The sequence below is a fragment of the Kiloniella spongiae genome (assembly GCF_001026905.1).
Lineage (GTDB): Bacteria > Pseudomonadota > Alphaproteobacteria > Kiloniellales > Kiloniellaceae > Kiloniella > Kiloniella spongiae.
On the sequence record NZ_LAQL01000010.1, the window covers coordinates 57,672 to 173,014 of the forward strand.

At 44.0% G+C, this 115,343-nt stretch carries 100 protein-coding genes (2 of these 100 cut by a window edge); 39 read left to right on the forward strand and 61 right to left on the reverse strand.

Annotated features, from left to right (window positions below):
- Both WH96_RS15420 and WH96_RS15425 read right to left on the reverse strand, forming a co-directional pair.
- A protein-coding gene (locus WH96_RS15420; RefSeq protein ID WP_047765105.1) for a carnitine 3-dehydrogenase crosses the window boundary here: on the reverse strand, positions 1-863 show its 5' portion. The gene continues 631 nt to the left of window position 1, outside the view; the window shows 863 of its 1,494 coding nt (coding positions 1-863); it begins with the start codon at positions 861-863; its stop codon lies beyond the left edge, outside the window.
- A 44-nt stretch (positions 864-907) separates the two neighbouring features.
- Entirely contained in the window at positions 908-1,801 is an 894-nt protein-coding gene (locus tag WH96_RS15425) for a BKACE family enzyme (RefSeq protein ID WP_047765106.1), read from the reverse strand.
- 205 nt (positions 1,802-2,006) lie between these two features.
- Here WH96_RS15425 and WH96_RS15430 point away from each other — a divergent pair, with 205 nt between their 5' ends.
- The 6 genes from WH96_RS15430 to WH96_RS15455 all read left to right on the forward strand — a co-directional run bounded on the left by WH96_RS15430 (position 2,007) and on the right by WH96_RS15455 (position 9,276).
- Positions 2,007-2,981 carry a GlxA family transcriptional regulator gene (locus WH96_RS15430; protein WP_047765107.1) on the forward strand — a complete coding sequence of 325 codons (975 nt, stop codon included), beginning with the start codon at positions 2,007-2,009 and terminating at the stop codon, positions 2,979-2,981.
- A gap of 277 nt (positions 2,982-3,258) precedes the next feature.
- Positions 3,259-3,795: a VOC family protein gene (locus WH96_RS15435; RefSeq protein WP_047765108.1), complete on the forward strand. Its 537-nt coding sequence runs from the start codon at positions 3,259-3,261 to the stop codon at positions 3,793-3,795.
- A 36-nt stretch (positions 3,796-3,831) separates the two neighbouring features.
- Positions 3,832-4,851 carry a fumarylacetoacetate hydrolase family protein gene (locus WH96_RS15440; protein WP_047765109.1) on the forward strand — a complete coding sequence of 340 codons (1,020 nt, stop codon included), beginning with the start codon at positions 3,832-3,834 and terminating at the stop codon, positions 4,849-4,851.
- 491 nt (positions 4,852-5,342) lie between these two features.
- Positions 5,343-8,321 (forward strand): NAD(P)-dependent oxidoreductase, encoded by a 2,979-nt coding sequence (locus tag WH96_RS15445; RefSeq protein WP_047765110.1) that lies wholly within the window; start codon positions 5,343-5,345, stop codon positions 8,319-8,321.
- Between the two features lie 151 nt (positions 8,322-8,472).
- The gene (locus WH96_RS15450) at positions 8,473-8,778 is read left to right on the forward strand and encodes a hypothetical protein (protein ID WP_156176827.1); all 306 of its coding nucleotides are present in this window, start codon (positions 8,473-8,475) and stop codon (positions 8,776-8,778) included.
- A 48-nt stretch (positions 8,779-8,826) separates the two neighbouring features.
- On the forward strand, positions 8,827-9,276 hold the full coding sequence (locus WH96_RS15455; protein WP_047765112.1) for a DUF411 domain-containing protein: 450 nt from the start codon (positions 8,827-8,829) through the stop codon (positions 9,274-9,276).
- Positions 9,277-9,322: 46 nt separating this feature from the next.
- On the opposite strand, the gene WH96_RS15460 is transcribed toward WH96_RS15455, so the two are convergent.
- Genes WH96_RS15460 through WH96_RS15470 form a run of 3 tightly spaced genes read right to left on the reverse strand, consistent with a single transcriptional unit; the run spans position 9,323 to position 11,638 of the window.
- Positions 9,323-10,159, reverse strand: coding sequence for a substrate-binding domain-containing protein (locus WH96_RS15460; RefSeq protein ID WP_047765113.1), 837 nt, complete (start codon positions 10,157-10,159; stop codon positions 9,323-9,325).
- Between the two features lie 13 nt (positions 10,160-10,172).
- Positions 10,173-10,934 carry an ATP-binding cassette domain-containing protein gene (locus WH96_RS15465; RefSeq protein ID WP_047765114.1) on the reverse strand — a complete coding sequence of 254 codons (762 nt, stop codon included), beginning with the start codon at positions 10,932-10,934 and terminating at the stop codon, positions 10,173-10,175.
- On the reverse strand, positions 10,934-11,638 hold the full coding sequence (locus WH96_RS15470; RefSeq protein WP_047765115.1) for an ABC transporter permease: 705 nt from the start codon (positions 11,636-11,638) through the stop codon (positions 10,934-10,936). Before WH96_RS15470 ends, WH96_RS15465 begins: the two co-directional genes overlap by 1 nt.
- Before the next feature lie 263 nt (positions 11,639-11,901).
- Between WH96_RS15470 and WH96_RS15475 the strand changes: the two genes are divergently transcribed.
- Positions 11,902-12,810, forward strand: a complete 909-nt coding sequence (locus WH96_RS15475) for an aldose 1-epimerase (RefSeq protein ID WP_047765116.1) — start codon at positions 11,902-11,904, stop codon at positions 12,808-12,810.
- A 53-nt stretch (positions 12,811-12,863) separates the two neighbouring features.
- On the opposite strand, the gene WH96_RS15480 is transcribed toward WH96_RS15475, so the two are convergent.
- Entirely contained in the window at positions 12,864-13,967 is a 1,104-nt protein-coding gene (locus WH96_RS15480) for an NADH:flavin oxidoreductase (RefSeq protein ID WP_204248213.1), read from the reverse strand.
- A gap of 108 nt (positions 13,968-14,075) precedes the next feature.
- On the opposite strand from WH96_RS15480, the gene WH96_RS15485 reads away from it, so the two are divergent.
- Positions 14,076-14,993, forward strand: coding sequence for a LysR family transcriptional regulator (locus WH96_RS15485; protein WP_047765118.1), 918 nt, complete (start codon positions 14,076-14,078; stop codon positions 14,991-14,993).
- On the opposite strand, the gene WH96_RS15490 is transcribed toward WH96_RS15485, so the two are convergent.
- The 4 genes from WH96_RS15490 to WH96_RS15505 form a co-directional block, all read right to left on the reverse strand.
- The gene (locus WH96_RS15490; RefSeq protein WP_047765119.1) at positions 14,971-15,603 is read right to left on the reverse strand and encodes a nucleoside triphosphate hydrolase; all 633 of its coding nucleotides are present in this window, start codon (positions 15,601-15,603) and stop codon (positions 14,971-14,973) included. The genes WH96_RS15485 and WH96_RS15490 overlap by 23 nt on opposite strands.
- Positions 15,604-15,611: 8 nt before the next feature.
- Entirely contained in the window at positions 15,612-16,397 is a 786-nt protein-coding gene (locus WH96_RS15495; protein WP_204248214.1) for an ATP-binding cassette domain-containing protein, read from the reverse strand.
- Entirely contained in the window at positions 16,394-17,449 is a 1,056-nt protein-coding gene (locus tag WH96_RS15500; protein WP_047765120.1) for an ABC transporter permease, read from the reverse strand. The genes WH96_RS15495 and WH96_RS15500 overlap by 4 nt, the downstream gene beginning before the upstream one ends.
- A gap of 167 nt (positions 17,450-17,616) precedes the next feature.
- A complete protein-coding gene (locus WH96_RS15505; RefSeq protein ID WP_047765121.1) occupies positions 17,617-18,645 on the reverse strand; it encodes a sugar ABC transporter substrate-binding protein in 1,029 nt (342 codons plus the stop codon).
- A 236-nt stretch (positions 18,646-18,881) separates the two neighbouring features.
- Here WH96_RS15505 and WH96_RS15510 point away from each other — a divergent pair, with 236 nt between their 5' ends.
- The 3 genes from WH96_RS15510 to WH96_RS15520 are packed head-to-tail and all read left to right on the forward strand — an operon-like array spanning position 18,882 to position 21,760.
- Positions 18,882-20,096: an ROK family transcriptional regulator gene (locus tag WH96_RS15510; RefSeq protein WP_047765122.1), complete on the forward strand. Its 1,215-nt coding sequence runs from the start codon at positions 18,882-18,884 to the stop codon at positions 20,094-20,096.
- 29 nt (positions 20,097-20,125) lie between these two features.
- On the forward strand, positions 20,126-20,812 hold the full coding sequence (locus WH96_RS15515) for a D-lyxose/D-mannose family sugar isomerase (RefSeq protein WP_047765123.1): 687 nt from the start codon (positions 20,126-20,128) through the stop codon (positions 20,810-20,812).
- 3 nt (positions 20,813-20,815) lie between these two features.
- Positions 20,816-21,760: a carbohydrate kinase family protein gene (locus tag WH96_RS15520; protein ID WP_047765124.1), complete on the forward strand. Its 945-nt coding sequence runs from the start codon at positions 20,816-20,818 to the stop codon at positions 21,758-21,760.
- Between the two features lie 5 nt (positions 21,761-21,765).
- Here the strand turns inward: WH96_RS15520 and phnF are convergent, their stop codons facing one another.
- Positions 21,766-22,503 (reverse strand): phosphonate metabolism transcriptional regulator PhnF, encoded by a 738-nt coding sequence (phnF, locus tag WH96_RS15525; protein ID WP_047765125.1) that lies wholly within the window; start codon positions 22,501-22,503, stop codon positions 21,766-21,768.
- A 126-nt stretch (positions 22,504-22,629) separates the two neighbouring features.
- Here phnF and phnG point away from each other — a divergent pair, with 126 nt between their 5' ends.
- The 8 genes from phnG to phnN are packed head-to-tail and all read left to right on the forward strand — an operon-like array spanning position 22,630 to position 29,089.
- Complete coding sequence (phnG, locus tag WH96_RS15530) at positions 22,630-23,127, forward strand: phosphonate C-P lyase system protein PhnG (RefSeq protein WP_053006007.1); 498 nt, start codon at positions 22,630-22,632, stop codon at positions 23,125-23,127.
- Entirely contained in the window at positions 23,124-23,753 is a 630-nt protein-coding gene (gene phnH, locus WH96_RS15535) for a phosphonate C-P lyase system protein PhnH (protein ID WP_053006009.1), read from the forward strand. Before phnG ends, phnH begins: the two co-directional genes overlap by 4 nt.
- A 1-nt stretch (position 23,754) precedes the next feature.
- A complete protein-coding gene (locus WH96_RS15540) occupies positions 23,755-24,909 on the forward strand; it encodes a carbon-phosphorus lyase complex subunit PhnI (protein WP_047765126.1) in 1,155 nt (384 codons plus the stop codon).
- 4 nt (positions 24,910-24,913) lie between these two features.
- Positions 24,914-25,834: an alpha-D-ribose 1-methylphosphonate 5-phosphate C-P-lyase PhnJ gene (locus WH96_RS15545; protein WP_047765127.1), complete on the forward strand. Its 921-nt coding sequence runs from the start codon at positions 24,914-24,916 to the stop codon at positions 25,832-25,834.
- Positions 25,831-26,634 carry a phosphonate C-P lyase system protein PhnK gene (gene phnK / locus WH96_RS15550; protein WP_047765128.1) on the forward strand — a complete coding sequence of 268 codons (804 nt, stop codon included), beginning with the start codon at positions 25,831-25,833 and terminating at the stop codon, positions 26,632-26,634. Before WH96_RS15545 ends, phnK begins: the two co-directional genes overlap by 4 nt.
- 10 nt (positions 26,635-26,644) lie before the next feature.
- Positions 26,645-27,340, forward strand: coding sequence for a phosphonate C-P lyase system protein PhnL (gene phnL, locus WH96_RS15555; RefSeq protein ID WP_218045070.1), 696 nt, complete (start codon positions 26,645-26,647; stop codon positions 27,338-27,340).
- Positions 27,341-27,342: 2 nt separating this feature from the next.
- Positions 27,343-28,485, forward strand: coding sequence for an alpha-D-ribose 1-methylphosphonate 5-triphosphate diphosphatase (locus WH96_RS15560; RefSeq protein WP_047765129.1), 1,143 nt, complete (start codon positions 27,343-27,345; stop codon positions 28,483-28,485).
- A gap of 1 nt (position 28,486) precedes the next feature.
- Positions 28,487-29,089 carry a phosphonate metabolism protein/1,5-bisphosphokinase (PRPP-forming) PhnN gene (gene phnN / locus WH96_RS15565; protein ID WP_047765130.1) on the forward strand — a complete coding sequence of 201 codons (603 nt, stop codon included), beginning with the start codon at positions 28,487-28,489 and terminating at the stop codon, positions 29,087-29,089.
- Between the two features lie 6 nt (positions 29,090-29,095).
- Here phnN and WH96_RS15570 read toward each other — a convergent pair whose 3' ends face one another.
- The 6 genes from WH96_RS15570 to ltaE all read right to left on the reverse strand — a co-directional run bounded on the left by WH96_RS15570 (position 29,096) and on the right by ltaE (position 34,523).
- Positions 29,096-29,797: a DUF1045 domain-containing protein gene (locus tag WH96_RS15570; RefSeq protein ID WP_047765131.1), complete on the reverse strand. Its 702-nt coding sequence runs from the start codon at positions 29,795-29,797 to the stop codon at positions 29,096-29,098.
- A 21-nt stretch (positions 29,798-29,818) separates the two neighbouring features.
- A complete protein-coding gene (locus WH96_RS15575) occupies positions 29,819-30,463 on the reverse strand; it encodes an LbetaH domain-containing protein (protein ID WP_047765132.1) in 645 nt (214 codons plus the stop codon).
- Positions 30,464-30,466: 3 nt separating this feature from the next.
- Positions 30,467-31,273, reverse strand: coding sequence for a phosphonate ABC transporter, permease protein PhnE (gene phnE, locus WH96_RS15580; protein ID WP_047765133.1), 807 nt, complete (start codon positions 31,271-31,273; stop codon positions 30,467-30,469).
- A 92-nt stretch (positions 31,274-31,365) separates the two neighbouring features.
- A complete protein-coding gene (phnD, locus tag WH96_RS15585; RefSeq protein ID WP_047765134.1) occupies positions 31,366-32,382 on the reverse strand; it encodes a phosphonate ABC transporter substrate-binding protein in 1,017 nt (338 codons plus the stop codon).
- Between the two features lie 69 nt (positions 32,383-32,451).
- Positions 32,452-33,279: a phosphonate ABC transporter ATP-binding protein gene (phnC, locus tag WH96_RS15590; protein ID WP_047765135.1), complete on the reverse strand. Its 828-nt coding sequence runs from the start codon at positions 33,277-33,279 to the stop codon at positions 32,452-32,454.
- A gap of 170 nt (positions 33,280-33,449) precedes the next feature.
- Positions 33,450-34,523, reverse strand: coding sequence for a low-specificity L-threonine aldolase (ltaE, locus tag WH96_RS15595; RefSeq protein WP_047765136.1), 1,074 nt, complete (start codon positions 34,521-34,523; stop codon positions 33,450-33,452).
- Between the two features lie 358 nt (positions 34,524-34,881).
- On the opposite strand from ltaE, the gene WH96_RS15600 reads away from it, so the two are divergent.
- Complete coding sequence (locus tag WH96_RS15600) at positions 34,882-36,144, forward strand: MFS transporter (RefSeq protein WP_047765137.1); 1,263 nt, start codon at positions 34,882-34,884, stop codon at positions 36,142-36,144.
- A 94-nt stretch (positions 36,145-36,238) separates the two neighbouring features.
- On the opposite strand, the gene WH96_RS15605 is transcribed toward WH96_RS15600, so the two are convergent.
- Together WH96_RS15605 and WH96_RS15610 are read right to left on the reverse strand one after the other, a co-directional pair.
- Positions 36,239-37,216: an HpcH/HpaI aldolase/citrate lyase family protein gene (locus tag WH96_RS15605; RefSeq protein WP_047765138.1), complete on the reverse strand. Its 978-nt coding sequence runs from the start codon at positions 37,214-37,216 to the stop codon at positions 36,239-36,241.
- Between the two features lie 182 nt (positions 37,217-37,398).
- Positions 37,399-38,064 (reverse strand): response regulator transcription factor, encoded by a 666-nt coding sequence (locus tag WH96_RS15610; RefSeq protein ID WP_047765139.1) that lies wholly within the window; start codon positions 38,062-38,064, stop codon positions 37,399-37,401.
- 248 nt (positions 38,065-38,312) lie between these two features.
- Between WH96_RS15610 and WH96_RS15615 the strand changes: the two genes are divergently transcribed.
- The 3 genes from WH96_RS15615 to WH96_RS15625 all read left to right on the forward strand — a co-directional run bounded on the left by WH96_RS15615 (position 38,313) and on the right by WH96_RS15625 (position 48,315).
- Entirely contained in the window at positions 38,313-39,524 is a 1,212-nt protein-coding gene (locus tag WH96_RS15615) for a malate--CoA ligase subunit beta (RefSeq protein WP_047765140.1), read from the forward strand.
- Complete coding sequence (gene sucD, locus WH96_RS15620) at positions 39,521-40,411, forward strand: succinate--CoA ligase subunit alpha (RefSeq protein WP_047765141.1); 891 nt, start codon at positions 39,521-39,523, stop codon at positions 40,409-40,411. Before WH96_RS15615 ends, sucD begins: the two co-directional genes overlap by 4 nt.
- 383 nt (positions 40,412-40,794) lie before the next feature.
- On the forward strand, positions 40,795-48,315 hold the full coding sequence (locus WH96_RS15625) for a DUF5801 repeats-in-toxin domain-containing protein (RefSeq protein ID WP_047765142.1): 7,521 nt from the start codon (positions 40,795-40,797) through the stop codon (positions 48,313-48,315).
- A gap of 73 nt (positions 48,316-48,388) precedes the next feature.
- On the opposite strand, the gene WH96_RS15630 is transcribed toward WH96_RS15625, so the two are convergent.
- The 9 genes from WH96_RS15630 to WH96_RS15670 form a co-directional block, all read right to left on the reverse strand.
- The gene (locus WH96_RS15630) at positions 48,389-49,183 is read right to left on the reverse strand and encodes a hypothetical protein (RefSeq protein WP_047765143.1); all 795 of its coding nucleotides are present in this window, start codon (positions 49,181-49,183) and stop codon (positions 48,389-48,391) included.
- Between the two features lie 188 nt (positions 49,184-49,371).
- The gene (locus tag WH96_RS21500) at positions 49,372-50,919 is read right to left on the reverse strand and encodes a S8 family serine peptidase (RefSeq protein WP_053006012.1); all 1,548 of its coding nucleotides are present in this window, start codon (positions 50,917-50,919) and stop codon (positions 49,372-49,374) included.
- Positions 50,919-51,536, reverse strand: a complete 618-nt coding sequence (locus WH96_RS15640; protein WP_047765144.1) for a hypothetical protein — start codon at positions 51,534-51,536, stop codon at positions 50,919-50,921. The genes WH96_RS21500 and WH96_RS15640 overlap by 1 nt, the downstream gene beginning before the upstream one ends.
- Before the next feature lie 2 nt (positions 51,537-51,538).
- A complete protein-coding gene (locus WH96_RS15645) occupies positions 51,539-52,090 on the reverse strand; it encodes an RNA polymerase sigma factor (protein WP_047765145.1) in 552 nt (183 codons plus the stop codon).
- A gap of 13 nt (positions 52,091-52,103) precedes the next feature.
- Positions 52,104-53,297: a hypothetical protein gene (locus WH96_RS15650; RefSeq protein ID WP_156176828.1), complete on the reverse strand. Its 1,194-nt coding sequence runs from the start codon at positions 53,295-53,297 to the stop codon at positions 52,104-52,106.
- Positions 53,209-55,284 (reverse strand): hypothetical protein, encoded by a 2,076-nt coding sequence (locus WH96_RS15655; RefSeq protein ID WP_156176829.1) that lies wholly within the window; start codon positions 55,282-55,284, stop codon positions 53,209-53,211. The genes WH96_RS15650 and WH96_RS15655 overlap by 89 nt, the downstream gene beginning before the upstream one ends.
- Before the next feature lie 190 nt (positions 55,285-55,474).
- Positions 55,475-56,821 carry a hypothetical protein gene (locus tag WH96_RS15660; protein WP_047765148.1) on the reverse strand — a complete coding sequence of 449 codons (1,347 nt, stop codon included), beginning with the start codon at positions 56,819-56,821 and terminating at the stop codon, positions 55,475-55,477.
- A 358-nt stretch (positions 56,822-57,179) separates the two neighbouring features.
- Complete coding sequence (locus tag WH96_RS15665; RefSeq protein ID WP_047765149.1) at positions 57,180-58,163, reverse strand: hypothetical protein; 984 nt, start codon at positions 58,161-58,163, stop codon at positions 57,180-57,182.
- Between the two features lie 6 nt (positions 58,164-58,169).
- A complete protein-coding gene (locus WH96_RS15670) occupies positions 58,170-58,571 on the reverse strand; it encodes a VOC family protein (protein ID WP_047765226.1) in 402 nt (133 codons plus the stop codon).
- A 175-nt stretch (positions 58,572-58,746) separates the two neighbouring features.
- On the opposite strand from WH96_RS15670, the gene WH96_RS15675 reads away from it, so the two are divergent.
- The 3 genes from WH96_RS15675 to WH96_RS15685 all read left to right on the forward strand — a co-directional run bounded on the left by WH96_RS15675 (position 58,747) and on the right by WH96_RS15685 (position 60,155).
- On the forward strand, positions 58,747-58,980 hold the full coding sequence (locus tag WH96_RS15675) for a hypothetical protein (protein WP_047765150.1): 234 nt from the start codon (positions 58,747-58,749) through the stop codon (positions 58,978-58,980).
- A 147-nt stretch (positions 58,981-59,127) separates the two neighbouring features.
- Entirely contained in the window at positions 59,128-59,586 is a 459-nt protein-coding gene (locus WH96_RS15680; protein WP_047765151.1) for a DUF3592 domain-containing protein, read from the forward strand.
- Positions 59,587-59,615: 29 nt separating this feature from the next.
- Positions 59,616-60,155 (forward strand): hypothetical protein, encoded by a 540-nt coding sequence (locus WH96_RS15685; RefSeq protein ID WP_047765152.1) that lies wholly within the window; start codon positions 59,616-59,618, stop codon positions 60,153-60,155.
- 26 nt (positions 60,156-60,181) lie between these two features.
- Here the strand turns inward: WH96_RS15685 and WH96_RS15690 are convergent, their stop codons facing one another.
- The 11 genes from WH96_RS15690 to WH96_RS15745 form a co-directional block, all read right to left on the reverse strand.
- The gene (locus WH96_RS15690) at positions 60,182-60,736 is read right to left on the reverse strand and encodes a hypothetical protein (protein WP_047765153.1); all 555 of its coding nucleotides are present in this window, start codon (positions 60,734-60,736) and stop codon (positions 60,182-60,184) included.
- Positions 60,737-60,776: 40 nt separating this feature from the next.
- Positions 60,777-61,487: a response regulator gene (locus WH96_RS15695; RefSeq protein WP_047765154.1), complete on the reverse strand. Its 711-nt coding sequence runs from the start codon at positions 61,485-61,487 to the stop codon at positions 60,777-60,779.
- A gap of 7 nt (positions 61,488-61,494) precedes the next feature.
- A complete protein-coding gene (locus WH96_RS21505; protein ID WP_053006016.1) occupies positions 61,495-63,681 on the reverse strand; it encodes a hybrid sensor histidine kinase/response regulator in 2,187 nt (728 codons plus the stop codon).
- A 758-nt stretch (positions 63,682-64,439) separates the two neighbouring features.
- On the reverse strand, positions 64,440-66,134 hold the full coding sequence (locus WH96_RS15710) for a methyl-accepting chemotaxis protein (protein WP_047765156.1): 1,695 nt from the start codon (positions 66,132-66,134) through the stop codon (positions 64,440-64,442).
- A 244-nt stretch (positions 66,135-66,378) separates the two neighbouring features.
- Positions 66,379-67,869, reverse strand: a complete 1,491-nt coding sequence (locus tag WH96_RS15715; protein WP_047765157.1) for a CHASE2 domain-containing protein — start codon at positions 67,867-67,869, stop codon at positions 66,379-66,381.
- On the reverse strand, positions 67,860-69,311 hold the full coding sequence (locus WH96_RS15720; RefSeq protein ID WP_047765158.1) for a M48 family metalloprotease: 1,452 nt from the start codon (positions 69,309-69,311) through the stop codon (positions 67,860-67,862). Before WH96_RS15720 ends, WH96_RS15715 begins: the two co-directional genes overlap by 10 nt.
- Positions 69,308-69,694: a hypothetical protein gene (locus tag WH96_RS15725; RefSeq protein ID WP_047765159.1), complete on the reverse strand. Its 387-nt coding sequence runs from the start codon at positions 69,692-69,694 to the stop codon at positions 69,308-69,310. The genes WH96_RS15720 and WH96_RS15725 overlap by 4 nt, the downstream gene beginning before the upstream one ends.
- Positions 69,695-69,947: 253 nt before the next feature.
- Positions 69,948-70,517 (reverse strand): sarcosine oxidase subunit gamma, encoded by a 570-nt coding sequence (locus WH96_RS15730; RefSeq protein ID WP_047765160.1) that lies wholly within the window; start codon positions 70,515-70,517, stop codon positions 69,948-69,950.
- Entirely contained in the window at positions 70,510-73,461 is a 2,952-nt protein-coding gene (locus WH96_RS15735) for a sarcosine oxidase subunit alpha family protein (protein ID WP_047765161.1), read from the reverse strand. Before WH96_RS15735 ends, WH96_RS15730 begins: the two co-directional genes overlap by 8 nt.
- Positions 73,458-73,763: a sarcosine oxidase subunit delta gene (locus WH96_RS15740; protein ID WP_047765162.1), complete on the reverse strand. Its 306-nt coding sequence runs from the start codon at positions 73,761-73,763 to the stop codon at positions 73,458-73,460. The genes WH96_RS15735 and WH96_RS15740 overlap by 4 nt, the downstream gene beginning before the upstream one ends.
- 11 nt (positions 73,764-73,774) lie before the next feature.
- Complete coding sequence (locus WH96_RS15745; RefSeq protein WP_047765163.1) at positions 73,775-75,040, reverse strand: sarcosine oxidase subunit beta family protein; 1,266 nt, start codon at positions 75,038-75,040, stop codon at positions 73,775-73,777.
- Positions 75,041-75,126: 86 nt separating this feature from the next.
- On the opposite strand from WH96_RS15745, the gene WH96_RS15750 reads away from it, so the two are divergent.
- The gene (locus tag WH96_RS15750) at positions 75,127-76,110 is read left to right on the forward strand and encodes a GlxA family transcriptional regulator (protein ID WP_047765164.1); all 984 of its coding nucleotides are present in this window, start codon (positions 75,127-75,129) and stop codon (positions 76,108-76,110) included.
- Positions 76,111-76,230: 120 nt separating this feature from the next.
- On the opposite strand, the gene WH96_RS15755 is transcribed toward WH96_RS15750, so the two are convergent.
- The 6 genes from WH96_RS15755 to WH96_RS15780 form a co-directional block, all read right to left on the reverse strand.
- Positions 76,231-77,244 (reverse strand): Ldh family oxidoreductase, encoded by a 1,014-nt coding sequence (locus tag WH96_RS15755; RefSeq protein WP_047765165.1) that lies wholly within the window; start codon positions 77,242-77,244, stop codon positions 76,231-76,233.
- A 46-nt stretch (positions 77,245-77,290) separates the two neighbouring features.
- Positions 77,291-77,998 carry a DUF3726 domain-containing protein gene (locus WH96_RS15760; RefSeq protein ID WP_047765166.1) on the reverse strand — a complete coding sequence of 236 codons (708 nt, stop codon included), beginning with the start codon at positions 77,996-77,998 and terminating at the stop codon, positions 77,291-77,293.
- Positions 77,998-79,707, reverse strand: a complete 1,710-nt coding sequence (locus WH96_RS15765; protein WP_204248215.1) for a hypothetical protein — start codon at positions 79,705-79,707, stop codon at positions 77,998-78,000. The genes WH96_RS15760 and WH96_RS15765 overlap by 1 nt, the downstream gene beginning before the upstream one ends.
- A gap of 72 nt (positions 79,708-79,779) precedes the next feature.
- Complete coding sequence (locus tag WH96_RS15770; protein WP_047765167.1) at positions 79,780-81,339, reverse strand: BCCT family transporter; 1,560 nt, start codon at positions 81,337-81,339, stop codon at positions 79,780-79,782.
- Positions 81,340-81,447: 108 nt separating this feature from the next.
- Complete coding sequence (locus tag WH96_RS15775) at positions 81,448-82,446, reverse strand: membrane dipeptidase (RefSeq protein WP_047765168.1); 999 nt, start codon at positions 82,444-82,446, stop codon at positions 81,448-81,450.
- A 55-nt stretch (positions 82,447-82,501) separates the two neighbouring features.
- Positions 82,502-83,950 (reverse strand): aldehyde dehydrogenase family protein, encoded by a 1,449-nt coding sequence (locus WH96_RS15780; protein ID WP_047765169.1) that lies wholly within the window; start codon positions 83,948-83,950, stop codon positions 82,502-82,504.
- 161 nt (positions 83,951-84,111) lie between these two features.
- On the opposite strand from WH96_RS15780, the gene WH96_RS15785 reads away from it, so the two are divergent.
- Positions 84,112-85,050 (forward strand): LysR family transcriptional regulator, encoded by a 939-nt coding sequence (locus WH96_RS15785; protein WP_047765170.1) that lies wholly within the window; start codon positions 84,112-84,114, stop codon positions 85,048-85,050.
- Positions 85,051-85,443: 393 nt separating this feature from the next.
- Here the strand turns inward: WH96_RS15785 and WH96_RS15790 are convergent, their stop codons facing one another.
- The 3 genes from WH96_RS15790 to WH96_RS15800 form a co-directional block, all read right to left on the reverse strand.
- Positions 85,444-86,223 (reverse strand): ATP-binding cassette domain-containing protein, encoded by a 780-nt coding sequence (locus WH96_RS15790; RefSeq protein ID WP_047765171.1) that lies wholly within the window; start codon positions 86,221-86,223, stop codon positions 85,444-85,446.
- Position 86,224: 1 nt separating this feature from the next.
- Positions 86,225-87,352, reverse strand: a complete 1,128-nt coding sequence (locus WH96_RS15795; protein WP_047765172.1) for an ABC transporter permease — start codon at positions 87,350-87,352, stop codon at positions 86,225-86,227.
- Between the two features lie 68 nt (positions 87,353-87,420).
- The gene (locus tag WH96_RS15800; protein ID WP_047765173.1) at positions 87,421-88,371 is read right to left on the reverse strand and encodes a sugar ABC transporter substrate-binding protein; all 951 of its coding nucleotides are present in this window, start codon (positions 88,369-88,371) and stop codon (positions 87,421-87,423) included.
- 208 nt (positions 88,372-88,579) lie between these two features.
- Here WH96_RS15800 and WH96_RS15805 point away from each other — a divergent pair, with 208 nt between their 5' ends.
- Positions 88,580-89,578: a LacI family DNA-binding transcriptional regulator gene (locus WH96_RS15805; protein WP_047765174.1), complete on the forward strand. Its 999-nt coding sequence runs from the start codon at positions 88,580-88,582 to the stop codon at positions 89,576-89,578.
- A 22-nt stretch (positions 89,579-89,600) separates the two neighbouring features.
- Here the strand turns inward: WH96_RS15805 and WH96_RS15810 are convergent, their stop codons facing one another.
- Genes WH96_RS15810 through WH96_RS15820 form a run of 3 tightly spaced genes read right to left on the reverse strand, consistent with a single transcriptional unit; the run spans position 89,601 to position 92,818 of the window.
- Positions 89,601-90,758, reverse strand: a complete 1,158-nt coding sequence (locus WH96_RS15810; RefSeq protein ID WP_047765175.1) for a Gfo/Idh/MocA family protein — start codon at positions 90,756-90,758, stop codon at positions 89,601-89,603.
- Positions 90,759-90,769: 11 nt separating this feature from the next.
- Positions 90,770-91,663 carry a sugar phosphate isomerase/epimerase family protein gene (locus WH96_RS15815; protein WP_047765176.1) on the reverse strand — a complete coding sequence of 298 codons (894 nt, stop codon included), beginning with the start codon at positions 91,661-91,663 and terminating at the stop codon, positions 90,770-90,772.
- A gap of 30 nt (positions 91,664-91,693) precedes the next feature.
- Positions 91,694-92,818 carry a Gfo/Idh/MocA family protein gene (locus WH96_RS15820; protein WP_082130525.1) on the reverse strand — a complete coding sequence of 375 codons (1,125 nt, stop codon included), beginning with the start codon at positions 92,816-92,818 and terminating at the stop codon, positions 91,694-91,696.
- A 134-nt stretch (positions 92,819-92,952) separates the two neighbouring features.
- Here WH96_RS15820 and iolD point away from each other — a divergent pair, with 134 nt between their 5' ends.
- The 4 genes from iolD to WH96_RS15840 are packed head-to-tail and all read left to right on the forward strand — an operon-like array spanning position 92,953 to position 97,521.
- The gene (iolD, locus tag WH96_RS15825; RefSeq protein ID WP_047765178.1) at positions 92,953-94,824 is read left to right on the forward strand and encodes a 3D-(3,5/4)-trihydroxycyclohexane-1,2-dione acylhydrolase (decyclizing); all 1,872 of its coding nucleotides are present in this window, start codon (positions 92,953-92,955) and stop codon (positions 94,822-94,824) included.
- Positions 94,821-95,819, forward strand: a complete 999-nt coding sequence (gene iolC / locus WH96_RS15830) for a 5-dehydro-2-deoxygluconokinase (RefSeq protein ID WP_047765179.1) — start codon at positions 94,821-94,823, stop codon at positions 95,817-95,819. The genes iolD and iolC overlap by 4 nt, the downstream gene beginning before the upstream one ends.
- A 32-nt stretch (positions 95,820-95,851) precedes the next feature.
- Positions 95,852-96,694 (forward strand): 5-deoxy-glucuronate isomerase, encoded by an 843-nt coding sequence (locus tag WH96_RS15835; protein ID WP_047765180.1) that lies wholly within the window; start codon positions 95,852-95,854, stop codon positions 96,692-96,694.
- Positions 96,691-97,521: a class II fructose-bisphosphate aldolase gene (locus tag WH96_RS15840; protein WP_047765181.1), complete on the forward strand. Its 831-nt coding sequence runs from the start codon at positions 96,691-96,693 to the stop codon at positions 97,519-97,521. Before WH96_RS15835 ends, WH96_RS15840 begins: the two co-directional genes overlap by 4 nt.
- Positions 97,522-97,530: 9 nt before the next feature.
- Here the strand turns inward: WH96_RS15840 and WH96_RS15845 are convergent, their stop codons facing one another.
- A complete protein-coding gene (locus WH96_RS15845) occupies positions 97,531-98,667 on the reverse strand; it encodes a phytanoyl-CoA dioxygenase family protein (protein WP_047765182.1) in 1,137 nt (378 codons plus the stop codon).
- A 133-nt stretch (positions 98,668-98,800) separates the two neighbouring features.
- Here WH96_RS15845 and WH96_RS15850 point away from each other — a divergent pair, with 133 nt between their 5' ends.
- Complete coding sequence (locus tag WH96_RS15850) at positions 98,801-99,823, forward strand: LacI family DNA-binding transcriptional regulator (RefSeq protein WP_047765183.1); 1,023 nt, start codon at positions 98,801-98,803, stop codon at positions 99,821-99,823.
- A 232-nt stretch (positions 99,824-100,055) separates the two neighbouring features.
- Positions 100,056-100,283, forward strand: a complete 228-nt coding sequence (locus WH96_RS15855; protein WP_082130529.1) for an amphi-Trp domain-containing protein — start codon at positions 100,056-100,058, stop codon at positions 100,281-100,283.
- Positions 100,284-100,380: 97 nt separating this feature from the next.
- On the opposite strand, the gene WH96_RS15860 is transcribed toward WH96_RS15855, so the two are convergent.
- The 8 genes from WH96_RS15860 to WH96_RS15895 all read right to left on the reverse strand — a co-directional run bounded on the left by WH96_RS15860 (position 100,381) and on the right by WH96_RS15895 (position 111,730).
- On the reverse strand, positions 100,381-102,552 hold the full coding sequence (locus WH96_RS15860; protein WP_047765185.1) for an OsmC domain/YcaO domain-containing protein: 2,172 nt from the start codon (positions 102,550-102,552) through the stop codon (positions 100,381-100,383).
- A gap of 212 nt (positions 102,553-102,764) precedes the next feature.
- Positions 102,765-103,799, reverse strand: a complete 1,035-nt coding sequence (locus tag WH96_RS21510; protein ID WP_053006018.1) for a siderophore-interacting protein — start codon at positions 103,797-103,799, stop codon at positions 102,765-102,767.
- A 44-nt stretch (positions 103,800-103,843) separates the two neighbouring features.
- Positions 103,844-105,847, reverse strand: coding sequence for a Fe(3+)-hydroxamate ABC transporter permease FhuB (gene fhuB, locus WH96_RS15870; RefSeq protein ID WP_047765186.1), 2,004 nt, complete (start codon positions 105,845-105,847; stop codon positions 103,844-103,846).
- Positions 105,844-106,794, reverse strand: coding sequence for an ABC transporter substrate-binding protein (locus WH96_RS15875; protein WP_204248217.1), 951 nt, complete (start codon positions 106,792-106,794; stop codon positions 105,844-105,846). Before WH96_RS15875 ends, fhuB begins: the two co-directional genes overlap by 4 nt.
- The gene (locus tag WH96_RS15880) at positions 106,784-107,593 is read right to left on the reverse strand and encodes an ABC transporter ATP-binding protein (protein ID WP_047765187.1); all 810 of its coding nucleotides are present in this window, start codon (positions 107,591-107,593) and stop codon (positions 106,784-106,786) included. The genes WH96_RS15875 and WH96_RS15880 overlap by 11 nt, the downstream gene beginning before the upstream one ends.
- Entirely contained in the window at positions 107,593-109,968 is a 2,376-nt protein-coding gene (locus WH96_RS15885) for a TonB-dependent siderophore receptor (RefSeq protein WP_204248218.1), read from the reverse strand. The genes WH96_RS15880 and WH96_RS15885 overlap by 1 nt, the downstream gene beginning before the upstream one ends.
- Positions 109,969-110,086: 118 nt before the next feature.
- Positions 110,087-111,112: a FecR family protein gene (locus WH96_RS15890; protein WP_047765188.1), complete on the reverse strand. Its 1,026-nt coding sequence runs from the start codon at positions 111,110-111,112 to the stop codon at positions 110,087-110,089.
- Positions 111,113-111,187: 75 nt separating this feature from the next.
- A complete protein-coding gene (locus WH96_RS15895; protein ID WP_047765189.1) occupies positions 111,188-111,730 on the reverse strand; it encodes a sigma-70 family RNA polymerase sigma factor in 543 nt (180 codons plus the stop codon).
- A gap of 335 nt (positions 111,731-112,065) precedes the next feature.
- Here WH96_RS15895 and WH96_RS15900 point away from each other — a divergent pair, with 335 nt between their 5' ends.
- Genes WH96_RS15900 through WH96_RS15915 form a run of 4 tightly spaced genes read left to right on the forward strand, consistent with a single transcriptional unit; the run spans position 112,066 to position 114,661 of the window.
- A complete protein-coding gene (locus tag WH96_RS15900) occupies positions 112,066-112,764 on the forward strand; it encodes a MotA/TolQ/ExbB proton channel family protein (RefSeq protein ID WP_047765190.1) in 699 nt (232 codons plus the stop codon).
- Between the two features lie 5 nt (positions 112,765-112,769).
- Positions 112,770-113,183: an ExbD/TolR family protein gene (locus tag WH96_RS15905; RefSeq protein ID WP_047765191.1), complete on the forward strand. Its 414-nt coding sequence runs from the start codon at positions 112,770-112,772 to the stop codon at positions 113,181-113,183.
- Positions 113,180-113,647, forward strand: a complete 468-nt coding sequence (locus tag WH96_RS21515; protein WP_053006020.1) for an ExbD/TolR family protein — start codon at positions 113,180-113,182, stop codon at positions 113,645-113,647. Before WH96_RS15905 ends, WH96_RS21515 begins: the two co-directional genes overlap by 4 nt.
- A 15-nt stretch (positions 113,648-113,662) precedes the next feature.
- Positions 113,663-114,661, forward strand: coding sequence for an energy transducer TonB (locus WH96_RS15915; protein ID WP_047765192.1), 999 nt, complete (start codon positions 113,663-113,665; stop codon positions 114,659-114,661).
- A 136-nt stretch (positions 114,662-114,797) separates the two neighbouring features.
- Here WH96_RS15915 and WH96_RS15920 read toward each other — a convergent pair whose 3' ends face one another.
- Positions 114,798-115,343, reverse strand: partial view of an ABC transporter ATP-binding protein gene (locus WH96_RS15920; RefSeq protein WP_047765193.1) — the 3' portion only. 225 nt of this gene lie beyond the right edge of the window; only the last 546 of its 771 coding nucleotides appear in the window; its start codon lies off the right edge, out of view; it ends in the stop codon at positions 114,798-114,800.

The window sequence follows — 115,343 nt, forward strand, 5'->3', positions numbered from 1 at the left end:
ATAGAATAACCATCTGCTTGTTGTTGCGTACCTTCTACCATGCGATCGATAAGTTGGTCCGTCAGTTCCGGTGCTTTTAACTTTGTCCAAGGCAATTCCAGTGCTGGACCAAACTGTTCCAGCATATGGCGCATCCCCTGTTCTCCACCAGCCAGATGGAATGTAAGACAGGTTCCCATAAAAGCCCAGCGCAGGCCTGGCCCATATATTACCGCCTGGTCAATTTCATCTGTCGTTGCAACACCATCAGCAACCATGTGCAAGGCTTCGCGCCATAAGGCTTCTTGAAGTCGGTCAGAAATATAACCTTCAATTTCCTTACGAACCTTCAGGGGCTTCATCCCGATTGAGCTATAAAACGCCATCGCGTCTTCAATAAATTGTGGTCCGGTTTTTTCACCTCCAAGAACCTCAACCAATGGCAAGAGGTAAACAGGATTGAAAGGATGTCCGATTAGGACACGTTCCGGATGGGTGCAGTCAGCCTGAATGATGGTCGGAAGCAATCCAGAAGAGCTGGAGGCAATAATAACATCCGGGGCGGCATGTTTGCTTATTTCCGCTAAAAGATTTCTTTTCAGATCTTCCCGTTCAGGCGCATTTTCCTGAACAAAATCAGCTTTTGAAACAGCTTCGGCGAGGCTTGTCGTAAAAGAAAGTGTGCCCTTTTCCTTACGGGGGGCGAGACTAAGCTGGTTCAAAGCTGGTTCGGCATTGGACACAACTTCCCTCAAGCCGCGTTCAGCATCGGCTGAGACATCCGTCACAACAACATCAATGCCTCGGTGGAGACATCGCGCAGCCCACCCGGCCCCAATAACACCAGCCCCAACGACAGCAACAGTTCTGATTTCACGTGCCATTTTGCAACACCCTGTTCTAATTTATTTGTCTCGTAATTATTATTTTAAGACTGTTTGACGGCATTGAATTTCTTACGGGCTTCTTCAGCCGTAAGCGTTTTTGCCCCCATCCGCTCAATGATTTCCTTGGCTCTGCACACCAGTTGACCGTTGGTCGCAAGGACACCTCGCTCCAGATAGAGGTTATCTTCCAGACCTACGCGAACATGTCCGCCAAAAATTACGGACTGTGCAGCCATTGCCATTTGAGCAGGCCCAACCCCAAAAGCACCCCAGTTTGCCCCATCGGGAAGCATATTGCGCATCGCAAGCATGGTTTCGCCATTTGCTTCTGCCGCAAAAGGAATCCCTAAGCAAAGCTGAAACAGAGGCGGTGCATCAATCAGACCTTCTGACATTAACTGCTTTGCCATCCAGATATGGCCAAATTCAAAAGCTTCGATTTCAGGCTTCACCCCCATCTTTTGAATAATAGCAGCCATTTCGCGTAACATATCCGGCGTCGAAACGTAGGCATAGTCGCTGAAATTCAATGACCCACAGTCAAAGGTACAAATTTCGGGGCGTATAGCATCAATATGTTTGAGACGGTCAATAGGACTGAGCATATCCGTTCCCGGTCCACCAACATTGGGGTTTGTTGCGTCTGGCACAAATTCTCCGCCCATACCGGCAGTAATATTGATGACAACATCCACGCCTTTTGTCTTCATTTTGTCGCGCAGAAGTCCGACGGTTTCCTGATAGAGTTCCAGATCGTTACTGGCTTGACCAGTATCGGGGTTTCTAACATGCAAGTGGGCAATCGCAGCCCCAGCTAAAGCGGCCTCAATCGCAGCATCAGAGATTTCTTCCGGTGTTACCGGTACATTTGTATGCCGATCTTTTTTTATACCTGACCCTGTTACAGGACAGGTGATAATAACTTCACTATTCATAATAATTCCCTCTTTGGGTAACTCCCTTTTTCGAGCCACCCTATCTATCCCGGTTATGCTATCTCGGTCATGGTTCAGTGATAGCCCAGTGATGGCCTCTTTTCTTTTCCCTCAGTTTAAGTCGGTTTCTTTTTCCCAATTTACATTTTGCACTAATTATGAAACATTTTACCAAACATCATATCTGAAATATGAGAACTACAAGATGTATCTATTTGGAAAAGAAGCAGTATCGAAACCTCAAAAAATTGCTTTTTTGCTTGTGCCCGGTTTTTCCATGCTTTGCTTCTCATCAGCATTGGAACCCTTGCGCGCTGCCAATTTTAAAGTTGGTGAAAAAATATATGAATGGAAACTATATTCCATTCATGGCTCGACCGTACGCGCCAGTAACGGTATGGACATTAATGTTGATGCTGAAATTGCGCTGGATGACAACATTCCTGTCTTGATCATTTGCGCCAGTTATGATGTGGAAGAGAGCAATACAAAACAACTCGCCGCAATTCTACGAAGACTGCGCTCTAAAGGCACTGAATTTGGTGGCATGGATGCAGGGAGCGAAATCCTTGCCAAGGCCGGCCTTCTTGATGGCTACAAAGCAACCGTTCACTGGGAAAACTTTGAGAGCTTTACCGAGACCTACCCTAATATACAGGCTGAATTGGATCTCTATATTGTTGACCGGAACAGATTTACATCAGGCGGCGGCACAACCAGCCTGGACATGATGTTACAACTCATCAGGGTTCAACACGGTTTAAAGCTATCTACGGATGTCGCAGATATATTTATTTATCAAAGGTTTCGCGAAGGAAACAACCCACAACGACTGATTTCCAACAACCCACAGATCCGGAATAATAAAGTCCTGACCAAAGCAATTGAAACGATGGAAGCAACCATAGAAACGCCATTGCTGATTACAGAGCTCGCAGAACAGATTGGCTCTACTGTCAGAGAGCTTGAGCGACTTTTCAAGAAGCATCTAAAGACATCGCCAGCAAACTATTACAGGAACCATCGACTGGATATAGCACAGAGATTGTTGAAGCAAACCGATCTATCCATCCTCGACATTGCTATTCGATGCGGCTTTAACTCTGCAACATCATTTGCCCGGAGTTATCGCAATCGTTTTGGCCAAGCACCTAAAACAAGCCGGCGTATCGTATCTTAATAACGTGATTAACATAATACATATAAGCATTTGACATTTATATGAATTATCTAATCACCAAATAAATTTATTTACTGTTTCTAACGACTAAAATTTCTTCTTCATTCGTTTAAACTTGCATTAGTTTCATTTGCAACTAATATTATATATCATGATACAGGATTGAGAAAATAGAGGTGTTACCCCTCTTATTTTCACAGTGAATTTGCGGGTAAGTTTTCAGAACTATCCAGAAGAATGTCCAGAAACAATGCAAAGAATAATGCGAGGCTTAGACATGAAAATAGAACAAATCCACCACGTCGCCTATCGATGTAAAGATGCGAAAGAAACTGTTGAATGGTATGGTAAATACCTCAATATGGATTTTATTCTCGCAATCGCTGAAAACGAAGTCCCTTCGACAAAAGCCCCTGATCCTTATATGCATATCTTTCTGGATGCGGGGAAAGGATCCATTCTGGCCTTTTTCGAAATCCCCAATTCTCCGCCAATGGGCAAAGACCCCAATACACCTGAATGGGTACAGCACTTAGCACTATCCGTAGCGACAATGGACGAAATGCTGAGCGTTAAAAGCAAACTCGAAGCGGACGGCATTGATGTATTAGGACCAACGGATCACACTCTTTTTCAATCAATATACTTTTTTGACCCAAGTGGTCATCGCATTGAATTGGCCGTTAATACGGCAACACCGGATATGAGCAAAAAGCTCGACGACGTCAAATGGCAGATGCTTGAAGAATGGTCCAAAACCAAAAAAGCCCCAACGCACGCTGATTGGATGCATCAAAAAGAACTTTCCTCATAAGTTACGATTAATAGCTTAAAAACTACGGTTTATAAAATGAAACTCGCTACCTATAAAAATGGCACCAGAGATGGTGAGCTTGTTGTTGTCAGTCGCGACTTGAAAAAGTGCGTTAAGGCCACGGCAATTGCCCCAACCTTGCAATCAGCATTGGACGATTGGAACAATACCTACTCTCAATTGGAAGCACTCTATCAATCTCTCAATAGTGGTAATCTGACAGATAGTTTTGATTTTGAAGAACCTGCATGCGCATCCCCTCTTCCACGGTCTTACCAGTGGGCAGACGGTTCTGCTTATGTAAATCATGTTGAACTAGTCAGAAAAGCAAGAGGAGCCGAACTACCGGATAGTTTTTGGACAGATCCCTTGATGTATCAAGGGGGGTCGGACAGCTTTATTGGTCCAAGGGACGATATTGCTTTGGGATCAGAAAGTTGGGGCATTGATTTTGAAGCAGAGATAGCTGTGATTACAGATGACATGCCCATGGGTACATCCCCTAAAAAAGCAGCAGATCACATCAAGCTTTTGATGCTGGTCAACGATGTCTCATTGCGCGGGTTAATTCCGGCAGAACTGGCAAAAGGCTTCGGCTTTTTTCAATCCAAACCGTCCAGTGCCTTTTCCCCTGTCACCATAACACCTGACGAACTAGGATCAGCATGGAAAAACGGCAAGATTCATCTGCCCCTACTCTCGGCACTAAACGGTGAACTTTTCGGAAAACCAGAAGCTGGCGAAGATATGACGTTTGATTTTCCAACGATCGTTTCTCATGCGGCAAAAACGCGCCCACTAGGAGCTGGTACAATTGTTGGTTCCGGAACCGTTTCCAACAAACTGGATGGTGGCCCCGGTAAACATGTGAACGATGGTGGTGTTGGCTATTCCTGTATTGCAGAAGTTCGCATGATTGAAACAATTAATTCAGGATCTCCTCAAACTCCCTTTATGAAGTTTGGCGATACCATTTCGATTGAAATGCTGGACAAAGAAGGCCAATCAATCTTTGGGAAAATTAATCAAAAAGTTGTAGAATATTCTATCTCGTAATGAATGCTTTATCATGTCATCAATGATAATTTATTGAAACCTCTTTTCCAAATATCTCTAAAACAGCTCTGAAGTAAAATTCAGAGCTGTTTTAGTATATCACTACTGAAATAATACATACTTTGCTCTCTCCCAGTGGGTCAAGAAGATCTCACAATCAAAATCCTATCTGTTTTCTCAAATCATTTAGTAGGATTTGCCTATCAAAATCTGTTATACTCACAAGCAAAACAGCAAGTGGTCGTATTTACCACATTTTGCTGCGCTGATCGGCATACCCCTGATTTACAGGGCGTATATACAGCACATGGTATGCAAAATTTTGAAATTTTGTGCTGCAATTGGCTGGTAATTGAACACCAAATTACTTTTTAGGCTCTGGATTATTCCAATTAAGCCTATTTCTTACGATTGACAACAATCGGCAGATCGTGTGCATTCACCACGCCCAGCAGGCCATCACTATTGAGTAACACAGGGAATTTAATATCATGGTATCGATTGATGACCTAAAGGCACAACGCGATGCGTCCTTGGCAGTCACCGCAAAAGGTGCTCCAACAAGAACGTCTAACCAGTTCTTTGGCGTAGGCCCAATTACAGATATGACATCTGACGAAGTTGACGGGCGTCGCTTGCGCTTTCAGTTTGATGCATGGCTTGAAGAAAATTATGCCAAAGTAGATGATCGCGGCAATCGCATCGGTAGCTTTACGACCGCTGAAATTGGCCGCAGCATGCACCGTGGCTATCCGGCTGACAAAGTCCTGCTGGATATGGCCCGTGAAATTCATCGTTACTTCGAATTCCCTAAAAAGAATAAAATGGCGATTGGTCTTGGTGGAGGTCACAATGGCTTTACCGTTTCCATTCTTCATTTGATGAATGCAAACAACTCAGATCAAAAAATCTACGTAGATACACCAAAACCTGAATCCGCCGAAGGCAAAGCCGGTGGCTTCTTCCGTCAATCTTGGGGCTCCCAGATTATGGAAATGCAGAAATTTGCTGCAAATGGTGATATTGAACGTATCCATTATTCCGAAGGCGAAGGCGCGATCCCAACCGCAGCCGAGCTGAGTTCAATGGGCATTAAACTCTTCGTTGGTGTTGGTCATGAAACAACTGGTGCAACGACCTATAAAGAGTCCGAAATTATCGAACTTCTAAAGTGGATCGACGCTAATCCAGCTGAACACCACGCAATTATTGACAGTACGTCTATGCTGGGTGCGATGCCATGGGCTGAGAATGTTGTTCTTGAGGTCATGGACAAATGTTGCATGTTCATGCCATTCCAAAAAGCGATTGGCGGTATTTCAGGTTATTTCATTGCCTCTTATACACCAGAAGCATTAGCCCTGATGAACCAGAACCAGAAAGACCCTGCCTGGGCGATCCCGCGTCAGCTTAAAATTGCTGTACCTGCGGACCCGAAAGAGCCAATGAGCAGTGAAAAAACCTGGGAACTTGGTCCGGTTTATGACCCAGCTGAACACAAGATGCTTGGCGGTATCATCAATACCTTCTCGACCCTTGCCTTTGCAGAAACAACTTTTGGCCTGTTACGCGCTGAAAAATCAATCGGTTCCGCACGTGATCTGAACAAGCGTTCCATCAAAAACCGCCAAACAGCCAATGACTGGATTGCAAACAATCCAACACTTGAACTGGGTGTTACAGATGCAGATAACCGTGGTGCTGCAGTTACACTGCTCAAGGTTACTGAAGGGGCAAACACAGATCCTGCAATCCACGCAGACATCATTGCTAAATCCAAACAGATTCTGGGCTACGAAGGCCTGACCCATCCAAATGGTGAACATGAAGAAGGTCAGGATGTTGCGCGTTATGTCAACGCTTTCCCGGGTACACCTGGGGACTACCGCGCATGGATTGGTGGTCTACGTCCTGTAGAAGACGTTATTGCACTGCTCGAAAACCTTGAATACGCCTATCACCGTGCAAAAATAGTCGTTCTTGAAGAACTTCTGGCAAAAGAAGGCGTGACCTTCGAAGCTTCCTCTGTTGCTTCAGGCAACAGTAAAGTTCGTCAAGACGATGCAAGCAAAGCCTACAAGGTTCTCGTTGCAGATCTTATTGGCCTTAAGTTCGACGCAAATGGCAATCCTGATCACTCTGAAGTACGCGATTATGTAGAAGCCAAGGGCGGCGTATTCCACGAGGGTCCTTTTGCTGACGAAGCAAATCTGGAATCTGGTAAAATCCACTTCTCATACCAGCCAGACCTCAGCACTGAAGAAGAGCTTCTGCCGATTACGAAAGATGGCCAATTTGACGCGACTATCGTTGCGGCAACCTTCTTACCGAAGGCTTCTGTCTTTAAGTCTGGCGGCGTGCGTATTGGTGCTGGTACCGGCAACATGGGGTCTGATTCATGGGGCGGTGGTAATGGTGACGGTGGTGAATCTGCCCTCATGAACACACCAAGCTTCAACAGCCGTGCAACTGCACAGATGGCAATGAAAGCTCTGTTGAAAGTAACCCCTGATCTTCCTGTCGAAGAAATGTACAAGTTGGTTTGCGAAGGCAACTTCGACACCGGTAAAGACCTCTGCAAATTCCCAACAGAGAAACTGGAAGGCAAACGCCTTGCCGTAATCGGTTACGGGAACATCGGTCGTGAAGTGGCAAACCTTGGAAAAGCATTTGGTATGGAAGTTTCCATCTATGCTCGCTCTCGCCATAAAGCCTGGATCGAGTCCGAAGGTTTCACCTACGCAGAGACACCCGAAGAAGCAGCTAAAGGTGCGGATGTAATCAGCCCACACACTGGTCTTGGTGCTTTCAATGCTGACACGGGCAAATTTGCCAATGACAGCCTTGTAAACGAAACCGTTCTCAATGCCTTGAACGACGGTGCCATCGTTGTAAACTACGACCGTGGCGAAGTCATCAATATCGACGCTCTTGATGCAGCACTTACAAGCGGTAAAGTTGCTTACGCTGCTATTGATGCTGATCTTTTCAAGAACGCAGAAACAGGTGAGCTAAGCGGCCCAATGGTTCCATACCTCAGCCTGGTTGATCGTCACGCTGACAAACTTGAGCTGCTTCCACATGCTGCTGCTGATACTGAGCACGTATCCCGTGTTCAGGGTGCTAAACAGGCCGTTGATCAGATTTTCGATGCGATCCAGTTCAAGTCCATCATGAACCTAAAAGGTGATCTGCCAACGGGTTACACTAATGCAGGTGCAACAACAGTTAACGGCGTTGGTAAAGTAACACCAAACGCGCTGTCTTCTGTTGCGGCTGAAAATGAGACAGTGGCTGAACTACGCAAACTAACAGAAGATATGGCCGCAATTTGGGGCGCTCTGTCTGTCACGAAAGATTCAGCACGCCGTCAGGAGTTGATTGATCGCTATGGTGCTCAACTGACACTACAGTCAAACAAATACATCACTCTTGTTGAAAAGCTCGGTCTTAAAGGCCCTTACGGTTAATTTCACCGTCAGCTTGAAAAATTCAAAAGGTGCCATGTTCACTCATGGCACCTTTTTTAGTGCGACAATTATGGCCTCGACAGTGCCCTATTGAATTGGCTAATTTAGCTCCATGAAAAAATGGACAGCCATAATATGCATGATTTTCAGCTTGAGCGCGTTATTTACACCCTTTGCTCAAGCAAGCCAGCATTCACCTCAAATGAATGGCATGCACACTATCGCTGATAACATTGGGCTAGAAAACCCATTGACCACTGGTGATACCTGCGAAGAATGTATTGGTCATTCCAATACAATGACCTGTCTTGATCGCTGCGTATCAATGACCACAGCTATCCTCGTGGATTTGCCGGCCTTGAAATTGGCTTTACAGCCAGAACCTGTTCATCCTCATACTGAACTCAGCCGTGGCTTAACGCCAACGGTAGAAACCTTTCCCCCTATCGATCTTTAAAACGACCAAAACCCAAACGTTTATTCAAAAGATTATAGGACAATACTCATGAGATCTCTTATATTTGCCGTTACTCTTGCGGCCACTATTCTTTTCAACCTGTTCCCCATGCATGCTCATGCAGGTGACGCAACGCTTTTCAAAAACCCACAATGTGGTTGCTGTAGTGCCTATGCGGATCATCTTCGGGAAAGTGGTTATAAGGTAACGGAAATACCAACCGAGCAGATGTCACTGATTAAAAAATCATATGGCATTTCTGACGACATGGCTTCTTGTCATACCACCTTGATCGACGGTTATGTTATCGAAGGGCATGTGCCGATCAATATCGTTGATAAGTTTTTATCTGAAAAGCCAGAGGTGACCGGAATATTCCTACCAGGAATGCCAATGGGATCCCCCGGAATGGGCATAGAAAAGGAAGAACCCTTTAAGGTCTATTCTTACGATCTGAACGAGGGAGATGAGGCCGTTTCACTCTATGCCGTGGAATAAAAGAGAGGGAGCCGATCAAGGCTCCCTCCCCTTAAACTCTACTTACCTATTTAGCGTCAGGTATAAAGAGCTGTTGACCTGAAACCTTGTAACTGGCGATTGTGGACTGCCCTTCTTCAGACAAGAGCCAGTTTACGAAAATTTTTGCAGCTTCCTCTTTCACATGTGGAAATTTCTCAGGGTTAACAACAATAACACCGTATTGATTGAAAAGGCGCTCGTCTCCCTCAAAAAGAATTTCCATGTTTTGTTTGTTTTTGTAGCTGATCCAGGTTGCTCGGTCACTAAGGGTATAGCCTTGCATCGCCACAGCTGTATTCAAGGTTGCCCCCATGCCGGACCCGGTTTCACGGTACCAGCTACCCGAAGCTGTTTTAGGGTTATCTCCATTGGCTTTCCAAAGCTCCAACTCTCTTTTATTGGTGCCACTGTCATCACCGCGCGAGAGAAATATTGCCTGTTTTGCTTTAATTTCACCCAAGGCATCAACGATGGTTTCTGTTTCCTTGACGCCAGAAGGGTCGTTATCTGGTCCCACAAGAACAAAATCGTTGTACATCACGTCAAAGCGCTCCACGCCATAACCTTCTGAAACAAACGTTTCTTCAGAGGTTTTATGATGCACCATCAAGACATCTGCGTCACCATTACGTGCAAGTTTAAGGGCAGCGCCTGTTCCAACGGCAACAACATGAACCTCAATACCTGTCTGTTCCTTAAAAAGCGGTAGAAGATAATCAAACAAACCTGAATTTTGAGTTGATGTTGTAGATGCAAGTGTAATTTCACTCTTGGTCTCATCGGCATACAGGGTTGAACCATATCCGCCTAATACCAATACCGAGGCAAGACTTAACGCCCGAAAAACAAATCGGTTAATCATTTAAATAAAACTCCTAAATTTGAACATCATCTTTGTCGGGACGGCGTTTCCACCATATAAGCTGGCCGTCTAAAAAAGCCTGTGCCAAATCGTTTTGTGGTCCCGTAAAAAATGCATCGGCAGAAGACATTTCCTTGATACGACCTCTGAACATGAAAAGCACATCTGTTGCCAGACGCTTTGCCTGCCCAAGATCATGACAGGTCATAATAACCGTCGTTCCCTCTGCTGAAATTTCGTGAATAAGCTCTTCGATAGAATGAGTTGCCGGCGGGTCCAGACTGGCGGTCGGCTCATCCATAAAAAGAACCTGTGGTTTAAGAACCCATGCCCGCGCGATCGCCAAACGCTGCTGCTCACCCAAAGAGAGAACTGTTGCCAGTTTGTGAGCAACCCGTGTTAATCCCGTGCGTTGAATAACAGCGTTAATCATGTCTGGACGCTGCGCCTTATCTACACCGCGTACAGAAAGTGCGTAATCAATATTTGCATAAGCCGAACGTCGCAACATCACGGGGCGCTGCGTGACCATAGCCTGATGATGTTTAGGCTTAACATCTTTGTCTAATGACCACATAACTTTGCCGGATTTTGGCTTCAGCAAACCATGACACAGCCGAAGCAGCAGTGTTTTTCCTGCTCCATTTGGCCCAAGAAGAAGGTATCTTTTCCCTTGGTTGAACTCGCAACTGATATTTTTAATAAGTTGCTTCCCACCTGCCTCATAATTAAGACTTTCAATTTTTAACGGTAGGATCGAGGGATATTTTATCATCACTGATGCCGCCTTTTTACTGTTTCAGTAATACTGTAGGCAAAAAGATTGATCCCTAGAGCAACGGCAAGAAGCACCAAGCCAAGTGCAAGAGCCATAACCAGATCGCCTTTTCTGGCTTCAAGGGCAATGGCCGTTGTCATAACACGAGTTAAATGATCAATATTCCCCCCGACTATCATTACCGCACCAACCTCTGAAATCGCACGACCAAACCCGGCCAGTGCAGCAGTCGACAGTGAAAACCGTGCATCCCAGACCAAAGCTGTTACCTTGCGATACCACGGCACATCAAGGGATCTTAGAAGCTCATCATATTCATGATGTAGTTCTTCAAGAACTTGTCTGGTAATCGCCGTTACAATCGGCACAACGAGGATAACCTGAGCAATAATCATTGCTGAGGGTGTAAAGAGGAGTCCGAAAACACCAAAGGGGCCACTACGTGAGAGTAACAAATATACAAAAAGCCCGACCACAACGGGTGGTAACCCCATAAATACATTGATAATAACAATTAAAATACGTCGACCGGGAAATTTAGTCAGTGCGAGAACAGCCCCAAAAGGCAATGCTATAAGTAAAGCGATCCCCACAGCGGACAAGCTTAATCGTAAGGATAAAAAGACGATTTCAAGCAGCTTGTCATCCAGCGTAACGACAAGGGATATGGCTTTGAAGAATGCCTGCCAAAGATCGTTCATAAAATTCCAAAATATACTTGAAGCGGGACGTACATAGAGTTTTACGCCATAAAGCTGTTATGGCAAAATGTTCGGGCACACTACTCAGTTACTTTTATTTTGTATGTATTTATATTTGAAAATCTAGATTTGAAAAACAGATTAAACTTTATGATCTTGCAAAAATGTCTGATTAAAAAGGTATAAAGATTAAAACAAGCTCTTTTTATATTAATACAAACCCAAAAGTACAAGATATTCACTCGACGAATAGGCCGCCGCCCTTGACCACAGATATTACCATTGAAACACAAAAAGCCACGGCATCCTTCTCACTCGAAGGTGGTTGTCTAACATCATATGCCATTAAGAGAGATCACCTTTATGATATCCTACGTCCTTATATCCAAGACAAAGAATCAACATTTACCCCTCAAAATACAGCGTCATTTCCCTTAATCCCTTATTCCAATCGGATTAAAGATGGGCAATTCACCTTTGAAGGAAGTTCTTATCAATTAACATTGAATTTTGCTGATCATCCCCATTCAATTCACGGAATTGCCTGGCAAGAACTCTGGCAGATAAAAGAGCACACAGAGTCCAAAATCGTTTTGGAATTGAATTATATCTCAGAGGATTTTGCTACAGGTGGCTGGCCTTTTGATTTTTATGCTGTTCAAACTTTTAATCTGATAAAGACTGATTTAACCCAGCATATTTCTGTCACCAATACCAATGACAAAGTTATGCCACTCGGTCTTGGGATGCATCCTTATTTCCCAAAACGTAAAAACACGCGCCTAAAGGCAAACGCGCCAAACGTCTGGATGACAGATCAAACTTGCTTACCAAAAGAGCTTGCCAAATGTCCCTATCATTGGGATTTACAGCAAAATCCTCTGATCGACACCTTGGAGTGCGACAATCAATTTGAACTGTGGGATGGCAATGCACAAATCCATTGGCCAGAAGACAATGTTACTGTTGAACTAAGTGCCAGCTCAAACCTGAACCGCCTCGTCGTTTACGTCCCAAAAGGTGAAGATTTCTTCTGTGTTGAACCAACATCGCACATAACAGATGCTTTGAATCCTACATCAAAAGGCATGTCTTTAGAAAATACAGGCATCCATATCCTTGGGCCACAAGAAACATACAAAGGCTGGATGACCTTTAAAGTCAATTCATGACCCCTGTTCTTTCTGCGGAAAATTAAGATCGTTTCCCGCAGAAAGAATATAGATCAACCGTTATTCACAGTGCTCAATTCCGATACTTTGATATCTGCAATCGGCATTAACATCGCAAAATCAAACTCTGGCAACGGTTCTTCTTTTAGTATTCTTTTTGGTAGATCAGGAGCTGCCAGTGCGCCTTTACCGATAGCAACAAACTGTGCTTGTTCCGTTTTGATCATATCCATGGCTTGATCTGGTGAATTTAATCCACCATTAGCAATAACTGGTAACCCAGAAAACTCTCGTGCTAATTTTGCCAATGACGAACCAGAATTAAATGCTGGGGCCGTTGCTAAAAACTCAGTTGTGTGAATGTATGATACGCCGGTTTTGGCAATGCCCGTAAAAATAGTTTGAGCATCTTCTATCTGTCCTCTCCATTTATGCTCAAAATCATTAACCTTGGCTTGAGAAATTCGAACACCGAGAGTAAAGGTTTTCCCCACCTTTTCTCTAACCCGTTCTATAATTTCACTGGTTAATCGAAGGCGGGATATAACATCCCCGCCATATTCGTCTTTCCGTATATTAGTGTAATCAGTTAAAAATTGATCAAGTAAATAGCCGTTAGCGCCATGAATTTCGATGCCATCAACGCCGGCATCCTGTGCACGCTGTGCTGCATTTACAAAGCCTGATATCGCAATTTTGATTTCTTCTGAAGTCATTTCTTTTGGCCGTACATAACCACCACGACCATGATAGAACGCCATCTGTTCACCTTTGGGTAAAACAGCGGAAGGTCCGCAAGTTTCAGATGAAAAACCATTAAATTGAGATAAGGCACCTGCATGCATTAACTGCATAATAATTTTTGTATCTTCGCCTTTTACTTTATGAATAAGCTTCTTCCAACTTTCTTGTTGAGAAGCATCGGCAATACCAGGCTGCCCTTTGTAACCCTGGCTATAGGCGCGATCGGTATATACGCCTTCCGTAATCACCGCCCCGAAACCGCCTCTCGCAAAGCCTTTGTAATATTTGGTCATTAAAGGGCCGACATCACCAGTAGCCGTCGCACTAATACGAGTCATTGGCGCCAGAACAAATCGATTTTTGAGAATAAGATTACCGAGTGTTCCTGATTGAAAAAGTTGTTTAACCGACATATCCATTTCCTTTCTAAAAAGCATCTGCCGATATAAATAACTTTAACTATATTGTATGGGTATATAATATATTAGAATAAGAATTTAAATATTTTATATGGTAATCTTATGTCAGGTATTAATGTCACTGAATGCTTAAAAACATTTCGGACAGTTGTTGACAAAGGATCTTTTTCAGCTGCTGGTAAAGAAATAAATATCTCTGCAGCCTGGGTCGCTAAATCAATAACGAGGCTTGAAGAACATTTAGGAACAACCCTTGTCATACGCTCGACACGAAAACTCAAACTTACGGATGCCGGGCTGGAGTGTTATCAATCTGCAGGCAGAATAATCGATGAAATGATGTTTCTTGAAAATCGCATGCGCGATAAAAGTGATGAAGTTTCAGGACGGATACGTTTAAGTGTTCCAAACATTCTTGCTATCAATAAAATTGGCCCAATTATCCACCAATTTCAAGGTTTACACCCCAAAATTCAACTTGAGATAACGGTAAGTGATCACTTTGTAGATCCCATAAACGACGGGATAGATCTGGTTTTGCGAATAACCTCAAACCTAGAGGATAGCGAGCTTATTTCCAGAAGAGTTTCAAGCGTTAAAAGGATACTTTGTGCTTCCCCAAAATACATTTCAAGAAGGGGACATATTAGAAAAGTTGATGATCTTGCTCACCATACTTGTCTTATTTACAACCAACTTCACGCACAAACTTTTTGGCACGTATCAGAAGAAAATAAAATAAAAGCAGTTACTTTCAATTCACCAATTAGAATCAATAGCTCTTATTTGATCAAATCCATGTTGCTGGAGGGTGCTGGTGTCGCGTTCCTGCCAGAACTTGTTATAGAGGAAGAATTAACAAGGGGCGAAATTATACAAGTAACAACAGCTGTTGATGCCTCACCAATGCAACTTTTTATCATACGCCCTTCAACGAAACATGTTCCAGCGCGTATCCGCGCATTCACAGACCATCTCGTTAAGAAACTAGGATCAGTTACCCATCTTGCTCAAGAATGATATCAGCAGGCAATGAGTTACTATTCACAAAATTGGCGTTTGGAATATCATTAGACAAGGCGCGCTTGACCGCGGCGTCTTTGGTTAAGCCATAATCCAACCATCTCTGGATCAAGCGCGTTTCAAGCGTTTCCATAGGAACTTTCAGGAAAACACTCAAGTCCATAAAATCACTAGCTTTATGCCATGGGTCATCCCCTAACTGGAGATAATTACCTTCTACCAAAATCAAATGATGTTTTTTTAGAATCCGTTTTGCACAAGGAATTGAATAATCCTTATCCCGATCAAAAATGGGAATGGTCAGCTCTGTATCACTCTTATATAGTTGATAGAGATCATACAGAAAACTCTCGACATCAAACGTCTCGGGTGCCCCTTTTCTTGACAACAAACCTTTTTGTTCAAGGACTGAGTTATCGAGATGATACCCATCCATCGGCATGACGACGGCTTGTTCCCCGCCTATTTGAATATTGAGTAAATCGCAAAGGGATTCACTCAGTGTAGATTTCCCTGATCCAGGTGGCCCAGCTATGGAAATAACAAGGCGTTGATTAGATCTATCCATAGAAAGAATGTTAGCGGCAAGCTCTTCAATTGTTTGCATAATTATGCTCACGAGACGAGCTCGTTTGGTGGTTCTTTTGCACCAGTCATAAAGGCAACAGCATCAGACATAGAGTATTCTTTCGGGTTGATAATACATAACCGACGTCCGAGACGATGAATGTGAATGCGATCAGCAATTTCGAAAACATGGGGCATATTATGAGAAATCAGAACAATGGGAATTCCCCGTGATTTTACATCCTTGATCAATTCAAGGACACGACGAGATTCTTTAACGCCTAACGCAGCCGTAGGTTCATCCATAATAATAACTCTAGATCCAAAAGCTGCAGCACGCGCGACGGCAACTCCCTGTCGTTGTCCTCCAGATAAAGTCTCAACAGCCTGCGAAATATCCTGAATGGTCATCAGACCGAGTTCACTCAATTTCTCACGCGCAATCCTATTCATTTCTTTGCGATCCAGCTTTCTAAAAAGCGATCCCATTAAACCTTGCTGTCGAATTTCTCGCCCCAAAAAAAGATTATCGGCAATGGAAAGTGCCGGAGACAAAGCTAGATTTTGATAAACGGTTTCAATCCCTGCTTCACGCGCAGCCATGGGTGAGGCAAAACGAACAAGCTTTCCATTTAGATCAATTTGCCCTTCGTCCAGTTGCACTGCACCGGACATAGCTTTGATTAAGGATGATTTACCAGCCCCGTTATCACCAATGACAGCAAGAATTTCGCCGGGATAAAGATCAAAATCAGCATGATCAAGTGCCGTCACTCTTCCATATCGTTTTACAAGGCCTTTAGCCGAAAGTACGGGATTCATTTGTTCTGTCATGACGATAATTTCCTGATCCACTGGTCAATAGCGACCGCAATTATGATCAACCACCCAATGGCAAAAACTTGCCAGAGGACATCCACCCCTGACAAGCGTAGCCCTGATTGAAAAACACCAACAATCAGTGCCCCAATCAAAGGTCCCATAATTGAGCCTCGTCCACCAAAAAGTGAAACGCCACCGATCACGACAGCCGTAATGGATTGCAAATTACCTTCGAAAAAACTCTGTGGAGAAACAGAACCAACCCTGCCAATAGATGCCCAGGCCCCGACAGCACAAATCAAGCCTGCTACCATATAGACAGAAACGAGTGTTTTATCTGTGCGAATACCTGCAAGTTCAGCAGATTCTTTATCATCGCCGACAGCATAGACATGCCGCCCCCATGCCGTTCTATTGAGGCAATACCAGAGCACACCAAAGACAACCATCATCAAGATTGTGCCGTAGGTTAACTGAGCCCCAAAAAAGACAATGCGCTCACCAAACCATTTCAACATTGGTGCGGTTTTATCAATATCTTGCCCACGAATAGATTGTGCACCGGAATACCAAAGATTCAGCGCATAAAAGATATTCCATGTTCCTAAGGTCACAATAAAAGGAGGCAGTTTTAAGAGCGTGATTAATTTTCCATTGAGATAGCCACAAAAGATACCAACAGCAAAACCAAGCGGAATAGCGAAGTATATAGGAATACCGTAAACAACGGCAAAACGCCCCATCACAACCGATGTCAGAACCATGATTGCCGCAACGGATAAATCAATACCCGCAGTTAGAATAATTAAGCTCTGTCCGGCAGCAAGAATACCAATAATTGATACTTGCTGCATAATGAGAGAGAGATTAAAGGGATGAAAAAATTTTGCACCTGCCACAAAACCAAAAACAACGATACTAAGTGCCAAAACAATGACTGGCACCATCGTAGGGTTACGATGAAAGAAATGCTGTATATGGTTTATGAATGATCTGTCGTGCTCTTCAAAAGAAGCAGGATCTACTTTGTTTTCTGGTAAAGAGTGTTCGTAGTTTTTTGTCATAAAGGCAAAGCTACCGGATGAATAAAAAGTGGTTAATCGGACCCATCGACGCCCCTAGAACGAACCGTCAGTAGAGTTTCTTGTCAAAATTATAACCGATAATGGCCATTGATAGCTAAAAAGGAGCAGGACTGATAATTGAACCAGTCCTGCTCTCCGCAGGACAACTAGCCCCAACACTTTCCAAGGCCAGCTTTGGAATCAATACTTTCAACACCTTTGACAGGGGCGTCGGTAATTAATTGTACGCCTGTATCATAGAAATCCAAGCCCGGTGTGTTTTCGGGTTTTTTTCCTGTATCAGCCCATGTTTTGATAGCTTCTATGCCTTTTGATGCCATAAGCAACGGGAACTGCATTGATGTTGCGCCGATGACACCTTCTTTGACGTTTTGAACCCCGGGGCAGCCACCATCAACAGAAACAATCAACACATTCTTTTCACGTCCAACGGCCTTTAACGCTTCATACGCACCTGCAGCTGAGGGTTCGTTGATGGTATAGACCAGATTGATTTCCGGGTCTTTTTGCAGGAGGTTTTCCATGGCTTTACGCCCACCCTCTTCATTACCCTGCGTAATATCATTACCAACAATACGTGGATCATCTTCGTCGCCGATATCTTTTGGATTTTTAACATCAACGCCAAACCCTGTCAGGAAGCCTTGGTCACGCAAATAATCAACAGAAACCTCGGATACGTTGAGATCCAATAAGGCAATTTTTGCGTTCGCGGCTTCTGCACCCATTTTAGCCTTGGCCCATTCACCGATCAGAACACCAGCTTTAAAATTATCCGTCGCAAACGTTGCATCTGCAGTATCTGCTGGCTCAAAAGGAGTATCCAGGGCAATAACGAGCAGTCCGTTATCACGCGCTTGTTTAACCGCAGGAGCTAGAGCAACTGAATCAGAAGGTGTGATCAAAATACCTTTAGCCCCGGATGCGATACAGGTTTCAATTGCTGCAACTTGTGTTTCAACATCACCATCAATTTTTCCGGCAAAGGTTTGCAGATCAATACCGTTTTTTTCTGCTCCTGAAAGCGCCCCTTCTTTCATTTTAACAAAAAAGGGATTTGTATCTGTCTTGGTAATCAAACAGGCACTTACATTATCAGCAAGTGTTGGCGATACACTCATCGCCCCCATAGCAACAGCGCCCATAAGACCGTACTTCAAAGAATTGAGTTTCATGACAATTCTTCCTCCCAGTTGTGATTTAAATTATTTGTTTTGTATAGAAATGGTATTGGCCCTTTAATTCGGCCTTATCCAATTCCAACACCATATCAGTTCCACTGTCAATAAATAAATCACTCTTATTTATTTATTGACCATACTAAAATAATTACCGATATTAGCATTAACAAAGATCAGAGATTTGGATTTTCCAAAATCTGAAAATCGTAAGGACAGCAAAGGTTTAAAAGTTGAACCAGGAACTGAGTAGCGGAAATATTTCTGAATTAGATCAACAGCTAAAAGGGTCTAATCAAAGTAATATGAGAGCTTATAATGAGCGCTTGGTGCTTTCTCTGGTTCGACGCAAGGGGCCATTACCCAAGATGAAAATCGCACAAATGACGGGACTATCTGCACAAACGATATCTGTCATCATGCGATCTTTGGAAGCCGATGGATTGCTTTTAAAGGGTGAACCAGTACGAGGAAAAGTCGGTCAACCTTCGGTGCCCCTCTCTCTTAATCCCGATGGGGTGTTTTTTTTAGGGTTAAAGATTGGGCGGCGCAGTTCCGAACTCATCCTTGTTGATTTTTTAGGCAAAGTAAAAAAAAGAACAGTCCACACCTACCCCTTTCCAGAGCCTGATGATATTGAAAATTTTGCTCTAAAATCGATCAAGAAATTTGAATCTGATTTAGGGAAAACGGCCAGCAAAATTTCCGGCCTCGGTGTCGCAATGCCATTTGAGCTCTGGAACTGGACAGAGGCAATTGGCACCTCAATAGACAAGATGGAAAGCTGGAAAACATACGATATACAGAAAATATTGAATAATAACTGTTCCTACCCGGTTTATATACAAAATGACGCAACAGCCGCCTGTGGTGCCGAACTGGCCTTTGGCGCAAACCAAAACAAACGGGATTTTGCTTACTTTTATATTGGCACCTTTATCGGTGGTGGTTTGGTGATTAATGGCAGGCTTTTTATTGGAAAGAATGGGAATGCCGGGGCTTTGGGCTCTATGCTCATCAGTGACAGAACGAGCCATACCAAACAACTGATAGACGAAGCCTCAATTGTCACTTTTGAAAAACAATTACAAGCGGATGATATCGATCCCTCTCCACTATGGAATAGGGAAAGTGGCTGGCAAGACTTCAATGAAAAGATTACGCCCTGGGTAGAACGTGTTGCCAGTGGTCTGGCCCAGGCAATCATTTCAACCACAGCCCTGATTGATCAGGAAACAACAGTCATTGACGGCGCCTTTCCGGAAGAGGTTCGCCGTCGCATTGTAGAAGCCACTCGAGAAGCCCTAAAAAACTACAATCAACAAGGGATAGAGCAACTGGTGATCTGCGAAGGTTCTCTCGGAACAGTCGCCCGTGCCTTGGGCGGCGCAAGCCTCCCTCTGTTTGATCGCTACCTTGTTGATCAAAACATATCTCTTAATCAATAATCCTTTAAAACATACGAGAATTCAAGAAAATGCAACGTTCAGAAGTTAACGAAATCCTTGCCCAATCGGATAGTTTCATCAAATCCCATGGCTATATACTGCCACCCTTTGCGTACTTTTCCCCTAAAGACATGCAGACCCGTAAAGAAGACCTAACAGGTATCACAAATGCCCGAATGGGATGGGATATTACAGATTACGGTCAAGGAAAGTTTGATGAACTGGGCCTATTTCTCTTTACCGTTAGAAACGGATTTGCAGAAGACCTGGAAACTGGCAAAGGTATGCTCTATGCGGAAAAAATTATGATCTCACGTAAAGATCAGATTTCCCCGATGCACCGCCACAACATCAAAGCCGAAGATATTATCAACCGCGGTGGTGGTGATCTGGTGCTTGAGCTTTTCATGTCAGATCCCAATGGTGATATTGATGAAGAAGCCGAAGTAAACGTTCCCTGTGATGGCATCAGTCGAAAGCTTAAAGCCGGTGGTTTACTGAAGTTGGCACCAGGCGAGAGCGTAACCCTCCTGCCCGGCGTTTGGCATGCTTTTTGGGGAGAAAAGGCCGATGTTCTCATTGGTGAAGTCTCAACAGTGAATGACGATCTGACAGACAATGTCTTTCACGAAAAAATAGGCCGCTTCTCTCAGATCGAAGAAAACGAAGCCCCTAAACACCTGTTGGTTTCTGATTACGATAAATGGATAAAATAACCCATGATCATTTGTTGTGGCGAAGCTCTAATTGACATGTTGCCAATAGAGATTTCTTCGCAAAAAGAGCAAATAAGAACCGCCTATCAACCTGTTTCAGGTGGCGCAATCTTCAATACTGCCATCGCCTTGGGACGTTTGGGAGTTAAAACAGGTTTTTGCGGCGGTATTTCAACAGACCTCTTTGGGGAACAACTTTGCCAATCACTCTCGGACTCAAATGTTGACTACAGCTATTCCCATCGACAGGCGGCGCCAACAACCTTGTCGTTTGTAAAATTTACAGATGGGCAGGCTAGCTACGCATTTTACGATGAAAACACAGCGGGCAAGCTATTCCAAAGACACAATATAAAAAAAATACCTAGCGATCTAGAGGCCTTCCATTTTGGAGCTATCAGCCTCATTCAAGAGCCTTGCGGAACAGCTTTTGAAGATCTTGTAACCTCGGCAAAAGATAACTGCGTATTGTCTTTTGATCCCAACATTCGAACAAGCTTCATCACTGATTCAGATGGATATCGTCAGCGTATCAATAGACTGTTATCAATCAGCGATATTATTAAAGTCTCTGACGAAGACTTGTCGTGGCTTTCGCCAGAGACAAAACCAGAAGATTTTGCACAACAGCAATTGCAACAAGGTGCATCGATCGTCCTTTTTACCGAAGGATCACAAGGCGCAACGGCCTTTGGCAAACACGCAAGCTTAAAATTAGAGAGTAAAAAGGTTGAGGTCAAAGACACTATTGGCGCCGGAGACAGCTTTAACGCAGGCTTTCTTTCATGTTTAAGCGAACAGGGGCTTCTGTCGAAATCGTGTTTGAAGGATTTGACTGAACAGCAACTATCTGTCGCGCTGGATAAAGCCAATAAGGTCGCCGCCTTTACCGTTACGCAAAATGGAGCAGTTCCTCCCTGGGCCAAGGAACTCGCCTCAATAGAATAGATAGATTACGAGAGCGGATTAACACTCTCGTTATCCACAAAGAGTTGGACACGTTCACTGGCAAAGTGAGTAATACCAAACTGTATCGCTTTGCCAGTTGCGTCCACATCAACACTTTCTGTAATCAGGACAGGCTTGTTTTTAGCTTGTTGCAATAGTTCTGCCGTGCGCTTGCTGGGCATCTGCGCCGTAATTCTTGTGTTTTTACGCGTGTAGTCGTTTAACCCGAAATGCTTAAAAGCCTCAGTCAGAGATTTGGTTTCTGCAAAAACCTTTTCAATCCCCTTGAAACGGAGTGCTGGCAGGTAACTAATCGAATGGGCGAGTGCAACACCATCAGCATGACTAACTGCTTCCAGTTTAATGACCTTTTCGTCTATCGCAACCATCAATCTTTTTGCCACTTGCCGCGTTGCCTTTTCTCTTTCGCTGCTTAACAAAGTCTTATCAGGCAAGCGATGGCGCCCCGAAACAATCTGTGAAAAACGAGTTCGGCTTCCCAGGGTATAGTCCATCAGATTTTCCTGAACAAAGGTCCCTCGGCCCTGTTCAACACGCATGACGTTATCTTCAGTAAGAGCAGCTATCGCACTGCGCACTGTATGCCGATTAACACCAAACCTTTTAGCCAGTTCATTTTCTGTTGGCAGTTTATCACCCGGCTTATACACCCCCGCCGTAATATCCTGAAGCAAATGACGCCCAATCTGCTTCCAGATTGCTTCACCCTTTTCCCACTCCATCTCATTGTCCTTTAAAGTTCATAAAACTTTCATCAGTCGTCAATTGTCTTCATCAACACTTCATTCTATAAATCAAAAAGGTATAGACGTCTAGACAAATTTGATATTTGTCGAAAGGAGATAAAAGTGACCGATTGTTTGGGACAGTTAGACCCCAAAAGTACTAATGGCGAGAGGCAGAAATGGTTGTCTGTTCTGGCTCGTTGTACACTGAAAGATTTACAGCATCATTGGAATGAACTGACAAAATCAGAAGCTAATTTGAGCAACCTTCCCTATCGTTTCTTGCGTAAAGCTGAAACCGGATTGGTTATGGTTCGCGGAAGAGCCGGCGGAGACGGACAACAATTCAACTTAGGTGAAGTATCTGTAACCCGCTGTACTGTGTGTCTTGATAGCGACCACATTGGGTATGCTTATATCCGAGGCCGGGATCATAAGAAGGCAGAACTGGTTGCCGTGTTGGACGCCCTGCTCCAAACCAATCGATGGTCACAAAAAATACGAGATACTTTTGTGATGCCTTTGGCCTCTGCTCAGGAAAAAGCAAAACAAAATCGTAAATCACAGATTGCGACCTCCAAGGTTGATTTCTTCACTATGGTAAGAGGAGAAGACGCATGATGAACGCTCAATCAAACTCCCTGACGACGCAGAATATTGGTCAAACAACACTTCCCGGGTTCCATAACCCCGTTTTTGATGCCACGGCAGTTTTCAGAACAGTTCTGGAGGCTATGTCTCATCCCGGCACAGTCATCGAAACGCCACTTACTTGTGAAAGTCCACGTAAGTTGAATTCATCCGCAGCTTCAATTCTTTTGGCTCTAACAGACATGGACACCACTGTCTGGCTTTCACCGAAAACAGAATGTTCAGATGTTGCTGATTATTTGCGATTTCATACCGGGTGTTCACTGACAAATAATGCGGACCATTGCGACTTTGCCATTATCAATGGCCAGGAAGATCCTGATCTTGTCACAAGCCTGCCAATCGGAACAGCCGAATACCCTGATCGTTCAGCCACGCTGATTATCACTGTGGATCATTTTAATGCAGAACTAAAAGCTGTGTTAAGCGGGCCAGGTATAAAAACGACAAGTAATCTGTCCCCCGCTCCACTTAACTCAAAGTTTTGGGGATGGATGAAGGCAAACAGGAACACCTTCCCTTGTGGCATTGATATCATCTTTGCTTCTCCCACCCATATTTGCGCCCTTCCCCGTTCTTCAGAAATGGACATTTAAAATGTATGTAGCTGTAAAAGGTGGCGAGAAAGCGATCAAAAACGCCCACCGTCTTCTCGCAGAAAAACGACGGGGCCCAAAAGAAATTCCCGAACTTTCCATTGCACAGATAAAAGAACAACTCAGCTTGTCTGTATCTCGTGTCATGGCTGAGGGATCATTGTTTGATGAAGATCTCGCCGCTTTGGCTATCAAGCAGGCCCGTGGAGATTTAATTGAAGCAATTTTCTTAATTCGTGCTTACAGAACCACGCTACCTCGCTTGGCCTATAGTCTCCCAATCAGAACGGACAAAATGGCCATAGAACGCCGGGTTTCGGCAACCTACAAAGACTTGCCCGGTGGACAAATCCTAGGCCCAACCTTTGATTACACCCACCGTCTTCTTGATTTTGATCTGTTGGAAGCGTCTGACGCCCCCCCGTCAGAAGAGCAAGCTCCAGATGCCAAAAAATCACAAACGGAAAATGATATTCAGGCATCTGAGACAGATATGCCACGGGTTTTAGGTGGCCTTTTAAATAACGAAGGCCTTATTCAGGTAGAAAAGCTTCCCGAAAATGAAAACGAACATCCTGTGGGAGACTTAACCCGGGAACCACTTGAATTTCCGGTTGATCGCGATCAAAGATTACAAAATCTTGCCCGTGGCGACGAAGGTTTCATTCTATCACTCGGTTATTCAACACAACGCGGATATGCCCGAAATCATGCCTTTGTCGGCGAGATTAGACTGGGAACTGTTTCTATCGAAATCCAACCACCAGAGTTAGGATTTACGATTGATATCGGCGACCTGGAAATAACTGAATGCGAAACAGTTAATCAGTTTCAGGGATCAAAAACTGAACCCCCACAGTTTACACGCGGATATGGTCTGGTTTTCGGACAAAACGAACGCAAAGCCATTTCAATGGCCTTGGTCGACCGCGCTCTCCGCGCAAAGGAAATGGGCGAAGATATTGTCGCTCCGGCCCAGGACGAAGAGTTCGTTATGTCCCATAGCGATAACATACAAGCCACAGGTTTTGTCGAACATATCAAGCTCCCACATTACGTAGATTTTCAGGCCGAGCTGGGACTGGTTCGTCGCATGCGCGAAGAGCAACAGGACACACCCGCACAACAGGCACAAACACAACAGGCGGCAGAGTAAAACGATGTCTCAAAACACAACAGCATCGTCCTATAACTACGCATATCTGGACGAACAAACTAAACGCATGATCCGCCGGGCGCTTCTGAAAGCAGTGGCGATCCCCGGTTATCAGGTTCCTTTCGCCGGCCGCGAAATGCCCATGCCCTACGGTTGGGGAACAGGTGGTGTACAGGTCACAGCTACTGTTATCGGTCCATCTGACACATTGAAAGTCATCGACCAGGGCAGTGACGATACAACCAATGCCGTAAGTATCAGACAGTTTTTTGAAAAGACTGCCGATATCGACACAACAGAAAAAACCAAAGAAGCGACGGTTATTCAAACCCGACACAGAATTCCCGAAGAAGCTCTGACAGAAGGGCAAATTCTGGTCTATCAGGTGCCAATTCCAGAACCCCTTCGTTTTCTGGAACCCAGAGAAACAGAAACCCGCAAGATGCACGCACTGGAAGAATACGGCCTTATGCATGTAAAGCTGTATGAAGACATTTCGCGCCATGGACACATCGCAACAACCTATGCCTATCCGGTAAAGGTAAATGGTCGCTATGTGATGGACCCTTCCCCGACCCCTAAATTCGACAATCCGAAAATGGATAATTGTGCTGCTCTGCAGCTATTTGGTGCCGGTCGTGAAAAACGGATTTATGCCATCCCGCCATACACAAAAGTTCAAAGTCTGGATTTTGAAGATCATCCCTTTGAAATTCAATCCTGGGATCAAGACTGTGCCCTCTGCGGATCAACAGACAGCTTCTTGGATGAAGTTATTCTGGATGACAAAGGCAACCGCATGTTTGTCTGTTCCGACAGCGATTATTGCCAAAGCAGAAGGGATGATTCGATATCCCCGCCAGTAGAACACTCACTCGCCCAAGCTTCCCAGATGCAATCCGTAAATTCTGAGGCATCAAAATGACTTCCTCAAATCAAACACGATCACCTGAACAAGCACTTTTAAGTGTCAAAGACCTGGCAATGATGTATGGCAACCGGATCGGCTGCCAGAACATATCATTTGACCTTCGACCTGGCGAAGTTCTTGGGATTGTTGGTGAGTCTGGATCAGGTAAATCTACACTTCTCAACTGTATCTCCGCTCAACTGAAACCGACTTTTGGGTCTGTCAGCTATCACACTCGCCACGATGGAGAGCAGAACCTTTTTGAAGATATGAGCGAACCAGAGCGTCGTTTTCTTATGCGGACGGACTGGGCCTTTGTTCATCAGAACCCTCGCGATGGTCTTAGAATGGGTGTTAGTGCGGGTGCTAACATTGGTGAAAGACTGATGGCTGTTGGCTGGCGTCACTATGGAAACATTCGTGACACGGCGACTGACTGGCTTGGTAAGGTTGAAATATCGACAGAGCGTCTGGATGACCTTCCGTCGACCTTTTCCGGTGGTATGCAACAACGTCTGCAAATTGCACGTAATCTTGTGACGGCCCCGCGTCTGGTTTTTATGGATGAACCAACTGGCGGCCTGGATGTTTCGGTACAGGCTAAACTGCTCGATCTGCTTCGTGGCCTTGTACAAAACCTTGGACTTTCCGTGGTTATCGTCACCCATGACCTCGCCGTCGCTCGATTATTATCCCATCGTCTTATGGTGATGAAAAGCGGACATGTTGTTGAAAGCGGCCTAACGGATCAGGTTCTTGATGATCCTCAGGACCCTTACACACAGCTCCTTGTTTCATCGATATTGCAATCTTAAGGACATGAATATGTCAAAAATGATTAACGTGGAAAATGTCGCAAAACATTTTACTCTCCACAATCAGGCAAGCATGACAATCCCGGTATTCGAAGGTATTTCCTTCTTTTTGAATCAGGGCGAATGCGTTGCGCTAACAGGTGAATCAGGTTCAGGTAAGAGTACTTTTATGCGCATGCTTTATGCCAACTATATATGCAACAAAGGAAGTATTCATATCCGCCACAATGATCAACTGGTTGATATTGTCAAAGCAGACCCACATCAAATTTTGGATGTAAGAAAGCGCACACTTGGTTATGTTAGCCAGTTTTTGCGCGTTATTCCAAGGGTTCCAACAATCGAAATCGTTGCCGAGCCATTGATTGCTCTTGGACAGGATAAAGAACTGGCCATTGCAAAGGCACAAGACATTCTAGCTCGCTTGAGAATACCAGAACGTTTATGGAGTTTATCGCCTTTGACGTTTTCTGGTGGTGAACAACAGCGTGTCAATATCGCCCGTGGATTTATCGCTGATTACCCAATCCTTTTGCTCGATGAACCAACAGCTTCTCTTGATGCCCTGAACAGACAAACCGTCCTTGATCTTATAGAACAAGCCAAGGACAGAGGCTGTGCTATTCTGGGTATTTTTCATGATCAGGAAGCAAGAGACGCGGTTTGTTCCAGAACCTTTGACGTCACCCAATTTCAGAGTGCTTAGAGATGAATGAAAAAGTCTTTACCAATGCAAAAATAGTTCTGCCGAACGAAGTTGTTCATGGGTCTTTAAAAATTGCCAATGGCAAGATTGAAGATATTTCGACAAGAAATACATCCATATCCAGTGCTCTGGATATGGACGGTGACCTCTTGTTGCCCGGGCTTGTGGAACTGCACACCGACAACCTTGAAAAACATATGACCCCTCGCCCCAAGACGGAATGGCCATCCGTTGCCGCAGTGGTCAGTCACGACAGTCAAGTTGCAAGTGCAGGGATTACGACCGTCTTTGATGCGATAGCCGTGGGTGATGTGAACGAAGGAAGTAGCCGGGTTAAACGACTGGAAGAAATGGTCGGTGGCCTGGTTCACGCCAATCGAGAAAACCTGCTTCGTGCAGATCATCTGATTCACCTAAGATGTGAAGTCAGCTACGCAGATATGGCGCCGGCATTGGATAAGCTGTCTAAAAACAATCTGGTCCGTATGTTATCGGTTATGGATCATACACCTGGGCAAAGACAATTTGTCTCTCTGGATGCCTATTACATTTATTATCAGGGAAAATACGGCCTGAGTGACGGTGAAATGGAAAAGTTCATTTCCGAAAGGCGGTTAGATCAAGAAAGATACAGCCAAAAGAACCGCAAATACGTTGTGGGCACTGCCCATGATAACGGTTTTGCGCTTGCCAGTCATGACGATGCAACTGAAGTCCATGTAAAAGAGGCTGTATCTGATGGCATGACGGTTGCGGAATTTCCCACCACATTAGAAGCAGCCAGAAGTTCACATAATTCCGGCTTGGCCGTTATGATGGGCGGACCAAATGTGGTTCGGGGAAAATCCCACTCCGGCAATATTTCCGCAGGTGAGCTGGCAAAGGAAGGATATCTGGATATTATTTCCAGTGACTATGTCCCCCATAGCCTGTTGCACGCCGCGATGTTGCTCTATGAAGATTTTGACGCCTACGATCTGCCCAAATCCATTCAAACAGTAACCAAAACACCAGCTGAACGTGTTGGTTTAACCGACCGGGGCGAAATTGCCTTGGGAAAACGTGCAGATCTTATTCATGTCCACCACTCGCACCACCACCCTGTTGTCAGAGGTGTATGGCGCGAAGGAAACAGGGTCTCTTAAAATGGAAACAGGCTGGCTTTATCTTGTCGTGGGACCAAGCGGTGCAGGCAAGGACACCTTGCTTGATGCCGCGCGTCAACGTTTTGGCAATACAACAAGCGTTATTTTCCCAAGACGATCAATCACCCGTTCTGAAAATGCCGGAGGAGAAGACCATATTGGCCTTTCGGTCGATGAATTTACCCGTAAAAAACGGGCGGGTATCTTTGCACTTTCATGGGATGCACACGACTTGAAGTATGGCATACCCCGCTCAATCAATGACGAATTGTCAGATGGAAAATGTGTTGTCGTGAATGTGTCCCGAAGTGTTTTAAACGAGGCACGTAACGAATACCCAAACCTGAGAATAATCTCAATCACAGTTGATCCCGACATTCTTTCGCAACGATTACACGCCCGAGGTCGGGAAAGTGAAGCCGACATACAAAGAAGGTTGGATCGCGCCAAATCATACCGTGTTCGCGGCGATGATGTGATTGAGATAGATAACAGTGGCCCCCTTGAAGAGGCCATTTCTAACTTTGTTATGGCAATCGAAAATCCTTACTTACAAACCAGCCATCCCTATCGCTATACTGAAGCATCAGTATTTCAGGGTTAATACTAATCAGCTGATAGCTGAAAGTTTATAACGGGAGATTTCTTCAAATTTCCCGCCTTGGCCCGGATCACCAAAAAGCGCGATTTCATCAATGACAAAGCGCTCTTTACATAATCCTTCGCAGTGCTCTTCAAGTATTGCCTGATATTTGATCAGGTCCATTCCCTCGAGTTTGTCACTCAATGTCAGATGAAAACGGAACTCTTCCATCACAAAAGGGTACCCCCATCGCAAGAGCAATTGTTCCTGGATGGTCGTTAGGCCAGCTTGTCGACGACGATCTATTTCTTCCTTACCTGGTGCCAATCTAAAATTATCAAACGTTCTCATGCACTGTTCAGCAAGGTTCGGGATTTGGCTTTCCGGATCATCTGGAACAAGCGCCAGAAACCGACCTATTGATCTTATGGAAAGCGGCCCACAGATAATCGGGTGAATTTTTGTTGCAAAGGATTCAAGAGATTTATTCAGGGAATTAAAGTTACGATTTTTCCGCAACTTAAATGGAGATCTTAATGTTCCATGAAAAGCATAACGTCCTGCTCCTTGCGTGATTTTTTCAATCTCTTGAAGGGTCATACCCTTAATAACTGGCCTTGGAATATCATCGCGAGAGACTGGATCATAACCAAACCAGGCATTGCCAAATTGCCCCAACCTGCTTTCTAATCGCGGCGTATAATAAATAGCATAACGCTCATAAACCATAATTTATCCTAGTAATTCCGATTACAGTCCAGGATCATACTTCAAACAGAATTCATCAATCCCAAGCGTTCTAAAATCATGCAACCGATCAGTCAAAATGGCGTGATCCCAATCCCACCAATTAATACGAAGAAGAGCCTTTTGAATAGCCTTCTCAAAACGGGGACGAATTTCTGTCGCGGGAACACCGGCAACAATAGAATAAGGCGCAACATCTTTGGTAACAACGGCCCCGGAACCGATCACAGAGCCAGTACCAATATGAACACCGCCTTTGACAATTGCGCCATGACCGATCCAGACATCATGGTCGACATGAACAGCAGACGAACGACGCCAATTGAAAAAATCAGTATCATCATCCCCCATATCATAGGCATCACTCCGATACTGAAAGTGATGCATGCTTGCCCGGTCCATAGGATGTTGACCTGGGTTAAGGCGAACAAAGGCCGCAATGTTCACAAACTTCCCTATCTGACTATAGATAATATCGCTGTTATTTACGACATAGCTATAGTCACCCAGTCTGCTTTCAACGACCTTGGTTCCCTCCCCAACCTCAGTCCACTGTCCTAGATGACTATCAACAACGACCGCACTATCAGCAATGGTCGGCTGTTCAGAAAGTTGTTTTTTAACATGAGGTTGGGTTTGGAAATACATTAGTTAGATAACCATTTTTCTTAAACGTTGTGACAGAATATCCAGAAGGCTGACCGAAATGATAATTAGAATGATAACGGCTGCAGTTTCTGCATAATAGAAGCCACGAATGTTTTCCCACAAAACCATACCAATCCCGCCAGCACCAACGATACCAAGAACCGTGGCTGAACGAACATTGGACTCAAAACGATATAGAGAATAGGAAATCCAGAGCGGAAGCACTTGCGGGATAACGCCGAAGATAACTTCCTGAAGTCCTGTTGCACCTGTTGCTCTGATGCCCTCAACCGGGCTTGGATCAATCGCCTCTACCGCTTCTGAGAATAACTTGGCCAGAACACCTGTTGTATGTATCCACAGAGCAAGAACACCGGCAAATGGCCCAAGACCAACGGCGACAACAAAGAGCATGGCAAAAACCATTTCATTAATCGCACGAGCAGCGTCCATAAGGCGACGTACAGGTTGAAAAACCCACCAGGGTACAATGTTTTCCGAACACAAAATGCCGAAGGGTACGGAACACACAATACTGAGGGCTGTCCCCCAAATTGCAATCTGAATTGTTATCCAGATTTCTTCAACGTACATTTTCCATTGCGACATATCCGGAGGGAAGAAACCAGACGCAAACTGACTCATGTTCTCTGCGTTTTCAATCAGATCCCAAGGCCGCATATCGGCCCCTTCCCATGACAGCGCAAGTAATGCAAAAAAGACAGCCCACATAACCAGGCTACCAATGGACCGCTTCAAATCATGAGCAGGAATTTCGATGGATTTTTGAGTTTCTGAAAGATTAGACATCGGAAAAAATCTTATATTGATGAAAGGAATAGCTGTTCTTATGAACAGAAAAACGGTGCTCGAATAGAGCACCGTTTTTGTATTGTCATTGCTTATTGAGCAGCAACCAGAACTTTCAGATCAGAAAGTTTACTGTTGATTGCCAAGAGTTTTTTCTCTTTTTCATCAGCAGCCAGACCTTCGTTACCTTCGATCTTTAACTTGTTTTTGAACAGAGCCAACTGACGCACAGGGTATAGCTGTGTGTTGTTGCTTTCCATGAACAGTCCCTGACCATCAGAGATCCCGCCCAAAACTTTTTTAGCATGAGCAACATCACCAAGACGACCGTAACCAAGGAAGAACGCTTTGATACGAGATTTAAGTTCTTTGGACATGTCTTTGCGATAAACCATTGGATCAGATGGGATCAATGGAGACGTCCAGATTACTTTGATTTTTGCAGCAGCATCAGGTGCTTTTTTCATAGAGCGGCCAATCTGCTCTGAATTGTTTGCTGCCACATGAACCTGTTTGTTGGCAGTCGCCATCAGATTTGTTTCGTGGTTCGCATTACGAACAGTTTTGAAACATTCTTTTGGATCTACACCGTTCTGCGCAAACACATAATATGAAGGAACTAAAAACCCAGATGTAGAGTTTGGATCGCCAATACCAAAATTCAGTGACTGATCGCATTTGAAGATATCGTCAAGGCTGTTGATGTCTTTGTTATCTACATGCGTAATGATATGGGAATAATAACCTTGGCTTCCGTCAGCTTTGGATGTCTGCACGAAAACTTCCCCACCGGAACGATCAACGGCTTCGATGCCGGATTTATTACCGAACCAAGCCACGTGTACTTTACCAAAGCGCATGGCTTCGATAACGCCTGCATAATCAGGAGCAAAGAAAGGGTTCACTTTCATACCGAGTGCGGCTTCCATGTCCTTCATCAAAGGAACCCACTGCTCTTTAAGGTTAGAAGTTGATTCTGTTGAAATAATCCCAAAGTTAAGTTCTGTAGGATCTTTCTCAAGAGGTTTGTAATTAGTTTCAGCCTGAGCAACACCACCAACAAATGCTGTTACTGCAATAGCTGCAGAAGCGATTAGTTTGCGAACCATTTTACCTGTTCTCCTAGTTTTAAAAGTACATAAATGCCAGATGAATGAGGAACTGCAGATCGTAGCCTTTTAAGCTACTGCCTGTTCTGGAAGTGATGTCACAACAGGTTCTTCCTGTTGCTTGGAACCTAGCAATTCCAAACTGTCATCACCGTAAAGTTGTTCAAGAAGTTTTGGCGTCAAACGCTTTGAGTCGCCGTCAAAAATAATTTCACCATTCCGCATTGCAATTGTGCGGGGGCAATAGCGAAGTGCATAGTCAACCTGATGCAACGAAACGAGAACCGTTACACCGTCCTCTTTGTTCACATTTTCCAGTGTGTCCATGACCTTGCGGGCAGAAGATGGATCAAGGGAAGCAATTGGCTCATCCGCCAGAATCACTTGCGCACCCTGAGTAATGGCACGGGCAATAGCAGCACGTTGCTGTTGACCGCCGGATAAAGTCGATGAACGCTGTTCGGCAAGATTATCAATACCAACCCGCGCCAAAGCCTTCATGGCAATCATTTTCTCAGCGCGTGTAAAAAGCCCCAGAGTGCCTCGCCATCTTGGAATTTGCCCCAAAAGGCCAACGAGAACATTTGTCAGGACAGAAAGGCGATTCACCAAATTAAACTGCTGGAATACCACACCGACATCAGAACGCGCAGCACGCACTCCACGTCCTAATTTTCCGTTTTCCTGAATGGTTTGATGAAGGACTTCGATTTTACTGTTATCGCTGTCGCTTTTCATCAACCCCGAAATATGTCGTATCAGGGTGGATTTACCAGAACCGGAAGCACCGATCAGGGCAACCATTTCGCCCCTATCAATCTGTAGGTCCAGTGAATTCAGGGCTTTTTTGCCCTTTGTGAAGGTCTTATTCAGACCAGTTACCTTGATCGCAACCATGAAACTTGCACCATAAACCCTTAAATGTTTGTTGGTGCAAGTTTGCCGCCTTTGCAAGACTCTTGCGTGATGGTTGTTTTAAGGTTCTGTTAACGTCTTTTCTTTTTCCTGCACAAGAAAGGAAACTTGTCTAGATGAATCACGCTCTTTTACATACACCACAGTAAAATTCAGTTTCTTGTTTGATAGTAAGATCGGGTTTTCTCGATAAAGAGTTCTATAGCTTCATCAGATATATCCATGTGAGTAACCAAGCGTATTTTTGGAACTTGAGCACCAATTAGAATGCCTTCCCCGTGAAGGAAATCACACAGAGCTTGATGATGTCCCTCGCCTGGGTTCATAAAGACCATATTCGTTTCAACCGTCGACATATCAATTGAAACCTCTGGAATTGACTGTAAACCCTGTGCCAGTTTTGTCGCTTTTTCATGATCTTTTCCAAGCAGGGGAACATTGTGTTCCAAAGCATAAAGACCACAGGCCGCAAGTACACCGACCTGACGCATACCACCCCCCAAAAGCTTTCGCATCCGCTTTGCGCGCTTTATTAAATGCTCAGATCCGCAGAGCACAGACCCAACTGGTGCCCCCAATCCCTTGGAAAGACATATAGAAATTGAATCAACAGGTTCGCACAGTGTTTTCAATGACGCATTCAACGTGGTAGCCGCATTAAATATGCGCGCACCATCAAGATGAACCGCCAGGTCATTCTCGTGTGCGACCGCGGCTAAGGAAGCGATACGTTCAAGGCCTTGCACACGCCCATTGACTGTATTCTCAAGGCACAGTAAACGACTGATCGGACAATGAAAATCATCTGGCTTTATCGCATTCACTACCTGTTGAGGGGTAAGACCACCAGAATTATCGGTTGGCAACGGAAAAGGAGAAATGCCTCCGAGTACAGCGGCACCTCCCGCTTCATCGATAAAGATATGATACGCGTCCCCCACGATATATTCGTCCCCACGGCCACAATAACTCAAAAGAGCCGCAAGGTTACTTTGAGTGCCCGTCGGAAAGAAAAGAGCATTTTCCATTCCCGCCATTTCAGCAAGTTTACTTTCGAGTTCTGCCACGGTTGGATCATCATCGTAAACATCATTCCCTACCCTAGCATTCGCCATGACATCACGCATTCCCTTGCTTGGCTTTGTGACCGTATCACTTCGGAAATCAGCAATCAGCCCTGAATTCGAACCAATCTTGTTTTTGCGATCTAACATACCTGAGTACATACTTACTCTCCTGCGATACCTTAACGCCTCAAGGGCCTGTTTATGAATGATGTGATATTTGCGAATAGTGGTTACTTGAAATGACGAGATCGCTTTTGGGTAAGTAGCAAGATAATTCTATGTACATTACCAACAAGCATAAAGAAGAACGAAAGCAAACGATAAACAGAGCAAGAAACTTTGTCACGAAGGGAAATCATCTCTAAGTTAAAAGCTTATTGTGCCCCCCTTTTAGCTCGATACCTTTGAATTAAAATCCAAAAATCAAATAAAACAGTAGGCAAAATCACCTTAACTGATATTAGATAGACAACCAGAACGCTCTTCATCTGCTCCTATTTAGTGGTAAATACAAAACATGTGGCAATCAATCAGGTCAATCTCATCTCTTCTATTTAGTTTTGCCATGCTTATGCTTGGACAAGGGATGATCAACACACTGTTGGGGCTTCGGAGCCGAATTGAAGGCTTCTCAACAGAGACTACTGGCCTGATTATGACGGGCCAATTTGTTGGCATGTTGATAGGTGCTGTTTTTGCCATACGCGTTATCGCCGCAGTTGGACACATTCGCTCTTTTGCCGCCTTTGCCTCCGTCCTCTCGGTTGCCGTTCTTGCCCATGTTCTGTTTACCGATCCTATCTTCTGGTTTTTTCTTCGAATTGTGACTGGTTTTTGTATGGCAGGCATGATTATGGTTGTCGAAAGCTGGGTGAATGAAAAATCCAGCAATGAAAACAGAGGGAAAATTCTCTCGCTCTATATGATTACCAACTACATTGGGGCCGGTACCGGGCAATTTATGATGTTATTGGGTGATCCTGCCCAATTCCAGCTCTTTGTTATTGGCTCTATGGTTTATTCATTCGCTTTGGTTCCGCTTCTTTTAACCAGAGCAAAAGCGCCAACACCAAGTTCACCAAAACGAATGGCCTTCAAGAAACTTTTTTTGGTGTCACCAGTCGGTGTTTTCGGAACGGTGTGTGCCGCTATGTCCAATTCGTCTCTCAACAGTATGGGGGCCGTTTTTGGCAAGGATGTTGACCTTACTATTCCCCAGATATCATCCTTTATGGCTGCCGCAATTTTTGGCGGTATGTTGTTGCAATTTCCCATTGGCCGTATATCTGATCGTTTTGACAGGCGTACGGTTCTTATCTTTTCGTCACTTCTCACCATAGGATCTTGTTTTGCCGTTATATGGGCTACGGGACAGAGCTTTATTATTCTACTGGCCGCCATTGCACTTTATGGCGGTATGTCCTTTACCATATATCCAATTTCAGCATCACAGGTTAACGACATGGCAGACAGAAAAGAGCTGGTTCAAGTCTCTGCTGGTTTATTGATCGCTTATGGGGTTGGCGCTAGTTTAGGGCCAACAATTGCCGCTCAATTTATGGGTTATTTTGGTCCCGAAGGTATATTTATGTTCTTTATGATTAATAACAGCCTGTTAGTAATCTTCACCATAGTTCGTATTTTCCAACGTCAAAGGCATCTGGAGAGCAAAGCGCCATTCATGCCACTGGGCGGTAATGGTATGAGCAGTAAACAGCTCTATACTGCCGCGATCAAAGCTGAAACATCATCCAAAAACGAAAATAATACCGAGACTTAATCTGATAAAATCAACTCAAGACTGACAGAAATAAATTATCTGTTTAAAGAAGATCGGTGGCGCTGCTCATCTTAAACAACGCCACCTAAAAATACTACCTTGACGCGATTTGCTGTGATTTTTCGACCAACACTTCAGCTTGACGAATTGATGCGTAATCGATTAATCGACCATCAAGTGAAACAGCACCCTTCCCTTCACTCTCAGCTTCTGCCATAGCGTCAAGAATAAGTTTGGCCCGGGTTACTTCTTCATCACTTGGGCTCATCACCTCGTTCGCCAAATCGATCTGGGACGGGTGAATAGCCCACTTACCTTCACAGCCAAGAACCGCAGCACGTCTAGCTGCTGCTTTAAAACCTTCCGGATCAGAAAAATCCCCAAATGGTCCATCAACAGGTCGTAATCCATTGGCCCGTGCTGCGACAACCATTCTGCTAATAGCATAGTGCCACATATCGCCCCAATGGGTGAGACGATCTCCAGACAAGTCAGGATCTGTCAAAACGGCGTAATCTTTATTCACACCACCTATCATTGTGGTTCTTGCGCGGGTTGATGCAGCATAATCAGCCACACCAAAATGAAGAGATTCATTGCGACGACTTGCAGACGCAATTTCGTTTACATTTTGCATACCAAGAGCGGTTTCAATGATGTGCTCAAAACCAATACGCTTTTGATATCCCCGGGCATCTTCAATCTGAGTAACAAGCATATCAATCGCATAAACATCAGCCGCGGTTCCAACCTTTGGTATCATAATCAAATCAAGATGTTGACCGGCCTGTTCAACGACATCCACGACATCACGATACATGTAATGGGTATCCAGTCCATTGATGCGAATGGACATGGATTTTCCTGTCCAATCCAGATCATTTAACGCCTGAATAATATTCTTTCTGGCTTGTTCTTTTTCATCGGGAGCGACGGCATCTTCCAAATCAAGGAAAATAACGTCAGCATCTGATTTTGCTGCCTTTTCAAAAAGTTGCGGTTGGCTTCCCGGGACGGCAAGCTCACTTCGGTTCAGCCTTGCTGGGGCTTGTTCTATTATTTGAAAACTCATTTTTGGGACTTCCTATTCCAAATTTACAGGTCTAGGAGCGGAATTAACCGGGCAAAATATCGTTGCTGTCAACCATGATTTTTTCCTTCACGTAGTGAAGGATTTTTTGAGAAATTGAATCATTGGATTCTTGAGCAGATTCTTCAGCAGAAAACTAAAGATTGAAGTCAAGGAAAAATCCCTCAATCATCTTCCTCGCCTTGTGGGCTTACACGTGTTGAATAGTAATAGGCAATCGCTTGTGATCTGTTGGTTACAGAGAGTTTTCCAAATAAATTTCTAAGATGAAATTTCACCGTATTCAGAGAGATATCATGATCACGTGCAAGTTCTTTGTTGGTCCGACCCTGAGCCAGCGAAATCAACAAAGCTCGCTCTCGTTTTGTCAGGGAATGCATAGGATCCTGACGTAGATCACGCACATCAACAAAGGGGAATACCATCCCTCCCTTGGCAATACTTTCGACCGTATCCAGCAGGTATTCAGGCGGCTGTGAGCGCGAGCAATACCCCGCCGCTCCAGCCGCCATGGCCTGTCTTGGAATATCCTGATTATCGCCTTGAGCATAGACGACAATACGAGGCGGATTTTCCTGGTTCCGAATAATCTCAATCAAACGTTCCCCCCCCAGCATCGGCAAGGCCCAGTCAACAATGCCAACAGTGAAAGTCGAGAGTAAGGTAATTTCGAGAAAGCTCTCAGCTGATCCGACTGACGCCACAAGACTAAACCTGGGATCGCGATCAAAAAATTCTGACAAGGCAGAAAGCATCAATGGATTACTATCCGCCAAGGCGACTTTGATCGGTTGTACGTCAACCGACGGTGCTTTTCCCACAACCGACATATTTCAACCGTTTAAACCAAAAACCTACCCATAAGAATGGTACTGTATATTGAAATTTGATAGAATACAATAATTTAGGATAGTTTTTTACCTACCTATATAGACACTCAAAAGCAGTAATTATGAGTGTTGCGCTAATTTCAAAAACAGCGTTTCATTATTGATACTTATCGGTTTGCTTATACCCAGCTCCCGGTTTGTGAAGATACTAATGTAAGTTCAACAAAATGAATTAAAAAGGAAGATTCATGGATATCCATGAGTATCAGGCAAAAAGTATCCTTGCGAACTTCGGCGTCGCCATTCCAAGAGGAGGCCTCGCCTATAGTCCCGAACAAGCAGCTTACCGTGCCAGAGAAATTGGTGGCAATAAATGGGTCGTTAAGGCCCAGGTCCACACAGGTGGTCGCGGTAAAGCTGGTGGTGTTACGTTATGCGAAAACGAAGAACAGGTGTTTGATGCGGCAGACAAAATGTTCGGAAAGCGCCTCGTAACCAACCAGACAGGTCCCGACGGTAAATTTACCTATCGCGTCTATGTCGAAGGTGGTGTTCATATCGAACGGGAAATCTACCTTGGTTTTGTCCTTGATCGTAAGTCCGAACGAATCATGGTTGTAGCCTCTGCTTCTGGGGGAATGGAGATTGAAGAAATTTCTGAAGATCATCCCGATAGTATTATTAGATCCATTGTTGAACCTGCTGTTGGCATGCTTGATTTCCAAGCACGCGAAATTGCTTTCAAGCTTGGTGTTAATCCCGGGCAAATTCCACAAACTGTGGAAACTATCATTGGTTGCTATAAAGCATTCCGTGAACTGGATGCTACAATGGTCGAAATCAATCCGTTGGTAGTCACCAGCGAAGGTGCAATCATTGCTCTTGATGCAAAGATGACATTTGATGATAACGCCCTTTTCCGACACCCGGACATTTCAGAACTACGTGATAAATCTCAAGAAGACCAAAGAGAGTCGAAAGCATCTGATCGCGGCCTGAGTTACGTAGCATTGGATGGTGAAATTGGGTGCATCGTAAACGGCGCTGGACTAGCCATGGCCACAATGGATATCATCGAAGTATCCGGCGGTCGTCCCGCAAACTTTCTGGATATTGGCGGAGGAGCATCACCAGAGCGTGTTGCCAAAGCTTTTAACCTTGTCATGGCAGATGACAATGTAAAAGCCATTCTGGTTAATATTTTTGCCGGCATCAATCGTTGTGATTGGGTCGCCGAAGGTATCGTGCAAGCCTTGCAAAACAACCCGGTTGATGTGCCAGTTATCGTACGCTTAGCGGGAACAAAAGTTGAAGAAGGTCGGAAGATTTTAGCCAGTAGTGGCTTGCCTATTATTCGCGCCAGTACCTTGGCCGAAGCGGCTGAACGTTCTGTTGAAGCATGGCAAAACACAAATAAATCAACCAACAACGTCCAAATCCTTGGTGAGGTCGCGTCATGAGCATTCTATTAAACCGGGACACAAAAGTCCTTGTTCACGGCATTAGTGGTAAAATTGCCCGCTTCCATACAAAAGAGATGGTGGGCTATGGCACTAATATTGTTGGCGGCGTTGTGCCGGGAAAAGGCGGTGAAATCGTCAATGACGTTCCCGTTTTCGACACCGTTAAAGACGCCGTAGAACAAACTGGCGCCACTGCTTCCATTGTATTTGTACCGCCCCCTTTTGCTGCTGATTCGATAATGGAAGCTGCGGATGCAGGCATTGAATTCTGTGTCTCTGTAACTGACGGCATTCCAGCACAAGATATGATGAGTGTTAAACGTTACATGCGTCGATATCCAAGAAACGAACGTATGCGATTAACAGGGCCAAACTGTGCAGGAACGATTACACCAGGCGAAGCATTACTTGGTATCATGCCTGGTAACATCTATATACCTGGCTCCGTAGGTATTGTTGGTCGTTCGGGAACATTAGGGTATGAAGCCGCATCACAAATGAAAGCGTTAGGGATTGGCGTTTCGACAAGTGTTGGTATTGGAGGCGACCCTATTAATGGGAGCTCGTTCAAAGATATTCTGGAGCTCTTTGAAGAAGACCCTAAAACAGAAGCTGTTGTCATGATCGGTGAGATTGGCGGACCACAAGAAGCAGAAGCTGCTGACTTTATTCGAGATCACATGACCAAACCCGTTATCGCCTATGTTGCAGGACTAAGTGCCCCTAAAGGGCGTACGATGGGACACGCAGGTGCAATTATCACAGCTTTTGGTGAAAGTGCCAATGAAAAGGTCGGTATCTTGCGCGAAGTCGGCGCTTCGATCGCCCCTGATCCCTCTTTAATCGGAACTACTGTTGCACAATCCCTATTAAAAGCTTCTTAAACACAAATAAAGCTTGGAAATGATGCTGTGCGTTACCTTCTAAAGTCACGCACAGCCTTTCATTGAAAAATATTAAGTAATTTTAACTAATAAATTTATATAAAAAGATTTCAAACACCCATATAAAACAACAAAAACAATATATAAAATAAATACAATAACAATAACTTTTAAAATAAAGTCAATCACGAATATTTTCTTATAACTTACCTATACATACCTATTATTACGAAATAATCATACATCTGTATGTAGTTTTTTTAATATTAAATCTATCTAAAATTTTAAATACTGTTATTATATTCGAGTCATTTTCCTCAACCGTGGCCTGACTGATTTGCCTGAGGGGGCAGCGCCAGTATTAGGAGCCCGAGGAGGCTAGAATGTCAGATTCAAACACACCCCGTAATTCCGGCGACGCTACATCTGAAATCAAAGTTTTAGAGCAAGAACCACTTCTTGCTGTAGGCCAAGAAGCCACAGAACTCTCGATTGATTTACCGGCGGTAGGTACTTCCCAATCAATAACGGCACAAGCAGGACAACGTTTACAGTTAAACTTTGATGCAACCCAGGCTGCTGCTGTTGTTGACGGGAAAAATCTGGTTTTGAATTTTGACCTTAATGGGGACGGCACACCAGAAAGTAGCATTGTCTTTGAAAATCTGGCGGGTGATTTTGGCGACGGAGAAGCTCCTGTTCTTGTTATTGACGGTACAGAAGTTGCGGCAAGTCAATTGATCGGACTTGTGCTGGCTCAAGCAGGAGATCTACCTCTTGAAACAGCGGCTGGTGCTGGTGCCGGTCCTACAGGTGGTGGCGGTAGTGTCTACAGTGAAGATACTGGTAGCGTTATCGACTTATTGATTGCTCAGGGTGTAATTGGACCGACTGAACTGGATTTTGGCCTACTTGGTGGTATTGATGAGATTACAGACCCTGCAGAAGGGTCGTTTGATGTTAGCTTTATTACAACATTCACAGAGGTACCAGATTTTGAAGGCGGCATATCCGGTACTTTTGCTGGTGGATTTGAGGATTGGTTGCCCAATCAAAATTTACCAGGCGGTGATTTAAATAAAGACGATAACCCTTTTGGCGGTGAAGCCGGGGAAGACTCCCTTGAACAGTTCGCTGCTCCTATGCAGGTCGTCTTTACCTTTACACCCACTGACAACGAGACACTCGATTTTGTTGTTATGGACGCCTTACCAGACGGCGCCCGTTTATTTATTGGTGGTTCGGAACTAGGCAATGAATATACAGGTACCTTCCCTGCTGTGATTTCCCCTGATGACTTTGGTGATGTTTTTATCCTTCCCCCACCAGATTCAGATGAAGATATTATTGTATCTGGTACAGCAGTTATCACCGACCCAGATTCAGGTTTATCAGCCGTACTTCCCTATTCTGTTGAAGCCATTATTGATGCAGCAGCAGACATGCCATTGTTATCTCTGGGACGCGATGATGGCGGCGAAGGCGGCGAAGGTGGTGAACATGACTATTCTGATATCCAAATTAGAGAGCAAATCAAAGATGGACCTAGTGATGACGGCAATGAAGTCTTCTTGGATGGTGGTAAAAATGGTGTCATTGGCGAAGAGAGCATTATCAAGCTTCCAATCAATGCAGAGCTCTGTGATAAAGACGGCTCGGAAACACTAACACTTGTCCTTTCCGGTATTCCTGCCGGATTTACTATTAATGAAGACTGCACAAAATTACCCGAAGGCTGGGAGATATTCGGACCAATTTCAACGGATGTATCTGATCCCACAAATGAAGAAGAAGACAATGAAGATCCGAATGGAACGGTTCAATATATTGTTCGTTACACAGGAGATCTTCCTGACCCAGACGATCCGGATCTTGATTCATCAGAAACAATTGACTTTACAATGTTTAGTGGATTGGTTGCGTTCAACACCAACGACTATACAACAACAGGCGTTGATGTTGAGGGCGGTGAAGGCGGAGAAATTCCGACATTACTAACGGACGAACAATATCCTTACCCATCGCCCGATACAGAAGATGGTGGACGCTATGTCGAAGGCCCGACACATACAAATGGACCTGTTGTCATTACTGTCAGAGCCGTTGCAGAAGAGCAAGAAACAGATATCGGTACAGATGAGTTAACGCTGGAAAATAATACTGCCTTGGCAGAAAGCAGCTTTATCTTTGATATCCAGGAAGATACTCCCGAAATCGACACAAAAATTGCCATTAGTATTGATGAGACTGATGGTGATCAAACCAACGCCGAAAAACGTGTAACAAATGATGTCGCAGGCGTTTCAGAAGCGCAAAGCCATCTAGCAACGATAATGAGCAACGATGGCGTCACGCCACCAGATGCAATCAGCCAAGGGTTCAGACCAATTAAAGATGCCCTGAATCTATTTACTGATGGATCAAATGACGAAGCCGATGGTTCGGACGGACCTTCTGATACTGATAGTGCTTCAAGCCCATCACTATCACCACCAGATGATTTAGAAGATATACGCTTCATTGACTATAACGGCCAATACAGCGGTGTTAATACAACTGATGGATCACCTATTTACCTCTATTCCTCTTCTTCGGATTTATCAGTCGTCTATGGCCGAACTTCGGGTGTTAGTGGCGATTTAGCTTTTGTCGTAACCATCGGATCAGACTTGCTCAATGGTGAAAATGATATCGATATCTATATTGAGCAATACGAGTCATTACAGCATCCTGATACAAAGGATCATGACGAAACAATTAGCTTTAATCTCAAGTACTACGCCACAGACGATGAAGGTGACCAAAGTGAAATTGGGCGACTGAAAATCAAAGTGGATGACGACGGTCCGGAAATTAGCGGTCACGAATTTCTCTGCGTCGATGAAACTGACTTTGATAACGGATCTGTCATTTCCGACTTTGGACAGTTTGATACTTTTGATTTTGGTGCAGATGGCCCGGCAGCCGATGATATACATATTGATATGTTTTCTCTTGGCACGATCAGAACAGCACAAGGGAACCACCCGGTTAACACAAGCCAGACTGGCGACACCTTGATTGGTACCGCGAATGGTGAAGAAGTTTTCAGGTTTACCGTCAATCCAGATGGAACCTATAACTACGAACAGTATGAGGCTTTGGAACACTGGAATCCCTATAGTCATAACGAACCTCTTGGGATGCTATTTACTGTTAAAATTAAAGACGGTGATGGCGATAAAGATTATGGAAAGGTTCTGCTAAAAGTTCTGGATGACGGTCCTGATATTGGTGGTCAGGAAATGGCAATGGTCGATGAGACTGACCTGAATACAAGCGCATCAATAAAAGATGGCGGTACTTTTGATATCTTTGATTTCGGTGCCGATGGACCACAAACAGATTATCCTTGGACACCTCATAACGATGCCATCAGAATTTACGCAAATACCAGTGGCATCACGACCTCAGAAACCGATACGCCAATTACAACATCACAAAGTGGCAATGTCCTTACCGGATGGGCCGCCGGTGATGTGGCTTTCACCTTTACAGTTAATCCTGATGGAACCTATGAATACGAGCAGTTTATTGCTTTGGAACACCCGGATACAGAAGATCATAATGATCCGCTGCCCATGAAATTCCACGTCAAGCTTATTGACGGGGATTGGGATTTTGACTGGGGTTCTGTTGATGTCATTGTCAAGGATGATGGCCCATCGATTTCAGTCAATCCTCCGAATGAATTTGTTCTCAATGGTAGCTTTGAGGATGGCCATACGCTAAGCGGGGCGAACTGGGACGTATTTGAAGATCTTAGTGATGGATCCTGGAGCAACGGTGGTGTTGGTCAACCCGGTTTTGAAATCCAGCACGGCAACGTAGCAGGGCCTGCACAACATGGTGATGCCTTGCTCGAGCTTGATGCGCATGAGAATTCAATTGCCCAGCAAGATATCTCTGGCATGACCGCAGGTGAAGACTATGTATTGACCTTCCACTATCGTCCGCGTGTTGATAACGGTACGGATACGGATGATGTGGTTATCAAATGGAATGGTGTTACTGTTGAAGATGTCACCTCGACTGATGCCCCTGGTGGATGGATTAAGTTCACAGTTGTTGTGACCGCTGGTGCCGGTACCAATAATCTTGCCTTTGAAGGTGCCGGTACCAACGAAAGCTTGGGTGGATATATTGATAACGTCTCAATTACCCATGCCCTTTGTGTTGATGAAACCAACCTTGATCAGGATGACAGCCTTGATTTCTCTGGGCGTTTTGCCAGTAGTTTCGGCGCAGATGGTCCTGGCAGCCTGACATATGATGTCTCAGCAACAGACGGAACAGATTCCGGGTTGGTAGATACTGCCACAGGTGATCCTGTGCTACTTTACACACAAGGCGGTGATGTCTATGGACGTGTTGGCGGACCGGGTGGAGATGTGGTTTTCAAAGTATCCGTTGATGGTAGCGGGGTTGTTACACTGGACCAACAGCGTGCACTTGAACACCCAGATGCTGACAACCCAAATGATGCAATAAGCTTGGCATCAGGTTTGATCAATCTCACCGGCAAAATTATCGATAGTGATGGTGATCATGCTGAAGCAGTTCTTGATCTTGGAACCTCGCTTTACTTCAAGGATGATGGGCCAGTCGCTCATGATGATGAAGAATGTGTCACCGAAGTTGAAAAGGACGCCCAGCCCCAAAATATCGGTATTGTTATGGACTTTAGTGGGTCAGTCAGCAATAGCGATCTTGCAACAGAAATTGCCAGTGTAAAAACGTTCATCCAAACGCTTTTTGCTTCCGGCGCAAGTGTTTCTGTAACCCTTGTGGCCTTTGGTGATAATGCCGCAAATCTTGGCACCTTTACTGATCTTGCTTCTGCCGAGGCTGCACTTGATGGAACCAGTCGTGGTGTCATTGATTCTGGAGCCACAGATTATGAAGCCGCCATGGAGATGCTCTTTTCTGACAGTGGGGGCGATTTCGAATATGTTCCTGGTGCTAATAACCAGGTCTTCTTCCTCAGTGACGGTGAACAGAATGACGGGGCTTCGCCGTTAAGCAATGCATCTATCGTTTTAGATAGCGGCGGGAAAGCTGATCTCCTGGACGGTGATATCGGCTTTACAGCCGTGGGTATAGGCGGCGTTCAACCTGCTGATTTTGTCAATTTCTTTGATGGCGGCGTGGTTGCCAATAATAGCGAAGTTCTGAATGCAGCAACCTTCGAAGATCTCGCTGATGTTCTGGTCGGTACAATCGGTTTGAGCAATAGCGTTAGCGGCAATGTTGTCAATAATGACGATGCCGGCGCAGATGGTCTGGACCGCATTTGTGACATCGAGATTGAAGGCACAACCTTTAGTGTTGATGATGCAGGTGACCTTACCGGGCCAACGGTCGGCACTCCTTCTGCCACTTATGACGATGGAAGCAAACTTCTAACGATCACAACGGCGAAAGGTACTTTGGAAATCTATCTTGATGATCAAGGTAGCAATTCAGCCGGTGACTATACATACACAAGTCTTCCATCAGTGATGCATGGTGCGCCCGGATCCGCAACAGATGATGAGGTAGAAGATATCTTTACCTATTCCATTCTGGATAATGATGGTGACAAATCATCAGCTGATTTGAAAATCCGTATCAAGGATGACGAACCTGAAGCCGTTGATGACAAGGTTACAACAGTAGCTGATGCAACCTCTGTTCCCCAAAATATTGCCATTGTAATTGATCGTAGTGGATCAATTGATAATACGGAGTATCAACAAGAACTGAACGCAATCCGTTCCTTTATCGCAACACTTGCTGAAGACGGCGACCCAAGCCAATTTGCATTCTCTATTGTTGCCTTTTCGGATAGCGGATCCAGCTTCGGCACCTATGTTTGGGATGGATCTGGTGATGATTTGAATGATTTTGACGAGATCGGCGGCTCTCGAAACCTTGATAATCTACTAACCACATCTGCCATTAATAATCAATCTGGTGTCACTGATTTCAATTCTGCATTGAATGCTTTATTTGGAAATACTGATTTCCTAGGTAACGGCATCGCCAATGCCTCGAATCATCAGGATAAGATTTTCTTTCTCAGCGACGGAAAGGTTAATGACGGCGGCACAACAATAACAGAGACAAATAACAACAATATTACAAATAATGATATTGATGTTATTCCCGTAGCGATTGGTGAAGGTGTGAGCCCTAATAATTTCATTGATTTCTTTGGCACGGATATAGTTCCAAGTATTGCAAACGTACTTAGTGCTAGTGGGTTTACGGATCTAGCTGATGTTTTGATTGCAACAATTGGTGCTGAAGCAACAGCCACAGGTAACCTTCTAACGAATGACATAGAAGGGGCCGATGGCTTCGGATCTCCTGTTGTCATTACAGAAATCGAACACAACGGAGTAACATACACCGATTCAGGAGACGGAAGTACGGATGGCTTTATCAATTTGCCAACTGCAAGTGGTGGGGCATTAAAGGTTAATACCGGGACAGGTAATTATGAATATTCTTCCGGTGTTGTTAATGAAGATTTTGAAGAAATCTTTACCTACACAATTGTTGACGGAGATGGTGACCCCTCTTCTGCTGATTTGAAGGTCTGTGTCAAGGAGCCAGTACCACCTGTGGCAACTGATGATCTTGTTTTAACGAATGATCTTTCTAGTGATCCCTTATCCATTGCCAAAGCAGCACTCTTGATAAATGACAACTTTATGGATACACCAAGCCCAGAACCAGATTTCATTAACCTTAATGGACATGGTTGGAATGGTGTTTCCATGGAATCAGCCGATGTTCTATTTGACTTTTCTCGATCTGGGAATTCGGACAGTCACTTCCATTATGATCTAGAACAGAATGGTCTTGAATCCCTAGATGATGCAAGAGTGGATGTAAAACGCATCAGCAATAATCGAGGAAATGAAACAGATACTGTGAATGGTGGTAACGGTAATGAAATACTCATTGGTCGTGACACCATGGAAATCGTTACTCGTAGGGTAATTGCCAAAGCGAGAGGTGAAGGTAGTAGCCGTAATAATGATTTCCTTCGTTTCCACTTGGCCGCTGGCGCTTCCGGTGAACATATACAGCAAATTGTAATCGATTTACGCGGTGGCAGTGATACCAATGCTTATTTTGATCCTGCGGGTTCAATAGGCAGCAGTGATTATGGCCCAACCTTTAATAATAGCTCTGGTCTCTCTTCTGGGGATGTTACTTTTTCCCCAACGAATGCAGCAAGCTCAACCCTTACAATGACTTTCGATAGTAACTCTTTCGGGGTTGGAGATTGGTTTGATTTCAATATTGATATCGATAGGCTTAGTGGCAATGATGGCGATGACTTTGGCGATGGCGGTGTTACCTTTACTGTTACCTGGAGTGACGGAACAACCTCAACGGGTGTTTATGATCGCTTAGGTAGAAGTGATAATTCTGAAGGCGAAGCCATTTCAACAGCAGTAGTCCCAGCGGATGATAATCTGTACGGCAATGGCGGTGATGACTTCTTGGATGGACGTGCCGGTAATGATCTGCTCGTTGGTGGAACCGGATCAGATATACTGACAGGCGGCACCGGGGCGGATACTTTCCTCTTCTTCGGGCAAAATGTTGGCACTGATGTTGATACCATCACGGACTATGACAAAGCCGAAGGCGATATTCTGGATATCAGTGACCTGATTGCCTTTGATGACAACACAGATGTAGTTGCAAACTTTGTTCGGGCCACAGATACAGGGTCAACTACATCACTGGAAATCTCCAATGATGGTGTGACCTATACCGAAGTGGCCGTCATGGAAAACATTGATGCAACAGATATCCTGACCGTTGTTCTGGACAATGACGAACATATGATTGTCGTTGGATAAACTCTAACATCACTCAAATAAAAACCCCCGCTTTAACAGCGGGGGTTTTGTATTGTTTGTTCTTGGTTCTGTCTTATGGCCTGAAAACTTTCCAACCATTTACTGTTTTTAACCAAAAGGCACCCTGTGAAATTGTTGTACGCCCAGTTGCAACATCAGTTTTTTCTTCGAACTGAATTGGCCCTTGATCTTTGCTGTTCACAACCTGATAGGCCCGGCCGCCCAGAATTTTATGGATCTGAATATTCTTCGATGACTTGATCGTGTACTTGCCACTCAATAATTCAGCGACCATCCCCTTGATCATTTCAGGTGGCGGGCCACCCGCTAGTGGTAAATCTGTCATCATAGGTTCAAAGAAAGCTATATAAGTTTCTGTGTCTCCGTCGGCGGCGGCTTGATACATAACTTCAATCGCTTCGAGCAATCCATCATCTGTCGTTACGTCACCCGTTAAATAGCTGAATGCGGGTTGGGCACCAGCTTGAAAAGTTGCACTTTGCTCCCCTGCCCCTTTTTGGTGTAGTTCAGCCAGTACATTCTGATTTTCACCCGGTTCTTCAGGAAAATCCCCCTGACAGGCAACAAAAACTTCTGCACGTCCAGTTGCTTCGGGATCATCGGTAATCAACTCAATCTGGAAATCGTTATCCCCTTCAAATAGAAAGTTAGCCGGGACTGTATTTGAATGTAATCCTTTATGATTGATAAGAACGACATCGTTAACTCGTACAGTTAAGGTTGCAGTGTCACTTCCTTGTAAAGCAACAGCTGTAATTTCGTTACACGCGTGAACAGGCATTGCCGTTATCCCTATTGATCCCATTGTTACCAAAGCCAAACAAACAGGTTTTATGCTTTTAAACATGATACTTCCTTTTCATTCCTGACATCAGATCCGACCTGTAAAACCAAATATTTTGATTTGGCATCAAACAACCGGAAATATTCGATGTATTGTTCACAACTAGGTCGGAGCAATGAGATCAACAGTTCAATTAAAAATAATTTTCTTTTATCTTATTGTTTTTATGTGAATTTTAAATCGTTAAAGTTTTAACAAGTTCCTTTAAGTAATCCTGCACCATATACAGGATCTGGCCCGGGAGTACCGAGGTCAATTAATGAAAAAGATAATGCGCGCGATAAAACTTCGCGGGAAATTTTTGGGTTGTTTTTCAGAATAAGCGCAGCCACGGCCAAAGCATGGGGCGTTGCGAAGGATGTGCCTGATACATAGGCTCCTTTATTATCGGGAGTAGCAGCCCAGATATCCACACCCGGGGCTGCAAAATCAATGAAATCGCCTTGATTGGCGTCGCGGTAAATCTTTTGGCGTGAATCAATCGCAGTAACAGAGAAAACCCCGTCCAAGGCTGCGGGATAACTTTCAGGAGCTTCAGGCCCCTGATTGCCTGCGCTCGAGAAAACAATAGCTCCTTTCTCTAGGGACAGAACAAACCCTTTGTTAAGTACTCTGTTAGAAGTTGCTGTGCTCAAAGAAACATTAATCAAGCGGACCTGATTAGAAAGCAGCCAATCCAGCCCTTGTAAAACAGCAACAGTACTGGCCAGTTGATCACCAGAATGCGAGAGCCTCAAAACCACAGCGTTGTATAACGTTGTCCCGGGGATCAAACCTTGATAGCCCTGTACCGGATCATTTCCAATAAGAATAGATCCGATTGAAGTTGCATGGCTGAGATCAATGGTTTGAGTACCTAAGAAACTGCGTGATACAATCGACTGCCCAACAAAAGCAATATGGTGTTGATCAATCGCCCCATCCAATAAACCAATCGGGAAACCAAGCTGTGTATTCTGACACCCGCTATCATGCCCCCAACCAATTGCCTTCTGAGCATATAAACGTGGTTTGGCAGAGGACGTGAGGTCATTATTAAAATCAATCTCGGCATCCGGGAAAACAGCTCTGAGTTCCTGAATAACAATTGCTGCATTAGCCGTGCGTGTCTGAATGAGAACCGACTGCAAAGCATCTAGATTATACACATCAACAACGGGTAAACCGCGTTTTTGCAACTCTGAGCGCACCGGATTTTCCTGGGTATTCTCCACAAGAATAATAACATCCTGCTCAGCAGAACTATCGCGAGAAGCAACCTTATTTGACGGACAAATTCGAACACTCAACCCGGTTTTATCGAACGTATGTTCTTTATTCTGTTGATAGAACACAAGATCGTAAGCCGTATTAAACTCAATAATATTTTTTGGCAGGTAACTGGAAATCCTCGTCTGGGTTTTATTTAAAATTTCCAGTTCGATCAACTTGCCTGCATTATTCAATCCAAGACGGTTATTCTTCGGAATCTGATCCAGGTTCTTACCTTGAATGGTGAGTATCGTTCCTGGTCGAACGCAATTCGCCCTGAGGCCTGTAAAAATAATCTCATCCGGTTGTAGGATCTCAGGTGAACGATCATCGGGGTTGGGCGTTCCCGTCGCCCTTGCGCCTGCCGGTGTTGGTGCGGTTCCAGGTAATGTACCCGCAGGATCAACAGATGTTTGCGCAGGAAGATATTTTGGCAAACCGACTGAAAGCAGAAGGAAGCCAAGGAAAGTTAGAGAATGGCGTAACATCACTTCCCACCACTTTCCCCGCCGTCTCGTTGTACGGTTTCTACCAGATTTTTATGAGCCCTAAGTTTTGAGATAACGGCTTCTGGGTCTTTTGGTACGACAAGTTTATAAACGCCCAGTGCAGATGGTCCGTCAACAATACGAGCATCGACAGCCAACAAAAGCTCGCGGATATTTTCTTCCTGTGCCTCGGGCACAAAAGTAACCGAGAGAACCGGGCCGCGAATATGAGTGACATTGCCACCACTGGCCGCAACCAAATCATTATTCTGTTGCCAAAGCGGGACGACATAAGCCGTTTGGACAAGCAACATTATGCAGGCCGCAATTGTTGCAATCCGCCATATACCGCTTTTCACGTTATCATTTTGCGGAATTTTTTGTGATAGAGTGCTTTTTTCTTTCGCAAGATCCCGCTGTAGCCGTTTTAGACCAAACTCTCCCGGAGATACGCCAAGGTCCTGATTTAGCACCTCGTCTCTTATACTTTTCAGAAAAGTACATTCGTCGCGAAGAGCTTCATCTTTGGCCAAAGCATTCTTGACAGTTTCGAGCTCTTCGCCCTCAAGGCTGCCATTTACATAAAACGGCAAAAGCTCTTCAATTTCCTTTTTCATGTTCAGCCTCCCATACGGTTGGACAGGCAACGTTTCATCGCCTGTTTGGCATGGAACATACGGGTCTTAACGGTGTTTTCCGGACAGTCCACAATCAGCGCAATCTCTGAATAGGGAAGATCTTGGAAAAATGCCAGTTGCATCACAGCGCGTTGTACTGCCTTTAGTGTATCAAGACAAAACTTGATATGATCACTTTTTTCAGCCGTCAAAAGACACGCCATTGCATCAGGACTATCATCCGCAGTTTCCGGAAAGTTGTCACTATCCATTGGTATGTCTGTTCTTTTACGCATCCGATCCACCGTCTTGTAGTACGCTATTCCAAATAGCCAGGTTGATACTTTAGAACGCCCTTCAAAGGTTTCAGCTTTGCGCCAAACCTCTAAAAAGGTTTCGTTTAGTATGTCGGCTGCTTCGAATGAATCGTTCAATTTTGATTTAATAAAATGATACAAACGTTTTTCAAACAGATTATAAAAATCAGCAAAGGCGGTTTCATCGCCTTTGCTGACACGTTTTAGAAGAGAAAATGCTGTATCGTTTTCTGTCATCAAATAAAGATCTCTATGGCATATATATCAATTGACGGGGCGAAGACCCGATAACACGGCCTTCTTTATCAAAAGCACGTAATCGCCAGTCATAGCTTTCACCAGGCGTCAAATTATCCAAAGAAAAAGCGGAAAGTTTAAGCTTTAGATCCTTCGCGGAGACAACTTTCCCTGAAACCACTTTGCTGTGGCCCGGATTGAATATTTCAACCTGATAGGCAAGAGCACCGGGAATATTTTCCCACGCAAAAACCGTATCCTGACTAACCCTTGCACCATTTCCGGGGCTGAGTGTTGTCAGATTATCTTCCGGTCTATTGGTTGTACCTTCAAGAACAAAGTATCTCAACACAGGAAGTTCGGCGATACCATCGGCATCTTCGACGCTGAAAGTCAGCAAATAGAGGCCGTTTTTGGCTGTTGGCAAGGCCGGACTTACTATTCTTGTTCGTCCCTGGCCAGAGCTAACAACCTGTTGACGCACAACTTGCAGGATACGCCCACGTGCACTGCCAAGGCTTGCAGTTGGATCAATAATTCGCCACTCACCTTTCAAAAGCCCGCTACTACGGAAATTTATTTCTGCAATGGCTCTTCTTGTATCGCCCTTTGCGATCACATCGGTTCTGGCGTCATTGTCGAAACGCAGATCAATACGATTAATGCTGAGTGCACCCCCTTGACCTGAACTTGAAAAAACAGAAAGTCGCGCTAAACCTGTCGTTTGCGTATCCGTAAAAATTCTGGATATCAAAACAGATCCGGCGGGGGCTTCGGCTATTTTTCGGGCCAAGGCCGGAGAAATTGAGAGAACCTCGCTAAAGCGTAGTGTTTCACTTTGCGGAGGACTCAGAGTTGATTGCTTAAGCAAACTACCACCAAGTGTGGCGACATTCGTACCGTTAATTTGCAAAACGGCATTTGCTGAGCTGACAGGAACAGTTGATGGGCCAGTTGGCTCAAACCTTGTAACATTCCATGTCAATGATATAGCAGACGCCCCCTTCACATTAACATTTGCGCGTTGTGGCGAAACAGTAACCGAACTCACATTGGCTTCGGCAACTATAGGCACAGCTAGTCCTGCCCCGGATATGACACCCGAAACCAGAACCGCCTTAATAGCTAAGCGAAAATGGTGCTTTAACGCGCAGAACCATGTAGGCCTGATACTCTGTTTCATTTTGAGCACTATCTGTGTTTCCATTGAATTCCTCCATTGATCCTCTCAGGGCCAATGCCAAACCTGGGCGATTGGTGCGAGGTCGAAGGAAAGTCCATTCTACCTCGCTATTAACGATATGACTATCAGATGAGTCGCCGCTACCGTTCGCAAGGTTCAAATTATAATCAATATTTAAGTCAACTTTATCCGGAACAAGCTCTGCTGTCGCCCCCAGATAGAGGTTTGTACTAAAGCTGTTTTTATTTGTATCAAGATCCTCAAACACCCCGAACTGCGTGCCGCCATTAACATCCAGTCTGTCAGAAACAATCCACCCAACATTAAAACCTGTCAGATTGTTAACTGTGTCACTTGATACATTGGTAAAATCATCAAAACGGGAATAGCTATGGGATGCAGACCAATACCAAGCATCATAGTTAGCACCGCCACCCAGTGTAATAGAAGACGATAGATTATCCGTATCACCGCCATCATATCCAGATGGTGTTTTAACACGCCCCAAGCTGGCTAGATAACTGTTCATAAAAATATAGGGTGTTCCCAGCCATTCTGTTGATCCCGTTTGTTGATCAAAGGAATAGTTCAAACCAAAATCAATACTTTCCAAACGATCTGTTGGAACATTTGCGAGATCATCAACGTTATTGGTTTCATGTAATGCATAGAGGTTCGCGGATAAAGCACCCCAATAGAGGTTTGTATAGGCAGAATAAGCATCGCGGTCAGAAACCAGTCCCGGATTGGCCAAGCTTTCAAAGAAAGTATCAACGCGGTCATACCCAAAGCCAACGTCAATATCCAATGCGTCATCCCATACAACTGGCGCTTCTTCAAACAGACCATGTTCAATCAAAAACGAAATAGCATCACTGCTATCTTTTGGTGCATCCCCATTATCACCATCCTGATCAAACAGGGCGTGAGCGTATTGTGCTTTTAAACGGGTTCTATTTTGGCCAAAGCTTTTTTCCAAACCGACGCCCCATCCAGAACCAGAGGCAGCACTATCTAGATCAGAAAGGCCAATGCCACTTCCCTCACCCAAACCGTCGTAGTAAGTACCGGTTAATTTCAATGCATCCACATCAGTTGAAAATGGCTTTACAGCCAGACTAACGCCTTTCAGGCGGTTGTCTGTACTGTTAAGACCAGTCAGATCTGCGGCTCCTGAAACGGACTCTGTACCAAAAGCAAAACCCTGCGCCTCTACCCTGCTATCACTTGTACCAAGTCGTGCGGAAACACCACGACGATAAAAATCTGAAACAAGAAGAGTTTCCAACCCCGTATCATGGTGGCCGAGAGAAAAACCTCCGGCTAAGGTATCCCCTTGATAATCGGCGTTTATATCATATTCCCCCAAATCGACTGCACGTTCAGTCTGGGCAAAATCAACATCACTTTGCACAAGGTAATTTGCATGACCATCCACGGTCCATTTCCCGGCAGAGAAACCCGTGTTGATATCACCACTCCCCGATAAGGTTGAGCGATTAGTCTCATGCCCGATATTTTGCTGCACAACACGTCGACTGAATTCTGTTAAGGTATCAGCACGAAAATAGGCAGAGCGAAGTAATCGTTCTGCCATTTCAATTTCCGGGGTATTTTCATTTAAATCTGAGACATTGCCAACAGGAGCAGCATTAGTAACATTAAAAGTCCATTGTTGCCTAACCTTTGATGTACCATCAGGGTTCAGCGTTACCAATTTCAGTGTATGTTCATTTCCATCCAGTGCTTGAAGCGGCTTGTAGATAAAATCCACGCCATCAAGTGAAAGCAGCGATGTGATATCAATCCCATCCAGTTCTACACCAAGCTGAGTCAGTGTTATCACATCCAGATCATCAGGAAGATCAATGACTATCTTTGCATCAGGTGCGTCAGGAGGTGTAAAATTTGCGGTCCAATCTGCCAAAGTTGGTTGAACGTATAAAAGCGGCAAAACCATTGCCGCTACTAAAGTCCTATAATCATAACGCATCTTTTTTTTAATTTTCAAACACACGCCCGATTTTCCCCAAGGCAGACTTCGTACAATTTTACACCAAGATACTATAGAAATCAGTATTTTGAGCAATCATCCAAAGTGTATCAATTGTATCAGTTAAGATTGAATGTACTATTAACCACAAGGATAAAAGAGTAGCAGAACCTTATTCTAGGCCCTGCCACTCGCTGAGATCCTAATTTTATTCAGGAGTCTGGATTTTCAAACGTTTCGGCCTTTGTGTTTTGGGCTCTGCCTTACCCAAAGGACCTCGTTGAGGTTTTGTTTGCAGGATTGGCTTAACCATTGGTTGATTTGCATTATCCTGACTTTGATAGCCACCCGCTTTAGCTCCACCAGTATTCACAGTTACCTGTGGCGTACAGCGATGCTTGAAGGTCGCAGAACCAAACTCTGTCCATGGTCCATAACTATCGCTATTTTGATCTTTAAGCTGAGCCTCAATAGTCATCGTATGTTCATAGGTTTTGTTAATAGTCGCCCACCACTTGAATTGATGATGATTGTACATTTTATCAATCAAAGGATAGTCAAAATCAAAGTGCCTATTTATTTGGTTGGCTGAATCATAACTGCCCAGATAAACCTGCGGAAGCACGAAGTTCCCTTCACTGTTTTTCACACCGATCTTAAAACGTACAGTTCCTTTACCTGCCCCTTTATAGTTCACACGGATTTTAGGATCAGGCGTTCCTTCTGTACATTTTCCAATGTGATGAGGCATATTTGGCTGGAAAGTTGCCTGATTTAAAAGCAACGACTGATTGTTATTGTATTGCGGTTGATTTTGTTGTCCTAACTGTACATTTAGAAGGGGCTTATCAGTAACCGCAGGATCACCTTTATATTTCACTTGGATAGTGAAGTTTTTAGTTTCAAACCCAGCTTTCCATGGGCTTTGACCAGGGTAAATGTATTTTCCGCACCATCCCGCAATAGAAACAGGTCTTTGCAGGACTATTTCCTGATCATTTTTGTAAAAGCTTGCCTTCGTCCCGCCTCCTTGTATGTGAGCTTGCAACTTTTTATTGATTTCTTCCAATGGATCAACACGAACGACCGGATGACCATTCTTAATTTGGTTGAGAGGAACTATGAAACTATCATCACCATAAGTGCCCTCGGTTATCCACTTCCCTAAGCCACTTCGGGTTTTATTAACAACATCGTAATTGCTTTTATACAAAGCAGCATTCTCGTTGATGTCCTCACTAAACATACTAAGAGGACCAAAATAAATTTTAGCTACTTTAAAGCTAATTTTTTTATCATCACCACATTGAACAAAGCCATCTGCTTCGATTTCAATGGATGATTCCTGTACTTGTAAATTTACGTTACTTGCCAATTTATTTGCTGAAGTATTTTTCACATTAATAACCGCAGCATATCCCGGAAAACTTACATCAACATTTTGTACATATTCTGAATTCCCACTGGATGCTGCATAAACAGCATTAGAAGCTATTGCACTGACACCAAGAGCTGCGGCACTTGCTCCTAGGAATATTTTTTTCAGCTTATTCATTTTGATCTCCTGCTTTAATCAATCATTACTTTCGAACAACGCAATGTTGTCGTTACAGGGTCTGACGGTATAAAAACGGGAAAAGTTCAAAATGAATTATAAAAATTTTCAGATAACAGTTTTATAGCTACCTGATTGCTCCCAAGACAGACGCCCTGATACTCGGGATAAGCCATCCAAAGCATCAGGGCGTGATTATAAGTCGTAATGTTATCAATCGTATTTCAGGGAAAGTATCTATTGTATCAAAGGAACAAGATTACGTTGCTACTCTTTCAAACAACGATAAACAAATTTTTCAGAGACAAAGTCCCCTCATTCGCCCCACTGGGTTCCACGTTTTTCCTTGATCTGAGCTTTAAGATAATTGCGTCATAAAAGATCCCTGACCACCCCTGTGCAACATATGCGCGCCCAAAGGATAAAGAATTTCAGTAGCAATTGTTAATGGTATTTCCGAGTTATGAGGTATTATTTGAGAACCAGCAATAGTTTGCTCATTTTGTAGTAAAACAAACCGAATGGCCCCTATACCAACTGCTGTATAGGAAAACCTGACTGGACTGGTTGTCTCGGCATGACAAACACCAGAATACATTAAGGATGGTTGAAATATCGACACATCTGTCAGCTTTAAGAATGACTTATTAAAATTCGCTATTTGTCGGTCCAGTGACTTCGAGCCAGAAAAATTTTGATCCCCCTTATACCGAATAACAATATTAATAGTTTCAGTATCATAACCAGAAAATCTCTCTCCTTTACTTTCACACTCTGTAATCAGTGTAATAGCCCTCGAGAGTATAATTTCATGACTATCCTGATAAAAATTCTCAAATGTCTTTCCCTCTTCTAAATACCCCAACAGCTTTTTTTGCATCAGCTCCTTCACATCAACACGCAAAGAAGAATGACCATTTGAAATATTTGATAATGGAACTCGAAACACTTGCGGATCAGAACTATACTTCGTCTCCCATTCGGAAGTTGACGCATTCCATTCATTAAGATGTGGAGGATATGTTTCCCCATATAATATGCGGTCAAAAGTACCAAAATAAATTTCCGTATTTTCTGGAACTATTTTCGCATCAATAGAACATTTTACATAACCATCAGCCAATAGCTCCAGATAGGGAGGCACTGTCAAAAACTCTATATTATCAGAGCCATCAGAACGATTAACCTGAAGCACGATATTATCTGATCTTAGTTCCAGATTGACCGCTTTAACAAAACCAGAGCTTTCTTCGGCACCAGCAGAAGCATTCATCATCAAAACAAGAACTGTTAATGACAGCCTGACAAAGTATTTGAAAGGATTGCGGCTACTGTTCGACATTAGAAGTCAGCCCCCCATTGGCGTACAGATTTCGATAAGTGTTCCTGCTGTATCTCGCAAATAGGCAACAGTCTGTCCCCATGGTTTTTCGTGTGGTGCTGAAATTGCGACAGCTCCGGCCTTTACCGCATCATCCCACTTTTGATGAACCTCATTCGTTACAAAAACCATGGTTTGACCGAATGGCAGATTGTTGATTGATAATTTCTGATAATCTCCCTTGAGGCTATCCTTCCCCATTATATGAGAAGCAATGCCAAGAATAGCTCCTTCAGTTTCGAGTTCTCCATAGAGTAAAGAGTCATGCTCTTTGTATTCCATGCGAACTTTCAAATCGAATGCCTGTTGATAGAAATTCAGGATTTCCTGAACATCTTCTACATAAATAACAACAAATCCGAGTTTCATAATAATCCCCTTATTCTTGCCTCTAATGAAGAAACAATACCCATAAAAACCAGTAAGTCGTTGCGCTATAACATCAGGTTCAAAATTTATATAAAAACATTTTTGAACCATCCAAACCTCTGACTCGACAAACGTAACAAGTTGTCAAAAACAAGAGAATAAATTGGAGTTTACAATGGGTAATTATCGCACAGATATCAAAAAGTTAGAAACCAACAATTCAGAAGAATCTTATACAGTTATTTTTGCAGATCTATTTGATGATATCATTACTGATCAGGAAACTCCGAAAGTTGATGCTGTGTTTGTAAGTAATCGTTGGCAAGATTGCGATACTACGGCTTCAAGAGAACCTTCTACTCGGCTTTACAATTTAATTGATAATCATGAACTCGTTAAAAACGTATGAGTTCAGGAAAAGTGTACGAGTTCTGGCATCTAGAGGTTCTTTGATACAATTGAAACCATTAAGGATGCATTCCTGACAAGAAGCCTATTTATGATTCATTCAAGCACATTATCTAAATGATAAGTTTGAAAACCTAAGGAGTGTACAATGCAAATTGTTGGAATTTTGTTTGCGGTACTATTTACAATTGTTGGTACCGGTGCGCTCTATTTGCATAACGCTCAACAGCAAAACGCAAACAATCTTGATGTTGATGGCATGGAGGTCATGGGCATTATCACAGATAAGAATGTTAAAACCCGATATAACTCTAAGCGACGTAAAACAGAAAATTTTGGATATGAAGTTTCCTTTAGTTTTATTCCTCATGAACAGAAAGAACGTCAAGGGAAAGAGGACGTTTCGTTTGAAACCTTTAAGACCATAAAACCAGGTCAAAAGGTTCCTGTACATTATTGGCCAGAAGATCCCGACATCGCGACAATATTTAATGAAAGCTATAGCGACGGAGCAGCATTTTTAAAATGGATGAGTTGGGGGATGTTTAGCACTTCAGGTTTCATCGCATTCCTTCTCTTCCTTGGTCGATTGAGAGTTTTTGGGTAATTGCAGCAATTAATGAAAGGTTTTTCATAATGAGAAAAACAATTACAAAGAAATTAAATATTTTCAACACCTTATTGATATCAGTATCACTGTTATCATCACTTGCTTCAGCCAATGATCAAAAGCCTGCGCTTCACGATACAAGTCAAAAATGTACGTCAGATAGATACCTCCAACCAATTGGACAATTTGCAGTCGATGTCTATTGTGACGACGCTCTCGGCACCAACATTTCAATCGTGAAATTAAAATTTGATGCCCCAATAGTCGGGCCCTATACGACAACAAGAAGAACCTGGCAGGGTGGTGACTGGGCTTTCTCTATTACCAGTTTCATGTGGGGAACAGATAAAAAATCACTTTATGTCGCGACAGAAGGATATAATGGTACCGGTAAAGCCTACTACCTGGATGTTGAAACACAAACCATTCAGGAAATTTGGTCCATGTCCTCTGGAGATTGCGGAAGTGTATTGAAGGGAATGGATAAGAAGACCATTACCCTTGAGAATATTCCTTGCTCTGGAAATAAAGCTCAAGAGGTTAAACTACCCATTCCAACGAATTAATGTGTCTATCTCATAGATAAATAAAGTCATCGATAAAACCCAAATATTCTCCAAAAATTCATCCAGCTATAGATGAAACCGTCCTGGTCTAATGGCCAGGACTTGAGGCGAAGAACAAGTTTGTTTTGTTGTTCATTACCATCAGGAAATAACATTGTTGTAACAACAGAAGCTTTCGCATCTTCATCCTTGGATTGAATGATATACGCTCCCTCGCCATAAAAATCTGCTACATATCTTTCAGATGAGACTTTATTCAAAACAAGTTTATCAACTCCACCTGGCAAGATTGCATTAACTTTCCAATCTTTCGTATAAACAGATACGTCACTAATTGTAACCTTTTCAGGGATATCAGGCATGCCATCCCCTATACTCACATGGAGCTTAAACACAAGCTTCTGCCCTGTTCCTGTAAGATCAATAATTCCTGTTTTTTCCGATATTTCCAGATCACTAACTGAAACAAAATCTACTACCAAAGATTTGGCAAAACTAGCGTATTGTTCACTCTTGTAGTGATAGCTAGGTTGCTCACTTTCTCCGCAACCAAACAGACTGGTAAAAACTAAAACAGGCATAAATTTCTTCAAGTGTGATTTTTTCGTTACGTGGCTTTTTCTACGATCCGAACACATAACCGATGCCTCTTACTGTGCGAATAATTTCAGGTTTTGTCGGGTTTGCTTCAATCTTTCGACGCAAACGAGAAATACGAAGATCTATAGACCTATCGAACGGTTCCCATCCTCTATCGTGTGCCTGTTCAAGTAACTGATCTCGGTTTAATACACGGCCTGTGTTTTCAGAAAAAACACGCAAAAGGCTAAATTCCATAGCTGTTATGGCAATTTCATTATTTTCAGCATCAAAGAGTTGCGCACTATCAAGATCAAGTCGGCATAAACCAAATTGTACTGATCCTTTTATCTTGTTTGAATTTTGCTCTGATAGCGTGCCCGGACGTCTTCGTAACGTTGCCTTTATTCTTGCCTCTAATTCACGCAAGTCGACAGGTTTGGCAAGGTAATCATCCGCGCCCATTTCCAGTCCGACAATTCGATCAACAACCTCTGACGCTGCGGTCAGCATAATGACTGGTACGTCAGAGTTATTTCGTAAATTACGAAGGGCAGTCAGACCATCTTCGCCTGGCATATTAATGTCCAGAATAATTAAATCAGGGGAATGCTCTTCTGATGCTTCGTGCATGGTTTTAGCATCAACAGCTTCAATAATTTCATAGCCACGATCATTTAAATATTCAGCAACCATTTCACGTAAATGTGGCTCATCATCGCAGACAATAATTTTGTAACCATTTGCATTCATGTAAAAACTATTTCCCCGTTTTTTGAATAAGTGATCGCATCATATTGACAAGCTCTTCCGGAGAAACTGGTTTCTCCAGATATAATTGTCCCGAATTCTCTATAAAATCAGCAACTCCCGGGCTCATTGAATCACCTGTCACAAAAGCTGTTTTCGTTGACATCTCTGGAAATTCAACAGCAATACGTTGCAAGAAAGCCATACCATCCATACCCGGCATTTTTACGTCACTTAAAATTGCATCGTATGAATGTACCTTTAGTTCGGAAAGAGCATCTTTGGCTGAGTTAACTGATGTCACTTGATAGCCATCTTCCCTCAGAATTTCACTAATAAGATCTGCGACATCGACTTCATCATCAACAATCAAAATACTTTGTTTTAAATGCTTTTCATCATGTAAATCAGGAGCAATTTTATTCTCCTCGACCACTTCAGAAGCTTTCATTCGAACGGAAAAACAAGTGCCGCTTTTTGCAGATGAGCGGAAAGATAAATTTCCATTGTGGGCATCTACAATGCGATGGCAAAAAGCAAGTCCAACTCCCGTTCCGCTTCCAACATCTTTTGTTGTGAAAAACGGTTCAAAAATTCTGGCCTGTATCTCTTTCGGAATGCCGATACCATTATCAATGACATCAACAATAACTTCGCCTAATAAATCATCAAACGAAGAGCGAATAACAAGTTTCCCCTCTTCTCCCTTTTCAGACAGGGCATGTTCTGCATTCACGATCAAATTGGTAAAGACCTGTGCCATTTGATCATAGTCAGCAGCAACAAGAGGTAAATCCTTCGCCAAAGACAAAGATATATCTGCACCAGAAACTTTCAGTCCGTATCCGGCAACGTCCAGAGCAACTTCAACGGCTTCGTTCAAATTACAATTTTCAATCTGCATGGGGCGTTGTCTGGCCATTGCCAAAAAGGTTTTAACAATTTTGGCACAGCGCTCTGCGGCGATTGCAATCCGGTCAACCCTTCTTTTTATTTCGGGATCGTCTGTTTTATCTTGTAGCATCAAGGCATAACCAACGACGATAGAAAGTGGGTTATTCAATTCATGGGCGACACCGGCAAGTAACCCGCCCAATGCAGAGATTTTTTCATTCTGATGTGCAATTTCCCGCTGCTCTTCCAGCTCTTTTTGCATTTGAAGCTGTTCAGTAATATCTCGCGTTGACGAAACGATAACATCTTCGCCTTTGTAATCAGTTACACGGGCAGAAGTCAGACCTTGCATGATAGACCCATCCCGACGACGGAACTGAACCCTGTAATCATCCAATGTTCCTGTGGGCAGTAAAGCCTTGAGATAATCTTCCCGGTCCTGCGGTTTGATAAAAAAGCTTTTTGCCGTTTTTATATCTCCAAACCGATCCCTTGAAGCTGGCGGACAGTAAACGATTTTTCCGTCAGAAACCCGCGAAACCAAGAAGTTTGCAGGACAGGCCTCAACAATTTTATGAAGCAACATATCCGCTTCACGACTGGCATCTTCAATTTGCCGCTGCTCGGTGATGTCTTTTACTGTAATGAGATAGCCGCCAAAACCTGTTTCATGGGTTGAACCGAGAAACAAATGACCATCGGGCCTTGGAATTTCAAGGTCTTTTGCATAGCTGGTAATGCTTAGGACAACACGATCTATCCATTCTTCCAAAGTGAGGCCTTGGGGCAATGAAAATCCACCTGAAGAAGCCAAATCTCTGGTTATATCCCTGATATTCCGCCCAGGACGTAACAAGTTACCATCCGGTATAACCAGATCTACATATTTTTTATTGGATAAAACAAAACATAGATCAGAATCATAAAGAGCAATCCCGACATCCAGGGATTGAATGGCATCCAAAAGCACTTCAGAATCAGGTGGCGATTGTATTTCAGGTTCAGTTTTATAGGGAACCTTCAGATAACAGGTTTCGCCTTCAGGTGTTTTATAGTGAGAGAGTAAAAACATATCTCCCACAGCATTTCTTCGAACAAAACCACTGCAATTAGAGCGCCATTGATGAATAACATCATTCTTTTTTGATATATTCTCAAAAGAAGTTAACGCCTTATCCAAAATAAATTTTTCTACCTTGGAACCAATCAACTGTTGTCGTGTTTCATCATCTAAAATCAGAAAACTATCATTAATCGTAAGCAAGCGCCCAGAGTTATCAAAGGTCGCAAAACCAGTCTCCATTTGAGATCCCTTTTGTAATACCGTCTCAAACACAGGATACACCCCGTTACTCTCTTTCATTTACGAGCCACAATGCTGTAATTTTCCAAGCCACATTAGAAGATGAAGGTATCTGTTAGATGTCTGAGTAATTATTATTTGTATCAATTGTAACATTATCTATTCGAAATAGGTTTTGCAAAATTCACTCGACCATTTTATTCCATGACAAAATGATGAAATAAAATAAGACATCAGAATGATACAAACGTGCGATACACTATCCAAGGAATTGGATATTTACCCAAAACATACAATTCGACGTACTTAATTAAACAGGTGAAATTTGGGAGTTTGATATCGTGAAATCAGAATTTCTGATACCTGTCATCATCATATCAATACATCTAATCGCTGCTTATTTAGGTTGGCAAAATAGCTGGGCAATCACGGTCCCCAAATGGCTTTTACGCATTACGCTCACCTCTTTGGTTATCTGTTCTTCCTTCTGGATTATGGAAGAAATTCAATATGACCTACGCCCTCAGGTCATTCTCATTTTTATAATTAGTACTGCGCTTTGTCTTTTTATTTGGCTTTCAGCTTCTCAGATTTTTATCTGGAGTATCTTTACACTACAGTTTTTAATTCTGGGGCTAGGATCAATTTGGTTTGTTTTTTTCTTCAGAATAACGAAATTATTTTGACTCTAAATAAACACGATCTTTTCCCTCTCAAGCAACACTTTATCCAGAGAGGGAAAAAATATAGGGCAAATTTTATCCTGTACGAACTTCATTCAAAAATGAATTCACCACATTTTTCAAATCACTCGCCTGAGCAGAAAGATTATCCGAAGCTTTTTGAAGGCTTTCAGCAGAACTGGCAGATTCATCCGCCGCGCTCAACACATCATTAATATTACGAGACACTTCATCAGTCCCATTGGAAGCTGTTTGAATATTACTATTGATTTCCTGGGTTGAAACATCCTGCTTTTCTATTGCCAGAGAAACACTCGTCGTCTTTTCATCAACAGACTGAATACGCCCAAGAATATCTTCAACGCTATTGGTTGTTTCTTGAGCACTGGATTTAATGTCAGCAACTTTTTGTGAAATCTCTTCTGTCATCTTATGTGTTTGCCCGGCAAGAGACTTAACCTCTGTTGCGACGACAGCAAAGCCTTTTCCCGCTTCCCCAGCCCTTGCCGCTTCAATAGTCGCATTTAAAGCAAGTAAGTTTGTTTGTTCAGCAACATCATTAATTGATTTAATAACGCTATCAATTTCATCAACTGCACTGTGTAACTGGCCGAGTTTACTTTTTGATATTTCGGCTGATTGTGCACAAGCTTTAGCTGTATGTGCTGTATCAGTCACGTTGGTTGATATCTCACGAATAGAAGCTGAAAGTTCCCCGGTAGCTTGCGCGGCAATCTGCACACTATTAGATGACTTTTTAGAAATATCGTTCATCGCCGCACTACGAGAAGTTGTCACTTCGGTTGTTTTGCTTAAATCTGTGGCAAGTGCCTGCATATCATTTGCGGCATTTTCAACAGCAGAAACAACGGAACCGACACGGTTATCAAATTCGTTGGCAAGTAAGGTCATAGCTTCTTTACGTTCTTGGGCTTGACGTTTTTCAATATTTTTTTGTTCGGCTTCCAAGCGTTTGAACTCGAGTGCATTATCTTTAAATACATGAACCGCTTTGGTAATTTCACCAACTTCATCAGATGATTTTACAGCCGGGATTTTTACACTCAAATCGCCTTCTGCAAGTTTAAGCATATCGCACGTTAAATCACGCAGAGGTTTAATTGCATTAATTGCCCACCAAACAAATCCAAGACTGATAAATAAAGCTATCGCACAGAATGCAATCATCATTATTTCAAAACGGGAAGCAATCTCACGGGCTTCTGCGCTAACTATTTGATTTTTTGATTCTTCCAGATCAATAAATTGATTAATTCTTGCAAGCCAGGTCACAACAGCTGGGCGCGCCTGTTCCATCAGGATCTTGCGTGCCTGATTATCTTGCCCTGATTGTTGCAGAGATATAATTTTGGCAAACAGAGGTAAAGTGGAAGCCTCGATCTCTTTTATAGATTTAAGAATATTTCGCTCAACAGGATCAATTAGAACACTTGTAGCAAATATTTCATCCATCATTTTCGCTGCTTTGATATAATCATCTGAAAGCTTTTCTATCTCTCCAAGAACAGTCGGCATTTCTGATGGATTAAGTAAAAGCGTCACATCTCTTACCGCAATTGCCCGATCATGAACGGATCCCCGAAAATTAATGGCATAACGCTGTTTAACAGAATTGACATCATTGATTGTTGTTAAAGATTCTTTGATTAAATTAACCTGTGATATTCCAATAACAGTCAAAACAATCATTAAAAAAATTACAGAACTAAATCCGATAACCAAACGTGTTTTTATTTTTAAAGACTTCATTACAGCTTCTAACACCCATGTTATTTAATTTATTCGTGATTAGAACGTTCGCATTTAACATAATTTCACACGGCAAAACTTACTGATCGTTCTACATACAAACATTGTATAAAAGATTAAGAAGCATATATAAAGATAAGGAATTAGAAGCAATCTAGATTGCTTTTTCTTTAAAGTTGTTTAGCTTTATTAAACAGTGACATAATTAGTACTTGTACGATTTATTGATGAATAAAAATCTCTGTTAATTTAACTTCATCATACGTACAGATAAAAACATATTAATTCCAGTTAATCCGAGAATAGATAACCAATTAACAGGGACAATTCTCAATAAGTACATTTCAATTGAAACAGATATCGTGAATAAAATAGCGATTAGAATAACAAGCTCGACAATCACAATGGCTAAGCGCTGTACAACTTGTTTCAATATGCCAAAGATTTCTTTTTGATCAATTAGATAGCATAAACGATTATAATAATACTTAAAAATACACAGCGGGTTATTAGTGATGTTAAATTCTTTGTCTTCTCTTAAAGCAGAAGAAAAAGTACTACCTCTAGTGCGTCCTAAAACATATTTTAAAATAGCATAATGAAAAATCAAAATTAGAATTAGGGTCATAATTTCAATGCTATCAGCTGTAATTCGCATATCCGAAAATACTGCCTCTATGGCGAAATAATCATCCCCCCAGGCAACCAAATTATCAAAAGCCATCGCGTGGATATAAACCCCCGGAATTGGTGATGGCGTCGTTGGAGGAACGACAAAATCCTGAATTCCTTCCATATTAAAGCCAACAAAGACAACTTTATTTGTTATCATTTTTTTAACGCGATCATCAAAATCTTTGATCAAATAATGCGCTGGTAATGTTATTTGTGAAGGGCAGCTTGATACTTGACCACCAACATAATCAATAGCTTTACCTATGAGATCATTTGAAGCATGTTTTTCACATTCAATAGCCTTAAAGAGTTCATTATCAGATAATTGAAAAAAGCTTTTATAATCAGGAATCCTAGAGGACCAGAAAACCCACATATTCCGATCGTAGTTAAAACCATCGTGATCACAGCTTGGTAATTTAGGGTATTTTTTACAATATTTTTTAAAAGCGATCAGGGCAAGAGAATCAAGATAATGATCATCCCCATGTTCCATGGCTATATTATAAATAAAAGGAGAAGCAGCGTTTTTTTTATCACGCCAACCTGCGGATAAAATTACATGCTTGCCTAATTCCGGTATAATGCCATGCTCAGGATATCCTGTATAACTACCGCGTGCTGCTATAACTGGAATACCCTGCTCTTTAGCATAAAGAAGAGTTTTTTCCAACTCTTCAAGAGATCGATCATTTCTTTTATCAACCAGCAAATAATCCAGTACAATCGCAGCAGGTTTGTCTGCGATCAATCTTTGTAAAAGAGAAGCATGAAATCCAAATGATGGTGGCCATTTTTCATTTGTATCAGTTAAAGATTTTTGATTGATCAAAACAACAGTTGAAGCCGAGTTAACAGCTACATTCTCTGGATACAATGAATGGCTAAACAATCTGGTGAACAAACCAAAAGATGCTTGATCTATTGGATCAGCAATTATATCCGGTTCAAAAGAAATAACACCAATGCTCAGGATAATAGCAAATATTGCCGAAGACCAATACCTTAACGAAATACCAGCCTTGGTTACTATCAGTTTCCCTTGAGCATTCACTGACATAATTCACGGCTCTGAGGAAACTTGGCAATACATGACAAGTGATATTGTGTGACATTTTTTTCGTCACCTAGCTCATGAGCCAATCGGATCGCATCTTTGTAGAATAGTAAAGGCCAATCATAATATGCACCGACTTCCTTTACTCTTTCATATGCTTTTTGCTTTTTATCCGTTTTTTCCAACCAATGAATACGATCCTGCTCCATAGCAGCAGGAAGAATACCATGCGAAGATTTGGCTAATTCCAAATTCTTTAATGCGAGACGATAGTTTCTTTGAGACTCTCTTAAATTAGCGAACGCGTTTCTGGTATATGTATGATTTGCTGTCTGTTTTGATACAGCTGCACGCGCCAATTTTTCCAGCCTTTTAAGTTCTTTAGGTGTAACATTTTCCGACTGTGACAAACCTCTGTTAACATCATATGCCATTTGATAATTATTCAAAATAGCACTATTTTCATCAACAGTTTGCGCGAAATTTTCTTTGTTCAGGTTTCTAAAACTTGCTTCTTCATACTCTCGTTGAACATATTTAAATACTTTCAGTTTTCTTTCATCAGGCTCAGGGTGGCGGGAAGCGAAAGTACCTTGAAATTCTTCTAGCCCCTTTGAAACCAAATTTGCTAAATTTAATGGATTATTATTCGTTTGATTTTTGCTCTGTTCTATCGCTTTTTCAAAAGCATTACGTTCAAGTGTAAAGCTTGCTTCAAATTTTTCATTAGCTTCCTTTTCCCGGTCAAAAACCATCAGCGCCTGTTCCGGGTTGTAACCAGCTTTGACCATAAGATCAACGCCAAGCCGATCAGCTTCATGTTCGCTTCTTTTATCCCATACTGGCATAACCAAATCTCGAACCAGAATATCACTACCATACAACTTAATTGCATTCGAGGCTTGTTTTTCCCCACCAGACTGAGACAAAGCGACATCAACTGCAGTCATGATATAAGGTCGTAGTTTTTCTATCACAACGGAGGGGCCATGCTTCAAAAGTATGTGGCTATATTCGTGTGCCAATACAAACGCCAGTTGATCTTCGTTATCAGAATAGACAAAAATACTGTGATTTATATAAATATCACCGCTAGGCATGGCCTTTGCGCCTGGTCCCATATTTGCCAAGATTCGAACCTTTGGTGAAACACTTATATTTGGCCCAACAGCTACAATTTTATCAAGAACACTTTGCGCGTACTGTTCTAGAGAATCATCAGGAATTAATCCGAGAGAATCTCTAACAATAATTCTGCGATCCTTCTCTACTTTTTCAGCATCATAGTTATATAAAACATCGGAAAAATTATAAAGATCAAGATAACGTCCCTCATTACTACTTTGATCAAACGCACCAAAATATGGGAGATTATCAGTAGCTGTCGTAATGCATCCACTCACATAAAAACACAGAAGTATTATGCAGCCTCGAAAGATATTCATTTTGATTTCTCACAATCATTTTTATCGCCAAGACCTTTACCAGTGTTACCGGGCGTAGTTTGAGTGGTGGAATCACACATAATTTTTTTATTTTTTTCAATGTCTGGTAGGCTTACGACAGTGCTTTTAACCCAATAGCTTTTCTCACTGTATGTAATTTTAATATGGTGCATGCTATTGTCAGATGTTTCCAAAAACCAAACCTGTTTCGGAAATTTTTTTGCACTTATGGTTTTTAGTTTTTGAGCATTTAGAGCTGGTTCATTATATAAATCGATATCAAAACCAGGCATTTTTAGTTTGACATCGGTTTTTTTCCAATCAGCATGTACCAATTGAATATTACAAAATGTTATTGCAAGAAAAATATAGAATACCTTCATCTTACCCCCCAATAAGAAGCCACAACACGACACTCACACTATATAATGGTATGTATTTATATTTTTCAACTAAAAAGTTTAGTTTAATTATTTAAAATCTGTAGAATATATTTAACATCGATAAATAAAAATTGAATAGCATTCAAAATTCATGGCAACCTTATTACTTGATTAATCCATAAAATATTAAGGCCCAAATCATAATATTCGGGCCTTAAATCAAGAATTATCCAACAACAATCAATCTTAAAGTCTAGCTTGTATTTTTCGCTGATGTTTCGATTGCTTCCAGGAAAGAATATGCTGATGAACGGGCAGATAACAGAAGAAAATTATCGTCACCTTCATGTATGATCGTTGTTCCCAGATGCTCCATGATTGTTCTGGCAACAGCCCTAACGGGGAAAGCCGTCGGATGGATATCAAGCGGACAAATACGTTCCAACAAACAACGGCTATTGGCACCTGAAACTCGTATCATGACGTAGCTATCTGATTGATCCGTTAAGTACGCAGTATCATTTAAATAACTGTGTACGACTGTTGTCGCGGTATTTCCTGTGTAATCAAACATAAGAAAATACTGATCCTGAGCCATGCAGAACAAAACAGCGTTATCTTGCGCAGAAACAGACAATACACCGGCGTTTGGCAGTTCAATGTCGTAAGATTTTTTAAGTGCCTTGATCAGTTCTTTTTCACCATCTCTGGGAGCCACAATCGATACAATGGCCCTATCATTAACTTCGTTGATCGAAACACCAGGGAAATCGCGACTAAATCCATTCAAAGGTGTGTTGGCAGTAAGTGTGTAATCAGGCACGGAGACGCTCCCCTTCTGGATCAATAAAGTGCGCGGAGACAATTTCGACCTCAATCTCGCCCTCACGAATAGGGTCTGTAGCGCGTACAATCTCGCCTAACCGCTCGCTTCCTTGCTTGATAAAACCAAGACCAATGGAATGCCCAAGGCTCGGGGAATAGGCAACTGATGACATCCAACCTTCATCATTGACCATCTCGGCTGATTTGCCTTTCGCAATGAAGTGCGACCCAGCTTTAAGCTCGTCACTTCGATTTACTGGACGGAAACCAACAAGGCTTAACCCATCTTTTCGATTTAAATTTTCACGTTCAGAAAGCGTATTGCCGATACAGTCTTTTTTCTTGGAAACCATCCGCCCCATACCAAGATCTTGCGCCGTTGTTTGACCGTTAAGTTCATTGCCGGCTGCATGACCTTTTTCGATACGCATAACGCCGAGAGCTTCGGTACCATAGGCCGTGACATCAAATTCTTCACCCGCCGCCATCAAGGTACGCACCAAAGAATCACCATAACGGGTTGGAACAGCTATTTCGTATGCCAATTCACCTGAGAAGGATATTCTGAAAAGCCGTGCTGGAATACCGCCGCAAACGGTAACTTCGCCGCAAGCCATAAAGGGAAAAGCTTCGTTCGAAATATCATGATTACGATCAACAATCTTTTGTAAAAGCTTACGGGCATTTGGTCCTGCTACAGCAAACTGTGCATACTGTTCAGTGCTTGAAATCAGGTGCACATCCATGTTTGGCCACAAGCATTGGCGACAGAATTCCATATGTCTGAATACCCCCACAGCATTGGCTGTTGTCGTTGTCATAACAAAATGGTTTTCCGCAAAACGTGCTGATGTGCCATCATCCATCATGATACCATCTTCGCGTAACATGATGCCATAACGAACCTTACCGACAGGTAACTTGGCAAAAGCGTTCGCATAAACTTTGTTCAGGAACTCAGCAGCATCTTTACCTTGAATGTCAATTTTCCCAAGCGTGGTAACATCACAGACCCCGACAGAGGCTCTGGTTTGTGTAACTTCACGATCAACCGATTGCCGCCAATGAGTTTCACCCGCTTTGGGGAACCACTGCGCGCGATACCACATTCCGGCCTCAACAAAGACAGCTCCCTGCTCTTCAGCCCAGCTATGACTTGGTGTCAACCTTGAAGGCCTGAAGTCTTTCCCTCTGGCGCGCCCCGCAAGGGCACCAATTGCCACAGGCGTATAGGGAGGACGGAAAATTGTCGTGCCTGTTTCAGGGATAGATTTTCCCGTGCATTCTGCCATAACTGCCAAAGCAGGAATATTGGCGGTTTTACCCTGATCCGTAGCCATGCCAAGTGTTGTGTAACGCTTGAGGTGTTCTACAGCTCGGAAGCCTTCCTGATGCGATAGCTTGACGTCCTTTACGGTCACATCGTTCTGTAAATCCAACCACGCGCGCGCCTTGCTCTCTTTCACATGCCAAAAAGCTGATATGCCAACAGTCTCTTCGTCTGATTTGGCAGCAGTTTCTGTTGTTGGTTTAAAACCTAGATCACTTAGAGCCTTATTGCCGAGATTATGTCCATCCTGCAGAACAGATGACAGCGACAGATTACCAGCCGCGGCACCAGCAACCATCATTCCCAGAGGCAATTCGCCACCAGGTACAAAAGCAGCAATATCTTCGCGCCATGTCGGGCGACCACGCTGATGGCAGGTCAGTTGAACATTTGGGCTCCAGCCACCTGAAACAGCCAAACAATCCGTCGGAATTTTCTGACCATTTGATAGCGTGATTGATTTAATACCGTGTCGGCCCTGGGTATCGACGATACGTCCGCCCATAACCACAGCAGCACCATTCGGTACAGCGACAGGCGGTTGACCATCACGACTATCAATAACGGCCGTGATTTCAACGCCTTTTACCGCCAGATCGGTCGCGGTACGCCAACCATCGTCATTATTAGTAAAGACAGCAACTCTTTTGCCCGGAAGCGCACCCCATCGGTTAACATAGGCGCGAACGGCACCCGCCAACATAATGCCAGGTCGATCATTGTTACCAAAGGCGATTGGGCGCTCTGTAGATCCAGCACATAAAATAGTGCGTTTCGTATAAACCCGCCACAGGATCTGACGAGGTTTATTATTGGAAGATACTAAGTGATCCGTGACACGTTCCAAAGCACCTACAATACCATGATCATAAGCACCATATGCCGTTGTACGCGTCATCAAGCGAACGTTATCCATCGCTGACAATTCAGCGATTGCCTGTGTTGCCCATTCATAACCGCTTTGATCATTTACGGACAAGGTTTCCGCATTCAGGCGACCGCCCATACGGAAATCTTCATCCATCAGAATAACACGTGCCCCAGCCCGCCCAGCAGAAAGTGCGGCAGACAAACCAGACGGTCCAGCCCCGACAACAAGGACATCACAATGCAAAAAGCTCTTGTCATAGATATCCGGATCATCTTGTCCGGATAAGCGGCCTAGACCTGCCGCAGCCCGGATAACAGGCTCATAGAACTTTTCCCAGAAAGCTTTCGGCCACATAAAGGTTTTATAATAAAATCCCGCAGACAAGAATGAGGAAAAGAGATCATTCACAGCCATAAAATCATACTTCAACGACCCGCGATGGTTCTGACTTGTAGCCTCTAACCCCTGGAACAGTTCTGTAATTGTCGCACGGGTATTGGGTTCCTGATAGGCACCCGAACGAAGTTGTACCAATGCATTAGGTTCTTCCGATCCCGCTGAGAAAATCCCGCGAGGTCGATGGTATTTAAATGATCGACCAACCATTTTATGACCATTGGCCAAAAGAGCAGAAGCCAGAGTATCCCCGGCAAAGCCTTCAAGTGTTTGCCCGTTAAAAGTAAAATTGAGCTTTTGTGTACGATCTAGTAAACCGCCATCAATTCTGTTTATTTGACTCATTTTTCACCTCGGCCTGATTTTTTTGCCTGTTTGGCAAGCACGGCATCGCGGGCCAGTTCTACATTGGTAATATCATGGGTCAGGGTATTACGGGTCACGACTAACCAGGAACGATCCCCCTGCTCATGATACCAAAGCTCTTGGTGTTCTCCTGCGGGATTATCACGCAGATAGAGATAATCATGAAACAGTTCAGCCGCGTTATCGGCTTGCCAGTCAGGTCGCTCGATAAGGGACGCATCGCCTTTGTAAACAAATTCGGAAGCATCGCGAGGCCCCAGAAGAGGATGATTAATGATCATTTTCCGTGCTCCTAATGCAAGTTTGGTTGGGCGCCCATGCCCTTTTCATCAATCATCGCGCCGCGTTGGAAACGATCCAGTCGATATTCGGTCGCTACGGGATGTGGCTCATCTTTTGCCAAGAGGTGCGCATAACACCAGCCACTCGCTGGCGTTGCCTTGAAACCACCATAACACCAGCCGCCATTGAAATAGAGGCCATCAATATGCGTTTTATCGATAAAGGGGGATCCATCCATAGACATGTCCATCACACCACCCCACATACGGAGCAAACGGGCGCGGCCAATCATTGGCATCAATGCCATCCCTCCTTCACAAACGTCTTCAACAACAGGTAGATTCCCGCGTTGGGCATAGCTGTTGTAGCCATCAATATCACCGCCAAAGACCAAACCGCCTTTGTCTGATTGGGAAACATAAAAGTGGCCCGCACCAAAGGTTACAACACCGGGTAATATTGGCTTTAAACCCTCGGAAACAAAAGCCTGTAAGACATGACTTTCAATCGGCAACCGCATTCCAGCCATCGACATTACGCGGCTGGATGATCCGGCGACACACACCGCCACTTTCTTGGCTTTGATTGTTCCCTGACTGGTTTCAACACCGCTACAAACACCATTTTCAATCACCATGCCTGTTACTTCACAGTTTTGGATGATATCAACACCTCGACTATCCGCACCACGTGCATAGCCCCAGGCAACGGCATCATGACGAACGGTACCTCCGCGTGGCTGCAATAGACCACCTTTGATCGGGAAGCGGGCGTTTTCGAAATCCAAACAGGGATACATTTCACGTACGCCGTCCTGATCCAGCAAGACAGCATCAGCCCCGGCAAGCATCATGGCATTGCCGCGACGCGCATAGGCATCTCGCCCCGCATCATTATGGAAAAGATTTAAAATACCACGCTGAGACACCATGGCATTGTAATTGAAATCCTGTTCAAGATTTTCCCATAGCTTCATGGAAAACTCGTAAAAAGGCTCATTCCCCGGCAAAAGATAATTGGAACGTACAATTGTTGTATTACGCCCAACATTTCCGGAACCAATCCAACCTTTTTCAAGAACCGCAACGTTTGTTAGACCAAATTCTTTCGCAAGATAATATGCCGTTGCCAAGCCGTGACCACCGCCACCGACGATGACGACATCGTATTCTTTCTTCGGTTTCGGGGTTCGCCAGACAGGTTTCCAGCCTTTATGTCCAGTCAGCGCTTCTTTTATGACTTTAAAGCCAGAGTATTTTAAACCTCGGTGTTTCATCACACATTCTCATTTTTGTTCCTTTTTCTACTAGAACAGTGATATAAAAATTCAGATTTCAAAAAAAGGACACTTTATTACAAAATATGGACAATTATCCTTTACCCGAGCAAACCTATAAAATTGGCATATTACTGATCGATAATTTTGCCCTGATGTCCTATTCATCGGTCATAGAGCCTATACGTGCAGCTAACCTTCTTGGAAAAAAGCAACTCTATAAAGTTGATCATATTGCAGTCAAGAATGGACGCAAATCTGTTAGTTCGAGCGGTGCTGTAATACCTGCGACGACCACCATGTCAGAAAACACGGATTATGACCTGATACTCGTTGTCGCCGGCGGAGATCCATCCAGTTTTGGCGATGAGCAAACATTCCAATGGTTACGTAACAAAGCGCGACATGGAGTTCGGCTGGGCGGAGTTTCCGGTGGTCCTGTTATCCTTGCAAAAGCAGGCGTTATGAAAGGTTACAGAATGACGGTACACTGGGAACATGCCGCGGCACTCTCAGAAAACACACCTACATTGCTGCTTGAGCGAAGCCTTTACATCATGGATCGTGATCGCATTACCTGCGCTGGTGGCGTTGCTCCGTTGGATATGATGCATGCCTTACAAAGTGAAATTCACGGTCCAGAATTCGCTAGAAAAGTCAGTGACTGGTTTATCCATACGGATGTCAGACCGTCAGAAAATCCACAGAGATCCGGCATGATAGAACGATATGGTACTCATCATCCTTCTATCATCCAAACCCTGGAAATCATGGAAAACCATGTTGCAGATCCTTTGAACTTAAAACAACTCGCCTTATTATCCTCGATAAGTTCGCGCCAACTCAACAGAATTTTCATCGAAAAAATCGGACAGAGTACTATGACTGTCTACCGTAATTTACGATTGGAAAAGGCTTATAATCTTATTGAACAAACTGTACTTTCATTGACAGAAATTGCCCTTGCGACAGGATTTTCAAGTTCTGCACATTTCTCCAAATCTTTTCAGGAAAAATATGGTTCCCCCCCCTCATTCTATAGACAGAGCACTCAGCATAAGGTTCAATAATACTACCTGAATAACTTTGAACTCAAAGATAAAAAGGGAGTGAATTCAATATCGAATTCACTCCCCTTAAAGCAACATATTCAATAGGTTATATTTAATAATTCAAATCAAATTTTAACTCTAACGGTCTGCCCATTCTTTGACTTTCTCAACAATGGCCGCATTTACGGCAACACCATTTTTATCTGCATCAACGCGCGCTTCAAAGCGCTCTGCACCATGCAAGCGCGCCCCATCCTGACCAACAATTGCTTCGATCAAATGATCAACGCGTTGTGAGAATGCGCCACCAGAAGAAAGCTCTGGATCAATTGCAATAAAGAACTGCCCCGTTTTTGGCGGCCCACCGACAGGACCGGAAAATGGGCTCGCATCAATACCTAGGGTCGCCCCTGTCATAGCAGCCGCCATTAACTCTACCATCAAGGCTGTACCAAAACCTTTATAGCTACCACTAGGGATCATTGTCCCCTTTAAGGCAACATCTGGATCAGTCGTTGGTTCACCATCAGGTCCCAGTGCCCATCCTTCGGGAATAGCTTTGCCTTCACGGGCATGTTTCATGACTTCACTTTTAGCGATCACAGAAGCACTCTGATCAATCAGGATACGTGTTTCACCCGCAGCACCGGGAACCGCAACAGAGAAAGGATTAGTACCAACCACAGCTTTTTTCCCACCAACAGGTGCGACAGAAGCAGGTGCATTGGTAAAACCGATCCCCAGAAGGCCGTGTGATGCCAGACGATCTGTGTGATATCCAAGAATACCGCAGTTATAGGAATTACGTAATCCAAGTGCAGCAATTCCTTGTTCGCGAGCAGCTTTGAGCAACCATTCAAAACCAAGGTCAATTGCCGGATGAGCAAAACCTGTTTTAGCATCAGCAATTGCCAGTCCTGGACGGATAACATCCAGTTCAGGAACAGCAGCCCCATCAACCTTGCCACATTCAACATGCAAACAATAGGTTGGCACATAGGCCAGACCATGTGACGCAATACCATCTTGCTCGGTGGCCGCAACTGAACGCGCCAAAGAAGCCGCATTTGCTTCTGTTGTTCCCGCCGCAATCAAAGCCTTCAGAGCAAAAGCTTCAATTTCTGCTACACTCATCGTTACAGTTTCAACCATGTGTTCTTCCTTTTATTGTTCTTGTTTAATCATTTCGTTTTAAAGTTTAATCGTTATCACTCAGGCCTGCTCCCGCACCTTTGAGGCGAGATTCTTCTGTGGCCGGGACATAGGTTCTGGCGGCAAAGAACTGAAGATCTGTCCAGTTTTCAAAACTCAAGGGGACGCCTTGAACAACGCGCTCGATAATTGTCCCTGTCCCGGATTTCTCTGCCCTTAAATTCGATAGATCGGACTGAATCCCGGATACCGTAACTCGCTCAGCTTGTTCAACGCCAAGATCTTCAATAGTCCCCTGTTCAAGATACAGAACGTCAGGGGCAATAGTGATTTTCACGGCTCCCCCTGAAACTGAAAACCAGGAAACGGAAAACCCTTTACCAATTGCTTTTGCAGCGCGCCCCAGGATGGGGAGTATCAAGGCAGGGGAAGTAGCGGATTCCAGGGTTATTTCATGATTACCGAGTAAACGATCGGCCAAATCATTCAACGCACTGCCACTGATCACTGGGCACAGAGGGCCATTTGTCGTTTGCCAAATATCACTCTCCAGTGACTGAGGTCGCAAATCCCCATATTCTTTACCATCGTTCGTCTTCAACAATGAAAGCAGAAGGCAAACATTTGGTAAACCACGTGCAGCCAGCCAACGTGTCGCTTTTCCAGCTTCTTCGGCCAACCCCCAAGACATACCGGCCCCACGGGCCGCCTTACGCGCAGAAGCTTCGATTTCATTTAAGGAATAGCGTTCCATCACAAGCTCCCTTCTTTGCCAAGATCCATAGGGTACGCCCAATTATCCTCATCCATCGTTGCCAACTCGTGCGGATACGGAGCATTTTGGAACATGGTTATACGTACCCATCGATCAGAACGAGGATCAAAGCGTGTCGCGCCAAAGAAAGAAAGTTTACAACGCAAGAGATCAACTGGCAGCAAATCTTCCCCAATCAGATTGTCCTGAATTTCAGCATAAGGATAACGTTGAGTTAGCTGCACTCTTCGTGCAATCAGACGATGTTCCGGATAATCAATAAGAAAAGCACCAATCTTCTGATCCGATTGCGCATTCAGTAAATCTTTGTATAGACGCGCAGCATCCCGACCAATAGAAAGCGGTTGCTCCAGATTATCTCCTGGTTCTTCACCTCTCGAGCCCAACCGTGGTTCCAGTTTTTCTTCGGATACATACCAGAAGAAAACAGAGTTTGGATGATTGTCATAATCAACAGACAAAGCCCAGCTATAGTGTTTTTCCAATGCGACCAAGAGATCTGCAACACTTTGAGAACCATCAATACGGAAATTATCATTTTCTTCTGCATACATCACGGATGCATAGGCATCGACAATCTCGGCATGGGGCTCAAGCAACAAACTAACCAAAAGCTCCTGCCCTTCCAAAGATAGTTCAACCTCTCCCCAGCGATAGAGATTATCCCACGGAAGTTCATCAGCAACGAAAGTATCCAGAGACAGGGCACTTAGCTTTTCCAGATCACGCCGCAGTACAGTTACGCGCTCGGCTTGTCTTTCATCCACCGTAAACCAACGATCCAGAGATAAATGAGCACTTTCAAGATATACTTCATAGTGTTTTCTTGCTGCAGTGGTTATCGAGGGCAAAGCACGGATGCGGGCCAACGCGCTTTCACGCGCATGTATCCAACTGTGCAGCAATATTGGGTGATTGACTAGGAACGGTGCCATGCCCAAGCCAGTTGAGTTACCAACCCCCAGACTACGTCGAATTTCAGGGGCCAGTTTTACAGCTGTTTCAGGTGACCGATAGACTGCCATTTGCTCTACGTAATCAGATACAAAATTTCGAATGAGCCAAACCGCCAGCATTTCAGCACGGAACGGACCCAACATTTCGGAACGATTGGCAATACGGTCACGATCCGCCATACCAAGCTTACCATTTCCGTAAACGGCAGTTGTGCGCATCAGATAGCCAACTTTATTTAACTCGGCTTGATCCGGCTGTTTGCCCGCGGCCAGTTCACTGACAACGTATTCGAATAGGCGTACGCTTTTATTTGCGCGAGAGAGAACAAGCTCGCTCTCCAAACACCGGCCGGCTTCCTGCTTCGGAACATTCTGTGACAGACGCTCAATATCATCTTCACCGATAACACCATCATAAAGGGCAAAGGTCGTATCCCAGGCTTCGGCAATAACGCGATCAGACCGCTTTGATGGATCAAGATCATGGGCAAAGCAAACCATGCTATAACTGCGTTCAGGACCCTTTGCCAAATAGATGGCAACGCCTTCACCTTGTTCATTAATGCGCCAGATTGGACATTCAAAGGTCCAGTTATCACGCTTCAAACGACGCATTACTGCGCGCATAAAGCTCAATCTCGTTTGATGGAAAGAGCCCAGACGATCCAGTTTCATGACCTGTTGTGGCGGTCGGAGTGAAATCGAATTTGTGCTATTTAGTTGCGTAGTCACACAAACCTCCAATGAACGCTATAGTTATTCAGGAAAGAGACCTCTCTTCCCTGAATTAATGACAAAAACAGCCTAGGCTTCTGCAGCAATCGGCGATGTACTTTCCCGATCACGCTTTTCCAGCATACCCGCTATTTGCGGTGCAGCCCATAAGGATGGCAATAGCACCAGTGAAACAGGAACGGCAGTTACAACAATAAAGGATTGCAGTGCACTGACGCCCCCTGATCCCAACGAGATCAAAATGATTGCCATAACGCCCATCGCAATACCCCAGAACACACGAACAGGTGTGCTTGGTGTATCGCTGTCGGACATCGCAACAGAAATACAATAGGTCATTGAATCACCCGTTGTCGCGACAAAAACAGTTGTCAGAATAAGGAACAGAACAGAAATCAGGAACCCGGCGGGAAGCTGTTTGGTAATTGCCAACAGCGCTGCTGGTAAATTAAAGCCTTCAAATGCTCCAGAAACAGAACCAGGATTAGCAAGTTCGAAAGCAATGCCTGAACCACCAACAATAGTGAACCAGAAACAGGTTACCACAGGGGCAATGATTGACAGCATAACCACGATCTGACGAATTGACCGCCCACGGGATACACGGGCAATAAACATCGCCATCAATGGACCATACCCTAAGAACCATCCCCAGAAGAAGACTGTCCACCAACCAAGCCATCCACTTTCAGCACGGAACATTGCCATCGGGATAAACTTGTCAACATAAATACCAAAACTATGAACAAAGCTATCCACAATAAAGGCTGTCGGACCAAAGAAGAACATGAAGATCAACAGTGCACACGCCAGAATGACATTGAACCTGCTGAGGATTTGAATTCCTTTGTTTACACCTGTAACCGCAGAAGCCGTGTAAAGTCCGACCAGAACGGCAATAACAACAGCTTGAGAGGTAAATCCATCTGAGAGACCAAAAAGGTCCTGAAGACCATAACTGACTTGCAGGCCAAGGAAACCAATGGGACCAACAGTTCCAGCAACAACCGCGATAATACAAGAAGCATCAGCAATAAGACCAATAGGACCTTTAAGAGCGCGTTCTTTAAAAACCGGGTAAAGCAAGGTACGCGGGGCAAGTGGCAAACCTTTTTCGTAATGATAATACATCAAAACGACAGTCGTCAGCGCACCAAGAATTGCCCATGCCAGAAAACCCCAGTGCATAAAGGCCTGTGCCAATGCAGGATAAGCTGCTTCAGCTGTTTTCGCTTCGACACCGAAGAGAGGTGGTGGGGAAAGAAAATGTGCCATTGGCTCACCAGCAGCCCAGAAAACACCGCCACCTGCCAGCAAGGTACACATGATCATGGCACCCCATTGGAAAACAGTAAACTCTGGCTTATCTAACTTCCCGAGAACCACAGAACCACGTCCACTAAAGGCCATAAAAAGGCCAATAATAAACGTAAGCAAAAGCAATACCTGCCAATAGGCACCAAAAATCTGAACAGACCAGCCAAAACCCGCGTTGACCAACTCTTTCAAAAGATCAATATCAATCAGTGCCAAGCCGCAAAACACCGCAATAAAGCCGCCGGTAACAGCAAAAAGGGGAATATTGACCCCTTTGAGAACACTGTCCCCAGTCGTTGACGTATACGCCATTTAAGTTACTCCCTAAGTATCATAATTAAGCAGCGCGAACGGTTCCAATGTTATTCCCATTGGTTATCCCCTCACACTGTACTAATGGTCAGTTATTAAACCTATGGCCTATTCAGGCCGTTGTGGGCCAAACGAGTTTTCATAAAATGAAAACCAGTTCATACCCATAATCTGTGCAGTTTCTTCTTGTGAAAAACCAACATCCCGCAATCCAGTAGCAAGGTTGGGAAAATCTCTGTTATCTCTGAACCAGGTTGGCATATCAGGAAAACCGGGATTAGACGCAGAGCCCTCGCCGTAATCAATGGTCTTGGTCCATCGGCCAACACGCATCCATTCAACGATTGAATCCGGCTGATCCTGACAAAGATCGCTGCCAATGCCGATGCTTTCAACACCAATCATTTCGGCTGTTTTAGCAATCATTGTACAGAATTCTTCAAGCGTGCAGTCACTCTTACCTTTTAGATGATGAGGATAGAGTGAAAACCCAACCATACCGCCGGATTGTGCCAATGCCTTCAAAACCGCATCAGATTTGTTGCGCAAAGCCGGATGCCAGAAACTTGGGTTAGCATGGGTGATTGCAATCGGACGTTCGGAAATTTCAATAGCTTCAAGGGTTGAACGTTCCGCAGAATGAGACATATCAACCACAAGGCCAACACGGTTCATTTCCTTGATTACCTGCTTGCCCATCCGAGTAATTCCCGGATCTTCAGCTTCATAACATCCTGTCGCCAACAATGATTGGTTATTGTAGGACAGTTGCATAAAACGCGCGCCGAGTGTGTGGCAAATCTCGACCAGCCCAATATCATCTTCAATCGGGGAACAATTCTGAAATCCAAAGAAAATAGCTGTGCGACCACTTTCATTCGCACGACGAATATCATCCGCCGTGCGACCGTGAATAATCAAATTATCATGCAGTTCGAAAAAACGGTTCCACTGTTCAACATTGATTACGGTTTCGCGAAACATCTCGTGATAACAGATTGTGGCATGAACGGCATCAACACCACCTTCACGCATTTGGGCAAAAGTCTTTTCTGACCAATTACAGTATTGAAGACAGTCAATCACATATGAGTTTTTGTCGCTCATGCCTATATCTCCTACATTTGTCCTATTATTTTGGGGCCTATTATTTTGGGGCCTATTACTCTGGTGAACCTGAACTGATGTAGGATGTTTTAACCTGCGTATAGAACTCGGCTGCGTAAGAGCCTTGTTCACGAGGACCGTAACTTGAATCACCACGGCCACCAAAAGGCACATGATAATCAGTACCTGCTGTTGGCAGGTTGATCATCACACAGCCTGTACGACTGTTTCGGCGATAGTGATTAGCACGCGCAAGAGAGTTCGTCATGATGCCAGATGTCAAACCAAATCTTGTGTCATTAGAAACGCTTAGTGCTTCATCATAAGATCCTACTTTAATAACACAGGCAATTGGAGCGAACATTTCTTCCCGATTGATTTTCATGGAATTGTCACCGTTAATGAACAAAGCCGGAGACATGAAATATCCCTCAGTCGCCATGTCCAAGCGATCTCCACCACAAACCAGTTCACAACCTTCCTCCTTTGCCAGTTTCATGTAAGCAAGGTTGGAATTAAGCTGTGTCTCGCTGACAACAGGGCCGAGTTGTGTGCCCTCGGCCAAAGCGTGTCCGACTTTCATGGCTTTAGTTGCTGCACTTGCTTTTTCAACAAATGCATCGTGAATTTTTTCATGAACAATCAAACGAGACGAAGCTGTACACTTCTGACCTGTACCGCCGAAGGCACCGCCAACAGCACAAGAAACCGCCAGATCCAAATCGGCATCATCCATAACGACCAACGGGTTCTTTGACCCCATTTCCATCTGGACTTTGGTCATGTTTGCCATAGCAGACGCAGCAATACCGCGGCCAACATCAACAGAGCCTGTGAATGAAATAGCGTCAACACCCGCACTTTCAACAAGGCGTTGGCCAACGGAAGAACCTCCGCCCATTACCAGATTGAAAAGTCCCTTTGGTAGATCATGACGAGAAAAGATCTCTGCCAATGCCCAAGCACTTGCCGGGGTCAGGTTCGCAGGTTTCCAAACAACCGCGTTACCATATGCCAATGCTGGCGCGATCTTCCATGTCGCGGTTGCTGTCGGAAAGTTCCAAGGGGAAATAATAGCAACCACACCAACGGGTTCGCGGCGAACATCAATTTCAATACCGTCGCGCACTGAATCAGCAGTATCGCCCATTTGACGAAGTACTTCAGCTGCATAATAAGTAAAGAACTGCCCTGCACGGAAGATTTCTCCCTTGCCTTCTGCAAGCGGTTTGCCTTCTTCGCGAGAAAGCAGTTCACCCAACTCAGCAGCACGGTTTTTCATTTCTTCGCCAATAGACATCAAAACGTTATAGCGTTTTTCCAACCCAGTTGCGGCCCAAACCTTTTGTGCCTGTCTGGCTGCATCCAGTGCAGTATCCAGCTGCGCACTGCTTGCCTGCGCGTATTCACCGATAACGTCTGACAAATCAGATGGGTTTATGTTTTTGATATAGTTATCAGCGGCAACCCATTCACCAGCGATATAATTGGAAAAATTGGACATGATTACCTTCTCATTTCAATCAACACAGCAGGCTTTTCAATCACGACAATCGAAAGAGGCCCAGTAAAAAATTCTGAAAACATTTCCGCAAAATTTGCAACTTTCGTCAAATTCAAATAATTTAGGAAAACTTCAATTTTATTGAATAAGGAAAAATAACGATGGCGATCACACTTGCCATGCTCAAAACCTTTGTTTCTGTTGCAGAAAACGGGTCTTTGATGGAAGCAGCAAAACAGTTGGGCAGAACACCATCAGCTGTTTCCATGGCTCTTAAACAGCTTGAGATCGAATTTGATACTCAACTTTTCTCTGGCGAGCGTAAAGGTAATTTAACACCTACCGGTATTTTTGCTTTGGAACAGGCCCGTAATTTAACCGATCAATGCGACGAAGTTTTTTCCGCGATCAGAGCTTACGCAAAAAATGAAATCGGGTATATTTCACTGGCCTGTGTTCCATCCGTTGCAGAACATATTTTACCACAGGTGATAAAGGCATTCCACGCCCAATGGCCAAAAGTAGAAATAGAAATTCGGGATGCTGATTCACGCAGTGTTATCAACGCAGTTCACAGCGGACGAGTTCAATTCGGCGTCGCAAGTCTCGCAAAAAAACTGCCCGGTATTGAATTTACCCCACTATTCCAAGACAGTCTTGGCCTTGTGAGTAGTGCAGATGATGCTCCCCCAAAACCGAGTAAGAATATCAGTAACAAGAAATTGGCATTATTCCTAAAAGACAAGAAACTGCTCCTGAACAGTATAACGCAATCAATCACTCTTCCTGAAATACTGGAAAACCAAGAAAATAGCCGAATTACCGTACATAACGTAACATCCGTTCTTGCACTGGTAAAAGCCGGCGCAGGCGTAACCGTACTTCCCAGGCTGCTGGTTCCGGAAACAGATACATCTTTGAATTTTATCCCTTTTGCCGATGAAAAGTTACGGCGCACAGTTGGCCTCTTCCAGAGAAATGGCTCTCTTTTATCACCAGCTGCTCTGTCTCTCGTCGAAAAAATACACACTCGTATCTCTGAAATAGAGCACAATATAGGGGGAAATTTTACGAAATTAAACTTATCAGGATCAGCCTAAATTATAGATGTATGTGTAAATATTCTTGTATTAAGAATGCACATAAATAACGTCAGTTTTCATACCAAGGCATCTTTTATAAATTGCTGTAACTATCTTTGATGCTATTGCTGTTTTTTCGCCTTAGCCACAGGTGGCGTTTTGTAATGTTCCATCCATTGATCTTCCAGACATAAAATTACAGAGGTTTGGCTTTTATTTACCCTTTATTATATATAAAGAGGTTCTTTTTTTCAAATAAGTGTTAGTAAACTCTCAAAGTTGTGACCACACCGGGGCACACAAAACGCCAAACATAAATCTAGTTTGTACCTATAAATTACCCATACATTTGACGAAAAAAAGAGAGAGCCAAAACTCTCTCTTAAAAGTTACGACAGGGTTAATTCTTACTCAAACTGTCCCTCCTAGAGACCCTTCCAAGGTTGCAAGCTCCTGACCGCCGGCCATCATATCCTGTAATTCTTCTGGCGAGACATCACCCCGACTTGCGGTTCCAAATGTTTTGCCTCTATTCAGAACCGTAAAACGATCACCGACCGCCATCGCGTGACGTACGTTATGAGTAATAAAAACAACCGCAACACCAAGCTTTCGCACCATGTTAATTGTCGCCAAGACATTTGATGTCTGACGCACGCCAAGAGCAGAGGTTGGCTCATCAAGAATAAGAACCTTTGCCCCAAAATACACAGCACGGGCAATCGCAACCGTTTGGCGCTCGCCCCCCGACAAAGTACCCACGGCTTGATCCGGTCCACGGAGATTGATACCCATCTTACTCATTTCGGACATCGTAATTTCGTTGGCACGTTTATGATCAAAGAACTTCAGGGGACCAATATTACGGATTGGCTCGTTCCCCATAAAAAAATTACGACTGACCGACATCAAAGGGATCATCGCCAAATCTTGATAGACCGTTGCAATACCGGCAGAGATCGCATCACGTGGTCTTTGAAAGTTCATCGGCTTACCCTCAAAAAGGATTTCTCCCTTTGTAGCCTTATGAACACCGGACATAGTTTTAATAAAGGTGGATTTACCAGCCCCATTATCCCCTAATAAACAATGACACTCTCCCTGATGTACATCTACGGATACACCAGCCAACGCGATCACAGGACCAAAGTGTTTTTCGATATCTTTCATCTGCAGAATAGGTGACGACATCTTATCTCTCCCCCGTGATCATACGGCGGATATAGGTATTAAGCACAACAGCGAGAAGTAGAATGATGCCAAGGAAGACACGGAACAAAGAGCTCTCGACACCAGCAAAGAACAATCCTTGCTGCACGACACCAAAGATCAAAGCACCAAGTGCAGCACCTAGAACAGAACCATAACCTCCTGTAAGAAGAGCGCCTCCAATCACAACAGAGATAATCGCTTCAAACTCTTTCAAGACACCTCTGTCTGCACCAGCGGAACCAAATTCCATCACCTGGCAGGTTGCAAAAACAGTGGCACAGAAAGCAGTGAACATAAACATCAATATTTTAACACGGCTTACAGGGACACCAACATAACGTGCAGCCTGTGCATCACCACCTGCGGCAAAGATCCAGTTCCCAAAGCGGGTTTTTGTCAATAGAATGTGACCAAATATGATCAAGCCAATTGCCCAAACCACCAGCATTGGAACACCATCAACAACTGGTTGACCTGCCTTCACGCCGCGCTCAAAGGTGGAGATAACACCAGCGTCCCCCAACCATTGGAAAACCCCGGTCAGTACTTTTCCGCCAAAAAGACTTGCAAGCCAATCCCCCTCGGCCACATCACGGATACCGCCAATAATGGTTTTACGTTCAAGGGTTTGGGGAAGGAAAATGGTAAAGCCGCGCAGGATAAACAACAACGCGAGCGTCACAATAAAACTCGGCAATCCGGTTTTTATAACAATGTACCCGTTCAAAGCCCCGATACCGATACAGAGGATAAAGGTAACAATAATTGCAAACCAGATCGGCCACCCTAACGTGACACCAAAAATGGCAATCATCATGCCTGCAAACCCGATCATTGACCCCATTGAAAGATCAAATTCACCGGAAATCATCAAAAGACATGCACCAACAGCAATAATAGCAAATTGTGCCGAAACAAGTGTCCAGTTCAGAACACCTTGCGATGTAAACATCCCGGAATCAAAAGCCGTCAGCAGAAAGAATGTAAACACAAGAACGGTTCCACACATTCCCCCTAATTCGGGACGAACCAGTGCTTTCCGTAAAGAAGATCTCTCTTTTATTCTTTCATCAGCGACAGGTGCGGGAGAAGGATTGCTCGTGACCATAAAGAGCCTCATCAATAAAAAATACGCAGAAACGACCACACAAAGGTGGCCGTTTCTGACTTAGCGTTTTAGCGATATTCGCCTGCGAATTTTTCAACAAGTTCCAGACCATCAGCTGTTACAAAGCCCGGACCAGAGTTGATGTTATTCCCCGGCAACACACCATAGCGGTCATAGTTTGTCAGAATAACAACAGGCAGATAAGCCTGTAGGAACGGTTGCTGATCAATACCCCATTTGATGATGCCAGACTTAATGCCTTTGACAATTTCATCACCTAGATCAAAAGTACCGAAGTAAATGTCACCCGCCATGCCATTTTCCTGCAACGCCAGAATTGTTGGGTCAGCAGAGGTCGGACCTAGTGTCAGAACCGCATCTGTATCCGGATTAGCCGCAAGATAAGCCAAGACACGGTTTTTAATTTCAGCCGGATCCTGCCCGCTATCAATCATGGAACTGCCAAGCGGAACGCCCAAACCATCAGCAAAGCCACGACAGCGTTCGGCAACAACTGTGTTAGAAATCACGTGGTTGACGCAGACAAAAGATTTCACGCCATCTGATTTGGCACGAAGACCAGCTGCATAGCCTGCATCATATTCGGGCTGTCCCACAAACATCAATGCACCGACTTCACGTGTTTGTTCTGCCGTGCCAGAGTTCATAATAATGACATTAATCCCCTGATCTACAGCCGAACGAATTGGACCGCTGAGAACATCATAATCAGCAAGAGTTGTAATAATGCCATTCGGATTAGAAGCAGCAGCCTGTTCGATGATACGTGCCATATCAGCAAGATCCCCAGTCGGCGGATTGCGGTATTCGACAGTAACATCCATTTGCTCACCAGCAAGCGCGATGCCGTTCTTGATTGTATTCCACCAGCTATCGCTGTCTGGCGCATGACTGACCAGAATATACTTTTCCCCCTCGGCCGAAGCTGTTGTTGCCCCGAGCAACGGTGCAACAACAAATGCTGTGGCCAAGACCAAACTTTTAAATAGTGGTTTCATTGTTTACTCCCTTTTTGAATGTATTTTGTATTTTTATTCATAGACAGTTCGTGGGACGGTTCGTGCCGTTTCTTTTTTCTTTCTTATCTTATTCATAGTTTTTTAATTTTTGCAACCGGTTGCAAAAATTAAAAAACTTTCGTACTGTTATTTCAAACTTTTTACGCTAAACATAGGGCGATTACAGACCACTGGAGAACGGATTTATATGGCTGCAACGTTAAAGGAAGTTGCCAAACACGCAGGTGTATCGACATCGGCTGTGTCTAGAACCTTTACGCCGGGAGCTTCCGTTTCTGATAAAATGCGTAGGCGGGTCGAAAAAGCAGCACGAGAACTTGGCTACAGCCCTAACCTTCTGGCTAGAAGTTTAACAACACGGCGAACGAAGTTAATCGGGTTGGTCTCAAACAACTTTCACAACCCTATTTTTCTTCAAGTCTTTGATCTCTTCACGCGTGGCTTGCAAGCACGTGGCCTGAGGCCATTGCTCGTCAATCTTTCGGACGAAACCGATCCCGAAAGCTCCATCCGTATGTTACGCCAGTATTCAGTTGATGGTGTAATCGTTGCCTCATCAACACTATTACCCGGTTTCGCAAAAGCTTTCAGGGATGCCGGGGTTCCGGTTGTTCATTCCTTTGGTCGCTATTCAAGCTCTCCTGAAATTCACGTGGTTGGCATCGACAACGTGGAATGTGGCCGGATGGCTGCGCGGGAACTGGTTAATCGTGGTTATAAAAAAGTTGGATTTCTTGGCGGTCCCGATACGGCAACGTCAACTCAGGATCGTTTTACCGGCTTTAAAGAAGAAATAAGCCTTCACCCTCAAATCGATTTTAAATACAGCTTTTCTGCGGCCTATTCATTTGATGCCGGTCGGGATGAAATGACGCGCCTTTTAGAGCGATCACCTCAGGATGCTTATTTTTGTGGAGATGACATTCTGTCAATCGGCGCCTTAACCGCCTTAAAGTTAGCTGGCCTTTCTGCCCCACAAGATATTGGAATTATTGGCCTAAACGATATGGAAATGGCCCGGTGGGAAAACATTGACCTGACAACAATCCGACAACCTGTGAACGAGATCATCAACTCTTCTATTGAACTAATAACTGCAATGCTCGACGACCCGGATCGTTATCCTGAATCACGCTTGTTCCCCTGTCGTGTTATTGAACGAGGGACGCTAAGGCCCCTCGTCTAATTAACACTTTACCCGATATTATCTAACGGAACATCGGCGGACGAGCATCAACCCATAGCCCGTCTTCTTTACCTGATTGAGCCACGGCAGCAACAGCAGCCATAGAACGCAGACCATCTTCGGATTTCGGATAAAGGTTCGCAGCCGGGTCTGGTGATCGTCCTTCTTTCTTCGCACCAATAACTTCGGCCAAGTCTGTATAGATATTGGCAAAAGCAAGCGGCATTCCCTCGGCATGACCAATAGTCACCCGCGTTGCACGATCAGCTTCGGGAGAAAGATTTTCCTCACCACGCTCAATCGTTTGTAAACGCCCGTTCAAGGGCATGTAATAGAGTTGATTGGGTTGTTCCTGCATCCACTTGAGGCCGCCTGTTTCACCAAAAACCTGAATGCTCAAACCGTGTTGACGCCCAATAGCAACAGAAGACGTCCATAAACGCCCAACAGTTCCAGCATCCATCCGGAAGTTGACCATCGCATCATCTTCCAAAACCCTGCTTTCAATGAGTGAAGCACAATCAGCAGATAATTTTGTAACTTCTTGCCCCGTAACAAAGCTTGCCATGTGCAGCGCATGAATACCACAGTCAGCAAACTGCGCTGAAACACCCGCCTGCGCAGGATCATAGCGCCAGCGCACCCGTGGATTATCCGCATCTGCAGCATCCGCGTGGTGTCCATGCGCAAACTCTGTCACCACCAGTCTTATCCTACCAAGATCACCACGGGCAATCATTGCCCTCATATGACGAACCAGCGAATAGCCGGTGTATCCATAGTTCACTGCACAAATTTTTCCGGATTTCTGTGCGATACGAACGATATCTTCGCCTTCTTCAACAGTCATGGTCATCGGTTTTTCGCAGAGAACATGATACCCGGCTTCAAGAAATGCTTTTGTGATTTCGAAATGCGTTGAATTAGGTGTCGCAACAGTGACGAGATCAACACGATCTTCGCGTGCATTTTCACCCTGAAGCATTTCCCGCCAATCGCCATAGGCACGATCCGCAGCAACACCGAGCTCTTGTGCATAGCGACGCCCTGCTTCCGGATTATGATCAAGCGCGCCCGCAACAAAAGAAAACAGTCCATCAAGACCTGCACTTAGACGATGTGCCGGGCCAATCTGGCTACCTTCACCACCGCCAATCATTCCCCAATTAAGCTTTGCCATGTCCGTGTTCCTTAATTAAAACCGATGGATTGCAAATATTTACGGTTCAGTATTGCATCATCGATAGGGCGTACTGGCAGTGTCGGATCACAATCCTGTTCCACCGTGCACCAGCCTTCAAAGCCTGCTTGTGTCAAAAGCTGATAAACAGCCGGGAAATCTACATCACCATCACCAAGATTACAGAAAATTCCCTGCCCGCAAGCCTTATAAAAATCGGTTCTATTTTCTATAACATCTACTTTAACAGTCGGCGATATATCTTTGAAATGCATATAAGAAATACGTTTCATGTGGCGTTTCATAAAAGCGATTGGATCAAACCCTGCATAGGAATGATGCCCCGTATCAAAACAGATCTTGAGAATACTCTCATCAATCTCAGATAGCAGTCGTTCCAACTCTGGTTCAAAATCCATGAACCCCGCAGCATGAGCATGAATACCTGTTGTTAAGCCGTACTCTTCAGTGCCAATTTTAGCGACCGTCTCAAAACGGGTCCTATAGGCATTCCACTCCTGATCATCCATTTTCTCAGCTTCATCGACACGACCAGCTGTTGGGGCGCGACGCGGTGAAATAGAATCAATCAACACCAAGTGATTAGCTCCGTGCGCCACCAAAGCCTTACAGGTTCGATGCACCCCATCCAGCACATCATCCCATTGGGCAGGATCGTGAAAAGGCCTAAAGACAACACCACCAATCAGGTCCAGATGATGTTCATCCAATGCTTCGGCAAGTTGATTCGGGTCTTCGGGCATAAAACCAACAGGCCCCAATTCGATGCCCGTATATCCAGCTTCAGCACACTCTTTCAGTACCGTTTTCCAATCCGGATTGCGTGGATCTTGCGCAAACTCCACTCCCCATGAACAGGGTGCATTACCAATTTTTATAGACATCACTGTCTGCCTTTCACATTTACGAATATTTTAAACGTTCATCCACGTCTTTGATTCACTTGAATCATGAGCAAGCTCAACGATACGGTTCACGTCCATTCCATCCCGAAAGGTTGGCCAAACCGCTTTTTTCGTTTCAATAGCCTGCAGAAAATCTCGCGCTTCAATAATAATTTGATCCTGATAGCCTGTGCCATGTCCTGGCCCTTGACAAAACGCCAAATAATCCGGATGGCTGGGACCTGTCAGAATTTTCCGAAATCCCCGCAGGTGTTCCGGTCCTTCTGCTTTATAGAGCCATAGGGCATTTTGATCTTCTTGATCGAACCTGATAGCGCCTTTGGTTCCTGTAACTTCAAAGACGTATCCCATTTTTCGACCTGTTGCGATACGACTGAAAAACAGATGCCCCATAGCACCATTTTCAAACCGACACATAATCTGCCCCTGATCATCATTGGTGACATCAGATAGATCTTTAGCATCAGAAGCAGAAGATGTTGTGGGACGTTTTGAATGAACCGTTTCGACTTCGGCGATCAATGTTACAATTGGCCCGACAAGCGCCAAGGCACCATTAATCATGTGTGGCGCCAAATCACCCATTGTACCATTACTCTTGCCACGAGTGCGCCAGCTTGCTGATAACGCCGGATCTGCATAAAAATCTTCTGTATGTTCGCCCCTAAACCATGTGATATCCCCGACCTCTCCCTCTGCAATAAGAGAGCGGGCAAACTGGGCAGCAGGTGTGCGTATATAATTAAATCCGACCATATTAACGACACCACTGTTTTCCGCTGCCGCAACCATTGCCTGACTATCTTCCAAAGAGGCCCCAAGCGGCTTCTCACAGAATACTGGTTTGCGACAAAGGAACGCGGCCTCTGCTATCTCTCGGTGGGTTTCTTGCGGCGAGGCTATAACTATAGCCTCGACATTCGGGTCGTCGACCAGCTTTTGCCAATCAGAAGTACACCTCTTAAATCCGAAAGATTTTCGGTATTTTTCTGCAGATTGATCTGTGGTGGCGCAAACCATTTCTAAACGAGGACGTAAATTGGTATTAAAGACTGCACCAACAGACTGCATTGCCACAGCATGCGCCTTGCCCATATAGCCCCCACCAACAATGCCAATACCAATTTCTCTCATCGACAGAGCCTCCTCGTGTAAAATAAATTTGCAACCGGTTGCAAAATTAGTATCCTCAGAATCGATAACAGGTCAACTGACAATCGAACAATGTCAGAAATTGACGTAATAACCATACGACTGCAGAGGCAGATATGAAGACTTCTGAACAAACAATTCGCCTGACCACCGCGCAGGCTATCGTGCGTTACCTCGCCAATCAGTATATTGCCACAAACGGACAGGAAGTGCGTTTATGCGGTGGCGGATTCGGTATTTTTGGTCATGGAAACGTCACCTGTCTTGGCGAAGCATTAAATAATTACAAGACAGAGTTGCCTCTCTATCGTGGTCAAAATGAACAAAGTATGGGTTTTGCAGCGGCTGCCTATGCAAAACAACACCTTCGTCAGCGGTTTATGTTCTGCACAGCTTCTGCAGGGCCAGGAACGACAAACCTGTTAACTTCAGCCGCACTTGCCCATGCAAACAGGCTCCCCATGCTGATGCTGTGCGGCGATACATTTTTAACACGTTTGCCTGATCCGGTCTTGCAACAGCTTGAACACTTCGGTAATCCGACACTGGGCGTTAATGACGCTTTCAAGGCCGTTACCCGATACTGGGACCGGATTACCCACCCTGCTCAAGTTATTCAGTCTTTGCCTAATGCATTGGCAACACTGCTAGATCCCGCAGATTGCGGCCCTGCATTTATTGGCTTGCCACAGGATGTTCAGGGGTGGGTTTATGATTTTCCGCAATCGTTCTTTGCAAAAAAAGTTCACCGTGTTCGCCGCATTTCCCCTGATGAACTAGAAATTCAGGAAGCAGCAGAATTACTAAAAAGCGCCAAGTGTCCCATGATCATTGCAGGTGGAGGTGTTCAATACTCTGGCGCTGTTGCTGAGCTAACCTCCTTTGCTGAGCAGTTTGATATTCCTGTGGTAGAGACAATTGCTGGCAGAGCAAATATGCTCGCAACACACCCACTTAATATCGGCCCTATTGGTGTTACGGGATCCAATTCTGCCAACGCAATCGCCGAGAAAGCCGATGTTATTTTAGCCGTTGGAACACGCCTTCAGGATTTCACAACGGGCTCCTGGACTGCCTTTGCCCCTTCGGCACGCTTTATTTCGATTAACGCTGCACGTCACGACGCTGGTAAACATCAATCTCTGCCTGTTGTTGGAGACGCTAAAGTTTCACTGTCGCAACTTCTGACCCAATGTAACGATTACAAAACACCGGAAAGCTGGACAAAACTTTCGCAGGAAGAACGAAAAAATTGGAATGCCTATGTACAGAAGAACGTTGAACCAGATAATGGCTCCAATTCCTATGCCCAGGCCATCGGCACCATTAACGCGCTTTGTGATCCACGCGACAGAGTTATTGCTGCCGCAGGTGGTTTGCCAGCCGAAGTCGCGGCAAACTGGCGTACATTAAGTACGGGAACAGTTGATATAGAGTTTGGTTTTTCCTGTATGGGCTATGAAATTGCTGGTGGTTGGGGTGCCAGAATTGCACAGGCTGAAAGTGAACCCGATGCAGATACAATCGTTTTTGTAGGGGATGGATCATACCTTTTGATGAATTCAGACATTTATTCATCGGTCCTGAGCCAGAAAAAAATGATTATCATCACCCTCGATAACGGCGGCTTTGCAGTCATCAATAAACTGCAAAACAATACGGGTAATGAAAGCTTTAACAACCTTCTTTCTGATTGCCCAACAATTCAAAATCCTTTTGCCGTTGATTTTGAAGCCCATGCTGCCTCTATGGGCGCAATTGCAGAAACCGTGGAAACAACTAAAGAACTGGGTGAAGCCTTCGCCCGCGCTAAAGCTAGCGATAAAACCTATGTCATTTGTATGAAAGTTGACGCTTACGAGGGCTGGACAAAAGAAGGTCATACATGGTGGGAAGTGGGAACACCCCATATCAGTGATGATCCGAATGTTACCAAAGCACACAAAGAATGGGAATCCAGCCGTGACAAACAAAGGAGAGGCGTATGATCCCTTTCCTTGAGAAAATCAAAGAGAATAATTTTGTCGTACTTGGGCGTGCCGGGATGGATCTCTACCCTGATCCCCCCGGCACCAAAACAGAAGATGCGACACAGTTCGTTGCTGCCCTCGGCGGATCGTCAGCCAATATAGCTACTGCCTTGGTTAAACACGGTAGCAAAGCATCACTTGTGACGTCAGTTTCAGACGATGCTGTTGGGCGATTTGCCCTCAATCAACTTGATAAATATGGCATTGATCACCGTTACGTAAGACAAGTTGGTGGTGAATTTAGAAACTCTTTGGCATTAGCAGAAACCCGCATCGAAGATCATCAATCCGTTATTTATCGCAATGGCGCAGCAGATTTTCAAATGACGGTTGATTGTGTGGAAAAGGTTGATTACGCGTCCTTTGCCGCTCTTATTACCACAGGAACGGTCTTTGCTGCGGAACCATCACGTTCTGCAGCATTTCACGCAATCACTCTCGCAAAACAAGCCGGATTACCCATTATCTTTGATGTGGATTATCGTCCCTATTCTTGGCCTTCGCCTGACATCGCATCCGAAGTATATTCAAAAGTTGCCGCCCTCAGTGATATTATCATTGGGAATGATGAAGAATTTGACTTTATGGCCGGAGGGGAAAATCCCGGCCTAGAAAAAGCTCAAATCCTTGCAGCAAATTCAAAGCGAATTGTTGTCTATAAGATGGGTGAAAAAGGGGCCATTACCTTTACAGACACCGAGGAAATACACACCGGAATTTACCCGGTCAAAGCCCTCAAGCCTACGGGTGCCGGGGATGCTTTTATGGGCGGCTTTATTGCGGCACTGGCCCAAGGTTTACCGATAAAGGAATGCATATTACGAGGATCAGCCTCTGCAGCAATCGTTGTTACAAGAGTGGGCTGCGCCCCGGCCATGCCAACACCACAAGAGCTGGATGAGTTTTTACAAGAACATCCCGGCCCTCAGAAACCAGAACAAATCAAAAAATAAAAGCCCCACAAAGGCCAATTAAAGGACAGACCATGCATATTGCCCCGTATGATAATCAAAACAAGCCGATCGTCGATGTTGAAGACAGCTGTGTTCCCCTCAACTATTTCAATATTATCAAGTTGAAAAAGGGTGAAGCTTTTTCCTATCAAGTTCCCGGGTATGAAACCTGTGTTGTCCCCGCGACAGGAACAATCGACGTTGAGATAGAAGGTCTAAACTATATTAATCTGGGAAATCGCGGCGTAGATGTATGGGATGGTGAGCCTGAAGGCGTCTATGTTCCAACAGGTGCTAAAGCAACAATGGTCTGCAAATCTGATACAACAGAAATTTTTGTGGCCGGGGCAAAGTATGACAAGGTTCTGGATCCTTTCGACGTAAGATCCGCACAAATAGATCTGGTTCAATATGGATCTGACGACACCAAGACACACCGAAAAATAAAACATATCCTTGGCCAGAAACAACACGGTCAAGTTGGTCGCCTGCTGGTCAGTGAGCTCTTTACCGTTGGCCAAGGTGGTTGGTCCGGTTTCCCGTCTCACAAACACGATACAGACAGACTGCCTGATGAAACCCGGCACGATGAAACCTATAACTTCAGGTTCCGCCCTAATCATGGTTCCGGTGTTCAAATGCTTCAACGCGAAGATAATAAACCTGGTGATGCTTACCATATTGTCGATGGTTCGACGATCTGCCTGGATAAAGGTTACCATCCCTGCGCGGTTCTGCCAGGGTACGAAATGTACTACTTCACCATTCTTGGTGGGTTAAGCCAGCGTTCACTGGTTCAGTATTTCCAACCAACACACGCCTATCAGATTGAAACAATCCCCGGTATCAAGGATATGATTGCGAAATTCAAATGACGCTAGCCACTCTTTCTGATGTTCTGCAACCAGCGTACAAAAAGGGATACGCTGTTCCCGGACTTGTTGTTTTAGGCTGGGAAGATGCCCGTGCCTTTGTTACCGCAGCAGAACAGGAAAATGCTGCTGTTATCTTACAAGCTGGCCCCGGATGTCGGGCACACACACCTCTTCCTGTTTTAGGTGCCATGTTCCGTGCCTTGGCAGAGGAAGCAGGCATTCCCGTTGTCGCCCATCTTGATCATGGCTACACCATCGATGAATGCAAGGAAGCTATTGATAACGGTTTTACCTCTGTCATGTTTGATGGCTCGCGCAAACCTTTGGCACAAAATATCTCAGAAACCAAAGCTATTGCGGAACTCGCACATAAAGCAGGGGTATCCTGTGAAGGCGAGATTGGTTTCGTTGGTTATGACAATGGTGAAGCTTCGGCAAGCACCTCTGCGACTGATGCGAAGCGCTTTGCCGAAGAAACCAACGTAGATGCTATGGCAGTTTCTGTCGGCAATGTGCATCTACAACAGGATAAAGCTGCCGAAATAGATATTAATGCCGTAAGAGAGATCGACGCCTGCACTGATATACCGCTGGTCATTCATGGTGGATCAGGTGTGCCAATGGAAACACGCCGTTTTCTTGCCCACAACACAGCTATTTCTAAGTTCAATATCGGTACTGAACTCCGTATGACTTTTGGTCAATCTCTTCGATCTATTCTTGCATCGGATAAAGAGCTCTTTGATCGCATTTCAATATTAAAACAAACCGAAGAACCTCTTACCCAAACCGTCAGAAGCATTATTCGAAATTTATTAGCAACTTAATTATTAAATTTATTCCTTGAAGATGATTTCTTTAATTTTTTGAGCTTGTGTCTTTGGTGCAAGTCCACCAACAGGCGGATCAAGATCAAGATTAGCGGGAAAAGAATACCCCTCTGCAGCAGCAGCAATGGCACTTTTCAGCATGTCATCAGGCAACGTTCCTGATTGCTTGGCGGATTGCAATACGGGTAAAAGGGCAGATAGCATTCTATTTCGATCAACGACCTCCATCGCACGCCCAAAAGCAGACGAAACCTGTAACAGGTTCGCTAGACGATAGATATCACTGGTTTTATTCTCCCCTGCAGCATGCATAAGGGCGGGGTTAAAGAATACAGCATCCCCTTTTTCCAAAGGCAGTTGCACATAATTTTCTTCGAAATAATCCTGAAATTCCTGGCGCGTAAATGCCAGGTACCCTTCGAGAAATAATTGTGAATAAGGCAAAAATTTTGTCGGGCCGCTTTCAACAGGCATATCACAGTGAGCCACAGCCCCTTGAAGGGTCAACAAAGGCGACAACTTATGAATATGAGATGGATAGTTAGACATCTGTTCATTTGTCATAAACCCAAGATGATAATCACGATGAGCAGCCTGTGCACTTCCACCCGGGTTTACTCTATTAACCTGCGCGGTTATTTGATAACCAGCTCCAAGCCAGGCCTCGCTCACCATCGCCAGAGTAGTATTCCCATAGTAATCGGTAAAATTCACAGGATCAGCGATACAGTGTTTTTCCAACGCATTCCAAATCCGATCATTTGATCCTGCCTTTGCAAAATGATCACCACCAGCAAGGTTTGTTTCTTTTTCAGCCGAAATAATACCTTCAAAGACCTCTGTGGCGCGATCTACAGCAACTAAATCAGCCATAGCCCTCTTGATGACGAGCACACCGGGTCCTTGAGACAACACTGTTGTCCACTCAGCCATTAATTCTCGTTTTGATTTTGGATCTTTGGTCCATCCGCGCACGTTTTGTCCATCATAAACCACGATATTTCGAATAACATCTTGAGCATAAGGCCAGTCTTCAGATTTAGTTATCTGTGAAGTTTGCTCTCTAAAAATCTCTAAATCACCAGCTTCCGATGATACCCAGACCTCGTGATCGCGCTGTTCTTTAATTGAAATGTTATTCATTATTCCGACCTTTCACCTCAACACACATGCGATGATTTGTTTTAGAAATCGCATGGTTGTTTTCTTTCTCCAAAAACAATAGCTGTGGTATTCTCTGATTTGAGACAAAAAAGACCTCAAAAAGACCTCAAGAATGAAACAGAAATTCCTCCTTAAAAGTATTGCTTTCCAAGCAGGACTAAGCCTTGCCACTGTTGATCGTGTTGTTCACAAACGCGGTAATGTGAAGCAGGAAACGGCACTGCGTGTCCAAGATGCAATCAATGAACTAGAAAAACAGCGACAAACCGCACAACAAGCGGGGAAACGCTTTACACTTGATGTTATTATGGAAGCTCCAGAGAGGTTCTCTAAAGAAGTCAAAAAAGCCTTTGAAAAAGAAATGCCCGGCATGCGACCTGCCAGTTTTCGCTGTCGCTTTCATCTCAACGAAATTATGTCTGTCTCACAGATCATAGCACTTTTAAACAAAATCCACCGACGTGGAAGCCATGGCTTAATTTTAAAGATCCCTGACGTACCAGAAATAAATCAGGCCGTACAAAAGATCGTCGCGGCAGGCATTCCGGTTGTAAGCTTTGTTACCGACATCGCCCGATCTAACCGGCTCGCCTATATCGGTATGGATAATTATGAATCTGGTAAAACCGCTGGCTATATGTTGAAAAATTTTCTCGGAAATCAATCCGGCCAAATTCTACTCACCCTCTCTCGGGATATTTTCCAAGGAGAAGAAGACCGAGAGAGTGGGTTTAGATCATTCTTCTCTGACATACCTCAGCGGATTAAAATTCTCAAGCTAAGTGAAGGCCGAGGAGATAATTCAAAAACAGAAAGTCTTGCTTTAGAGCTTTTAAGTCGAGAGCAGAACATTCTCGCAGTTTATTCCCCAGGTGGTGGTAACAAAGCAATTCTTGAGGCCATAAAAAGAACGAAACAACCTTGCCAATTTTTCATTGCACACGACCTCGACAGAGATAATGTGCAGCTCCTTCGACAGGGAAAGATATCACTCGTTATATATCACAACCTGCGACAGGATGCCCGACGTGCCTGTCAGCTGATACTTCGGTATCACCGCTTGTTGCCAAGCGATTTTACTATTTCTCCCTCTGAAATTGGTATAGCAACACCGCATAACATTCCCTGTTTATAGGCCCTGTTTATAGGCCCCGTTTATAGACAAAAATAATATCAAAGCTTTAAAAGTTTCAAGCTCGACCCCAAAAGAGTTGGTCACTGAATATTTGGCTATTGTTTTACAGCACACATTTCCTATGTCTTAAAATGTAGCAACTTTCTCAACATGAAAGGCTACGAATATTTATTTGTTAAATGACAGCTAAAGATAATCCCTGCATTATATGCGCGAAAATAAGGATTTACGTATGACAACGAAACCGGAAAGAGATATTGAGAAAACGTACCCAATAGAAGATTTCATCGCCAAGTTACGCCGCTTAGCTGATTCATTGGAACAAAACAAAAGCTTTGAAATTCAAATTGCAGGAGAACGCATCTATGTCCCGGTTCGAGCAATTTATAATATTGAACATGAACGCGGTGATGGTGAAGAAGAAATCGAATTTCAGATCAAATGGGACCTAGAAAAATAGCAGTCTCAAACAAGACCCATACAGTGCCCCTTATCTGGGCACTGTATGGGCGATGTCCATTCTGAAATTGGTGTCAAAGATATCCCACTATATATCACTATTGCTGGAATTCTCTCGCCTTGTGTAATTTTTTATAGCTTTCTATTAATTTCAGATGCTTATCTAACCCTTCAAGTTTCATACTTGTCTTTGTTAGGCCATAAAATTTAACTTTCCCCGTCACAGATCCAACTGCGTTATCCATTATGTCAGAACCGTACATTCTGGTGAAATTGGGGATAAAGTCATCAATATTCAATTCATCATCAAGTGTAATATCAAGAACCGCATCCAATGCCCGGTAAAATAAAACACGCTCCACAGTATTTTCATTAAAGTTCAGAAAATCACCGATGCCGTCTTTTGCTTCTTCATATTCTTTAAGAGCCAGGTTAATCAGTATTTTCAACTCGCGGATATCCAGCTTGCCCCAAACTGTATTTTCATCAAATTCTATCCCGATCAAACCGGCAATGATTGTATAGGGATCCAACTCAGATTCTTCTAACCGCTCAAGCAAAATTTCCAATTCATCATCAGTTAAAGAATGAATATTTAAAATGTCTTCCCTGAAAATTAATGCTTTATTGGTGTTATCCCAAATCAGGTCCTCCGCTGGATATACTTCTGAATAACCAGGTACCAAAATTCTGCAAGCCGTTGCCCCAAAATCATTATAGGACGCAATATAAACTTCTTTGCCAAGGTCTTTGAGAATGTTCATCAGGCATTCATTTTCTTCTTCTGTCGTGCCACTAAAATCCCATTCGCAGAAATCATAATCCTGTTTCGTGCTAAAAAACTTCCACGATATAACACCAGTAGAATCAATGAAATGTTCAACAAAATTCCCAGGTTCTTTCACTGCATGGCTGCTGAACGTCGGAAGCGGAACATCATTCAAACCCTCAAAACTCCGCCCTTGCAATAGTTCTGTGAGGGAACGTTCCAAGGCCACTTCAAAGCTTGGGTGCGCCCCAAAAGAAGCAAAAACACCACCTGTTTTTGGGTTCATCAGGGTCACATTCATAACCGGAAATCTTCCACCCAATGATGCATCCTTCACCAAAATGGGGAAGCCTTTATCTTCAAGTTCCTCTATTCCAGCCAAAATATGAGGGTATTTTGCAAGAACTTCTTTTGGCACATCCGGAAGAACGATTTCTTCCTCAATAATTTCCCGTTTAACAGCGCGTTCAAATATTTCAGACAGACATTGTACCTTTGCTTCATTAAAGTTATTGCCTGCACTCATACCATTGCTAACAAATAGATTTTCAATCAGGTTTGATGGAAAATAGACCGTTTCCTGATCTGAGCTGCGTGTAAATGGTAGCGCACAAATACCGCGATCAGTTTGCCCTGAATTGGTATCAATTAAATGAGACGTTCTTAATTCACTATCAGGATTATAGAGTTGCATACAGAACTCATCCATCAACCCTTTTGGCAAGGCATCATCTGGGCCCGCTTTAAACCATTTTTCATTGGGATAATGCACAAACTCACTATTTGCGATTTCTTCACCAAAATAATAGTCATTATAAAAGAAATTACAGCTAATTCGTTCTATATATTCCCCTAAAGCGGAACAAAGGGCGCTTTCTTTCGTTGCCCCCTTACCATTGGTATAGCACATCGGTGATGCAGCTTCGCGGATGTGAAGTGACCAAACATTCGGTACAATATTACGCCAGGATGCAGCCTCAATTTTAATACCAATATCCGACAAAATAGCCGTCATATTGGCAATCGTTTGTTCCAAAGGAAGATCTTTGCCCAGAATAGTTGTATTACCATCGCTCTCATAGCTTTGTAACAACGACGCATCATCCAGATTTTCCACAGGATCAATTTTAAATTCTGGTCCTTGCTGGATAACTTTTTTGACTGTGCAACGATCGGCAGATCTTAAAATACCCGCCCGATCTCGTTCAGAAATACCCTCTGGCAATTCAATTTGAATTTGAAAGGTTTGGTTGTATCTGTTTTCCGGATCGATAATATTATTCTGCGAAACCCTGATATCATCTGTGGGGATATCACGTGAAAGGCAATAGACCTTCACAAAGTAAGCGGCACATAGCGCAGAAGATGCTAAAAAATAGTCAAACGGACTTGGCGCAGTTCCATCCCCTTTATAGCGAATAGGCTGGTCAGTGATTATAGTAAAATCGTCAAACTTAGCCTCAAGTCTAAGGTTGTCCAAAAAATTTACGATAATTTCCATTTAACTATATCTTTCCTAAATATGTGCCATTATTACTTTCAGCTTTCATACCTCAAATAAAAAAGCCCCCATCGCACATGCGATAGAGGTTTTTTATTTGGTTGCGAGGGTACACAACCCCTGAAACTTCATTAGTAACTCTAAAATATCTACAGGAAAAACATTACATTTATTGCCAAGGTTAATCAAATATTTTTATACAATTTTATCGCTTATATTTTTTGCCAATAAGCAGCACAATAAAATCGAGTCGACTTTAATTTCCATTTAAATTTCAATATTTTACGTATTTTTCGAGCATCATTTTGTTCACCGCCAAACCAGACATATATATCTTCATCATCAGGCAAAACGGTATCAATGATTGCGGATGAAAGCTCGTTATCACCATTACTTTGCAGCCATGAGATTTCTACGCCATCAGGTTTTTGAAGATCAATCTGATAATTTTGCTTTCGTGTTGAAAGATACACTTGTCCTTTCGTATCTGGAGAACATCGTTCCAAAATTCGGGAAATGGCAGGTAGGGCAGTTTCATCGCCCCCCATTAACAGCCAATTGTTATTGATGTAACTGCCCCCGCCTGGTCCCATAATACCAACGGTTGTTCCCTCCGAAACGCTTTCAGCCCAGTCGGCCGCAACACCTCCTTTATGTCGCACCAAATCAAAATCCATTTCCCCCTGATCAGATCGGATATAACGTGCGGTATAAACACGGTTGTGCAATTCATCTTGTCCTTCGGGAAATTGTACTTTTCCTGATGTGAGCCTGATTGGCCATACAGGTTTTTTGTTTGGTTTTTTAGGTAACAAAAGCCGAAAATGTAGGCCCCCATCCTCAAAGAGATCAAGATCATTCCCTGCTAAAGTCAACCGTAGCATCCCTTCGTTAAGAATCACTCGTTTGACGACTTTCATCGTCCGAAAGTTAGCAGGTGTTCCCACGACAATTTTATTACCACTCCAAACCAAATCAGAAAGCTTGATTCCGGGCATGTGTTCCACCAAATAATCAGCAACAAAATCACGCATAATATCAAGCCCGTCATCTCTGTCAGTTTCCACGACCAAACTCATTTGATCTTTGGTTGCTGAAAGCCGTAACAGGCCATACTCGCTTCTAATGGAAAAGCTATTATCATTATGCTTCTCTGCTTGTAGTTCATGCTGCTCAATGTGCCGAACCTGTGCTTCAAGATGTTGATCAGCATCGGGAAAAGAAAGACTAAGGGAAGACTGAAACATGGTTCGCCTATTATAATTTAGAGTTTAGAATTAGGTAAAAAGCGTTACGCATTACTACTTCGCGTAAAGGCATTCTGGCGGCTCATTAAAATCAACAATAAAGGTGTTCCGACAAGTGCAGAAAGTAATCCAGCAGGCATTTCATAAGGGTAATCAATGACACGGCCAATCCAATCGGCAACCACCATCAAAGATCCCCCCGCAAGAGCAGCAACAACCATTTGGAAACGGGCTTGAAGAAGGCCCAAGGACCTTGCGATATGAGGTGTCATTAATCCGACAAAGCTGAGCGGTCCGACAAGAACCGTCGCTCCAGCGGTTAAACAGGATGCCACAGCAAAAAGGACAAAACGTGATCTCCTCACATTAACACCGAGTGCGAGCGATACTTTTTCGCCTAAGTTCAAAACATCCAACGCACGTGATCCGGACAGGAGCGGTACCATCAAGACGCATCCGATTAACAAAGCACTACAGGCAGCTTCAAGACTAACCCCATAGGTTGATCCAGCCATAATACGAAGAAGATGAACGGAACGCAGGTCACCTGTTGCGGCCAAGGCGCCAATCAAAGCGTCAATCAAGGCACCCAAGGCAACACCAATCAAAATCATACGTTCTGGTTGAAACCCACTTCTTTTCCCAAAGGCAAAAAGAGTGGCAAGAACTATGCTTGACCCAAATAGAGCACCAACCGCCATGATTTCAGGGGTCACACCAACAACAAGATAGATGCAAACGCCGATACCCATCATCGCCCCGGCATTAATACCAAGAACTTCGGGACTCGCCATGATGTTACCCGTCAAACGCTGAAGAATCATTCCAGCCAGGGCCAACATAATTCCAGCGCTAAAAGCAGCAATAACACGTGGTACACGCCATTGATAAACATCATCCCAATTACCAGATAAATCGAAAGCCCATCCCAAATCAGCATCACGCCCAAAGGTAACAGCAAAAGCCACAACACCGATTGAGATCAATAACATAACAATCAGCACCTTCAGGCCCGCCGTTTGTCGCCAAACAACCGAAACTTCGTTTGTTTGAACTACGGTTTCAAATTTCATTCTGGGAATCAGGAACAATAAAAGAGGAGATCCTAAAAGTGCTGTCACGGCCCCCGTTGGCACAAATTCACGCAAGCTACCGGCCAGGATCTGAATAACCGCGTCAGTCATCCACAACAAAGCAGCACCAATCAATGCGCTCCATATCAATTGAGAGAGAACTCGTCGCGCACCGCAAAGCCTGACAATCATCGGTGCGACGAGTCCGATAAAGCCGATAACCCCGACAGCACTTGTTACAAAAGCAGCCAAAGCAATCGCAATGGATACTGCAAAAAAACGGATCATCCCCGGTGAAACACCCAAAGACGACGTACTACCATCCCCCAAAACCAAAAGGGAGAAAGGCCGCACCATCACCATGGACAAACCAAACAGAACCAATAATTGAGGCCAAAGTATATTCGCAACATCCCAGCTTTGTTGAGACAGAGATCCAGCACCCCAAATAAACAGGCTGGCAAGATAACGATCGTTTAGCAAAACAAGCAAAGAGGCCAGTGCACCAAAATAGAGACTAACAATCAGCCCAGTTAAAACCAGTGAAATCGGTGAAAAATCCCGGCGTGCCATGAGACCAAACACAAGAGCAGCAGCAACACCAGCCCCAACCAGAGCAATGACTTCACGGCCATACACCAGTGTTGCTGGGAAAAATAATCCGGCAATGACCAAGGCCAGATATGCCCCTGCAGATACCCCCATTGTCGTTGGAGATGCGAGTGGATTACGCAACGCCAGTTGGAGTATTGCACCGGAAAACCCAAGAGCAAGCCCAGAAAGGATTGCCACGCTCAAACGTGGTAAGCCGGAATAAAGAACGAGCATCTCTCGAACATTGTATTCATCGCAGCTTATCCCATTGCTCAGGATATCCTGAAGGTCCTGCCCCATAAGTAACCAGGACAAAAACAGAGCGACACCAGTGATTGTAAAAAACAGAGCCGGGTTATAGTTGCGCTGGATTTCACTCATGAATAACGGCTTTCGAGATGAGACAAGATCAAAGAAAGAAAACGTTCCGCGGATGGCAACATACCGAACATCATGACTGGTGGTAACAAAGCAAAGCGATCATTTTGCACAGAAGGTAAATGCTTCCACAGCGGACTTTTTTCCAATGTTGGCTTTATGTCATCCATCAGGGGTTCAAAAACAACCAACTCCATATCCTCAGAGGCTTCTGATGCCAAACGTTCCAATCCAATTGTCTGAAATCCCCAATAATTGGTTTCACCCGTCCAGGCATTGATCAACCCAACCTCATCCATCACATTTTGGTATAAGCTATTCACGCCATAGACCCGGGCATGACGCGCATCCATAAAATTCAGCAGTGTGAGAGAAGGGTAATTTCTTTTAGCTACGAGATCTCGTGCAGCAGCCAGTTTTGTCTCAAAGGATTTGAGGTAATCTGCTGCTTCAGCTTCCATGCCAAGCAAAACACCAAGTTTTCGGGTGATCTCGCGAGAAGCTGATAAAGGTTGGCTTTGTCCGTCAAAAAGCGGGATAATTTCTATTGGCGCAATTTTTTCCAACACAGGTTTATGGCTGGTTGTATAGGGTGTCATAATAATGAGATCGGGTTTTAACCGTGATACGGCCTCCAGATTAATAACCAGATCCTGCCCAATATCTGCAACAGAATTAGGTAGTTTTGGCTCTCGCACCCAAAAATTCCAGCGTTGAGCAGCAATCACACCAACAGGAGGTAACCCGAGTTCTATAAGCGTCGTTGCCGACCCGTAATCAAGACATATAATACGATGCGGCTTGTTCTCGCCGTGAGAATTTTGCGCGACAGTCAGGGAGGGGAAGAGTGATGCAGTCAATCCCATCGTTCCCATGGTCAAAAACCTTCGTCGGTTTAGGTGTAATTTCTGCGCGCCCTTTATCAGCTCACTCTCATGATCAGGCAACATAGGTGATTGCCCCCTCACCTTTCGGATGTGGTAAAACCCCCATATCAACCCCAAAGATCTTTGCAAGCGTTTCGCTTTGCAGGATATCACTTGGTGTACCATCTGCGATTAGCTCGCCATCCCGCAATGCCAAAAGGCGATCACAAAAACGACCTGCCATATTGATATCGTGCAAAACCATTAGAACAGAGATATTTTTTTTACGAGCAAGATCCCTTATCAGATTTAAAACTTCAACCTGATGGGAAACATCAAGGGCCGAAATAGGTTCGTCCAGAAACAGGCATTTCGCATCTTGCGCAATCAGCATGGCAATCCAGACACGCTGGCGTTCACCCCCAGATAAATTATCAACCTGACGGTCACGTAAAACAGACGTGTTGGTCAATTCCAAAGCTTCATCAACTTTTTGCCGATCCCGATCAGTAAAACGACGAAACGCACCGTGCCATGGGTAACGACCATGGGAAACCAGTTCTTCAACCAAGAGACCTTGTGCCGGTGGTATATGCTGCGGCAAATAAGCGACATGACGGGCAAAATCTTTTTGCTTCCATGTACTGAAATCAACATCATTTAGCTGTAAGGTACCAGTCGATGGTTCCATCTGACGGGCAAGAAGCTTAACCAGCGTTGATTTACCAGAACCATTATGCCCCAAAAGTCCGCATACAACACCAGTTTGTAGGCCTAGGCTAACGGGTTTCAGAATAGACGCCGAACCAGCCGTGAACGAAAGCTCACGACTGGTTAGAACAGGCTGTCTTTCTGAAGAAAGGACAGTTTGATGCAATGTCATTAGAAACGATAACGAAGGCTGGCTTGTACAGTTCGCCCCTCGTCCTTATAACAACTTCCGGACGCACAGATCTGCCCATCTTTATCAAAGATATTGTTGGCGTTAATCTTGAACTCTGCCCCTTCAAGTTTGTTACTTATCTCCCCAAGGTCATAACGTAACGCAGCATCAAAGAAATATCGTTCACTGTTTTCAATGGTATTTGTATCATTACCTTCACTTTCGCCAAAGTAACGCACACCACCGGATACACCTAACCCTCGGAAAGAGCTGTTTTGAAACTCATAATCAACATAAGTTGAGAAAGTATGGAGAGGAATACCTGAAACTTGTTTTCCGATTGTACCTGATGGACCATCTTTAATTTCAACGTCGGTATAGGCATAGGCCGCATTCAAGCTGAGACCCTCCATCAAGCTTGCCACTGCTTCCAGCTCAAAACCGCGCGAGCGCATGTCCTGTTGGACTTGAACATTAATCCCTGAGGATGAATCAAAAACAACACCATCTTCCTGATCAATCTGAAAAACAGAAGCCTGGATGATCGCATTTTCATTCAGGAATTCATACTTTAAGCCTGCTTCCATTTGCTCCCCGACAGTTGGCGCTGCCGGCGTACCATTCACAAGATTACCTACATTCGGCGTAAAAGATGTCGAATAGTTCGCAAAAGGTACCAAACCGAAATCTGTGACATAAGACAATCCTAACTGCCAGGACATTTCTTCTTCGTCTTGTTTGATCGTACCCGTGTTGTTTTTGGTTTCTGCATCAAGAAAATCGTACCTAACACCTGCATTCAGACGCCATTGTCGCCAAGCAAGTGAATCATGCATGTAAATGCCGATCTGATCCTGTTCCTGCTCGACATCCAGTGCAGGGTTCATCGTAATCGCCCCGCCTATTGCGCCAAAACCCTGACGTTGATCATACTCGTTCGCACCGTAATCAAAACCACTGACCAGCGTATGCTTAACAGATCCGGTTTCCACAGACGTAATAAGGTGGTTATCGATCACAAACGTTTTTTGCTCTTCCACTGCCAAGCCAGCATTCTGGATTGATCCATCTGCCCCCTGTCGAAAAGCATATTCCAGGTTGATATCAACATCGGCATAGCGAGTATTTTGACGGAAGGTAAAGGTATCGTTGAAACGATGTTCGAACTCATAGCCTAGGCGGTACTGTTCATGATCAAAGTCATTCCAGTCTTCATGGCCGCTGTAGAGATCTGTTATACCGTTTGCATCATTGAAGAAGAACGCCGTCCCGCCAGTCTGAGAGTCCATATATTCAGTCAGAACAGTAAGTTTGGTATCTTCTGTTGGTCGCCATTCGATAACCGGGGCAATATATGTGCGGTTATCATTATACCCCGGCAGATCGGTTTCACTATCCCGAACAACGCCCGTCAGACGATATTTGAGGGTTTCTTCTTCATCAACAGAATCAGAGAAATCAAAGTTCCCCTGAAAACGTTCATTATTACCAAGAATAAACTCAACTTCGCGCAAACGATCTTTTGTTGGGCGCTTTGTAACAATGTTAGCAAAACCACCTGATGAGCTGGCTCCATAAAGCGTGGATGACGGCCCTTTAAGTATTTCAACGCCTTCAACACCATAAGGTTCAGCACGGTACACAGCCGAAGAACCGCTAAACTGACGCAACCCGTCGCGGAACACGCCGTTATAAACTCCATCAAATCCGCGGATGGTAAAAGAATCATACCGATTATCAAAACCAAAGGCGCTGGTGACAATTCCCGGGGTATAGGCAAGCGCTTCATTCAAAGTTCTTGGTGCCCGATCATCCAATTGTCGCTCTGTCACAACCGAAATATTCTGCGGCACTTCAATCAGTGGCGTATCTTTTTTAGTGCCGATCTGACTTACCAATGGAACGTAGCCATCCTGTACAAGGGTATCATCACTTTCGGCCTCGATCACTATGGGAGCCAGACGACTATTTTCCTGATTGGCTTCCGGATCAAACTGCCCAATTGTGACGGCATCATCATCAGAGATAATAAAGTTCAAGCCAGTACCATCAAGCAACACAGCAAGAGCACGTTCAATGGACATAACTCCGTGTACACCAGATGTTCTTAAACTTTCCAAGGCAGCACTATCTGCCAGAATTTGGACATTGGCTTGTTGTCCAAAAAGTAAAACCCCCTCTGCTAAGGATTGCGGCGCAATCTGGAAACGTAAATTTTGTTGCTGTGCCTGTGCAATTTCGTCGGCTGCTTTTTGATTGGCTGTTTGGGCAAAACCACTGTTAGTCATTATCAATGATGTTGCCAAAGCTGTTGTCATCATCATTGCATAACGGCGCAAGACTTTAGTCTTACGTATTTCTTGAACCTCACTCATTGAGCGGTCTCCACTATTTTTCGTTGAGAGCCTGAGCCGAAACCCCAAATGCGAACAAGTCGCATTTTCATCTCCTATAACTCAACAACGAAGGAGCGCGCCCGTTTTTCAATTTTTTTTATTTTTTTGATAAAATAATTACCCAGGGAGAAATTTCAGTCACTTCAAGCCCATGTAAACTCGCAATTCCACGAAGGCTTTTACGTGGCTGTTCAAGCTTAAAAACACCCGTCAAACGTTTCTCGCCAATATCGGCATCCTGAATAAAGATATGTCCGTTAAAATAACGATCAATCTGGCTTACAACTGCGTCAAGAGATTGATTATGTACTTTCAAGTACCCTGATCGCCACAAAGCGATATCACCTACCGGGCTTTTAGACAGGCTATAACCTCTCATTTCTTGAAAACTAATTTGCTCGCCGGGCCTCAGTTGCACCGAAACGGCTTCATCCTTCAAGTCATTAACCTGCACAAGCCCTTCGGTAACTGCCACACGAATGTCTTCCGCCTGTTGATCAACAACAAAGGCTGTGCCTAGAACTGTCGTTTGAACATTCTCTTTGCCAACAATGAAAGGATGATTCTTATCTTTTTTAACTTCAAAATAAGCAGAACCAGATAAAATTGTTACCCTTCGTTCCTGATTGGAAATTTCGACATTAATCGCGGTATCAGGTGCGAGAATAACCCGGCTGCCATCTGCTAAATCAACAATGCTTATTTCAGAACTATTGCTCGCAAAATCAGCCCCAAGGTATTTGAAGTGGGGCAATGAAAGCCCTATGACCAAAAACAAAATCAGCAAAGCAGCAGAACGCATCAAACCACGCGCAAAGCCTGATTTAGTGATAAGGTGCCCAAAAGCAGTAGCAGAAGCCCTTCTCACTTCCTCAAACTCCTTGTCTACAGGCAAGCTTAACTGAGGAGCTTTGACTGAGACCACCTGCCTATTCTCCAAAGATGACCCAACAATACCCAATAAATGCCAAGTGTGAGAAACCTCTTCCCAATCTTCCCGATGATTAACATCACTTTCAAGCCACAACTGAAAATCCCGCTGTAAAGACAGGTTATCAGGATCATCATTTAGTAACACGATCCACTCGCTGGCTTTTTTGGGGATCAGTCGTTTGTTTGTCATGCTCTCACTTGTCTTGTTACGGCATTTTCTGCCTTATAAATACAACGCATTAGCGCATTGTTTTTTCAATTTCTTTTAAATCTCGTATTCAGTTTGTTTTTTTAAGCTTGCTTTACAGTGATCCAGGGCGCTTGCAACCATGGCATGGGCCGTACCCAATGATACATTAAGCTGACTGGCTATATCGGCCAACTTCAAGCCAGAAAAACGATGAAGTTCAAAAGCAAGCCTCGTTCTTTCGGGAAGTTCATTTAACGCGACATGTAACACACTCAATTCCTGGCGGGCACCGGCATGTTGTTCAGGAGAAACCTGTTCCAAACCGTGAGAACTCAATGAGAAATCTTCATCCTGCATATAGGCGTTCTCACGCGTTTTCTTTCGTAAACTATCCAGACAAAGATTTCGAATTATTTGATAGAGATATCCGACAGGCTCTTCTAGAGGCACATTATTTTGTTTTCTACTTTCGACACCAATGACACGAAAATAGGCATCCTGCACCACATCTTCTGCTGTGTGCCGCTCTCCAACAATGGAATTTGCATAACCAACCAATTCTTTGCGGTGAAGCATAAAAAGCTGCAACAGGTCATGTTGGTGGACAATAGTACTCATAATTTTAACCTGAAGCGAAGACACACAGTAATTGCGAATGACTTTCAATTACAAAATATTTCATATTAATGTCAAACATCCTGAGGTTGTGTTTTAGCTATGGGGATTTCTTGGTCTCGACTTTATCCAAACTGAATCTCTATCCACTAACCTTTTAAAAATGTTATTTTTCAATTAATTATCAAAAAAATTTTACACCGAAATTTTATTTAAACCTCACCTCCTCTCCCTAAAAACAAGAAATTCTATTGCTTTAATAAATTTATCTGATAATGAGTATCACTATTATTTAGAGTCGATTTTTTATTTCCAAACAAACAAAGACCGGAAAGAACATGCGTGAAGGTACAGAAACAGAAGCCTTAACATCACTTCTAGAAGTTATTGATGCAGCCGGTGCCGTAGGTTGGGTTCTGGCTGGTATGGCTCTCTCTGCGGCTATCGTTACTTTCTACAAAATAGTCGTCTTTTGGCGTTCAGGCCTTTGGCAAACCAAAACTTTGAGACAAGCACGCGCAAAATTACGGCAGGGTGAGATTGTAGAAGCCGTGCGTATGTTAGACCGTTTACACCATCCTGCTGTTCAACTTGTTACATTGGGGGTTGATCGTGCTCGCACAATCGGTCTGGATGACAAAAACCTTGAGATAGAGATGGAACAACTCTCTCTTGGTGTTTTGGAACGTCTGAAGTCCGGTATTCGCTATATTGGTGCCGTTGCAGCGCTTAGCCCTTTGATGGGATTACTCGGAACCGTTCTCGGTATGATTGATGCCTTCCGGCAAATGGAAGCTGCGGGCAATCAAGTTGACCCTTCTATTCTCTCGGGCGGTATTTGGCTTGCACTTCTGACAACTGCAATTGGCCTTGTCGTTGCTATTCCTGCAACGGCTGCGCAAATTTGGCTGAACAGTGTTATCCAAAAAACAACACGCCGATTGGAAGAAACAGGCACAGCGGTTCTCACTGGATTACATATTCACACGCTCAAAGCACGTTCCGTTAACAATGCCGTTAACTTTGCGGCTGAATAAATATCATGCGCCTATCAGGTGAAAATACGGATAAACTACCATCAATCAGCCTGACATCGCTGATTGATGTTGTCTTTATTCTGCTGATCTTCTTTATGCTGGCTTCAAGCTTTCTCGATTGGCGCGAACTTCCTATTCAAGGACAAGAAACAAAAACAAGTTCAGCATCCTCACAGTCACCAAAAGATACGCTACAATTAACCCTTTTACGAAATGGATCGATCAAGCTTGGCACAAAAAATATCAATCGAAATGAGCTTGGGAAAACTCTGGCGGCAAAAACATCTTCGCTGGAAACAATCAAAGTTTATATAACTGTTGAAGATGGTGTGAAGATGCAAAACACCCTCAACTTTCTGCAAGAATTAAAGGAATTTGGGTTGGTTGACTTAACTCTTCAGGAGCAACCAAAAACATGAAAATCAGACAAGACGATAACTCTGCAGAGTTGACAGAAAGCACATTGCCCATGATCAATGTTGTCTTTCTGCTACTGATATTTTTCATGATTGCAGGATCTTTACAGAAAACGATCCCCTTCAATATAACCCCACTACAGGCACAGGCAGATACAGCCCAACAACAAGCACCTTTGATTATCCACGTTGCAGCCGACGGGCGCATCATGGTTGGAGAAAAAGAGGTTACTTCGAAGACGCTTAGAAGGACTATCCTGGAACAGTTAAGCACCAATGTTTCTTCCGCCAGTTCATCACCCCCAAATTCAATGTCTTGGTCTCCTGACAAAGCTTCAGAAACACAACCTTCTCGCCCGATTACAATCCGTTCTGACCAGTCAACCAATACTACGGCTGTTGTCAAAATCCTTTCTCTCCTGAAAGAAATGAATATCAAACAAGTTGCACTGGCAACCGTACGTTAAAGAAAAGGTGCAACCGTGGAACTAACGATACGTAATGGCTTGTTCGAAAAACTGCTTACTCTTTTCGGATTGCTCACCCTCTGTATCCTTATGATTACAGCTTTAATTCTGAGTCATAAGCAACATGCGGGGTTTGAAGATGGTAATGAAGGCGGTAGTATTGTTGTTTCCCTCTCCTCTGCACCCGGCGCAGAAGCCGCAGCGTTTGGCGAAAATAATTCTGAATCAGATATACCAGAAGCAACCAACAGACCAGAAGCACGTACCGCACCAGAAGTTCCAGAATTACCAAAAGAGATAGAACCAGAGCCACGGGAACGGACAGAAACAGTCGTCGCACTTGAACCGGAAATAATCCCGGAACAAGAGAGACCCCAATCTGAAATCATTGAACCTGCTGTAACCTCTGAACCAGTTGTACAACCAGACCCTATTGTTGAAATAGTTCAGAGACCTAAATCAAAACCCAAGCCACCTGTTCGAAACAAAGCTGAAATCGTTGAGAAAAAGAATATTTCAAAACCTCTCCCTAAAGTAAAGAACACGCCGGTTCCAACCAAGAAAGCGGATACAGGGAAAAGTAACGAAATTATACAGGCCACCAACATTGGTGCTCAAAGCGAAGACAAGAATTCTAGCGGACAAAAAGGTATTAACCCGAATAAAAGTAAAAACCTAGGCAGTACCAGTCAAACTGGCAATAATAACGGGGCAGGACAAAAAGCAACGGGCGATTATTGGAAAGCTGTACAAATTCATCTTGCACGTAATAAACGGTATCCCCGCAAAGCAAAAAGACGTCAGATGCAAGGTGTAACCTTTATAGAATTAACCCTTCTTTCATCCGGTAAAGTAGAGAGTTATAAGATCCTCGAAAGTTCAGGATTCCCACTATTGGACAAGGCGGCAATCAAAATGATAAACAAATCGGCACCCTTTCCACCTTTTCCTGCCAGCATTACGGTTCTACAGATGACACGCCGTATTCCCGTCGTCTTTAACATTAAAAAATAATGGTCAGAGGCCATCATGTTGCTATGGGGGCAAGTATAAAGACGTTACACACAATTATAAGGCACGAACGTCATTATACTGTTCGTGCCTTATGGCTTCCAATTCAACACAGCTTTAAATATAAAGAATTACATATCTAAATCGCACCAATCACATCAACACGGGGATATCCGTGCTTTGATAAATCAATTTCAGTTTTGACATGATAAACACGAGCAAGATTGTCACGAGTCAACACTTCTTTGGGCGTACCGCTGGCAATAACTTTCCCGTTCTCCATTAAAGCCAAAAGATCACAGTAACGAGCGGCCAAATCCAGATCGTGCAATGCCGCGATAGATACGCTGCCACTCTGCTGCACTTTGTTTTTTACGAGGTCCAATACAATCATTCGCCAATGTAAATCCAAAGCAGACGTCGGCTCATCAAGCAATAGAAGCTCTGGCTCTCGGATAAAAGCCAAAGCCAATCCAATCAACTGTCGTTTTCCACCGGATAACGTGTGCAAGGCATCCAGTTGAAAATCACTTAACCCCAGATCATCAAAAATACGTTCGATTTTCCAAGAGAGTTCTCTATTGCTGTAGGGTAAAGCAAGAGCACGCGCTGTACTCCACATCAATTCTGTCGGTGTCAAAGCGGTTGGTGCTGGAGCTGTCTGAGGCATCGTCGCAACTTTCTC

Coding starts and splice junctions, on each gene's coding strand:
- WH96_RS15735 (WP_047765161.1), bottom strand. CDS start 73,461: ATGAGTCAAATAAACAGAATTGATGGCGGTTTACTAGATCGTACACAA.
- WH96_RS15545 (WP_047765127.1), top strand. CDS start 24,914: ATGTCTCAAAACACAACAGCATCGTCCTATAACTACGCATATCTGGAC.
- WH96_RS15785 (WP_047765170.1), top strand. CDS start 84,112: ATGGCGATCACACTTGCCATGCTCAAAACCTTTGTTTCTGTTGCAGAA.
- WH96_RS15615 (WP_047765140.1), top strand. CDS start 38,313: ATGGATATCCATGAGTATCAGGCAAAAAGTATCCTTGCGAACTTCGGC.
- WH96_RS15895 (WP_047765189.1), bottom strand. CDS start 111,730: ATGAGTACTATTGTCCACCAACATGACCTGTTGCAGCTTTTTATGCTT.
- WH96_RS15425 (WP_047765106.1), bottom strand. CDS start 1,801: ATGAATAGTGAAGTTATTATCACCTGTCCTGTAACAGGGTCAGGTATA.
- WH96_RS15650 (WP_156176828.1), bottom strand. CDS start 53,297: ATGGAAACACAGATAGTGCTCAAAATGAAACAGAGTATCAGGCCTACA.
- WH96_RS15665 (WP_047765149.1), bottom strand. CDS start 58,163: ATGTCGAACAGTAGCCGCAATCCTTTCAAATACTTTGTCAGGCTGTCA.
- WH96_RS15875 (WP_204248217.1), bottom strand. CDS start 106,794: ATGTTGCCTGATCATGAGAGTGAGCTGATAAAGGGCGCGCAGAAATTA.
- WH96_RS15690 (WP_047765153.1), bottom strand. CDS start 60,736: ATGCCTGTTTTAGTTTTTACCAGTCTGTTTGGTTGCGGAGAAAGTGAG.
- WH96_RS15605 (WP_047765138.1), bottom strand. CDS start 37,216: ATGAGTTTTCAAATAATAGAACAAGCCCCAGCAAGGCTGAACCGAAGT.
- WH96_RS15430 (WP_047765107.1), top strand. CDS start 2,007: ATGTATCTATTTGGAAAAGAAGCAGTATCGAAACCTCAAAAAATTGCT.
- WH96_RS21500 (WP_053006012.1), bottom strand. CDS start 50,919: ATGTTACGCCATTCTCTAACTTTCCTTGGCTTCCTTCTGCTTTCAGTC.
- phnK (WP_047765128.1), top strand. CDS start 25,831: ATGACTTCCTCAAATCAAACACGATCACCTGAACAAGCACTTTTAAGT.
- WH96_RS15890 (WP_047765188.1), bottom strand. CDS start 111,112: ATGACAAACAAACGACTGATCCCCAAAAAAGCCAGCGAGTGGATCGTG.
- WH96_RS15500 (WP_047765120.1), bottom strand. CDS start 17,449: ATGACAAAAAACTACGAACACTCTTTACCAGAAAACAAAGTAGATCCT.
- WH96_RS15445 (WP_047765110.1), top strand. CDS start 5,343: ATGGTATCGATTGATGACCTAAAGGCACAACGCGATGCGTCCTTGGCA.
- WH96_RS15750 (WP_047765164.1), top strand. CDS start 75,127: ATGGACAATTATCCTTTACCCGAGCAAACCTATAAAATTGGCATATTA.
- phnH (WP_053006009.1), top strand. CDS start 23,124: ATGATGAACGCTCAATCAAACTCCCTGACGACGCAGAATATTGGTCAA.
- WH96_RS15515 (WP_047765123.1), top strand. CDS start 20,126: ATGCAACGTTCAGAAGTTAACGAAATCCTTGCCCAATCGGATAGTTTC.
- WH96_RS15460 (WP_047765113.1), bottom strand. CDS start 10,159: ATGATTAACCGATTTGTTTTTCGGGCGTTAAGTCTTGCCTCGGTATTG.
- WH96_RS15610 (WP_047765139.1), bottom strand. CDS start 38,064: ATGTCGGTTGTGGGAAAAGCACCGTCGGTTGACGTACAACCGATCAAA.
- sucD (WP_047765141.1), top strand. CDS start 39,521: ATGAGCATTCTATTAAACCGGGACACAAAAGTCCTTGTTCACGGCATT.
- WH96_RS15810 (WP_047765175.1), bottom strand. CDS start 90,758: ATGGCAAAGCTTAATTGGGGAATGATTGGCGGTGGTGAAGGTAGCCAG.
- WH96_RS15680 (WP_047765151.1), top strand. CDS start 59,128: ATGCAAATTGTTGGAATTTTGTTTGCGGTACTATTTACAATTGTTGGT.
- WH96_RS15820 (WP_082130525.1), bottom strand. CDS start 92,818: ATGAGAGAAATTGGTATTGGCATTGTTGGTGGGGGCTATATGGGCAAG.
- iolD (WP_047765178.1), top strand. CDS start 92,953: ATGAAGACTTCTGAACAAACAATTCGCCTGACCACCGCGCAGGCTATC.
- WH96_RS15645 (WP_047765145.1), bottom strand. CDS start 52,090: ATGACAGAAAACGATACAGCATTTTCTCTTCTAAAACGTGTCAGCAAA.
- WH96_RS15745 (WP_047765163.1), bottom strand. CDS start 75,040: ATGAAACACCGAGGTTTAAAATACTCTGGCTTTAAAGTCATAAAAGAA.
- WH96_RS21505 (WP_053006016.1), bottom strand. CDS start 63,681: ATGGAGACTGGTTTTGCGACCTTTGATAACTCTGGGCGCTTGCTTACG.
- WH96_RS15845 (WP_047765182.1), bottom strand. CDS start 98,667: ATGAATAACATTTCAATTAAAGAACAGCGCGATCACGAGGTCTGGGTA.
- WH96_RS15840 (WP_047765181.1), top strand. CDS start 96,691: ATGACGCTAGCCACTCTTTCTGATGTTCTGCAACCAGCGTACAAAAAG.
- WH96_RS15670 (WP_047765226.1), bottom strand. CDS start 58,571: ATGAAACTCGGATTTGTTGTTATTTATGTAGAAGATGTTCAGGAAATC.
- WH96_RS15725 (WP_047765159.1), bottom strand. CDS start 69,694: ATGAAGGTATTCTATATTTTTCTTGCAATAACATTTTGTAATATTCAA.
- WH96_RS15850 (WP_047765183.1), top strand. CDS start 98,801: ATGAAACAGAAATTCCTCCTTAAAAGTATTGCTTTCCAAGCAGGACTA.
- WH96_RS15490 (WP_047765119.1), bottom strand. CDS start 15,603: ATGCAAACAATTGAAGAGCTTGCCGCTAACATTCTTTCTATGGATAGA.
- WH96_RS15600 (WP_047765137.1), top strand. CDS start 34,882: ATGTGGCAATCAATCAGGTCAATCTCATCTCTTCTATTTAGTTTTGCC.
- WH96_RS15495 (WP_204248214.1), bottom strand. CDS start 16,397: ATGACAGAACAAATGAATCCCGTACTTTCGGCTAAAGGCCTTGTAAAA.
- WH96_RS15570 (WP_047765131.1), bottom strand. CDS start 29,797: ATGGTTTATGAGCGTTATGCTATTTATTATACGCCGCGATTAGAAAGC.
- WH96_RS15485 (WP_047765118.1), top strand. CDS start 14,076: ATGTCAGGTATTAATGTCACTGAATGCTTAAAAACATTTCGGACAGTT.
- phnL (WP_218045070.1), top strand. CDS start 26,645: ATGTCAAAAATGATTAACGTGGAAAATGTCGCAAAACATTTTACTCTC.
- WH96_RS15520 (WP_047765124.1), top strand. CDS start 20,816: ATGATCATTTGTTGTGGCGAAGCTCTAATTGACATGTTGCCAATAGAG.
- WH96_RS15795 (WP_047765172.1), bottom strand. CDS start 87,352: ATGGTCACGAGCAATCCTTCTCCCGCACCTGTCGCTGATGAAAGAATA.
- WH96_RS15885 (WP_204248218.1), bottom strand. CDS start 109,968: ATGAGTGAGGTTCAAGAAATACGTAAGACTAAAGTCTTGCGCCGTTAT.
- WH96_RS15715 (WP_047765157.1), bottom strand. CDS start 67,869: ATGTCAGTGAATGCTCAAGGGAAACTGATAGTAACCAAGGCTGGTATT.
- WH96_RS15790 (WP_047765171.1), bottom strand. CDS start 86,223: ATGTCGTCACCTATTCTGCAGATGAAAGATATCGAAAAACACTTTGGT.
- WH96_RS15455 (WP_047765112.1), top strand. CDS start 8,827: ATGAGATCTCTTATATTTGCCGTTACTCTTGCGGCCACTATTCTTTTC.
- ltaE (WP_047765136.1), bottom strand. CDS start 34,523: ATGTACTCAGGTATGTTAGATCGCAAAAACAAGATTGGTTCGAATTCA.
- WH96_RS15625 (WP_047765142.1), top strand. CDS start 40,795: ATGTCAGATTCAAACACACCCCGTAATTCCGGCGACGCTACATCTGAA.
- WH96_RS15660 (WP_047765148.1), bottom strand. CDS start 56,821: ATGAATAAGCTGAAAAAAATATTCCTAGGAGCAAGTGCCGCAGCTCTT.
- WH96_RS15805 (WP_047765174.1), top strand. CDS start 88,580: ATGGCTGCAACGTTAAAGGAAGTTGCCAAACACGCAGGTGTATCGACA.
- WH96_RS15575 (WP_047765132.1), bottom strand. CDS start 30,463: ATGTATTTCCAAACCCAACCTCATGTTAAAAAACAACTTTCTGAACAG.
- WH96_RS15720 (WP_047765158.1), bottom strand. CDS start 69,311: ATGAATATCTTTCGAGGCTGCATAATACTTCTGTGTTTTTATGTGAGT.
- WH96_RS21515 (WP_053006020.1), top strand. CDS start 113,180: ATGAAAATCAGACAAGACGATAACTCTGCAGAGTTGACAGAAAGCACA.
- WH96_RS15710 (WP_047765156.1), bottom strand. CDS start 66,134: ATGAAGTCTTTAAAAATAAAAACACGTTTGGTTATCGGATTTAGTTCT.
- WH96_RS15815 (WP_047765176.1), bottom strand. CDS start 91,663: ATGTCTATAAAAATTGGTAATGCACCCTGTTCATGGGGAGTGGAGTTT.
- WH96_RS15860 (WP_047765185.1), bottom strand. CDS start 102,552: ATGGAAATTATCGTAAATTTTTTGGACAACCTTAGACTTGAGGCTAAG.
- phnD (WP_047765134.1), bottom strand. CDS start 32,382: ATGGTTCGCAAACTAATCGCTTCTGCAGCTATTGCAGTAACAGCATTT.
- WH96_RS15630 (WP_047765143.1), bottom strand. CDS start 49,183: ATGTTTAAAAGCATAAAACCTGTTTGTTTGGCTTTGGTAACAATGGGA.
- WH96_RS15465 (WP_047765114.1), bottom strand. CDS start 10,934: ATGATAAAATATCCCTCGATCCTACCGTTAAAAATTGAAAGTCTTAAT.
- fhuB (WP_047765186.1), bottom strand. CDS start 105,847: ATGAGTGAAATCCAGCGCAACTATAACCCGGCTCTGTTTTTTACAATC.
- phnE (WP_047765133.1), bottom strand. CDS start 31,273: ATGTCTAATCTTTCAGAAACTCAAAAATCCATCGAAATTCCTGCTCAT.
- phnF (WP_047765125.1), bottom strand. CDS start 22,503: ATGGAGTGGGAAAAGGGTGAAGCAATCTGGAAGCAGATTGGGCGTCAT.
- WH96_RS15905 (WP_047765191.1), top strand. CDS start 112,770: ATGCGCCTATCAGGTGAAAATACGGATAAACTACCATCAATCAGCCTG.
- WH96_RS15470 (WP_047765115.1), bottom strand. CDS start 11,638: ATGAACGATCTTTGGCAGGCATTCTTCAAAGCCATATCCCTTGTCGTT.
- WH96_RS15440 (WP_047765109.1), top strand. CDS start 3,832: ATGAAACTCGCTACCTATAAAAATGGCACCAGAGATGGTGAGCTTGTT.
- phnC (WP_047765135.1), bottom strand. CDS start 33,279: ATGGTTGCGATCAAGGTAACTGGTCTGAATAAGACCTTCACAAAGGGC.
- WH96_RS15760 (WP_047765166.1), bottom strand. CDS start 77,998: ATGGAACGCTATTCCTTAAATGAAATCGAAGCTTCTGCGCGTAAGGCG.
- WH96_RS15695 (WP_047765154.1), bottom strand. CDS start 61,487: ATGAATGCAAATGGTTACAAAATTATTGTCTGCGATGATGAGCCACAT.
- WH96_RS15740 (WP_047765162.1), bottom strand. CDS start 73,763: ATGATCATTAATCATCCTCTTCTGGGGCCTCGCGATGCTTCCGAATTT.
- WH96_RS15560 (WP_047765129.1), top strand. CDS start 27,343: ATGAATGAAAAAGTCTTTACCAATGCAAAAATAGTTCTGCCGAACGAA.
- WH96_RS15640 (WP_047765144.1), bottom strand. CDS start 51,536: ATGAAAAAGGAAATTGAAGAGCTTTTGCCGTTTTATGTAAATGGCAGC.
- iolC (WP_047765179.1), top strand. CDS start 94,821: ATGATCCCTTTCCTTGAGAAAATCAAAGAGAATAATTTTGTCGTACTT.
- WH96_RS15780 (WP_047765169.1), bottom strand. CDS start 83,950: ATGTCCAATTTTTCCAATTATATCGCTGGTGAATGGGTTGCCGCTGAT.
- WH96_RS15880 (WP_047765187.1), bottom strand. CDS start 107,593: ATGACATTGCATCAAACTGTCCTTTCTTCAGAAAGACAGCCTGTTCTA.
- WH96_RS15755 (WP_047765165.1), bottom strand. CDS start 77,244: ATGGTTGAAACTGTAACGATGAGTGTAGCAGAAATTGAAGCTTTTGCT.
- WH96_RS15775 (WP_047765168.1), bottom strand. CDS start 82,446: ATGAGCGACAAAAACTCATATGTGATTGACTGTCTTCAATACTGTAAT.
- WH96_RS15675 (WP_047765150.1), top strand. CDS start 58,747: ATGGGTAATTATCGCACAGATATCAAAAAGTTAGAAACCAACAATTCA.
- WH96_RS15480 (WP_204248213.1), bottom strand. CDS start 13,967: ATGTCGGTTAAACAACTTTTTCAATCAGGAACACTCGGTAATCTTATT.
- WH96_RS15685 (WP_047765152.1), top strand. CDS start 59,616: ATGAGAAAAACAATTACAAAGAAATTAAATATTTTCAACACCTTATTG.
- WH96_RS15770 (WP_047765167.1), bottom strand. CDS start 81,339: ATGGCGTATACGTCAACGACTGGGGACAGTGTTCTCAAAGGGGTCAAT.
- WH96_RS15435 (WP_047765108.1), top strand. CDS start 3,259: ATGAAAATAGAACAAATCCACCACGTCGCCTATCGATGTAAAGATGCG.
- WH96_RS15800 (WP_047765173.1), bottom strand. CDS start 88,371: ATGAAACCACTATTTAAAAGTTTGGTCTTGGCCACAGCATTTGTTGTT.
- WH96_RS15540 (WP_047765126.1), top strand. CDS start 23,755: ATGTATGTAGCTGTAAAAGGTGGCGAGAAAGCGATCAAAAACGCCCAC.
- WH96_RS15855 (WP_082130529.1), top strand. CDS start 100,056: ATGACAACGAAACCGGAAAGAGATATTGAGAAAACGTACCCAATAGAA.
- phnN (WP_047765130.1), top strand. CDS start 28,487: ATGGAAACAGGCTGGCTTTATCTTGTCGTGGGACCAAGCGGTGCAGGC.
- WH96_RS15900 (WP_047765190.1), top strand. CDS start 112,066: ATGCGTGAAGGTACAGAAACAGAAGCCTTAACATCACTTCTAGAAGTT.
- WH96_RS15835 (WP_047765180.1), top strand. CDS start 95,852: ATGCATATTGCCCCGTATGATAATCAAAACAAGCCGATCGTCGATGTT.
- WH96_RS21510 (WP_053006018.1), bottom strand. CDS start 103,799: ATGTTTCAGTCTTCCCTTAGTCTTTCTTTTCCCGATGCTGATCAACAT.
- WH96_RS15505 (WP_047765121.1), bottom strand. CDS start 18,645: ATGAAACTCAATTCTTTGAAGTACGGTCTTATGGGCGCTGTTGCTATG.